General features: G+C 56.2%; 86 protein-coding genes, 1 tRNA gene and 1 other RNA gene (2 of these 88 running past the window's edge). 43 read left to right on the plus strand and 45 right to left on the minus strand.

What is annotated here, in order from left to right; all coding sequences use genetic code 11:
• On the plus strand, positions 1-1,371 hold the 3' end of the coding sequence (locus PH7735_RS08340) for a baseplate multidomain protein megatron (protein ID WP_058310791.1). Its footprint begins 2,559 nt before the window's first position; only the last 1,371 of its 3,930 coding nucleotides appear in the window; the start codon falls outside the window, past its left edge; its stop codon occupies positions 1,369-1,371.
• Between the two features lie 3 nt (positions 1,372-1,374).
• Positions 1,375-1,683 carry a DUF7742 family protein gene (locus PH7735_RS08345; RefSeq protein WP_058310792.1) on the plus strand — a complete coding sequence of 103 codons (309 nt, stop codon included), beginning with the start codon at positions 1,375-1,377 and terminating at the stop codon, positions 1,681-1,683.
• On the opposite strand, the gene PH7735_RS08350 is transcribed toward PH7735_RS08345, so the two are convergent.
• The gene (locus tag PH7735_RS08350; protein ID WP_058310793.1) at positions 1,664-2,002 is read right to left on the minus strand and encodes a TraR/DksA family transcriptional regulator; all 339 of its coding nucleotides are present in this window, start codon (positions 2,000-2,002) and stop codon (positions 1,664-1,666) included. The two genes, PH7735_RS08345 and PH7735_RS08350, sit on opposite strands and share 20 nt — an antisense overlap.
• Positions 2,003-2,087: 85 nt before the next feature.
• On the opposite strand from PH7735_RS08350, the gene cysE reads away from it, so the two are divergent.
• Entirely contained in the window at positions 2,088-2,891 is an 804-nt protein-coding gene (cysE, locus tag PH7735_RS08355) for a serine O-acetyltransferase (protein WP_058311208.1), read from the plus strand.
• 55 nt (positions 2,892-2,946) lie between these two features.
• Here the strand turns inward: cysE and PH7735_RS08360 are convergent, their stop codons facing one another.
• The 5 genes from PH7735_RS08360 to PH7735_RS08380 form a co-directional block, all read right to left on the minus strand.
• Positions 2,947-4,263, minus strand: coding sequence for a pyruvate dehydrogenase complex dihydrolipoamide acetyltransferase (locus tag PH7735_RS08360; RefSeq protein ID WP_058310794.1), 1,317 nt, complete (start codon positions 4,261-4,263; stop codon positions 2,947-2,949).
• A gap of 12 nt (positions 4,264-4,275) precedes the next feature.
• Positions 4,276-5,634 (minus strand): pyruvate dehydrogenase complex E1 component subunit beta, encoded by a 1,359-nt coding sequence (locus PH7735_RS08365; RefSeq protein WP_058310795.1) that lies wholly within the window; start codon positions 5,632-5,634, stop codon positions 4,276-4,278.
• Between the two features lie 2 nt (positions 5,635-5,636).
• Positions 5,637-6,026, minus strand: coding sequence for a VOC family protein (locus tag PH7735_RS08370; protein ID WP_058310796.1), 390 nt, complete (start codon positions 6,024-6,026; stop codon positions 5,637-5,639).
• The gene (gene pdhA, locus PH7735_RS08375; RefSeq protein ID WP_058310797.1) at positions 6,026-7,024 is read right to left on the minus strand and encodes a pyruvate dehydrogenase (acetyl-transferring) E1 component subunit alpha; all 999 of its coding nucleotides are present in this window, start codon (positions 7,022-7,024) and stop codon (positions 6,026-6,028) included. The genes PH7735_RS08370 and pdhA overlap by 1 nt, the downstream gene beginning before the upstream one ends.
• A gap of 149 nt (positions 7,025-7,173) precedes the next feature.
• Complete coding sequence (locus PH7735_RS08380; RefSeq protein WP_058310798.1) at positions 7,174-7,476, minus strand: FtsB family cell division protein; 303 nt, start codon at positions 7,474-7,476, stop codon at positions 7,174-7,176.
• Positions 7,477-7,648: 172 nt separating this feature from the next.
• Between PH7735_RS08380 and PH7735_RS08385 the strand changes: the two genes are divergently transcribed.
• On the plus strand, positions 7,649-9,265 hold the full coding sequence (locus PH7735_RS08385) for an acyl-CoA dehydrogenase family protein (RefSeq protein WP_058310799.1): 1,617 nt from the start codon (positions 7,649-7,651) through the stop codon (positions 9,263-9,265).
• Between the two features lie 53 nt (positions 9,266-9,318).
• Here the strand turns inward: PH7735_RS08385 and PH7735_RS20680 are convergent, their stop codons facing one another.
• Together PH7735_RS20680 and PH7735_RS08390 are read right to left on the minus strand one after the other, a co-directional pair.
• A complete protein-coding gene (locus tag PH7735_RS20680) occupies positions 9,319-9,492 on the minus strand; it encodes a hypothetical protein (RefSeq protein WP_158503198.1) in 174 nt (57 codons plus the stop codon).
• On the minus strand, positions 9,489-9,740 hold the full coding sequence (locus PH7735_RS08390; RefSeq protein ID WP_058310800.1) for an HP1242/YdcH family protein: 252 nt from the start codon (positions 9,738-9,740) through the stop codon (positions 9,489-9,491). The genes PH7735_RS20680 and PH7735_RS08390 overlap by 4 nt, the downstream gene beginning before the upstream one ends.
• 131 nt (positions 9,741-9,871) lie before the next feature.
• Between PH7735_RS08390 and PH7735_RS08395 the strand changes: the two genes are divergently transcribed.
• A complete protein-coding gene (locus tag PH7735_RS08395) occupies positions 9,872-10,810 on the plus strand; it encodes a hydrogen peroxide-inducible genes activator (protein ID WP_058310801.1) in 939 nt (312 codons plus the stop codon).
• Here PH7735_RS08395 and PH7735_RS08400 read toward each other — a convergent pair.
• Complete coding sequence (locus PH7735_RS08400) at positions 10,807-11,700, minus strand: fructose bisphosphate aldolase (protein ID WP_058310802.1); 894 nt, start codon at positions 11,698-11,700, stop codon at positions 10,807-10,809. The two genes, PH7735_RS08395 and PH7735_RS08400, sit on opposite strands and share 4 nt — an antisense overlap.
• 142 nt (positions 11,701-11,842) lie before the next feature.
• Positions 11,843-13,033, minus strand: coding sequence for a phosphoglycerate kinase (locus tag PH7735_RS08405; RefSeq protein WP_058310803.1), 1,191 nt, complete (start codon positions 13,031-13,033; stop codon positions 11,843-11,845).
• 127 nt (positions 13,034-13,160) lie between these two features.
• On the opposite strand from PH7735_RS08405, the gene PH7735_RS08410 reads away from it, so the two are divergent.
• The 4 genes from PH7735_RS08410 (at position 13,161) to rnd (ending at position 16,546) form a co-directional block, all read left to right on the plus strand.
• Positions 13,161-13,673: a peptidylprolyl isomerase gene (locus PH7735_RS08410; RefSeq protein ID WP_058310804.1), complete on the plus strand. Its 513-nt coding sequence runs from the start codon at positions 13,161-13,163 to the stop codon at positions 13,671-13,673.
• The gene (locus PH7735_RS08415; protein ID WP_058311209.1) at positions 13,666-14,214 is read left to right on the plus strand and encodes a peptidylprolyl isomerase; all 549 of its coding nucleotides are present in this window, start codon (positions 13,666-13,668) and stop codon (positions 14,212-14,214) included. The genes PH7735_RS08410 and PH7735_RS08415 overlap by 8 nt, the downstream gene beginning before the upstream one ends.
• Before the next feature lie 93 nt (positions 14,215-14,307).
• Positions 14,308-15,279, plus strand: a complete 972-nt coding sequence (locus PH7735_RS08420) for a DUF3179 domain-containing protein (protein WP_058310805.1) — start codon at positions 14,308-14,310, stop codon at positions 15,277-15,279.
• A gap of 106 nt (positions 15,280-15,385) precedes the next feature.
• A complete protein-coding gene (rnd, locus tag PH7735_RS08425; protein ID WP_058310806.1) occupies positions 15,386-16,546 on the plus strand; it encodes a ribonuclease D in 1,161 nt (386 codons plus the stop codon).
• 19 nt (positions 16,547-16,565) lie between these two features.
• Here the strand turns inward: rnd and PH7735_RS08430 are convergent, their stop codons facing one another.
• Positions 16,566-17,099, minus strand: a complete 534-nt coding sequence (locus PH7735_RS08430; protein ID WP_150823576.1) for a hypothetical protein — start codon at positions 17,097-17,099, stop codon at positions 16,566-16,568.
• An 87-nt stretch (positions 17,100-17,186) separates the two neighbouring features.
• Here PH7735_RS08430 and PH7735_RS08435 point away from each other — a divergent pair, with 87 nt between their 5' ends.
• Entirely contained in the window at positions 17,187-17,600 is a 414-nt protein-coding gene (locus PH7735_RS08435) for a SufE family protein (RefSeq protein WP_058310808.1), read from the plus strand.
• A 28-nt stretch (positions 17,601-17,628) separates the two neighbouring features.
• On the opposite strand, the gene PH7735_RS08440 is transcribed toward PH7735_RS08435, so the two are convergent.
• From PH7735_RS08440 to PH7735_RS08475, 9 genes are all read right to left on the minus strand, one after another.
• Positions 17,629-17,856: a ribbon-helix-helix domain-containing protein gene (locus PH7735_RS08440; protein ID WP_058310809.1), complete on the minus strand. Its 228-nt coding sequence runs from the start codon at positions 17,854-17,856 to the stop codon at positions 17,629-17,631.
• The gene (locus PH7735_RS08445; RefSeq protein ID WP_058310810.1) at positions 17,853-18,032 is read right to left on the minus strand and encodes a DUF4169 family protein; all 180 of its coding nucleotides are present in this window, start codon (positions 18,030-18,032) and stop codon (positions 17,853-17,855) included. Before PH7735_RS08445 ends, PH7735_RS08440 begins: the two co-directional genes overlap by 4 nt.
• Positions 18,032-19,426, minus strand: a complete 1,395-nt coding sequence (gene fumC / locus PH7735_RS08450) for a class II fumarate hydratase (RefSeq protein ID WP_058310811.1) — start codon at positions 19,424-19,426, stop codon at positions 18,032-18,034. Before fumC ends, PH7735_RS08445 begins: the two co-directional genes overlap by 1 nt.
• A gap of 117 nt (positions 19,427-19,543) precedes the next feature.
• Positions 19,544-20,017: an SspB family protein gene (locus PH7735_RS08455; protein WP_058311210.1), complete on the minus strand. Its 474-nt coding sequence runs from the start codon at positions 20,015-20,017 to the stop codon at positions 19,544-19,546.
• A gap of 83 nt (positions 20,018-20,100) precedes the next feature.
• Positions 20,101-21,348 carry a chromate efflux transporter gene (chrA, locus tag PH7735_RS08460; protein WP_058310812.1) on the minus strand — a complete coding sequence of 416 codons (1,248 nt, stop codon included), beginning with the start codon at positions 21,346-21,348 and terminating at the stop codon, positions 20,101-20,103.
• Positions 21,349-21,414: 66 nt separating this feature from the next.
• The gene (locus PH7735_RS08465; protein WP_058310813.1) at positions 21,415-21,840 is read right to left on the minus strand and encodes an ester cyclase; all 426 of its coding nucleotides are present in this window, start codon (positions 21,838-21,840) and stop codon (positions 21,415-21,417) included.
• 79 nt (positions 21,841-21,919) lie between these two features.
• Positions 21,920-22,272, minus strand: a transfer-messenger RNA (tmRNA) gene (gene ssrA / locus PH7735_RS20320).
• Positions 22,273-22,325: 53 nt separating this feature from the next.
• Positions 22,326-22,820 carry a P-loop nucleotide/nucleoside kinase family protein gene (locus PH7735_RS08470; RefSeq protein ID WP_058310814.1) on the minus strand — a complete coding sequence of 165 codons (495 nt, stop codon included), beginning with the start codon at positions 22,818-22,820 and terminating at the stop codon, positions 22,326-22,328.
• Positions 22,817-23,569 (minus strand): FadR/GntR family transcriptional regulator, encoded by a 753-nt coding sequence (locus tag PH7735_RS08475; RefSeq protein WP_058310815.1) that lies wholly within the window; start codon positions 23,567-23,569, stop codon positions 22,817-22,819. The genes PH7735_RS08470 and PH7735_RS08475 overlap by 4 nt, the downstream gene beginning before the upstream one ends.
• A 104-nt stretch (positions 23,570-23,673) precedes the next feature.
• Here PH7735_RS08475 and PH7735_RS08480 point away from each other — a divergent pair, with 104 nt between their 5' ends.
• The 19 genes from PH7735_RS08480 to PH7735_RS08570 all read left to right on the plus strand — a co-directional run bounded on the left by PH7735_RS08480 (position 23,674) and on the right by PH7735_RS08570 (position 68,506).
• Entirely contained in the window at positions 23,674-24,420 is a 747-nt protein-coding gene (locus tag PH7735_RS08480) for a DUF2182 domain-containing protein (RefSeq protein ID WP_058310816.1), read from the plus strand.
• Between the two features lie 15 nt (positions 24,421-24,435).
• Positions 24,436-25,065: a DUF1326 domain-containing protein gene (locus PH7735_RS08485; RefSeq protein ID WP_058310817.1), complete on the plus strand. Its 630-nt coding sequence runs from the start codon at positions 24,436-24,438 to the stop codon at positions 25,063-25,065.
• Between the two features lie 11 nt (positions 25,066-25,076).
• Entirely contained in the window at positions 25,077-25,592 is a 516-nt protein-coding gene (locus PH7735_RS08490; RefSeq protein ID WP_058310818.1) for a DinB family protein, read from the plus strand.
• The gene (locus tag PH7735_RS08495; RefSeq protein WP_058310819.1) at positions 25,583-26,686 is read left to right on the plus strand and encodes a dimethylsulfoniopropionate demethylase; all 1,104 of its coding nucleotides are present in this window, start codon (positions 25,583-25,585) and stop codon (positions 26,684-26,686) included. The genes PH7735_RS08490 and PH7735_RS08495 overlap by 10 nt, the downstream gene beginning before the upstream one ends.
• Before the next feature lie 61 nt (positions 26,687-26,747).
• Entirely contained in the window at positions 26,748-27,740 is a 993-nt protein-coding gene (acuI, locus tag PH7735_RS08500) for an acryloyl-CoA reductase (protein WP_058310820.1), read from the plus strand.
• A 65-nt stretch (positions 27,741-27,805) separates the two neighbouring features.
• The gene (locus PH7735_RS08505; RefSeq protein ID WP_099273461.1) at positions 27,806-28,225 is read left to right on the plus strand and encodes an HIT family protein; all 420 of its coding nucleotides are present in this window, start codon (positions 27,806-27,808) and stop codon (positions 28,223-28,225) included.
• 169 nt (positions 28,226-28,394) lie between these two features.
• Positions 28,395-28,829: a DsrE family protein gene (locus PH7735_RS08510; protein ID WP_058310822.1), complete on the plus strand. Its 435-nt coding sequence runs from the start codon at positions 28,395-28,397 to the stop codon at positions 28,827-28,829.
• A gap of 132 nt (positions 28,830-28,961) precedes the next feature.
• Entirely contained in the window at positions 28,962-30,182 is a 1,221-nt protein-coding gene (locus PH7735_RS08515; protein ID WP_058310823.1) for an aminotransferase class V-fold PLP-dependent enzyme, read from the plus strand.
• A 207-nt stretch (positions 30,183-30,389) separates the two neighbouring features.
• On the plus strand, positions 30,390-31,598 hold the full coding sequence (locus tag PH7735_RS08520; protein ID WP_058310824.1) for an SAM-dependent methyltransferase: 1,209 nt from the start codon (positions 30,390-30,392) through the stop codon (positions 31,596-31,598).
• Entirely contained in the window at positions 31,598-32,038 is a 441-nt protein-coding gene (locus PH7735_RS08525) for a TrgA family protein (protein WP_058310825.1), read from the plus strand. The genes PH7735_RS08520 and PH7735_RS08525 overlap by 1 nt, the downstream gene beginning before the upstream one ends.
• A gap of 4 nt (positions 32,039-32,042) precedes the next feature.
• Entirely contained in the window at positions 32,043-33,167 is a 1,125-nt protein-coding gene (locus PH7735_RS08530) for an NUDIX domain-containing protein (protein ID WP_082645160.1), read from the plus strand.
• A 56-nt stretch (positions 33,168-33,223) separates the two neighbouring features.
• A complete protein-coding gene (locus PH7735_RS08535) occupies positions 33,224-34,252 on the plus strand; it encodes a cysteine synthase A (RefSeq protein ID WP_058310827.1) in 1,029 nt (342 codons plus the stop codon).
• A 7-nt stretch (positions 34,253-34,259) separates the two neighbouring features.
• On the plus strand, positions 34,260-36,680 hold the full coding sequence (locus PH7735_RS08540) for a DUF3772 domain-containing protein (RefSeq protein WP_058310828.1): 2,421 nt from the start codon (positions 34,260-34,262) through the stop codon (positions 36,678-36,680).
• The gene (locus PH7735_RS08545; RefSeq protein ID WP_058310829.1) at positions 36,677-37,396 is read left to right on the plus strand and encodes an alanyl-tRNA editing protein; all 720 of its coding nucleotides are present in this window, start codon (positions 36,677-36,679) and stop codon (positions 37,394-37,396) included. Before PH7735_RS08540 ends, PH7735_RS08545 begins: the two co-directional genes overlap by 4 nt.
• Positions 37,397-37,488: 92 nt before the next feature.
• A tRNA-Ser gene (locus PH7735_RS08550) sits at positions 37,489-37,578 on the plus strand.
• Between the two features lie 353 nt (positions 37,579-37,931).
• Positions 37,932-39,827, plus strand: coding sequence for a GAF domain-containing protein (locus tag PH7735_RS08555; protein ID WP_158503200.1), 1,896 nt, complete (start codon positions 37,932-37,934; stop codon positions 39,825-39,827).
• Positions 39,828-41,981, plus strand: coding sequence for a hypothetical protein (locus tag PH7735_RS20685; protein ID WP_058310831.1), 2,154 nt, complete (start codon positions 39,828-39,830; stop codon positions 41,979-41,981). It abuts the gene before it with no gap.
• A 7-nt stretch (positions 41,982-41,988) separates the two neighbouring features.
• Positions 41,989-43,695 carry a preprotein translocase subunit SecA gene (locus PH7735_RS08565; protein WP_058310832.1) on the plus strand — a complete coding sequence of 569 codons (1,707 nt, stop codon included), beginning with the start codon at positions 41,989-41,991 and terminating at the stop codon, positions 43,693-43,695.
• A gap of 151 nt (positions 43,696-43,846) precedes the next feature.
• Positions 43,847-68,506 (plus strand): LEPR-XLL domain-containing protein, encoded by a 24,660-nt coding sequence (locus PH7735_RS08570; protein ID WP_058310833.1) that lies wholly within the window; start codon positions 43,847-43,849, stop codon positions 68,504-68,506.
• 58 nt (positions 68,507-68,564) lie between these two features.
• Here the strand turns inward: PH7735_RS08570 and PH7735_RS08575 are convergent, their stop codons facing one another.
• Positions 68,565-69,359: an efflux RND transporter periplasmic adaptor subunit gene (locus tag PH7735_RS08575; protein WP_058310834.1), complete on the minus strand. Its 795-nt coding sequence runs from the start codon at positions 69,357-69,359 to the stop codon at positions 68,565-68,567.
• 180 nt (positions 69,360-69,539) lie between these two features.
• On the opposite strand from PH7735_RS08575, the gene PH7735_RS08580 reads away from it, so the two are divergent.
• Positions 69,540-70,310 carry a SapC family protein gene (locus tag PH7735_RS08580; protein WP_058310835.1) on the plus strand — a complete coding sequence of 257 codons (771 nt, stop codon included), beginning with the start codon at positions 69,540-69,542 and terminating at the stop codon, positions 70,308-70,310.
• A 100-nt stretch (positions 70,311-70,410) separates the two neighbouring features.
• Here the strand turns inward: PH7735_RS08580 and PH7735_RS08585 are convergent, their stop codons facing one another.
• The 12 genes from PH7735_RS08585 to PH7735_RS08640 form a co-directional block, all read right to left on the minus strand.
• A complete protein-coding gene (locus tag PH7735_RS08585; RefSeq protein ID WP_082645204.1) occupies positions 70,411-72,204 on the minus strand; it encodes a TRAP transporter permease in 1,794 nt (597 codons plus the stop codon).
• Between the two features lie 69 nt (positions 72,205-72,273).
• Complete coding sequence (locus PH7735_RS08590; protein ID WP_058310836.1) at positions 72,274-73,233, minus strand: TAXI family TRAP transporter solute-binding subunit; 960 nt, start codon at positions 73,231-73,233, stop codon at positions 72,274-72,276.
• Positions 73,234-73,437: 204 nt separating this feature from the next.
• Positions 73,438-74,382 carry a cyclase family protein gene (locus PH7735_RS08595; protein WP_233488283.1) on the minus strand — a complete coding sequence of 315 codons (945 nt, stop codon included), beginning with the start codon at positions 74,380-74,382 and terminating at the stop codon, positions 73,438-73,440.
• Positions 74,383-74,461: 79 nt separating this feature from the next.
• On the minus strand, positions 74,462-75,634 hold the full coding sequence (locus PH7735_RS08600) for an iron-containing alcohol dehydrogenase (RefSeq protein WP_058310838.1): 1,173 nt from the start codon (positions 75,632-75,634) through the stop codon (positions 74,462-74,464).
• A gap of 2 nt (positions 75,635-75,636) precedes the next feature.
• Complete coding sequence (locus PH7735_RS08605; RefSeq protein WP_058310839.1) at positions 75,637-76,296, minus strand: ABC transporter ATP-binding protein; 660 nt, start codon at positions 76,294-76,296, stop codon at positions 75,637-75,639.
• A complete protein-coding gene (locus PH7735_RS08610; protein ID WP_058310840.1) occupies positions 76,290-77,087 on the minus strand; it encodes an ABC transporter ATP-binding protein in 798 nt (265 codons plus the stop codon). The genes PH7735_RS08605 and PH7735_RS08610 overlap by 7 nt, the downstream gene beginning before the upstream one ends.
• A gap of 1 nt (position 77,088) precedes the next feature.
• Complete coding sequence (locus tag PH7735_RS08615; RefSeq protein ID WP_058310841.1) at positions 77,089-78,069, minus strand: branched-chain amino acid ABC transporter permease; 981 nt, start codon at positions 78,067-78,069, stop codon at positions 77,089-77,091.
• A complete protein-coding gene (locus PH7735_RS08620) occupies positions 78,066-78,962 on the minus strand; it encodes a branched-chain amino acid ABC transporter permease (protein WP_058310842.1) in 897 nt (298 codons plus the stop codon). The genes PH7735_RS08615 and PH7735_RS08620 overlap by 4 nt, the downstream gene beginning before the upstream one ends.
• A 155-nt stretch (positions 78,963-79,117) precedes the next feature.
• Positions 79,118-80,443, minus strand: coding sequence for an ABC transporter substrate-binding protein (locus PH7735_RS08625; RefSeq protein WP_058310843.1), 1,326 nt, complete (start codon positions 80,441-80,443; stop codon positions 79,118-79,120).
• A 268-nt stretch (positions 80,444-80,711) separates the two neighbouring features.
• On the minus strand, positions 80,712-81,956 hold the full coding sequence (locus PH7735_RS08630) for an ABC transporter substrate-binding protein (RefSeq protein WP_058310844.1): 1,245 nt from the start codon (positions 81,954-81,956) through the stop codon (positions 80,712-80,714).
• Positions 81,953-83,290, minus strand: coding sequence for a sigma-54-dependent transcriptional regulator (locus tag PH7735_RS08635; RefSeq protein ID WP_058310845.1), 1,338 nt, complete (start codon positions 83,288-83,290; stop codon positions 81,953-81,955). The genes PH7735_RS08630 and PH7735_RS08635 overlap by 4 nt, the downstream gene beginning before the upstream one ends.
• The gene (locus PH7735_RS08640) at positions 83,287-84,939 is read right to left on the minus strand and encodes an ATP-binding protein (RefSeq protein ID WP_145865287.1); all 1,653 of its coding nucleotides are present in this window, start codon (positions 84,937-84,939) and stop codon (positions 83,287-83,289) included. Before PH7735_RS08640 ends, PH7735_RS08635 begins: the two co-directional genes overlap by 4 nt.
• A gap of 600 nt (positions 84,940-85,539) precedes the next feature.
• On the opposite strand from PH7735_RS08640, the gene PH7735_RS08645 reads away from it, so the two are divergent.
• Both PH7735_RS08645 and PH7735_RS08650 read left to right on the plus strand, forming a co-directional pair.
• The gene (locus tag PH7735_RS08645) at positions 85,540-86,550 is read left to right on the plus strand and encodes an AraC family transcriptional regulator (protein ID WP_058310847.1); all 1,011 of its coding nucleotides are present in this window, start codon (positions 85,540-85,542) and stop codon (positions 86,548-86,550) included.
• Between the two features lie 435 nt (positions 86,551-86,985).
• Positions 86,986-87,876: a YihY/virulence factor BrkB family protein gene (locus tag PH7735_RS08650; protein ID WP_058310848.1), complete on the plus strand. Its 891-nt coding sequence runs from the start codon at positions 86,986-86,988 to the stop codon at positions 87,874-87,876.
• Here the strand turns inward: PH7735_RS08650 and cls are convergent.
• A complete protein-coding gene (cls, locus tag PH7735_RS08655; protein ID WP_058310849.1) occupies positions 87,868-89,280 on the minus strand; it encodes a cardiolipin synthase in 1,413 nt (470 codons plus the stop codon). The genes PH7735_RS08650 and cls overlap by 9 nt on opposite strands.
• Before the next feature lie 175 nt (positions 89,281-89,455).
• On the opposite strand from cls, the gene PH7735_RS08660 reads away from it, so the two are divergent.
• Positions 89,456-91,045: an AMP-binding protein gene (locus tag PH7735_RS08660; RefSeq protein WP_058310850.1), complete on the plus strand. Its 1,590-nt coding sequence runs from the start codon at positions 89,456-89,458 to the stop codon at positions 91,043-91,045.
• A 79-nt stretch (positions 91,046-91,124) separates the two neighbouring features.
• On the opposite strand, the gene PH7735_RS08665 is transcribed toward PH7735_RS08660, so the two are convergent.
• Genes PH7735_RS08665 through PH7735_RS08675 form a run of 3 tightly spaced genes read right to left on the minus strand, consistent with a single transcriptional unit; the run spans position 91,125 to position 93,468 of the window.
• Positions 91,125-92,207, minus strand: coding sequence for a methyltetrahydrofolate cobalamin methyltransferase (locus tag PH7735_RS08665; RefSeq protein ID WP_058310851.1), 1,083 nt, complete (start codon positions 92,205-92,207; stop codon positions 91,125-91,127).
• Between the two features lie 14 nt (positions 92,208-92,221).
• Positions 92,222-93,145 (minus strand): methylenetetrahydrofolate reductase, encoded by a 924-nt coding sequence (locus PH7735_RS08670; protein ID WP_058311212.1) that lies wholly within the window; start codon positions 93,143-93,145, stop codon positions 92,222-92,224.
• A 26-nt stretch (positions 93,146-93,171) separates the two neighbouring features.
• Complete coding sequence (locus tag PH7735_RS08675; protein WP_058310852.1) at positions 93,172-93,468, minus strand: virulence factor; 297 nt, start codon at positions 93,466-93,468, stop codon at positions 93,172-93,174.
• 224 nt (positions 93,469-93,692) lie between these two features.
• Here PH7735_RS08675 and PH7735_RS08680 point away from each other — a divergent pair, with 224 nt between their 5' ends.
• The 6 genes from PH7735_RS08680 (at position 93,693) to PH7735_RS08705 (ending at position 101,323) form a co-directional block, all read left to right on the plus strand.
• Complete coding sequence (locus PH7735_RS08680; RefSeq protein ID WP_058310853.1) at positions 93,693-94,805, plus strand: Ppx/GppA phosphatase family protein; 1,113 nt, start codon at positions 93,693-93,695, stop codon at positions 94,803-94,805.
• Between the two features lie 81 nt (positions 94,806-94,886).
• Entirely contained in the window at positions 94,887-95,603 is a 717-nt protein-coding gene (locus PH7735_RS08685) for an RlmE family RNA methyltransferase (protein ID WP_058310854.1), read from the plus strand.
• 253 nt (positions 95,604-95,856) lie between these two features.
• Entirely contained in the window at positions 95,857-97,542 is a 1,686-nt protein-coding gene (locus tag PH7735_RS08690; RefSeq protein WP_058310855.1) for an alpha/beta hydrolase, read from the plus strand.
• A gap of 131 nt (positions 97,543-97,673) precedes the next feature.
• Positions 97,674-99,104: a Do family serine endopeptidase gene (locus tag PH7735_RS08695; RefSeq protein WP_058310856.1), complete on the plus strand. Its 1,431-nt coding sequence runs from the start codon at positions 97,674-97,676 to the stop codon at positions 99,102-99,104.
• A gap of 174 nt (positions 99,105-99,278) precedes the next feature.
• Complete coding sequence (locus PH7735_RS08700) at positions 99,279-99,962, plus strand: response regulator transcription factor (protein WP_058310857.1); 684 nt, start codon at positions 99,279-99,281, stop codon at positions 99,960-99,962.
• Positions 99,963-99,967: 5 nt separating this feature from the next.
• Positions 99,968-101,323, plus strand: a complete 1,356-nt coding sequence (locus PH7735_RS08705) for a sensor histidine kinase (RefSeq protein ID WP_058310858.1) — start codon at positions 99,968-99,970, stop codon at positions 101,321-101,323.
• Between the two features lie 22 nt (positions 101,324-101,345).
• Here the strand turns inward: PH7735_RS08705 and PH7735_RS08710 are convergent, their stop codons facing one another.
• The 4 genes from PH7735_RS08710 to PH7735_RS08725 form a co-directional block, all read right to left on the minus strand.
• A complete protein-coding gene (locus tag PH7735_RS08710; protein WP_058310859.1) occupies positions 101,346-102,641 on the minus strand; it encodes an adenylate/guanylate cyclase domain-containing protein in 1,296 nt (431 codons plus the stop codon).
• A 107-nt stretch (positions 102,642-102,748) separates the two neighbouring features.
• Positions 102,749-103,735, minus strand: coding sequence for a zinc-dependent alcohol dehydrogenase family protein (locus tag PH7735_RS08715; RefSeq protein WP_058310860.1), 987 nt, complete (start codon positions 103,733-103,735; stop codon positions 102,749-102,751).
• Between the two features lie 238 nt (positions 103,736-103,973).
• Positions 103,974-104,759: an SDR family NAD(P)-dependent oxidoreductase gene (locus PH7735_RS08720; protein WP_058310861.1), complete on the minus strand. Its 786-nt coding sequence runs from the start codon at positions 104,757-104,759 to the stop codon at positions 103,974-103,976.
• A 10-nt stretch (positions 104,760-104,769) separates the two neighbouring features.
• Positions 104,770-105,738 carry an LLM class oxidoreductase gene (locus tag PH7735_RS08725; protein WP_058311213.1) on the minus strand — a complete coding sequence of 323 codons (969 nt, stop codon included), beginning with the start codon at positions 105,736-105,738 and terminating at the stop codon, positions 104,770-104,772.
• Between the two features lie 151 nt (positions 105,739-105,889).
• Here PH7735_RS08725 and PH7735_RS08730 point away from each other — a divergent pair, with 151 nt between their 5' ends.
• Entirely contained in the window at positions 105,890-106,798 is a 909-nt protein-coding gene (locus tag PH7735_RS08730; protein ID WP_058310862.1) for a LysR family transcriptional regulator, read from the plus strand.
• A 63-nt stretch (positions 106,799-106,861) separates the two neighbouring features.
• On the opposite strand, the gene PH7735_RS08735 is transcribed toward PH7735_RS08730, so the two are convergent.
• The 3 genes from PH7735_RS08735 to PH7735_RS08745 form a co-directional block, all read right to left on the minus strand.
• A complete protein-coding gene (locus PH7735_RS08735; RefSeq protein WP_058310863.1) occupies positions 106,862-108,061 on the minus strand; it encodes a carbohydrate porin in 1,200 nt (399 codons plus the stop codon).
• Positions 108,062-108,074: 13 nt separating this feature from the next.
• Entirely contained in the window at positions 108,075-109,070 is a 996-nt protein-coding gene (locus PH7735_RS08740) for a metallophosphoesterase family protein (RefSeq protein ID WP_058310864.1), read from the minus strand.
• 71 nt (positions 109,071-109,141) lie between these two features.
• Complete coding sequence (locus PH7735_RS08745) at positions 109,142-110,572, minus strand: amidohydrolase family protein (RefSeq protein WP_158503202.1); 1,431 nt, start codon at positions 110,570-110,572, stop codon at positions 109,142-109,144.
• A 191-nt stretch (positions 110,573-110,763) separates the two neighbouring features.
• Between PH7735_RS08745 and PH7735_RS08750 the strand changes: the two genes are divergently transcribed.
• The 3 genes from PH7735_RS08750 (at position 110,764) to PH7735_RS08760 (ending at position 114,657) form a co-directional block, all read left to right on the plus strand.
• Positions 110,764-111,753, plus strand: coding sequence for a helix-turn-helix domain-containing protein (locus PH7735_RS08750; protein ID WP_058310866.1), 990 nt, complete (start codon positions 110,764-110,766; stop codon positions 111,751-111,753).
• 163 nt (positions 111,754-111,916) lie between these two features.
• The gene (locus tag PH7735_RS08755; RefSeq protein ID WP_058310867.1) at positions 111,917-112,888 is read left to right on the plus strand and encodes a zinc transporter ZntB; all 972 of its coding nucleotides are present in this window, start codon (positions 111,917-111,919) and stop codon (positions 112,886-112,888) included.
• A gap of 230 nt (positions 112,889-113,118) precedes the next feature.
• Positions 113,119-114,657 carry a cryptochrome/photolyase family protein gene (locus PH7735_RS08760; RefSeq protein ID WP_058310868.1) on the plus strand — a complete coding sequence of 513 codons (1,539 nt, stop codon included), beginning with the start codon at positions 113,119-113,121 and terminating at the stop codon, positions 114,655-114,657.
• Positions 114,658-115,132: 475 nt separating this feature from the next.
• Here PH7735_RS08760 and PH7735_RS08765 read toward each other — a convergent pair whose 3' ends face one another.
• On the minus strand, positions 115,133-115,343 hold the 3' end of the coding sequence (locus PH7735_RS08765; protein ID WP_058310869.1) for a DNA polymerase. The gene runs 1,328 nt beyond the window's last position; only the last 211 of its 1,539 coding nucleotides appear in the window; its start codon lies beyond the right edge, outside the window — the gene reads right to left on this strand; the stop codon is at positions 115,133-115,135.

Consider the following 115,343-nt stretch of genomic DNA (forward strand, 5'->3'; position numbering starts at 1 on the left):
GAATTGACCCGAGAGGCCGAAGCCGAGGTTTCAGGGCGGGTCCAGTTGAGTTTCGTTCAGGCAGACGCCGATTTTGAGGCTGTAACAGAACAAGCGGTCCTGCCAGACAGTGATGCGATCAGCCTGGCAAGAAGCGAGATGCCTCTTGTTATGACCCGCGCAGAAGGACGACAGGTCGCCGAGCGGTGGCTGATCGAGGCGCGCGTGGCCCAAGACACGGTTCGGTTTTGTCTGCCACTGTCGCAGATGAGCATTGGCGCAGGGGATGTCGTCACCCTGCAATCCGATCCCAAAGGCGCCCGCAAGATGTATCGTGTGGATCGAGTCGAGCAAGGACCGTTTCAGATCATCGAAGCGGTTCGCATGGATCCGTCGGTTTATGAGCCCTCCGATCTCGCTGATGAGGCGGTTGTCCTCAAACCGTTTACCGCGCCTGTTCCGGTTCAGCCGTTGTTTCTGGATCTGCCATTGCTGACAGGGGATGAGGTGCCTCATGCGCCTTACCTTGCGGTGACGGCCCAACCGTGGCCGGGAAGTGTCGGGGTGTATGATGCTGCCAGAGATTCCAATTACAGCCTAAACAAGCTGATCAATACGCGCGCCACGGTCGGGATGACACAGACGCCGCTTTTCCGAGCCAGTTCAGGTGTTTGGGACACCTCAGGTCCCTTGCAGGTTCAACTTGTTTCCGGCGGGCTTGAAAGCGTGTCTGAAGAGGCCGTGCTTGCGGGGGCAAATCTCGCCGCGATTGGAGATGGCACTCCGGATGGTTGGGAGGTCTTTCAATTTGAGACGGCCGATCTGGTGGATACCAATACTTGGCATCTTGGAAAACGCCTTCGCGGGCAGGGAGGTACAGATGCTCTAATGCCTGATGTCTGGCCGCCCGGATCATGGTTTGTCCTGTTGACGGAAGGGGTTGATCAGATCGAGTTTGCCGCGTCTCAGCGCAATATTGCGCGGCATTTCCGGATTGGACCATCACAACGCAGCTATGACGATCCAAGCTATGAGCATGTTGTGCAAGCATTTGCGGGCAATGGTCTTCGACCCTATGCGCCGTGCCACCTTGGGGCGCAGAGTGACGGGACAGGCGGGTATGACGTGTCATGGATCAGGCGCACGCGCCTTGATGGTGACAGCTGGGATCTGGCCGAAGTGCCGCTAAACGAAGAAGCCGAATCTTACGAGGTGCGTGTGGTTCAGGGAAACACGCTCTTGCGGCAAGAAACGGTTGTTGCGCCCCTTTGGTCCTATTCAGCGTCGCAATTGATGGCAGACACGGCCAGTGGTGCGGTTGCTATCGAAGTGGCGCAGAACTCGGCCCGTTATGGGCCGGGGGCGTGGGCGCGCCTCACATTGGGCGTGTGAGCCATGCGGCGTGTCATGCACGGCGATGTTGTATCTGTGGCACGGGTTTTGTTGACCTGTGCCGCCCCCCTGCGCCCGCAGATGTGTCGCCGCATGATAGAGCAATCCCATGCCGCGCACCGGTTCTTCAAACGGTTTGGGCGCGCGCATTCCTTGTGGGGGGACGGATCGCTGATGGCCTTGGCGCACCGCCACCAGATGCGACCGGAACCCGGATTTGCCAACAGCGAGTATTGCACATGTGTCGAACTGGTTCTGAGTGAATTGGTGACTTGGCGATCTGACCGTCAGATCAACCGCGCGCGCAATTGATGCACCGTGTGACGGAAGGATCAAAGACGAGCCGCTTTCGCGCAATGTCTTCACCGCAGTCGTCGCAATAGCCAAAGTCACCATCAGCCAAACGTTGCAGGGCCTTGTGCAACCCTTTGAGTTGCAGATCGCGGCGCGTTTGTTGGGCTTTGGCCATTGCCTGGGATTGCAGGGCGTCCATTCTGCTAAGCCGGCCAACGGCTTGCTGGTCCAAAGTCACCACGGATTGCCCTTCAAGACCCAGTCGGTTCTCCTCTTCCAAAGAGGCGAGTTTGTCGAGAATGAGCACACGAAAATGTGTCCGTTCGATTTCATTCATGACCGTGATCCTTTTCTTCACCTCTTTGAATTTGCGTGATTTGCATTATGTAGAGTATCCTAATGTCAGCAAAGGATGGAAACCCATGGCTGAGACGCGCGCAAAAATCACCGAGATCGACCCGGTCTGGCAACGTATAACCTCTGAGGCAGAGGATGCTGTACGACAGGACCCTTTGATGGGGGGCTTGGTTCATGCTTGTGTATTGCACCATAAATCTGTGGAACGGGCGCTTAGCTATCGGTTCGCGGCCAAGCTGTCTTCGAACGAGATGTCGATGGTTATCTTGCGCGAAATCGCGGATGAGGCCTTTTCGTCCGATCCGTCACTGGCCGAAAGTGCCCGTGCAGATCTGATGGCTGTTCTGGATCGCGATCCGGCGTGCCACCGTTTGTTGCAGCCAATCCTGTACTTCAAAGGGTTTCAGGCAATTCAGGCGTATCGTATCGGAAATTGGCTGTGGCGTCAGGGCCGCAAGGATTTGGCCTATTTCATCCAGATGCGCACCTCCGAGATTTTCGGAATTGATATCCATCCCGGCGCAAAGATCGGCCGCGGGATCATGATCGACCATGCCCATTCCATCGTGATTGGTGAAACGGCTGTTGTCGGCGACAATGTATCCATGCTGCATTCCGTTACCTTGGGCGGCACCGGTAAGGAAGAAGAAGACCGTCACCCCAAGATTGGTGATGGTGTCCTGATTGGCGCAGGGGCAAAGGTTCTCGGCAATATCAAAGTGGGCCATTGTAGCCGCATTGCTGCGGGTTCGGTCGTACTACAAGAAGTACCGCCCTGTTCCACGGTCGCGGGCGTTCCCGCTAAAATCGTTGGCGAAGCAGGTTGTGATCAGCCATCCGTCGAAATGGATCAATTGCTGTCACGATGAGACAGTCAATTCACATGTAAAAAGCGCCGCAAGTAATTGCGGCGCTTTGTTTATTTTAGACAAGCATAGACATCGGGTTTTCCAGATAATCGACGATGTGTTTCAAAAGCTCGGCTCCCAACGCGCCATCAATCACCCGATGATCCACTGACAGGGTAACAGACATTATCGTCGCGGCCTCGAGCGTGCCGTCCTTGCCGACCACCGGTTTTTTCACACCGGCCCCCACGGCAAGGATCGCCCCATGGGGCGGGTTGATCACCGCATCGAAATTGTCGATGCCAAACATGCCAAGGTTCGAGATTGCAAAACTGCCCCCTTGATATTCATGCGGCGCTAGCTTGCGATCCCGCGCCCGTGTGGCCAGATCTTTCATCTCGGCAGACAAGGTGGACAGGGTCTTTGTCTCGGCATCTTTCAGAACCGGTGTGAACAATCCGCCTTCGATCGCGACCGCAACGGCCACATCCGAGGGTTTCAGCTTTAACATTCTGTCGCCGGCCCACACAGCGTTTGCATCAGGCGCGGCTTGCAACGCAAGAGCGCAGGCCTTGATGATAAAGTCGTTCACTGACAGTTTGACGCCTCGGCTCTCAAGTTGAGAGTTCAGGTCCGCGCGGAACTTCAGCAGGGCATCAAGACGGATGTCCCGACGCAAATAGAAGTGAGGAATGGTCTGTTTGGCTTCGGTCAGGCGCGCCGCGATGGTTTTGCGCATGCCGTCCAGTGGAATCTCTTCATAGTCGCGCCCTTCGTACATCCGTGCGACCGAAGCAGCATCGGCACTTTGGGCCATAACAGCATGCGCTGGCGCGGCGGCTGGCGACGCGGAAACTGCCGCAGCAGCTGGGGCAGAGGCGGCAGCCTGGGCCGTGCCTCCGGCGATTGCGGCTTCGACGTCTTTTTTGACGATGCGGCCACGGGGGCCCGTACCGGCAACCGCGGACAGATCAATCTGCGCGTCGGCGGCAATGCGCCGTGCCAAAGGCGAAGCAAAGACGCGGCTGCCGTCTGCTGCCTGAGAAGACGGAACCGCCTGAGGGGCAGCTGATGCTGGGGATGCTTCGGCGGGCGCCGCAGGTGCAGCTGGTGTCGCGGCGGCAGGTGCCGATACATCCGATGCGTCTTCGCCTTCTTCCAGCATAAGGGCAATCACGGTGTTCACCTGAACGCCTTCGGTTCCTTCCGGCACGACCAATGGCCCCATGATGCCTTCGTCGACGGCTTCGAATTCCATCGTGGCCTTGTCGGTTTCGATTTCCGCGATAACGTCGCCCGACTGGACTTCGTCACCTTCTTTGACCAGCCATTTGGCCAAGGTGCCTTCTTCCATCGTCGGGGAAAGGGCTGGCATCAATATTTCAATAGGCATCGTCCCGTCTCCTTAACGATAGGTGACTTCTTTGACCGCAACGATCACGTCATTGGTGGTCACAAGCGCCAGTTTTTCGAGGTTGGCCGCATAGGGCATGGGTACGTCATTGCCGGTGCAATTCAACACGGGTGCATCCAGATAGTCGAAAGCCTTTTGCATAATTGTTGCAGCAAGGTGGTTGCCGATTGATCCGACGGGCCATCCTTCTTCAACGGTCACGCATCTGTTGGTTTTCATGACTGATTTGAGCACTGTGTCATAGTCGATCGGGCGCAGCGTGCGAAGGTCGATCACCTCTGCACTGATCCCGTCTTCTTCAAGCTTTTCAGCAGCTTCCAAGGCATATTGCATCCCTATACCAAAGCTCACAAGGGTCACGTCCGTGCCTTCCCGCCAAATTTTGGCCTTGCCGAAGGGGATCGTGAAATCTTCCATCGCAGGCACGTCAAACGAACGGCCATACAGAATTTCGTTCTCAAGGAAGATAACAGGGTTTGGATCGCGAATGGCACTTTTGAGAAGACCTTTTGCGTCCGCCGCCGAATAGGGCATCACAACCTTGAGACCCGGTATCTGTGCATACCACGCGGCATAGTCCTGAGAGTGCTGCGCGCCAACGCGGGCAGCTGCGCCATTGGGGCCACGAAATACCATCGGTGCGCCCATCTGGCCACCTGACATATAGAGCGTCTTTGCTGCTGAATTGATAATCTGATCAATGGCTTGCATGGCAAAGTTGAACGTCATGAATTCAACAACGGGCTTCAACCCGCCAAAAGCGGCACCCACTGCGATACCGGCAAATCCATGCTCGGTGATTGGCGTATCAATCACCCGTTTTGATCCGAATTCGTCCAGCAATCCCTGGCTGACCTTATAGGCCCCTTGGTATTCGGCAACTTCTTCGCCCATCAAATAGACGTTTTCATCTCCGCGCATTTCTTCGGCCATGGCATCCCGCAGCGCTTCGCGCACGGTCTGTTGTTTCATGGGGGTGCCTTCGGGCCAATCCGGTGTCAGATCAGCTTGGGAAACGATTTCCGTCGGTGCGGCAGGCGCAGCGGCTTGCGCCGGCGCAGACGCAACAGGTGTTGCCGCGGGCGCGGGGGCCGCGCCGGCCTCTTCACCGTCTTCCAGAAGCGTGGCAATTGCCGTGTTCACAGGAACATTCTCGGTGCCTTCGGGCACAAGGATATGACCGATCACACCATCATCAACCGCTTCGAATTCCATCGTGGCTTTGTCGGTTTCGATTTCCGCGAGAATATCGCCGGATTGTACGCTATCGCCTTCTTTGACTAGCCATTTGGCCAAGGTGCCTTCTTCCATCGTGGGCGACAGGGCGGGCATTAGGATTTCAGTAGCCATTCTCAGGACCCTTCTTTTGGCGCAGAGATCATTCCGACGATATTGCCTTCGCCGTCTTCAACATAGGCGCACCGACCGACGCCCGGAAAATCAGTGGGGGGTAATGCTTCGGCGCCACCGTTTGCCAGCGCCCAGGCATAGCGTTCGTCACAGTTCTCGACTTCGAATGTCATGGTGCCGCCCCGTACGGGCGATCCGCTGGCAGGTTGGGCATCCATGCGGCGCATAAGACCACCCGTGAGGGATCCGCCCTCAACGAAATCTGTGCCTTCGATCAGGTGATAATCAACATCTTCACCGCCGGGCATGGGCGAAAACCGCCATCCCAGCAAACCGCTGTAAAAACTCTTTGCGCGGGACACGTCGCTTGCGTGAATTTCGAAATGCGGCATTACGTGGCCTCCGCATAGATATCTGTCCACAACTCTTCGGCGGCAGGCAGGGGGCTTTCCTTGGCAAAATCCGCCGAGGCGCTCACGATGGCCTTGATTTCTTTGTCTACGGCTTTGAGGTCTTCTTCGCTCGCGTGCTTGCCATCAATCAACAACTGGCGCACGTGGTCGATGGCGTCGCGTTCCTCGCGCATTTTCTGAACCTCTTCGCGGGTTCGGTATTTGGCAGGATCAGACATCGAGTGACCGCGGTAACGGTATGTTTTGACCTCGAGAATATAGGGACCTTTGCCTTTGCGACAGTGCGCGACGGCGCGCTCTCCGGCATCCTTGACCGCCAGAACATCCATGCCGTCCACCGCTTCTCCGGGGATGCCAAAGCTTTCGCCACGGGTGTGAATATCGGGCGAGGACGTCGAGCGTTGTTGCGCGGTGCCCATGGCGTATTGGTTGTTTTCAATCACAAAAACGACAGGCAAATCCCAAAGGGCGGCCATGTTGAAGGTTTCATAAACCTGCCCCTGATTGGCGGCGCCATCACCGAAATAGGTAAACGTAACGCGACCGTTGCCCTTGTATTTGTCAGCAAACGCCAGCCCAGCGCCCAACGGCACCTGCGCGCCGACGATGCCGTGCCCGCCATAAAAATGTTTCTCTTTCGAGAACATGTGCATCGAGCCGCCTTTGCCTTTGGAATAACCGCCCTCGCGGCCCGTCAGTTCGGCCATGACACCGTTGGGATCCATGCCACAGGCCAGCATATGACCATGATCGCGATAGGACGTGATGCGCTTGTCACCTTCTTCCGCCGCGGCCTCGAGCCCGACAACAACAGCTTCCTGGCCGATATAAAGGTGGCAAAATCCACCAATCAGACCCATTCCGTAAAGCTGTCCGGCTTTTTCTTCAAACCGTCGGATCAAAAGCATTTCTCGATAGAATTTTTGCAACTCTTCACCAGACACATTGGTCTTGGCAGCAGGTTTTTTGGCAGCCATCACAAGCCTCCCAGCAGATGGTAGGACACCCCGGTCAGAGCTTGCCGTAATGCAAGAGGGGCGTTTTTAGTTTAGTGTTAAACAATATGATAGCCTCTCTCGGACCCGATGGTCGAGAGGAAATATCGCAATTACGGAAATTGAAAGACTTAACGGATGACCATTTCATCAGAGCGGATCAGCCCGAGAACATCACGCGCCTGTTCATCCAGAAGATCAAGGTCCAGATAGGAATCCGACAAGCGTTGGGTCAGGTTTTCCATCCGGTCCACTTCGATCTGCAACGTGGCCAGTTCCGTTTCAAGGGCGGCTTTTTCAGCTTCGATTTCAACCCGCCGAAACAGGCCATAGTCCCCTTGGACGGCTGCAAATGTGAAATAGGAAGACAGGGCAAACGCAAATGCAAAAAATGCGAATACGCCAAAAGCGGGACGGGATTTCTGGTTTGTCATGTCTGCCTCGTGTGCATCCGTTTGCCGGACATCTGGTCGCACTATGGCATAGGCGGCGCATTCTGTGAATCAAAAAATTGCATGTGTCACATTGTTTTTGTGACGTAACGGTTTGCTGGCGCTGCGATATTTTCAAAGCTTAGGCTGTGCACAGGGAGACAGGAGCCTTCAGATGTCACGTTTACAAGCCAGCAGCCACCTCGGCACGCATGATGTAGCCAACCAACCGGTATTCAGAACCGCCCGTGATTATTGGGCCGATGACATTCCCTTGCGCGAGGCATCCACCGCCGCAGGTGGGCGCGTCGAAGATCTTGCACGGGCCGGAAAACGGCTGGGATCCGAACCGCTCCAGAATGCGGCGCAAGATGCCCGACGGGACCTGCCACGCCTGAAGCTGTTTGATCGGGGCGGGCGCCGGCTGGACGAGGTGGAGTTTCATCCGGGCTATCATCAGGTGATGCAGGCTGGCCTCGAAGAAGGGTATGCCGCCGCTGCGTGGGATGGGCAACCGGGCGGCCATGCCACGCACGCGGCCCTTGTTTATATGCAGATGCAGCTTGAGCCGGGGGCAGGTTGTCCGATGACTATGACTTATGCTGCCGTGCCCGCATTACGCAATGATCAGGCCTTGTTCGCTCAATGGGCACCAAAGCTGAGTTCCGGCATTTATGATCCGTCAACGCGCCCCATCTGGGAGAAACAGGGCGCAACTCTGGGCATGGCCATGACGGAAAAGCAGGGCGGCTCGGACGTGCGGGCCAATACCACCCGTGCAGTGCGGGACGGCGAAGCCTATCGGCTGACAGGGCATAAATGGTTTTGTTCGGCCCCGATGTGCGACGGCTTTTTGACACTGGCGCAGGCCGAGGGGGGATTGACCTGTTTTCTCGTGCCCAGATGGCTGGAGGGAGAGCGGAACGCGATCCGTTTGCAGCGCCTCAAGGACAAGCTTGGCAATCAGGCCAATGCCAGCTCCGAGATCGAATACCACAACGCGCTTGCCTATCGGCTGGGCGACGAAGGGGCAGGGGTGCGCACCATTATCGAGATGGTGCACCACACCCGTCTTGATACCGCAATCGCCCCCGCCGCGCTGATGCGGGCCGCGCTTTCGGAAGCACATCACTGGGTCAGCCACAGGTCGGCGTTTCAACGGCGACTGATCGACCAACCTCTGATGCGCACGGTTCTGGCGGACCTTTCGCTGGATTGCGAAGGGGCCTTGGCAGTGTCGATGTATCTGGCGCGCGCCTTTGATCGCGACGACGACGAGTCACGCGCTTTGGCGCGGATTGGCGTGGCGCTGGCCAAGTTCCTGTCGAACAAACGTTCTATCGGTGTTGTGGGCGAAGCGATGGAGGTGCTTGGGGGGATGGGGTATGTCGAGGAGACCCCCATGCCGATGCTGTACCGCGAAGCGCCGCTCAATTCGATCTGGGAAGGGTCGGGGAATGTTATTTGTCTGGATATCCTGCGCACGATAATCAATGAACCGCGTGCCGCCGAAGCGTTGAATGCGGTGTTGGACGGGGCGAAAGGCAATGACAAACGCTATGACTTGGCACTTGATGCACATCGCGCCCGCTGGCCCTCTATTCCTGCCCAGTCCGAGGCGCGGTGGTTCGCTGAAAATCTCGCGACTTTGTTAACCACAGCGGCGCTGATGCAGACGGCACCAAATGCCGTGGTGGATGGATATGTGACCAGCCGTGTCGCCGCTCAGCGCGGGGCGATACACGGTGCTATTTCAGGTCTTGACGAAGAGGCCATCCTGTCGCGAATTTAGAAAAACAACGCCCGCTTTGCATAAGGGCGGGCGTTGTTGTGATCGATCATAGTTTAATACCAAGGCCAAGTTTGAACCTGTTTTTTGGTGGGCGGCATTGCCTTTTTGATGTTACCCCCATCGGGGCCATCATCGTCTTCGGTCAGCGCGTCATAGAGTTCGTCGATCTCTTGGCTTTGAAACATCCGACCTGCATTCAACAGGTCGTTCGGGCGCATCATCGTCATGCCACACCGCCTTTCCGGGCCAGAGCATGTCCTGCGAGGGGTTTCAAATCCTTCAGGATGGCTTCGTAGTGTTTCATCTGGTCGCGCAGCATCAAACGACGTGTTTTGAGCCAGCGCAGCTTTGTCTGGTCAGGCGCCGCATGGGTGTGTTCCTGTGTGATCTCTGAGTCGATCTTGCGATGACGGGTCTTCAGTGATGCCACATGCGTTGAAAGGGTTGTTGCGCGCTTGAGAAGTCTACTGGACATAAAAGCCTCCTATCGTTGCTCATCTACACGGCGTTGTCTTGCCGTTGGAATAGAGATGGGCTTGAAAAAGGATAAGTGAATGCAAACCTTTCACTCAGTTAGATAGGAAAAACCTATACCTAGGAAAGCGCATGCAAGACCGACTTCTAACCTTGAAACACCTTCGGTATTTCGTCGCGCTGGCCCATAGTGGACAGTATCGTCGCGCGGCGGAACAGTTGGACCTGAGCCAACCTTCGCTCAGCCAACAGATCGCCGCCTTTGAAAGCGTTTTGGGGGTCAAGCTGGTGGAAAGAGGGCGGCGCGGTGTGATCCTGACGCCGGCAGGGCGCGAGGTTCTGGATCAGGCACAAGGCATTCTCGACGGGGTAGATCGCCTGATGGGGGTATCGCAATCCTTGCAAGATGGGGTGTCGGGCACCCTGCGGCTTGGATCGACTTCCACAATCGGGCCGTATGTTCTGCCCCGCTTTTTGCAACATCTGCACGCGGAACATCCGGATTTGAAACTGGTGGTGCGCGACGGCGCGCCGCGTGAGTTGCTCAATGAGTTGGGCAACGGTGTGCATGACGTCGTGATTTCCCAGCTTCCGATCCGCGAGAAGGACTTCCAATCTGTACCGTTGTACCGTGAGCCCTTGATGCTGGCCGTGGCCCGGGATCACCGGCTTGCGGGGCGAGGTCTGGTCACGCCCGAGGATCTGGCAGGAGAAGACCTTTTGGCGCTCGGGGATGCCTATGCCTTGCGAAATGAGGTTTCGCGCCTGGGAATGGCGTCGGGCGCGCGCCTGCGAGACGACTATGAAGGCACCAGCCTTGATGCGCTGCGCCAGATGGTTGCCATGAATATGGGGATCACCCTGTTGCCGTCGCTTTATGTGCGTTCGGAAGTGCCGGATGAAAACGGTGATGTGGCCGTGGTGCCGGTCAAAGGCGGGCTTTATCGGACGGTGGGTCTGATCTGGCGTCATACGACGGGCAAGCCCGCGCTTTTGCGACGGTTCCGCGAAGTCGCGGAAACCGTCATTTCTCAGGTCTTCAATGACCGCGTGCAACCGATGGGGGGTTAGCCCGCAACCGACGCATCGTAGATCGCGCCAATGGTGCCTGCGATGGTGCCGTTAAAGTCGTCGTCCGATTGCTGTGCCGACAGACCTTCGGTCAGCGCACGGCTGAACGATGCAATAACGCCGGTGTTGTTGGACAGGCGGGTGTTGGCTTCGTCGCGGCTGTAACCGCCGGACAGGGCAACAACACGCATCACACGTGGATGATCCACCAGCGATTTATAGTGGTTTGCGGTTTCTGGCAGCGTCAATTTCAACATGACCTGTTGATCTTCGGGCAGGGCGTCCAGTTGCTTGGTCAGTTCTGCCAGCAGGATATCTTCTGCGGCGGCCTTGTCTGCAATCGAGATGGTCACTTCGGGCTCGATGATCGGCACGAGGCCGTGGCTCAGGATCTGTTTGCCAACTTCGAACTGTTGGGCGACGATGGCGGCAATACCTTCCTGATTGGCGGCGTTCACGACCGAGCGCATCTTGGTGCCGAAGATACCGGCTTTGGCAGCGCGTGCGCACAGGGCGTCCAGTTCGGGCATGTCTTTCATCAGCTGAACACCGTTGGCTTCGTCAGCCAGACCTTTGTCCACTTTCAGGAAAGGAACAACGCCGCGCTCTTCCCACATGTAGGTGGCAGTTGGCTTGCCGTCGATTTCGCGGTCCATGGTCATTTCGAACAGGATCGCACCAATCACCTGATCGCCGGTAAAGGCAGGCGCCATGGCAATACGGGCTCGCATTGCGTGGATCATGTCGAACATTTCGGCTTCCGACCCGTAGGCGTCTTCTTCAACACCGTACAGGCGCAGCGCCTTCGGAGTGGAGCCGCCGCTCTGGTCGAGGGCGGCAATGAAACCGGCGCCAGAGGTCATCTTTTCGATTTGTGCTTGATTGGACATGTCAGTGTTCCGCCCTTAAAATTTAGTGTTGTCTCAGCTGCATAATGAATGCGCCCCGCTTCTAGGCCAGCGGGGCGTGTGTTGCAATCATGGTGGCGCTAACGAAAGGTGTGGCTGCCCGAATTTCGTGCAACCGTTACGTTTATTGGTCCAGTGCTGCCACACCGGGCAGAACTTTGCCTTCCATCCACTCAAGGAAAGCACCGCCAGCGGTTGAAATATAGGTGAAATCGCCAGCCGCGCCGGATGCGTTCAGTGCCGCAACCGTGTCACCGCCGCCTGCAACCGAAATGATCTGGCCCGAGCGTGTCAATGCCGCCGCCTTGAGGGCCGCTGCATTTGTCGCCGCATCAAAAGGCTCGATTTCAAAGGCACCCAAAGGCCCGTTCCAGATCAGCGTTTTGCTCTCTGCCAGAACCGCGCTGATGGCGGCGACGCTTTCGGGACCCGCATCAAGGATCATTGCGTCTTCGGGGCACTGGTCCACGGCTACGGTTTCATTATCTGCGTTGGCTTCGAATTTGCGCGCAACAACAACGTCACGCGGCAACACGATATTACATCCCGTTGACTCGGCCTTGGCCATGATTTCAAGAGCGGTGTCAGTCATCATGCGCTCGGCCAGAGATTTGCCGATCTGGATGTCTTTGGCCGCAAGGAAGGTGTTGGCCATGCCACCACCGATCACAAGGTTATCCACCTTTTCGATCAGGTTCGACAGCAGTTCCAGCTTGGTCGACACTTTTGCGCCGCCTACAACGGCCGTGACGGGGCGCTTTGGTTCGCCCAAAGCACTTTCAAGAGCTTCGAGTTCAGCTTGCATCAGACGACCGGCGCAGGCTGGCAGCAAATGCGCCAGACCTTCGGTCGAGCTGTGCGCGCGGTGCGCCGCCGAAAACGCGTCGTTACAAAACACATCGCCCAACTTGGCCATACCCGCCGCAAGCTCAGGATCGTTTTTGGTCTCGCCAGCATGAAAACGGGTGTTTTCCAGCAAAAGAACTTCGCCGGGTTGCAGGGTTTCGGCCGCCATGGCTGCCTCGGACCCGACACAATCGGCCGCAAATTTTACAGGTGCATCAAAGGCGCGTTCCAGCGTGGGCACCAGTTGCTTTAGCGACAGGTTTTCGCGACGCTCGCCACCCGGGCGGCCAAAGTGCGCCAGAAGGATCGGGCGACCACCCGCAGCAACAATATGTTTGACCGAAGGTGCGATACGACGAATGCGGGTCGAATCCGTGACCATGCCGTCAACGATTGGAACGTTGATGTCCACACGGGTCAGCACACGCTTGCCGTCCAGATCCATTTCGTCGAGTGTTTTCCAGCCCATTCTACAACTCCTGAAAAGAAATACTTTGCCGCGTTCCTATAGGAAACAGCCCATAGGTCAATGGGGCGACTTGGCTTTCTGGTGCGGGATGATTAACTACGCATCAAAGATTAAACAGGAGGGCCCTATGGCCGAGATCAAAGATCCCGAAAACACCATCCTGATGGAGCTTAAAGATGGCACCGTCGTAATCGAACTGTTGCCTGATGTGGCACCCGGTCACAGCGAGCGCATGAAAGAACTGGCGCGCGCCGGCCACTATGACAACGTGTGCTTTCACCGTGTGATCGCGGGCTTCATGGCGCAGACGGGCGACGTCGCCAACGGCAACATGGAAAAAGACTTTAACCTGCGCAGCGCAGGCACCGGCGGTTCCGACCTGCCGAACCTCAAAGCGGAATTCTCGAAGTTGCCCCACGACCGCGGCACCTTGGGCGCGGCACGTTCGGCCAACCCCGACAGCGCCAACTCGCAGTTCTTCATCAACTTCAAGGACAACCACTTCCTGAACGGTCAATACACCGTTTATGGCCGTGTGATCGAAGGCATGGAGCACGTTGACGCGATTGCTTTGGGCGAACCTCCTGCGAACCCCGATCGCATGGTCAGCGTGAAAGTGGCTGCTGATGTCGATGCTTAAGCTTGCAGCAGCGTTTTCGCTGATGGCCGCGCCAGCCCTGGCAACCGGCCTCGAAGTTCAGATCGAAGGCGAAGGGGCCAACGGCACCGTCGTGATTGATCTGTTCGAAGATGTCGCGCCAAAGCACGTTGAGCAAATCACCGCGCTGGCCAGCGAAGGCAAATACGATGATGTGGTGTTTCACCGTGTGATCGACCGCTTCATGGCCCAGACCGGTGACGTGGAATTCGGCAAGATGGGCGGCGATCTTCGCATGGCAGGTCGTGGCGGGTCTTTGCGCTCGGATCTTCCTGCGGAATTTTCCGACATGAACTTTGATCGCGGGATCGTTGGCATGGCACGGTCGCAAGACCCGAACTCGGCCAACTCGCAATTCTTCATCATGTTCGACGAAGGCAGCTTCCTGAATGGCCAGTATACGGTTGTTGGCAAGGTGACGTCAGGCATGGACGTGGTCGATGCGATCAAACGCGGCGAAGGCCGCAACGGTGCCGTCATTGGCCAGCCTGATCGCATGACAAAGGTCACTGTGACCGACTGATCGGTCTCACCACTTGTCACAGAGACGTGAGGGGGGCTATGCGGCCCCCCTTTTTTTGCGCGATGATCAGGGTCAGCCTTCGGGAGAGCACCAATGCGCCATTTCAGATTGATCCTCGCCGCCGTGATATCCGTGACCTCTTCGGCGGTCATGGCCGATCCGATGTTCTGGAAACATGAATGGCCAGATACGGATTTCAGCACCACGTCTGTTGATAACTGGGTAGAAATCCTTTCCGGGGGTCCACCCAAAGACGGCATTCCGGCGCTCAGCGATCCGCAGTTTATACGTGCCTCACAGGAAACCCGCATTGAAGGCACCGAACCTGTGGTCACGGTCGAGATGCCGGGTGCAGAGCCGCGCGCCTATCCGCTGCGGTATCTGACTTGGCATGAAATTGTGAACGACACTGTTGGGGGCGTGCCGATTGCCGTCACTTTTTGTCCGCTTTGCAATTCTGCGATGACGTTTGACCGCCGCGTAAAGGGGCAGACCCTGACATTGGGAGTGTCGGGCAAGCTGCGCAATTCCGATATGATCATGTACGACCGCGAAACCCAAAGCTGGTGGCAACAGGCGATCGGCGAAGCGATTGTTGGCGATCTGACGGGCACGGCTTTGACCGCACTGCCCACATGGCTTGAAAGTTGGGACCAGTTCCGCGCGCGCCATCCAGAGGGGTTGGTCATGGCGGAACCTGCCTATAATCGTCGATACGGCCAAAACCCCTATCGCAGCTATGACAGTTCGCATCGCCCGTTTCTCTATAGTGGCGAGTTGCCGCCGCATGGTGTGCCGGCGTTGGCGCGGGTTGTGCGTGTCGATAACCGTGCCTGGCCACTCGAGCGGCTGCGCAAAACGCCCAATATTACCGAAGCGGGGCTGACGCTGCGTTGGAAACCGGGGCAGGCGTCTGCTCTCGACAGTACGGTGATCGGACAGGGCCGTGATGTCGGCTCGATCCGGGTGCAGGACGGGCAGGGGCGCGATTTGCCTCATGACGTAATGTTTGCATTCGCCTTTCATGCATTCTGGCCCGAAGGTGTCTGGATGATGGGCAAATGAGGACAACTCTGGCGGTTGACGTACCGGCAATTTGCAATTCTGCCGTTTTGCCCGTAAGCGTGGTTCTAGCGGGACGCTGAATAAAAACGACAGAAGAAAATCCCATATGAAAACTGTAAATACCACCGAAGAGCTTGCGCGGTTTTGCGAATTGGCACGCACCAAACCCTATGTGACGATTGATACCGAATTCCTGCGCGAGCGAACCTATTTCTCCAAGTTGTGTCTGATCCAGATGGCCATTCCCGATCATGAAGATGGCGACGACGCGGTGTTGGTTGATCCTCTGGTGGATGGGCTGTCTCTGGAACCGATGTATGAGCTGTTTCGCGACACCAGTGTCGTCAAGGTTTTCCATGCGGCCCGACAGGATCTGGAAATCTTTTTTGTCGAAGCAGGCGTCTTTCCCGATCCGTTGTTCGACACACAGGTCGCAGCGATGGTTTGCGGGTTCGGCGATCAGGTTGGCTATGAAACGCTTGTGCGCAAGATCGCCAAGCAGGCCCTTGATAAATCAAGCCGTTTTACAGATTGGTCGCGACGTCCCCTGACCGAAGCTCAGCAGAAATACGCCATTGGGGACGTGACCCATTTGCGCCGGATTTACGAATTTCTGGCTGCAAAGCTGGCTGAAAACGGGCGCGAACACTGGGTTCAGGAAGAGCTTCAGATCCTGACAAATCCCGCCACCTATACCATCAAACCCTCAGAAGCGTGGCAACGGGTGAAAACCCGCACGACCACACCAAAGTTTCTTGCCATGGTGCGTGAACTGGCGCGTTTCCGCGAAGGCTATGCCCAAAGCCGGAATGTGCCACGCAACCGCGTTTTCAAAGATGATGCGCTGATCGAACTTGCGTCGACAAAACCGAAATCCCTTCAGGATCTTGGCCGGTCGCGTCTGTTGCTGCGCGAAGCCCGCAAAGGCGAAGTCGCAGAAGGCATTCTTGCCGCGATCGAGGCCGGGCAGAACTGTGCGCCCGAAGATTTGCCGCGCCCCGACAAGAGCCGCGAAAAACTTCAGGTGAACCCTGCGCTGGCGGATTTGTTGCGGGTGCTTCTCAAGGCCAAGACAGAAACGTCTGGTGTCGCGTCAAAGCTGATTGCGAGTGCGGCTGACCTTGATGCGATTGCGGCCGGTCAAAGAGACCTTGCCGCGCTCAAAGGCTGGCGCAACGAGGTGTTTGGCGCGGACGCCCTGCGTCTGTGCCAAGGCGAAATTGCGCTTGTTGCCAAAGGCAATTCCGTCGGAACCGTCAAAATCTAAAGAGTGCTGCGCGCGCCGTTTAGCGGCGCGCTTGCAATGCGTTCTGGTGGGCGGTGACTTTGATCGTGCGCACGCCTTCGAGCTGTTGATCCGTCAAAGAATGGGCCACGATCAGGGTGCGTGACGACTCGGCGCCGATCCCGATGGGATTTTGCGGGTGAATTCCAAGGAATTCATATGTCAGCACACCATCAACAGCTTCGCCTTCGTTCAAGGGGCGAAGTTTCAGGGCAAAAACACCCTGACGGTCGGCAACACCTGTCGCGCGAATGATTGCGCCGCCCGCAACACGTTCAATTTTCAGCTCGGTCACGCGGGTGATCGGCACACCGGGATAGACTTCCTCTGGGCGAGCAATAGCGCTTTTCTCAGGCAAAAGCGGGTTGGGTGGTGCCGCATTCGGGTCGACCTCGACCTCTTCACCGTTTCCAAACCAGTTAACCGGATTGTAACGCGACTGGCAGGCACTCAACAGTGTTGCAGATACCAGCAGAAGCAGGACTGTTTTGCGCATTGGCTCGACCTCGTTCTCTTTGGTCTCTGGGTAACGCATTGCGACGCGCTTGAAAAGCGCCAAGGCAGGGCTGGACCTTTGCTGTTTCAGGGCCTAGTTGGTTTTCAACAACACACGGAGCGGATCATGGCCACGGAAAGCTTTGAAGAGATCGTCGAAGATTTCGAATTCATGGACGACTGGGAAGACCGGTATCGTCACGTGATTGACCTTGGCAAGGGGATGGAGCCCCTTGAAGATGCCCTGAAGGTGCCCGCAACCAAGGTTGACGGCTGTGCCTCGCAGGTGTGGCTGCACCCCAAGATCGAAGACGGTGTTTTCTCCTTTGAAGGCGACAGCGACGCCATGATCGTGCGGGGGCTGATTGCGGTGCTGCGTGCGCTTTACAGCGGTTTGCCGGTCGCGGATGTGATCAAGGTGGATGCCCGCGCCGAAATGGAACGCCTCGGGATGAACGAACACCTGTCGTCGCAACGCTCGAACGGGCTGCGTGCCATGATTGAACGGATCCGGCTTGTTGCAGCCGAGGCCGCCAGCTAGGGACCGCACCCGAAACTGGTGCGCGGGTCTATTTGCCAGACAACGATTTGTAGTGCTGCAAAACATAGAGACGAATGGCGGTCGCAAGACCTGTTTCCATATCTCTTTTTGCGTCAATATCGGCGGCTAATGCGTTGATTGCTGTTGATTTTTCGGCGGCGATGTCGCGAAAGGCTTGCCAGAATTCATCTTCCAGAGATACGCTTGTGCGGTGGCCCCGCAATGTCAGCGAGCGTTTGATAGGGCGCGCGTTCATGTGTCGTCACGCTTGTGGCTGTCAATATGCGACGCGGCTTTGTCTGCTTCGTTCTGTTCGCGGTTTTTCTCGGCCTTGGTCCGGCCAAACCTAACAGCGTTTTCGTCAGCGCGGGCCTTTTTGTCAGCCCGCGCTTTTTGTTTCCGGAACCGGTTCAGATTGACCGGCTCAGCCATTAGTCCTTGGGACCGATCATTTGCTCGGGACGCACAACCGCATCAAAGGTGTCCGAGTCCACAAAACCAAGCGCGATGGCCTCTTCCTTGAGGGTCGTGCCGTTTTTATGCGCGGTTTTGGCAACCTTGGTCGCGTTGTCGTAACCGATGGTGGGCGCAAGCGCCGTGACAAGCATCAGGGATTCTTTCATCAGCTTGTCGATACGCGGTTCGTTCGCCTTGATGCCCAGCAACATACGCTCGGTAAAGCTGTCTGCGACGTCGCCGATCAGCTGAATCGACTGAAGCAGGTTGTAAGACATCATCGGGTTGTAAACGTTCAACTCGAAATGGCCTTGTGAACCGGCGAATGTCATGGCGGCGTTGTTGCCCATGACATGTGCAGCGACCTGCGTCATGGCCTCGGCCTGCGTCGGGTTCACTTTGCCCGGCATGATCGAAGAACCAGGCTCGTTTTCGGGCAGGATCAATTCACCAAGGCCAGAGCGTGGGCCGGACCCGAGGAAACGGATGTCGTTGGCGATTTTATACATCGCACCGGCAACCGTCGCCAAAGCGCCGGACATAAACACCATGGCGTCGTGGGCGGCAAGAGCTTCGAACTTGTTCGGGGCAGTGACGAAGGGCAGACCGGTGATCTCTGCCATGTTGGCCGCGACGGTTTCGCCCCAGCCTTTTTTGGTGTTCAACCCTGTACCAACCGCGGTGCCACCTTGGGCCAGCTCGTAAATACCGGGCAGGGCGGCCTCAACACGTGCCATGCCCTGACGGATCTGGTGGGCATAACCCGAGAATTCCTGACCCAATGTCAAAGGCGTCGCATCCTGTGTGTGCGTCCGGCCAATTTTGATGATGTCTTTGAACTCTTCCGACTTCTGCTCGAGACCTTCAGCCAGTTTGTTCAGACCGGGCATGAGAACATCACGAACACTCATCGCGGTTGCAATATGCATGGCCGTCGGGAAGGTGTCGTTTGAAGATTGACCCATGTTGCAGTGGTCATTGGGGTGAACCGGATCTTTTGATCCGATCACGCCGCCCAGAATTTCAATCGCACGGTTGGCGATCACTTCGTTCGAGTTCATGTTCGACTGGGTACCGGACCCTGTCTGCCAAACCACCAGAGGGAAGTTGTCGTCGAATTTGCCCGCGACCACTTCGCTCGCGGCCTCGATCACCGCATCAGCGATCTTGGCATCCATATCGCCCGAGGCTTTGTTGGCCATGGCACAGGCCTGTTTGATCACACCCAAGGCGCGCACGATGGCGACGGGCTGTTTTTCCCAGCCGATTGGGAAGTTCATGATCGAACGCTGGGTCTGTGCGCCCCAATATTTCTCAGACGGGACTTCAAGAGGGCCGAAGCTGTCTGTTTCGGTGCGGGTGTTGGTCATCGGTTGTGCTCCGTAACTGTGTCTCGTCGTGTCATAGACAAATCAGCGAAAAACTCAATGCTGTATACCGTTGGATACAATGATCCAGCGGCGGCATAATGGCTCAGGTGGCAAGATTTACTTGCGGAAACTGTCGAGACTCACGACGTCCGCCTCTTTGCGGTCGTCTTCTTCGACTTCGATCGAGACGATTTCTTCATCGTCGTCATCATCCAGATCGATCTCGTCCAGCTCGTCTTCTTGTGTTTCGAAACGCAGGCCGAATTCTACGGATGGATCAACAAAGGTCTTGATCGCGTCATAGGGAATATAAAGGGGCTCTGGCGCATCGCCAAAGTTGAGCGTGACCGAAAAGCCTTCGTCCGTGACATGAAGGTTTTCATACCAATGCTGCATAACAACCGTCATTTCACCGGGATAGCGGTCCACCAGCCAGTCGGCGATTTTTACCTCGGGATGGTTGGTGTCGAAGGTGATAAAGAAGTGGTGTTCACCGGGAAGGCCGTTGGCTTCAACATCGTTCAGCACCTCCTGAATCAGGCTGCGCATGGCACGGTGCATCAGGTTTCCATAATCGATGGTACGCGGCATGGGATCACCTTTGGCGTTGTTTTTCCCCACCATAATAGATTCGGCGCGAAACAAAAGAGACCCAACGAAAAAACAGACAGGAATTAGACCAGACTTATCAAAGAACTGGCAACGGCCATCAACGCGAGTGTCAAAAGCAACGGCACCCGTTTCCAAAGCAACAACACGCAAGCCAGGATCGCCAATCCGGCGGGGATGATTTGAAAGCTCTCTGGCGTGGGCCATGCCCCCCAGGCGGTGGACTGCACGTCGGCAAACAGCAGATGCAACGTGAACCAAAGGCTCAGGTTTGCAATCACGCCGAGAACTGCCGCGGAAATCATCTGTAACGCGCCCGTCAAACGTGGTTGCGACAAAAGATAGTCAACATAAGGCGCGCCGGCGAAAATCCATAGAAAACAAGGAGTAAATGTGCACCACAATGTCATAAGGCCCGCAACAACGGCCAGGGAAACACCACCGGCCTGATATCCGGCGAGGTGTCCCGTGAACTGGGTGACAAGGATCAGAGGCCCCGGCGTTGTTTCCGCCAACCCCAAGGCATCCATCATCTGTGGTGTTGAAACCCACTGATACTCGGACACGACCGCCTGAACCATATAGGCCAGAACCGCATAGGCCCCGCCAAAGGTCACCACGGCAAGCTTTGAGAAAAACAACGACAACGTCACAAGAAACTGCGCGTCCAACAACCAGAGAACTGCAATCGGAGAGAGCCAGATCACCAGCCATGTGGCGATGGTTTGCAAGGTGGATCGAAGTGCCACTTTTTGAGGCACAGCTGCCTCGGTGTCCGTGTCAGCCCCTGCAAGGGCGCCCACAATTCCGGCCAATAAGATGACCGCAGGAAAGGGAGCGAGCCCTGAATACAAGGTCACAAAAGCAATTGCCGCCACGATCCAGTTCAAACGCGCGCTCAGGACTTTGCCCGACAGGCGCACAAGCGCCTGAATGATGATGGCAACAACCGTGGCCTGCACGCCAAGAAAGGCCGCAGCAACAAGAGGCACATCGCCATAAGAGAGATAGAGCGCCGCCAAGGCGGCGATGATGAAGGCCCCCGGAATGAAGAACAGACCACCACCGATCAACCCACCCACGGTACCGCGCAGTTTCCATCCGGTGTAGGTGGCCAGTTGCATCGCCTCGGGACCGGGCAGCAACATGCAAAAAGAAAGCGCGCCCAGAAATTCCTTTTCTTTGAGCCAACTGCGTTCTTCAACCAGTTCTCGGTGCATCAGGCCGATCTGTGCGGCAGGTCCACCAAAAGACAAAAGGCCGATGCGTCCAAAAACGCGTATCAGGTCGGAAAGGGAAGGGTGCAGAGACATGGCCAACAGGCATCACACTCGCTTGATTCCCGCAAGCGTCAATTCATAGGGGAAACCAAGGACCCGCTAGGCGATCTTCTGACCCGTCAAACAAAGTGCCAGACATTGTTCCGGCAGCAGGCCGATTTGTTCGAAAAAGCTCATGAAATCGAAGCTGTTGTAGGTTTCGACCATCTTATCCCCATCAAAACGAGCAAAAAGCTGACCCGAGCCAATAACCGGTTTGCCGGTCGCGGAATCGGTGACACGCATCGAATAAAGAGCAGAGGCCCAGTCGCCGTCCTCCATCACCTTGTCAAGAGACACACGGGGGTCTTCGACCATGTCGAGAAACATCGGGACAAGTTCCCGAAAGTCATCAGGCCCAACCTGCATTTCCGGCAGCAATCCCGCGGCCTGTGTGTCCGGACTAAACAATTCATCGATCGCGTCGAGATCGCCACTTTCCCAGACACGTTGATACCATTGGGTAAGAATCTCACGTTTTTCCATTTTTCGCCCGCCTTTTGAACAATTCGCGCAAACCAATCGTTAAGTCGCAGGCATGAGGAATTCGTTAATTTTTGGGGAAAGTGCAGGTTTCTGTTGCCAGGTACCTGCGAACCCCGCCTTAGGTCGCTAAACCCAAGGAGTTAGTTTCGGCGACATTAACAGCTTACGCTGCTACTGCCATTGCCGGAGCACGATTGTCATTTGCAATTGTACAAAATTCGCCGATAACGGTGGCAGACTGCCGAGACAAAGCAAACCCCTTTAGACGTTCGTCGATCCTATTTCGTCCCCATGACCCCCAAATGAAGGGTGTTTGGTGGAGACGCCGGGTACCGCCCCCGGGTCCGATCCGCTTATTACGAGCGCGTTTATGTCCATAGTCCCCGAAGAGACATCTGTTAGATAACCACTCGCGTCAGAGAAAAAAAGGGGCGACTTGCGCTTGCGGGCAAAAATTTCGCAAAATCTGACGCTTTCCCAAGGGGCTAGCGCGTGTAGTGCCGGATGTTGAATCCTTCGGCCTCGGTCGGGGCCAGAAAGTGTTTCATGATCTGGTCAAACTGCGTATCTGTCACCGAAAAAGGGTGGGTGCCCGCTGCGTTTCGGGCACGCACACGTTCCCGGCACACCTCGGTCGGCACATCGAGAAAATGCAGAATGTGGTCACATCTGGTATCTTTCAGGATATCATGCAGCCAGGCACGGCTTTCCAATGTGTTCGCGCCAAAATCAAGTACAACAGATGTTCCGGCATTCAGCAAACGGGCCGTGTGACCGGACATGACATTGCGCAGACGGCTGGAGAACCTCACATAGTCGGAGATCGTGTTCATTTCCGGCCCGAAAAGTTCGGACAGCCAAAGATCTTCGGCGATGACAACCGTGTTAGGTTCGGCTGATAACGTATTGGATAACGTGGATTTTCCCGCCGCAATCTTGCCAACAAGAATGTGCAGCATGGCCGGTGGTCGTGGTGTCATGATGTCGTGTCCGGTTTGGCGGCTCTGGCGTCCCGCGCGGCCATCGCTTCTTCACCCAGTTGCAGGGTATAGGCGGTCAGCTCCGCAAGGGCGGTATCGGCCAGCGCAGGTTCTTTTTCATCCAGAGCGTCGGCAATGCGGGTGTGCAATCCCACGATCATTTCGCGGTTTCGGGCGGTGAAGGTGATCATGTTCATCAGGGGTTGCATCGCTTCAACCGCACCGGCCAGCTGATAGGACAAGACCGGATTGTCTGCGCCATCCACCAGCGCACGGTGAAAGGCGACGTCGCTGTCACAAAAGCTTTCGTCAGAAAGCCCGGGTTGAGACTGACGGTGGATTTCGGCGCGCATCGTCGCGAGATGATCCGGCGTACGGCGCACGGCCGACAGGGGTGCACAGGCCCGTTCAAGCGCGTAGCGGGCTTCACAAGCGGTTTCAAAATCCACCGCATTCATCGACAACAAAAGCGTCGATGTCGTGATATGGTTGGCATAAGCGTCCTGATAGGACAGGCGGCGCACAAAGGCCCCGCCGGATGCACCGCGTTGGGTCCGGATCAGGTTCTGGGCCGCAAGCCGTTTCAGCGCCTCGCGCACGGTGGGGCGTGAAACGTCGAATTGTTCGGACAGTTCCGCCTCGGAGGGCAGGCGTGTGTCGACATCCATTTCCCCATTGATAATGGCGTCCCTGATGGATTTGGCGATTTGCGCAGAGAGATCCGCGCTGCTTTTTGGATCAATTTTCATATGTCTGACATTTATTGTTTGATCGAATTCTAAATGTCTGACAATTTAAACACAAGGATTGAGTCGTTGGAGAGAACACAGTGGTAGCGGCACGTATCAGAGCCATGACTGGATGGCATTGGATTGCCCTGTTCGGGAGCATTCTTTGCGCTTGGGTCGTGCTGTACCTGATGGCGTTGCCTGACGACCTGCGTCAGGCGGGCCTGATTTATGGCGCGGACTTCTGGACAACGCTTTGCACGGTCACACCGGATGCTGCGGGGTTCTTTCGGGTCTTGTTAATGTGGGTTTTGATGTCGGCAGCCATGATGGCGCCCACGGCGCTGCCTGCGTTTGCGACTTATGAAGACTTGGGTCAGGCCACGGAAGGGACGCGGTTCGGCGTCTTGGTTGGCGGATATCTCTTTGTGTGGCTCGGGTTTTCGGTCTGTGCCGCTTTGGTCCAGATGGGGCTGTTCCAGATGGAATTGATCTCGGCGTTTGGAGACAGCAGGTCCAACGCCTTGTCTGCGGCCTTGCTGCTTTTGGCGGGGGGATATCAGTTCTCGCCCGTGAAAGAAGCCTGCCTTAGCAAATGCCGCATGCCGTTGACGTTCTTCATGCAGCATTGGGACGAGGGACCGCTGAAAAACGGCATCCGCCTCGGGCTGGTGTGTTTGGGCTGTTGCTGGGCCCTGATGCTTTTGGCGTTCGTCGGAGGGGTCATGAACATCGCGTTCATGGGATTGGCGACCGTCATTATGGTGCTGGAAAAACTGCCACAAATTGGACGGTTCGTGACCAAGCCTTTGGGCGTTGTGCTGATCGCTTCGGGCATCTGGATCGGTGCCGGATCACTTGGAATTATTTAAATCGGAGGAAGAAAAATGGCGTTGGATGAAGTGGGCACAGTGCCCTGGACCATCAAAGGGGAATTAATCCTCAACTGTAACTGCACGGTCTTTTGCCCCTGCGTTGTCAGCTTGGGCAAGCACCCCCCCACAGAAGGCCACTGTCAGGCGTGGTCCGGAATTCGCATCGACGAAGGCCAGTACGGCGACGCAGACCTTTCGGGTTTGAACGTGGGTCTGTTCCTCGAGATTCCGGGCAACATGGGGCGCGGCAACTGGAAAGCGGCAGCGTTCATTGACGATCGCGCCTCGGAAGAGGCCTATGCCGGTCTGGTCAATATCTTCAGCGGTGCCGCACGCGGCTCAACTGGTTTGTTCGGCATGCTGGTAGGAGAGTTTCTTGGCGCCGAGCGCGAACAGGTCGTATTTGAAACCGAAGGCAACGAACGTCGCTTGATGGTTGGTAAAAAGATCCAGGGTGCGGTTGTGCCGGTAGAAGGCAAAGACGGAAAAGATATCGTGGTCACCAACACGGAATACTGGATGGGCCCCGATATTACGGTCGCGCAAGCCACCAAAGGACGTGTGCGTGCCTTTGGTCGTGTCTGGGATTTCGAAGGGCGTTCTGCCGAAATCTGCCAGATCGACTGGAAAGGTCCTCGATAAGGAACAGCTCAATGATTGATCCCGAATATTGTCAGATGATGGCGCGCTATAATGCGTGGCAGAATAATCAGATCAAGGCGGCCGCCGAGCGGCTGACCGAGGCCGATTTGCGCAAAGAGCGCGGTGCGTTTTTCGGATCGATCATGGGCACGCTGAACCACATACTGTGGGCCGACCTGCTCTGGATGGGGCGCTTTGATGGCGGAGCGCCCCCGAATGGGGGCGTGGCAGAAAGCGTCTCGGTGACACCGACACTGGCGGTTTGGGGGGCGGAGCGGTTCCGGACAGACGGGCGAATCCGTCAATGGGCTGACGGTCTTCTGGCGGTCAATCTTGTCGGGAACCTGACATACACTTCAGCGGTTTTGAAAAAGGACATCACGTTGCCAATGGCGCAATGCGCCGTTCATTTTTTCAATCACCAGACCCATCACCGCGGGCAAATCCATGCGATGCTGACAGCGGCGGGGCAAAACACGGGCGACACCGATCTGGTGTTTTTGCCTGAGGAAAAGCCATGGCTTTGATTTCTCTCTCACGTCGGTTGCGGCGCACTCCGTTTTCGGATGGTGTCGAGGCCGCAGGGGTGCGCGGATATACAGTGTATAACCGGATGCTTCTGCCAACGATGTTTAGATCTGTCGAAGAAGATTACCGTCACCTCAAGGAAGCGGTCCAGATTTGGGATGTTGCTGTCGAAAGACAGGTCGAGTTGCGCGGCCCGGATGCGGGGCGCCTGATGCAGATGCTGACACCGCGCGATCTGCGCAGCATGTTGCCCGGCCAGTGTTATTACGTGCCCATCGTGGACGAAACGGGCGGTATGCTGAATGATCCGGTGGCCGTAAAGCTGGCCGAGGACCGTTGGTGGATTTCGATTGCAGACAGCGATCTTCTGCTGTGGGTCAAGGGTGTGGCCTATGGATACCGGCTTGATGTGCTTGTCACCGAACCGGATGTTTCGCCGCTGGCCATTCAGGGGCCGAAATCTGACGAGCTGATGTCGCGCGTGTTCGGTGATCGTGTGCGTGACCTTCGGTTCTTCCGGTTTGGCTGGTTCGAATTCATGGGGCGTGATCTTGTTATCGCGCGGTCCGGGTATTCCAAACAGGGTGGCTTTGAAATCTATGTCGAAGGGTCCGACATCGGCATGCCTCTGTGGAATGCGCTGATCGAGGCGGGCAAAGATCTGGATGTCCATGCGGGATGCCCCAATCTGATCGAGCGGATCGAAGGGGGATTGCTGAGCTATGGCAACGACATGACAGAGGACAACACCCCTCATGAATGTGGTCTTGGCCGGTTCTGTAATACCAATACCGCGATTGGCTGTGTAGGCCGCGATGCGTTGTTGCGCGTGGCCAAGGAAGGCCCCGTCAAGCAAATCCGCCCCATTGAAATTCACGGATCGGCGGTGCCGCCCTGTGATCGCCTGTGGCCTGTCATGGACGGCGACCTTCACGTCGGCAACGTCAGCAGCGCGGCATGGTCGCCGGACTACAATACAAACGTGGCCATCGGCATGGTGCGCATGACCCACTGGAACACCGGCACCGAGCTGGATGTGATCACCCCGAACGGTGTTCAGCCCGCAACCGTCTACGAAGCCTTCTGGACCTGAACAGGGTCCACCGAAACAAAGCTGCGGACATGATGTCTGTAGGGATTTATGGAGAGATGAGATGTTTAACGCATTGATCATGGAAAAAAATGACGACGGACTGGCGTCTGCAACGATCAAGGAGATCGGTGAAGACCAGCTGCCCGAAGGCAATGTTACGGTTGCCATCGAATATTCGACCGTGAACTACAAAGATGGTCTGTGCCTGTCGGCCAAAGGCGGCGGGCTGGTGCGCAATTACCCCCACGTTCCGGGCATCGATTTTGCCGGCACTGTCGAATCTTCGGATGATGACCGTTACAAGGCTGGCGACAAAGTGGTCCTGACCGGCTGGCGTGTTGGTGAAATGTACTGGGGCGGATATGCCCAAAAGGCGCGCGTGAATGCGGACTGGCTTGTCCCGTTGCCTGCGGGTTTGACCCCGCAACAGGCAATGGCCGTCGGCACCGCCGGTTTTACGTCGATGTTGGCTGTCATGGCGCTTGAGGATCACGGGCTGAAGCCGGGTCAGGGGCCGGTTCTGGTCACGGGTGCGGCTGGCGGTGTGGGCTCGGTCGCGACCGCGATTTTGGCGAACCTTGGCTACGAAGTGGCCGGTGTTACCGGACGTCCCGACACGGAAGACTATCTCAAATCCTTGGGGGCCACACAGATTGTGCCGCGCGAAGACCTGAACGAAACCACCAAACGTCCACTGGAAGCAGAAACGTGGGCCGGTTGCGTGGATGCCGTTGGCGGCGAGATGCTGGCGCGCGTCTTGGGCCAGATGAAATACGGTGGTTCGGTTTCGGCGGTTGGTCTGGCCGGTGGTGCGGGTTTGCCTGCCACCGTCATTCCGTTCCTGCTGCGTGGTGTGAACCTTCTGGGCATCGACTCGGTCATGCAGCCCTATGAAAACCGCCTGCGCGCGTGGGAGCGTATCGCCAAAGACCTGCCCATGGACAAGCTGGAAGCGATGGTCAAACCGGCAACCCTGTCCGATCTGCCGCAATTGGGTGCAGATATCCTGCAAGGGTTGGTCAAAGGGCGTGTTGTTGTGGATGTGAACGCCTGAGAATTGAGCTAGAAGAAGGGGCGCGACGAGGTTTTCGCGCCCTTTTTGATTCTGAGAGGTGCCGGCTGATGAGCTATGACAACGACAATATCTTTGCAAAAATCCTGCGTGGAGAGATTCCAAGCGAGAAACTTTATGAAGATGAAGACACCTATGTGTTCATGGATATCATGCCGCGTGCGGACGGGCATTGTTTGGTGATCCCGAAAACGCCATGCCGCAATATGCTGGATGCCTCACCCGAACAACTGACAGCCTGTTTGAAAACCGTTCAAAAGCTGAGCCATGCCTGCATGCAAGCGTTTGGCGCAGAAGGCATCACCCTTCAGCAGTTTAACGAGGCCGTCGGCGGGCAAGAAGTGTTCCACCTGCATTTCCACATCCTGCCGCGCCACGATGGTGTCAAACTGCGTCCTCCGGGAAAGATGGAAGACTTTGGTGTCTTGAAAGAAAATGCAGACAAAATCCGAGCGGCTCTCGGGTAGCTGGAATTAATATTCCGATAATTGCATCTATTTGATCTGGATCATGTTGCCGACTCGAAAGGGTCGGCAATTTCGGTTCTGTAAGGTGCATCAAAGACATATGTTTCCTCCGCAATCCTAACAATGTTTGCGAGGCACCTTACAAAGCAAAATTTTGTAGGGAATAACGATGTTCAAAGGTTTGATGGCCGCAGCTTTCGGTCTTTCTGCGCTTGCAGGAATGGCGATGGCAGATGAGCCGACGAAACTGGTTACGATTGTGACCGAAGAAAACCCCCAAACCCAATTGATGGCGATGGTGTTGACCATGCAGGCCGCCCAGAAAGGGGCCGTGCCACATGTCATGCTATGTGGGCCCGCGGGCGACATTGCGCTGAAACAAGCCCCGGAAAGCGCCACCGCGCCACAGCCGCCCAAAGGCATGAGCCCACAAGGGTTGATGACCAAAATCATGGGCCTGCCGGGGGCCAAGGTTGAAGTCTGCGCGATTTACCTGCCAGCACGCGGGCAGGGGCCCGAGATCCTGCTGGACGGCATTACCGTTGCCAAACCCGGTGCCATGGCGATGTCTGTGCTTGAGGCCGACGCCAGCCTGAATTTCTAATCCGGCAAGGTCTGTCCCCAGCAGGCTTTGACTGGTTCCACGCGGTGGCATGTCGTCATGCCACCGCGTCTTTTTTATCTCCAACCAAAGCCTATGCCTTGACGGCCCCAATCAGGGTGGCAAGGTGCGCCCATGGAACTTGATATCAATTTCGTGCGGGCGCAATTCCCCGCGTTTGAGCAGGCTTCGCTGCAAGGTCAGGCCTTTTTCGAAAATGCAGGCGGGTCTTATACATGCCGCCCCGTGATTGAGCGCCTGACGCGCTTTTATCATGAGCGCAAAGTGCAGCCCTATGCGCCCTACGAGGCATCTCGCCTTGGCGGAGAAGAAATGGACGAAGCCCGCCTGCGGCTGGCGGCCATTCTCGGGGTCGACACCGACGAATTGTCCTTTGGGCCGTCAACTACGCAAAACACCTATGTTTTGGCACAGGCCTTTCGCCAGTGGATGCAACCGGGTGATGCGATCATCGTGACAAATCAGGATCACGAGGCCAATACAGGCCCGTGGCGCAGGCTGGCCGATGAAGGAATCGAGGTGCGCGAATGGCGGATCGATCCCGAAACCGGCCATTTGGATACGGAACAGCTGGAAAACCTGTTAGATGACAAGGTGCGTCTGGTGTGTTTCCCGCATTGTTCCAACGTTGTCGGGGAAATAAATCCTGTCACGGAAATTGCGGCCCTTGCCCATGCCGCCGGCGCCTTTGTCTGTGTCGACGGGGTCAGCTATGCACCGCATGGTCTGCCGGATGTGGGGACGCTGGGCGCAGATATCTATTTGTTTTCAACATACAAGATCTATGGCCCGCATCAGGGCGGCATGGTGATCCGGCGAGCGCTTGGAAATATGCTGCCCAATCAGGGACATTATTTCAACGCGGACACGCTCTATAAACGGTTCACACCGGCGGGCCCTGATCATGCACAGATTGCGGCTTGTGCGGGCATGGCGGATTACTTTGATGCTTTGGCCGATCATCATGGTCTTGAAGGCACCGCAGTCGCGCGTGGTGCGGGGGTGCATGATCTGATGCGCGCCCATGAAACCAAACTGTTGCAGCCTGTTCTCGACTTCGCGGCCGCGCGCAATTCAGTGCGCTTGCTGGGTCCGAAAGACGCCTCAAAACGGGCACCGACGGTTGCCCTTGCCTGCGAAAAGGCGGGCGCAGATCTGGCGACAGCGCTGGCCCCGATGGGCATCATGGCGGGCGGTGGCGATTTCTATGCCGTTCGGGCGCTGGAAGCGCAGGGCGTGGATCAGACCAAAGGCGTGCTGCGGTTGAGCTTTGTGCACTATACCTCTCGCGAAGAGATTGATCAGCTGCTTACCGCCTTGGAAACGGTTCTTTAAACGGTTTCCCACCACGGTTCCGGCCCCGGTTTTGGGCCGGAACGTCACTTTTGGGGGCATTCTGATATCGGTCCGGAACCCAAAACCTCGGTGAAAACTCCATCAACTATCTGAAAAAATATAATAATATGTGATTTTCGGAAATCCTTGCCCGATCCCCGTCTTTGGGCCTAGCATTTTCATGTTAGCCGCGAGGGGAGGAAGCGGATGATCCTGAAGACACTCGAGGGGCAGGAAAACCTGCCAAGATACTTTGCCAACGTGTTTGAGGTGGCACAGAAGATCAATACAGGCCGCATTGATTTCGTGATGCCGGACGGGCGCAGGTTTCGCGCAGAAGGCACGCAGGTTGGACCTGTGGCCGAGTTGATTGTGCATGACGAGGACACGTTCGCCCGACTGGTTCGGGAAGGTGATCTTGGCTTTTGTGATGCCTATATAGAAGGCGGTTGGAGCACACCCGATCTTCAGGCGTTTCTGGATTTCTTGCAGTCCGACAATGATGCGCTTTATGACGGGTTTCCGGGCATGTTCTTTGTGCGTCTTTATGAACGCATGCGACATTGGATGAACCGCAACACCCGCGAACAGGCCAAGAAAAACATCTCGCACCACTATGATCTCGGGAACGAGTTTTATGCCCTCTGGCTGGACGAAACGATGACCTATTCGTCGGCCTTGTTTGAAACCGGACAGGAAAGCATGGAGGCCGCGCAGACTGCCAAATATGCCTCGATGGTGGATGAAATTGGCGCGCAGCCCGGCGATCACGTTCTGGAAATCGGCTGTGGGTGGGGTGGCTTTGCAGAATACGCCGCAAAGGAACGCGGCCTGCGCGTAACGGGGCTAACGATCAGTCAGGAACAATTGAACTTTGCACAACAACGCATTGAAAGGGAAGGATTATCGGACCTCGTCGAGTTTCGCCTTCAGGATTATCGCGACGAGACAGGAGAATATGACGGGATCGCCAGCATCGAGATGTTCGAGGCCGTCGGAGAGAAATTCTGGCCGGTCTATTTTGAAACGGTACGTGATCGCCTGAAACCCGGTAAATACGCAACACTCCAGATCATCACCCTGACGGAAGAACGTTTTGAGACCTATCGCAAGGGCGTGGATTTCATCCAGAAATACATCTTTCCGGGGGGGATGCTTCCCAGTCCGACCGCGCTTCATTCCGAGATTTCAAAAGCGGGTCTTCAGTTTGTCCGGTCAGTTGAATTTGGCGAAAGCTATAGCCAGACCCTGCGACGCTGGCATGAGGTGTTCAACTCAAAATGGGACGAGGTTCAAAGGCTTGGATTTGATGACCGGTTCCGGCGCATGTGGAACTTTTATCTGACCTCTTGCGCTGCGGCCTTTCACAGCGGAAACTGTGATGTAACGCAAATAACAATGTCCAGGCCCCGCTGATGCCCACAACAAACCGACTTGCCGCCGCGATTTGCCTCGCCATTCTGGGCGCTGTCATTGCAGAACTTGTCAAACCCCTGATGCCCGAAGGCACAGGGTTCGGGCATTTCACATTGACCAGCGCAGGGATTGGCGTGGTTGTGGGGTGGTTTATCCTGGGGCCGCGGGTCGGCGGCACCTATGTCAACGCGATCAACTCGGGCATCACATCGGTGGTGATCCTGATTGTTGTGGGGTTGTTTACCTTTGGGGCAAACGAGATGTTGCGACAGGCCCTTCGGCATCGTTTTGATGATCCAATGGTCGCGATCAAGGCGATTTTGGAAGAGGCCATTGACTATGCCCAATACCTGTTGGATGTGAAGGTGATTGCAACTTTGGTCGTCGGGGCGATTGTCTCTGGTATCGTGACCGAGTTTTCCTATCGTCGCTGGAGATAAGTTTTTGAAATCCCTGTTTTTTTACGGAACACTGCGGTTTATGCCGTTGTTGACGATCGTGCTTGGCCGCGCGGCAGACCAAGTGGACGCTGTTGAGGCGCGACTTTTGAAGCATGGGGTGTATTGGGCTAAGGGGCAGGCCTTTCCGACCATCTGTGAAGATAATGGCACCGCAACCGGTCTGCTGGTGCGCGGCTTGTCCGACGAAGATATCGCCCGTTTGAATTTTTATGAAGGCGGATTTGACTATGCGCTGAAACAGGTCGAGGTGCAGGCAGAAGGCGAAGAGGTTCCTACCGAAGTCTATTTCCCGACACCGGGCCTGTGGGATCAGGGTGCGCCGTGGTCGCTGGATGACTGGGTCACGCAATGGGGGGACATGACCCTTCAGGCGGCGACTGAGGTCATGGGATATTATGGACGGTTCTCTGCGGCAGAAGTCGCCGAGATGTTCCCGATGGTGCGTGCGCGTGCCACCGCACGTGTAAATGCCGTGCGCCGCAATCATGCGCTGAGCCCGTCCGGTTTTTCCGGAAAAGACGTGACGGTTGACGAACGGGTCCGGTCCTATGTGAACTTTTTCGCGCTGGATGAATATGACCTCAGCTTTCGCCGCTATGACGGGGGCCAAAGCGACATGGTGCGCCGTGCCGTTTTTGTGGCCACCGATGCGGTGATTGTGCTGCCGTATGACCCTGTGCGGGATCGCGTTTTGCTGGTTGAGCAATTCCGCCCCGGTCCCTATGCGCGCGGCGATGAAACGCCTTGGCAGCTTGAACCGGTTGCGGGACGTGTGGACGCTGGTGAAACACCCGAAGAAACGGCGCATCGCGAGGCTCAGGAAGAGGCGGGGCTGGCCCTCAAGACGCTGCATGACGTGGCGCATTGTTATGCGTCACCCGGGTGTTCGACAGAGTATTACAACATTTACGTCGGGATCGCCGACCTGCCGGACGAGGTTGCGGGCGTGGCGGGACTGGACAGCGAAGCAGAAGACATCCGGTCTTATGTTTTCGACTACGAGACCCTCATGGATATGGTAGACAGCATGCAAGCGGTGAATGCGCCGCTGGTCCTTGCGGCGCTTTGGCTCGCACGACATCGTGAAGGTTTGCGCAACGCCGCTTGAGTTCCCGTTGCGGGACGCCTAAACATTTAGACGACTAGAATGGAAGGGACGCATCAATGCGTATTGCTGCCGATTTGGCTGCCGCCGTGGGAAACACCCCACTTATTCGCCTGAACAAAGCCAGCGAAATGACCGGCTGTGAGATTTTAGGCAAGGCCGAGTTCATGAACCCCGGCCAATCCGTCAAGGACCGCGCCGCGCTTTACATCATCAAGGATGCGATCGCGAAGGGTGAGTTGCGCCCCGGTGGCACGATTGTGGAAGGAACCGCCGGTAACACCGGTATCGGGCTGGCCCTTGTTGGTGCCTCGATGGGGTTCAAAACCGTCATCGTGATCCCCGAGACCCAGAGCCAGGAAAAGAAAGACATGCTGCGCCTTGCGGGTGCAGAACTGGTTCAGGTGCCTGCGGCGCCATATAAAAATATGAACAATTACGTTCGTTATTCGGGCCGTCTGGCCGCAGAACTTGCCAAAACAGAACCAAATGGTGCGATCTGGGCGAACCAGTTCGACAACGTGGCGAACCGCCAGTCACACATCGAAGGCACAGGTCCCGAGATTTGGGAACAGACCGGCGGCAAGGTTGACGGTTTCGTCTGCGCGGTCGGCTCTGGCGGCACGCTGGCAGGCGTCGGCATGGCCTTGCAGCCCAAGGGCGTCAAAATCGGTCTGGCAGATCCCGAAGGTGCGGGTCTTCTCAAACTGTATACCGGCGAAGAAAACCCCGGAAACTCGATCACCGAAGGCATCGGACAGGGCCGCATCACGGCGAACCTCGAAGGGTTCACACCGGATTTCTCGTGCCGCATCGCGGATTCAGAAAGCCTGCCTGTTGTTTTTGATCTTCTGCAAAACGAAGGCCTGTGCCTTGGTGGATCGTCAGGCGTCAACATTGCCGGTGCGATGCGGATGGCCAAAGAAATGGGTCCTGGCCACACGATTGTGACCATTTTGTGTGATTATGGCACGCGGTATCAGTCCAAATTGTTCAATCCTTCGTTCCTGAAGGAAAAAGGACTACCTGCACCAGAGTGGCTGGGGGACGGACCATCCAGCATCCCCGGTGTGTTTGTCGACGATTGAGAACCCTATGATCATGATGCGCCGCCTTTTGTTGGCTTTGTCGCTGTTGTGTCTTCCTTGGATCACAATGGTTCACGCCCAAACAGCGGCGCCCGATTATGATGAATGGAACAAGGTCGTCATCAGGGCGACCGAAGCCATTGAAACGGGCAGGGCGTCTGACGCCGCTATGGATGTGCTGCGGGGGCAGCTTGAGATCTGGCGCGACACCTTTGCGGACGCTTCAACCGATTACAGTATCTCGACGCAAACCCTTCGCGCTCAACTCGAGACTTTGGGACCAGAGCCTGAAAGCGGTGAACCCGAAGCCATTGCGCTTCAACGGGCTGAGCTTAAGCTGAAGCTGTCAGAAGCGAGCACACCAACCGTGCGCGCCGAACTGGCCCAAAGTGCCGCGGCCGAGCTTATTGCCGGTGTGGACAAGCTGCGGCGCGACCGCCACACAGAGGCGCTCATGGAGCGCGGACCTCTGCCGGTGAACCCGTTGTATTGGGGTGATGCCCTGTCAACGCTGACCAAATCGATGAACCATGTTGTCAGCGAAGTGCGCGTCGCATGGGTTTATGTGCGGCACCGCGAGGACTTTGGAAACAACATTCCCCGCGCCGTATTGTTCCTGCTGATCGGGGTTGTTCTTATCTCGCGCGGACGTGCATGGACGCGCATGCTCGAAGATCGGGTCCGGCAATTCCGCACACCGGGTATCCGTGGATTTATCATTTTCACGCTGTCTTTGGGCACCGTGTTTTTGCCACTACTCGGGGTCTATGCCTTTACCGAGTCGATCTATGCCACCAATCTGGCAGGGCTGCGCGGCGATCAAATCCTGTCAATCCTGCCACTGGCAAGTTTCCTTTTGCTCATGTCGGCATGGATCGGGAACCGTATTTTCCCTGTCAATGAAGACGACCAGCAAATTCTGTTCCTACCCGCGGGAAAGCGCATGGAAGGGCGGGCAGACTCGAGCCTGATCGGCCTCGCCATGGCGGTGAACGTGCTGATGACGGAAATCGCCCGGTTTGACTCTTGGTCACCCGAAGCCCGCTCTGTTCTGTTCTTTCCGATTATCGTGTTCTCATCTTTTCTGATGTTGCGCCTGTCGTCACTGTTGCTGAGCCACCTGCGGGCCATTAACACTGAAGAGGGCAAAAAGGTCTATTACAGCCGCGCGGTTTTCGTGTCTGCGCGCCTGTTTCAGTTTGGCGCAATTGCCGCCATCGTTTTGGGGGCTTTGGGCTTTTCAAGCGCGGCCGAACAATTGGTTTTCCCTGCGATTGCCACGGTTCAGCTGTTGGCTTTTTTGCTTCTGCTGCATCAAACGCTGACCGGTGTTGTTCTCAAACTGATGGGCGAGGGGCTCGAGGCGCGGGATAAATCGCTCTGGCCGGTTGCCATTGCTTTTGTGTTGGTGATGCTGGCCATTCCGGCCATTCTGCTCATCTGGGGGGTGCGCTCTCAGGAAGTGGCCGACCTCTATCGTCAGATCGGATCCGGACTGCGCGTCGGCGATGTGAAAATTTCGCCGCGTGAGATCCTTCTGTTCTTCTTCATCTTTGGCGTTGGATACGCTTTGACGCGGCTGCTGCAGTCGACAATGAAGAATACTGTCCTGCCCAAAACAAAGCTGGATGTTGGCGGTCAAAACGCTGTTGTGTCCGGCATCGGCTATGTCGGGGTCTTCGTGGCCGCGCTGTTGGCGATCAACAACACCGGTATCGACCTTGGCTCGATTGCGCTTGTGGCCTCGGCGCTGTCGGTCGGGATCGGTTTTGGCCTTCAAACTATCGTCTCCAATTTTGTCAGCGGGATTATTCTGTTGGTCGAGCGTCCCATCGCCGAAGGCGACTGGATCGAGGTTGGTGGGCAGATGGGCTATGTGCGCGATATCTCGGTACGCTCGACGCGGATCGAAACCTTTGATCGCACGGATGTGATTGTCCCCAACTCGGATCTGGTTGCCGGAACCGTGACCAACTATACCCGCGGCAATACCGTGGGACGGGTGATTGTACCCGTGGGCGTGGCATACGGCACCGACCCGCGCAAGGTCGAGGCCATCCTGCTCAAGGTGGCCAAAGCCCATCCGATGGTGTTGGGCATTCCGTCGCCCTATGTCGTGTTTCAGGGGTTCGGAGCAAGCTCGCTTGATTTCGAAATTCGCGCCATTCTGCGCGATGTGAACTGGGTTTTGTCGGTACGTTCCGAAATGAACTATGAAATAGCCCGTCTGTTCGCAGAAGAAGGCATTGAAATTCCGTTCCCGCAACAGGATCTCTGGCTGCGCAATCCCGAAAGCCTGCAACCGGCGGCGCGCGTGGAACCGGTCAATCTGGATCAGGAGATCGCCCTGGACCAACAAAGGCAAACGGCGTCTCAACCGCCCAAAGCCACACCGGACAATGACGGAGAGGGAGGCGTAGAACGATGACTGACCTGATCTTTAGAGAAGACGCCTATCTACGCGAGACAGAGGCCACTGTTACGGGGATCACGCCCGAGGGCGGCGTTATTCTGGATCGGACAGTGTTCTATCCCACTGGCGGCGGTCAACCGGGTGACAACGGTATGTTAAGCTGGTCCAATGGCGCGCTGACCATCGCGACCACCATCAAGGGCGAGAATGACGGTGTTATTCTTGTTCCGGCCGAGGCGTCGGCGCTTCCGGCGGTGGGCACAAAGGTCACCCAAACCCTTGATTGGGAACGACGCTACCGGCACATGCGCATTCACACGGCACTGCATTTGTTGTCCGTGGTTATTCCTTTGCCGGTGACCGGCGGCTCAATCTCGGCCGAAAAGGGGCGTCTCGATTTCGACATGCCCGAGGCGCCCGAAGACAAGGATGCGCTGATCGAAACACTCAACACGTTGATCGAGCGTGATCTGCCCGTCAACGATGCTTGGATCACTGATGAAGAGCTGGCTGCGAATCCCGGACTGGTCAAAACCATGTCCGTCACGCCGCCAATCGGATCAGGCCGCGTGCGCCTTGTGCGTATTGGGGAAGGGGCCCAGCAAATCGATCTTCAACCCTGCGGCGGCACGCATGTGGCCCGCACGTCGGAAATCGGTCGGGTCCGTATCGGAAAGATCGAGAAAAAAGGCCGTCAGAACCGGCGGGTTAACCTGTTTCTGGACGATTAAGGCCGCGTCGCGCCCTCACGACCGAGAAATCTCGTTTGACTGGATTTTGCCTCTTGCATCCCTATTGGAAGAACCGCTAAAGACCGCAGAACGGAGCGGTGGCCGAGTGGTCGAAGGCGCACGCCTGGAAAGTGTGTAGGCGGGAGACCGTCTCCAGGGTTCGAATCCCTGTCGCTCCGCCACATTCCCCTTATTGCTAGCTTTGGATCGGACGCTTTGCGCGACTTTTGACTCTGTGCAGCTGCTTGCTCAAATTTGGGTATAATCGGGGAACGGCCTTGCCTTATTTGGTAGTGAACGTCGCACGAAAACCGATTGGTTATCTGGCATCTTTCAACCTGCAAAGTCACGCCTCGCCACATTTCAACCACTTCAGCGTGCCAAAAACCAAGATGTTGAAGCCCTGCACCAAATCAGGTGGGGTTGGTCGGACAGGGTCTCAAAATCCGAAACTTCTTTCAGTTTTTGGGGATTTGCGTAAACATTGCGGTAACGAGCGAGCAATGCGCCGATGTCGTCTTGGGAGGACGCAGGATTGGACGGAGACGTAGGTAAAGACCCAGAGCCCGCAAAGGCCGCTGGTAAAGCATCAGCCATCGTTGATCGGGCGCTTTGGTCATACCTGACACCAGATGCACAATTGGATGAATTCACAGGCGCCTGGTTGGCGTTGCTGTGCCAATTCGTGGGCGGCGTAAAAGTCGCCACGCTGGTGATGCCATCGCCTGACACGTCAAAATTCGTGCCGGTTGCGATCTGGCCAGAGAACGGCGACATGGACGAGGCGCTCACCTCGACTGTCGAGCGCGCGATGTCGGAAAAACAGGGCGTGCTGCGCGAAGTTTCGATAGAATCCGGCGAGGTGTGTCTGGCCTATCCCTATGTTCTTGACGATCGTTTGCTGGGCGTTGTTGCCCTGCACCTGTCGAAAGGGGGCGAGGTCGAGACACGACGCATCATGCGGCATCTGCAATGGGCCGCTGGGTGGATCGAATTGCTTGAGCGGCGCGATGCCTTGAGTGTGGCCGAACGCGAACGCGATCAGGGGCGCGTAGCACTTGATGTGCTGGTGGCGATGCTTGAAAAACGCGATCACAAATCGGCCTCGATTGCAGTGGCGACCAGCACAGCGGCGTTTCTGGGGTTGGAGCGCGTCAGCATCGGTTTGGTGAAAAGGCGCGGTATCAAGATCACGGCGCTGTCGCATTCCGCCGAAGTGGGCACCCAGTTGCAACTCAGTCAGGCCCTCAAACAGGCCATGCTGGAGACTTTGGATCAGGCGGCGCCCATCTTGCGCAGTGTCACACCAGAGAACGACGACGCAGAAGACCCCTATGTGTCTCGGGCCCATGATGCGTTGATCCGGGGCCACGGAGCGATGTCAGTTTTCACGCTGCCGCTGTATGACGCCAACGATCAGGTCGTTGGCGCTATGACCTTTGAACATCGCGATGCAAATGGCCTCACCGAGGACAAACGCAATCTGGCGCGCGGGATCGCGGCGCTGGTTGGGCCGATCCTTCAACAAAAACGCAAGAACGACAGGGCGTGGCCCGTTCGGGCCCTGCAATGGGTTGGCGGGCTTGCAGGGGCCTTGCTCGGGCCTGCGCGGATTGGCCTAAAACTGTTTGTTCTTGTTGTTGTTGCTGTGGGCTTTTTCTTGTCGCGGGCAACCACGGAATTTCAAATACCCGCAGACGCCAAGCTGGAAGGCGTTGTGCAACGCGTGATTTCCGCGCCTTTTGATGGCTATCTCGTTGATCAGGCCGTGCGCCCCGGTGACCGTGTGCAAACCGGAGACGTTCTGGCGCAGATTGATGATCAGGATTTGAGACTGCAACTTTTGGCGGTCGAATCCGAACTCGCCGAGCGCCAGATCGAGCTGAATGCGGCGGTGGCAGGGGCGCGGCGCACCGATCAGGCCCTGTTAAATGCGCAAATTCGGCAGGTTCTGGCGCAGCGGGATCTGCTTGAAACTCAGCTGTCACGAACCGTCCTGAGGGCGCCGTTTGATGGTGTCGTGGTGTCCGGCGACCGCAGCCAACAATTGGGGTCCGCTGTCGCACGTGGTGAAGAGCTGTTTGTTGTCGCCCCCTTGGGTGCCTACCGACTGCGTCTTTTGGTGGATGAAAGAGACATCGCGGAACTGGCCAAAGGACAGGTGGGCGAGGTCCGTTTTTCCGCGCAACCAGACGAGGAATACGGATTTTCCGTTCAGCGCATTCTGTCGGTTGCGGATGTCAGCGCCGGGGCCAATCGTTTTGGTGTCGAGGCTCGGATGCAAGCATTGGAGGGCGAAAACCAGGGGCTGCTGTTGCCGGGAATGGAAGGCGTCGCGCGCGTCACGATTGATACCCGCCTTTTGGTGGATGTCTGGACACGGGATGCCCTGAACTGGTTCAAACTCGCGCTGTGGCGCTGGATGCCATAAATGGCGACACCAGCCTCCAATCCCTTTTCTTCGGTCTGGCCACGGGTGGCCTTGCTCAAGCCGGCTTTGCGGCCCCATGCCGAGTTGTACCGCCAGTTCTTTCGGGGCGGGCTTTGGTATATTGTCGAGGACCGTGCCAGCGGCAGGTTCTTCCGGTTTTCACCCGAAGCCTATTCCATCATCGGCTTGATGGACGGACATCGCACTCTGGCCGAGATTTACCGCATTTGCGAAACGAAACTGGGAGAGTCGCTGCCGTCACAAGACGAGATCGTTCAGCTTTTGTCGCAGCTTTATCTGGCCGGTGTCCTGACCAGCGATGCGGTGCCTGATCTTGAGGAAATCGGCGAGCGCTCTCAATCCACTGCGCGTCGCAAGTTGATGCAATCGTTCAAAAATCCGCTGGGCATCCGTATCCCGCTGTTCCCGATTGACGGATTTGTTTCGACGTTGATGCCACTGGTGCGTCCATTGTTCACGTGGGTGGGCTTTTTCGCATGGCTTTGCCTTGTTGTGGCGGGTGTCGTGTCCGCCGGTATCCATTGGCAAGAGGTGACCACGGATGTGACCGACAGGGTTCTGTCGGCTCAGGGGCTGGCGTTGTTGCTGATTGCCTATCCTCTGGTCAAAACGCTGCACGAATTGGGCCACGGGTTTGCTGTCAAACATTGGGGCGGCACGGTGCGCGAAGTTGGTATCATGTTGTTGGTGTTTGTTCCCGTGCCATATGTCGATGCGTCAGCCGCCACCGGTTTCCCCTCAAAACGCCAACGCATTGTTGTCAGTGCTGCGGGTGTGATGGTCGAACTGGCCCTGGCCGCCATTGCCATGCTGGCGTACCCCGAGATGCAGCCCGGACCCCTGCGGGCCTTGGCCTTTAACGTGATGTTGATTGGCGGTGTTTCGACACTTTTGTTTAACGGAAACCCGCTGTTGAGGTTTGACGGGTACTATGTGTTTTCCGACCTGATCGAAATTCCGAACCTTGGACAACGCTCCAAGACCTATCTCAGCTATCTGGTAAAGCGGTATCTTTTCGGGTTGCCGCATGTCTCGTCACCGGTCAGCGCCCCCGGAGAGAAAAAGTGGCTTGCCGGATATGCCATCGCGGCTTTCCTCTATCGGATCGTTGTGATGATCGGGATTTCCTTGCTGGTCGCGGGAAAGTTCTTTTTCATCGGCATCGGGCTTGCGATCTGGGCCGTGTTTATGTTGATCGGGATGCCGATTGTGAAGTCTCTGAAGTACCTTTTGGGTGCGTCCGAGCTTGAAAATCGGCGTGGGCGTGCGCTGATCGCAAGTGCCTTTTTGGCTGCGCTTATCATTGGTCCGATTGTCGCTTTTCCTGTTCCGGATGCAACTCTGGCCCAAGGGGTGGTCTGGGTGCCGGGGGAAACGCGGGTTGTTGCGCAAACGGACGGTTGGCTGCGCGAGATGGGCACCGAAGCCCGCGACATCCCCAACAGCGGTGCCGAGCTCGGCCAGTTGGAAAACCCCATCATCGATGCGCGTGAGGCCATGGTGCAGGCGCAGCTTGACGAGTCCGGTATTCGCCTTGCGTCGAGTGCGGCGGGGCGGCCCGTTCAGATCGAAATCGAAGAAGCACGCATGAACCTGTCACGGGGCGAGCTTGACAGGATATCCCAACGCCGCGACGGTCTGGTTGTTCGCGCCCCTCAAGCAGGGCGGTTTGAGCCATTGATCGAGGGCGATTTGCAAGGCCGCTTTGTGCGCAAGGGGGCTTTGTTGGGATATGTCCTGCGTTCGGACACCTTTTTGATCCGCACCGTCGTGCCGCAAACACAGATTGACCTTGTCAACGCGCGCACCTCGTCGATTTCGGTGCGTCTTTCGTCCTCTCTTGATCGCGTCTCTGAGGGCCACATCGTCGCGCAGACTCCAAGTGCCACCTATCAACTGCCGAGCGCGGCGTTGGGCACGGTCGGGGGTGGTCCCATTCTGAGCGACCCCGGGTACGATGGTACGCGCGCACTTGAGAGCGTGTTTGTGGTGGATATCGCCGTCGATCGTGCGGAACCGGTTCAGTTCTATAACGAAAGAGTGCACGTGCGGTTTGATCATGGCACCGCCTCGTTGGCGACGCAGGGTTGGCGGATCGTCCGGCAGGTCTTTTTGGATCGTTTCGGGTTCTAGGCGGATCATGGAGCAGCAGACACGCGACCTCTGGAAAACCCCACTCGATATTCGGGCCTATCGTCTCTGGACGTCGGTCTGGCCTGTCTGGAGACCTTTTGCGGTGGCTGGTTTGTGGCGGGTGGCCATTGCGGCCCGCGTCAGAAAACCTTCGGCGGTTGCTAGCAAATCGAAAAGTGAAATCGAACGGTTTTCAAACGCACTGGGGGCGATGGGGCGTCCCGTTGCGATGTCGTGCCTTGTGCGCGCCATTGCCGTATCGCGTGGATGGATCATCGCAGAGCCTGTTGAACAACGCCGCAAAGATATCCTTTTGTTGGCCGCTCTCAGTGCCGCTCAACGCCCAGAAGGGGTTCGCATTGCCGTGTCCTACGCCCGAAATCTGGAGCGGACACAGGCCGAAATGGCCCCATGTTTTGAACGGATCGGGCTGTCGCTCGTGGAGATGGGACCACAAGGCGAAGTGCCCGATGCCCCAAATAATCGGGCCGTGATTTCCAGTTTGCGCAACCTCTGCAACACAAGCCTTCGTGACCAAATTCAATTGGGCGAACCTGCCTCCGGACTTCGGCTTGCCACCCGTGATTTGCGCGGCAAAGTGCCATCACCCCGCCCATGGGCACCTGCGCCGTCCGTTTTGGTGATGGATGCCGACCGGGGGTTGTTGGATGATGCCGCAACCGCGTTGTCCGCTGGTGGTGCCTTGGATGATTTGTTCACCGCCACAGAGGCCCGAAGTGCCATCCAGATTGCCCAAAAACTCGATGTTGAACGGGACTATAAGGCAGACCCGTCAAGAAAGGCACTCGGGCTAACCGCATTGGGACGAAAACGTCTGGCGGAGATGAAGGCGGCCGGCGAATTGCAGGGCTTGCCCGAAGACGAGGCGCGGCGCAACTATCTTGTGGTTCTGGCCTTGACGGTCTTTTCTGAACTCGAAAGGGGTCGCGACTATATTGTTGAAAATCAACAGGTTGTTTTGATCAATCCTGAAACCCGCCAGCCGGAACCCGGACGCAACTGGGGCAGCGGCGTGCGCCAGATGGTCGAAGTACGGGAAGGTCTCAGGATGAGTCAGGTTCAAAGAACTATGGCGCAAATGAGCATCCCCGCTGCTTTGGGCCAGTTTTCGTCAATCGGGGGAACGGCTGTTGCTTTTGAGGGCGCAGCACGCGAATTGCACAGGCAGTATCATGCCCCTGTCTGGCCAGGAACAGCGCCCCGCAATCCGGGCAAGATCCACGTTTTTCCGACAGATCAAAAGCGCGATTTACAGATTGCTGATCTGGCGTCAAACGGGGCGATCCTGATCTCGGATTCAGGAGGTCTGGACGGGGCAATCGGGGTCGAATCCGCGCTTGCCGGACAGGGGGGCATTCAGGAACGGCTAGAGCTGAATTCCAAGCCCGTTTTGGTGCTGTGTGACGTCCCGATTTCGCCCCGTATTCCGGTTGCTTTGTCGCAGCTGAACGCGGGCGCAGAGGTGTGCCAATACCTGTCTCTTGAGGACCCTTTTCTGAGGGCAGGTGTGCGGATATTCGTCCTCAGAAAGTGCTGGAATTTCCTGCCATTCCGTCAATATTTAACCCGTAGAATTATTGAGTTTCGCCAAGGAAAAATGGCCGCGAAATCAGCGGGCATTCGGTACAACGTCGTTGACGTCGAATCGCGCCGGAAACGACTTTTGGCTTTTGCCGGTCAGACCAGTAAATAAAAATTGGTTTCTAACGTCATAAAATAGTGAGGAAAAACACCGTTTCCGTAAAAGATTATGTTATCCGCACCTTTTATGCGATGATCGAAAGATTGTTAGTTCGAGTTCCCACACAGTCTTACGATTTTCATTTCAGCTTTGAGGTCCGCAAATGGCTTTTCCGTTCGGCGCAGGCGACAGAATTCGACCCGATACTTCGAAAAAATCGAAGCGTCGAAGCTATACGACTGCGGTTCGCGAATTGCTTGCGCGGGTCCACGAGAAACGGCGCTCTGAAAGGGGCGCACGCCGCCTTCTGAATATCGAAGCGATGGAGCCGCGCATTCTTTTGGCGGCGGACCCGATTTTTGCCTACACTTTAGGCGATGCAGGGGACTACACGCTCGACCTTAATCACGACACGGACGCAGACCTGTATCAGGTCCGTATTCTTGAGGATGAATCCGGTCTTGTTGTCGCCAGCAGCGAGATGGAAGGGCTGGTCAACATCAACATCACGGGCAGTGGTGACAATGATGTCCTGACCGTCGATTTCATGTTCCGTCCGGATCCGGCCTTTGCAATCAATTTCGATGGCGGTGACGGTGAAGACCAGCTGATCCTCGAGGGGCCACGCTTTTCAACCGTGACCTATGATCTTGGCGATGACGGTTCCGGCACAATCACCCAGACCCACGACACCGAAGACCATATCCGCACCTTCGTCGATGTTGAAAACGTCACCGACCTGACCTCGGCGGACGAACGGATTATCAATGATGACGTGGCAGGCCGTGGTGGTGTGGTCACCATCAGCGATGATGACACCGAAGCAAACGGCGTGTCACGTGTCGAGATGGGACCTGCCGGAACTCTGACCACCCTTGATTTCATCAAATCAAACGGCGGCGGGGATTATGACAACGGGGTGATCACCTTTAACCTGGGTGATGGCGATGACCAGATCCGCTATGAAGGTATCGATGCGCAGCTTTATCAGGCCGCTACCGATCTTGACGGTGCTGGCAATCCAGATGTGATCATCACCATTGATGGCGGTGACGGAAATGACGAAATCTTTGGTCCGCAAAAGGACATTACCTGGCGGATAACGGACGAAAACCGTGGTCATGTCGAAGGATCATTTTTCCAGAACATCGAGACCCTGACCGGCGCAGAAGGCAACGAAGATACATTCTATTTCGAGTTTACCAGCGGTCTTGGGGATCCGGGTGAACTGATTGATCGTCCGGGAAGTTTTGACGGGACAATCAACGGTGGAGCAGGCGGAAAGGATACGATTGTTCAGCAGAACGCCATCTTTAGTGGTGCTGCGACATCAGCCTCGGGCACGGCCACAATCAACCTGCACACATTCAATTACACTGGTTTGGAACCTGCGATTACAATCGGCGGCACGATCGGCGGCGATGACCTTACGCTTCAGGCGGCCGCATCTGCCGGACGGTTCGAACTGGTCACGGAAGGTGGCGCACAATACGGCGGCGGTGATTTCGCAAGTGGCGCGCCCCTTGTGATCAACCTTGGTTTTGGCGACGACACTTTCCGTCTTGGGCTTGGGCTTGAAAACTGGGCCGGTGGTCTCACGGTGCGCGGTGATTTCGGCTCGGACCTGATCGAGATGAATGAAAACCTGTCGACCGATGGCGGCGACATTACCATGGACGCCGAGTTGATCGTCGTGGGCAACGGGGCAATCATAGACTCTCGCGTGACCTCTCTTTTGACTGCGGTCAGCCATGGCGACATCACGCTGATGGGGGGCGGAAGCTCGGTGTCCGGAACGCGGTTTGCGGGCGCATTTTCGGGTCAGAACCCGTTCTCTGATCCCGATGAAATACTGGAAGGTGCCGGTATCGCGGTTGGCGGCGGTGCCCAGCTTTTGGCGGCTGAACCTCAAGGCACGGTTGGGGGCATTTCTGGTGGCGCGGTGTCCATCACAGTGGATGCCGGATTTTCTCTTGATGCACTGGCCTTTACACCGGTTCTGAATGAAAAAGTTGCGGCGGCATTTATCGAAATCGGCGACGTCGTCATCCGCGGTGGCACCGTGGACATTTCGGCCACCGCAGACTCTGGCAAAGCGGTCGAGATTGAAATCGATGTGGATGCTCTTTTGGGCCTGCCCGATGATGAATCCACCGATGGCGAAGTGGAAGACGGCGATATCCCGTTGGTTGTTGGCGGCATTCAGCTCGCCGCGTCCGAATTAGAGGGCGCCATTCAAGAACAAATCGACGATTTCCCGCTGCTTGGGGCCTTTGCGACCAAAATCCCCGTGCATCTTGTACGTTCGGTTGCAATTGCGCAGGTCAACATCCTGTCGGGGGCGTTCATCTGGGCAGAAGACACGCTTGATATCGCGTCCGAGGCAACATCGATCCTCGAATTTACCAATCCGGGTCTGAATATCGGATTTACCTTTGGCGAGTCCGATGCGACGGCCAGAACAAGTGTGGCAAGCGGCGTTACCCTTGTTGCCGGTGGTGACGTTACCGTTGAATCGCGCAGCACAAACACGATTGATGTCACGACAAATATCGTTTCGGGCCTTGTTGTTGCGAAGAAGAAAAAGACCTCTTCCAATGCGCCCCGCGGGTTCAAACGCGTCAAAGGCCCTGCCATCGCCATGACACTGGGCGATGCGACAACGCTGGCCCAGACGGACATCGCAGAAGGGGCGTTGATCACCGGCTTCAATGTCACCATCGACAGCAACACCTCAACAGAGCAATCGGTCAGCACCAAAACCCGTATTGTGCAACCACAGGCCAATCAGGGCGAAGCGGTATCGATCACGCTGGCCTTCTTGGACAACACCGCATCAACTCAGGTTGCCGGTTCTTTGACAGCGACCGAAGACGTCACGGTTAGCGCCGAAGCCATCAATGCCGAAACAATCCTTGGCTCCAAAGCCACAACCAAGTCCAAGCCTTCACTGGCTGATCAAAGCCCACAACAGGCCGCCCAGCAACGGTTGATGGCGAACGCCGGCAGTGCGGCCGGAAAATGGGGCGGGCCAGGGGCCTTTGGTCTCTCTGCAGCTGTCCTTGTGTCTGAAAACAGGTTGCTGGCCGAAGCGCTTATTCTGGATGGGGGCGCGGTCGATGCCGGTGGTGCGCTTGCGGTGACGGCGCACACCGAAGACAATTTCCGGACCACCGCAATTGGTGGTTCGAAGGCCGGCGCAAGCGTCGGTCTTGCGGGCGGCGTCAATGTCTCGATGTTCGACAATGATGCCGTGGCGCGGATTGATGGCGCGACAATCACTGCGGCCTCTTTGACGGTGGATGCCAATGCGGAAGTCCCCAATCAAGTTGATTTCCTTGACGAAATTCCGGCTTTTTTGAGCGCCATGGGAGACCTCGGCGACACGCTTGGTGCGATGCCGTCGATCAGCGATGCTTTTGGCAATGTTGCGGATAACATCGACCCCGAAGATCCCAACAGAACACGTCAGGCCGCCAACACATCGATTGGTGTCTTCCAGCAATATTATGACGAGTCGCTTGGCCCAGCTTTGACCGGTGTTGTCGATGCCTCCACGCCCTTCCTCGGCTATGCCAATCCCGCAGGCGGTCTGCCGGACAAGGTCGCCACAAGCTATGTCGCGGCCAGTGCGGCAGCGGGCAATGACGACACCGGCACCTCGGGCAAATTCGCCCTCAGCGGTGCAGTCAACGTGATGATGATCGCGAACAAGGCCACTGCCGGAATTGGTAGCGGTGCGATGGTCACGATCACCGGCGCAGAAGGCGCGACCGTGCGTTCAAGAGGGTTGATCGAAACCGTTGATATCGTTGGTCCCCCCAACATCAAGGCGATTTTCACAGGGGCGACGAAAAGTGATGGATCGTCGGTTGGCGGATCGTTCAGCTATGTCGAAAAAACCAACGAGGCAGATTCCTATATCGCTGATGGTGCCCAGATCATCGTGACACATGGTCTTGTCGTGGATGCCGACACCCGACAGTTTGTCATGAACCTTACCGATGCAGGCGGAAGCGGGGATGACCTCAACTTCCAGGGCAGCGTGTCGATCAATGATCACACCAACACGGCCCGCGCGTGGATCGAAGATGGCGCCATGGTTGGTGCGGATACCGTCACCGTGGATGCAGACCATTCCGCAACCATGCTAAGCTTTGGCGTGGCGTTTGCAAAAGGTGGCAGCACCGGTGTCGGCGCGAGCGCCGCAGTAAACGACATGACCAACACCACTTTGGCCATGATCGGCAATATCGAAGATGGCACGATTCCCACCGATCCCGCCTTTGTAGCAGGCGTATCTGCCGCCGGGGATGTGACGGTTGAAGCGGACAGCGTGAATTTGGGTCTTGTGATTGCCTTGGCGGCTTCCAAGCCCGACAGCGGATCCTCGTCGCCAGCACCTGATCCTGCCAACAATTCGACACCGCCCGCAGTGAACCAGAACAGTGTGACTGCAAATTCGAATGGTGTTGATGTGGCTGGCGGAACGGCTGGCCTCGGGATTTCCGGTGCGGTCGGGATCAACCTTGTGGGTCAAACCACAGAGGCGGTGATCTCTGACACTTCGGTGACGTCTGGCGGGTCGGTCACTGTGCATGCAGAAACATCAGGTCCGGTTGTGGCCGTGTCCATTCCATTGACCATGATCACCGGTTCTGGCGATGGCGGGGCTGGTGACACTGCGATTGCGGGTGGTGTGGGGGCGACGGTCTTTGATCGTACGACACGCGCGGCAATTGAATCCGGTTCCGTGACCACCACAGGCACCGGCAATGTACTGGTCGAAGCGGAAACGCGATCGGAGAGCGTTGGTTTCGTTGTTGGTGGCGCAGGGGGCTCTCAGGCGGACACCTCGATTGCCGGATCGGTCAATGTGACCGTTGCGGATGACACAACAGAGGCTCTGATCGGATCAGCGGCTGTCGTGACGTCCGGCGGCGACGTGACCGTCACGGCCAAAGACTATGGCATTAGCGTCAATGTGGCCGGTGCAGCCGCTGACAGCAACAGAACCTCTGTCGGGGCGGCATTTGACATCGGAATTTTCACCGATGACGTGGATGCCCGGATCGATGGGGATGTGACCGCAGACGGCGATGTTCTTGTAAACGCGGAAAACTTCTCTTTGATCGTATCGCTTGCGGCCAGCGTAGGCTCGGCCGATAGCGGTCTCGGGCTGGCGGGTTCTGTCGGGTTCAATTTTGTCGACAGCGATGTAACCGCCCAGATCGGCGGGTCGGTTTCTGCATTGGGCAGCGTCGGCGTTTTGGCCGATGATGATCTTATCGCCATTGGCGTTGTGGGTGGGTTTGCCAGCGGGTCAACAGGGATCGGCATTGCGCCCGGAACACTGGTTGTGGATCACGAGACGACGGCCACAATCACCGGCACGGCAAATGTGGTTGCTCTGGGTCAGGGCGCAGGGCTGCAATTCCGTGGCGCAACACAGCGTGGCGTGATGGTTGGGGCCGACACGGACGACAGCCTGTTCATGGTGTCTGTTGCGGGTGCCAAGGCCGATCAGGTGGCTGTTGCGGGGTCCGTGGCTACAACAGTTGTGACCGGCACAACCCAAGCGTCCATAGAAGGTGGCGCACGGATAAACGCAGATCCGGCTGATCCGGATGCCGCCGAGATCGCACCCGGTGCGCATTTGGCGCAAGGGGTCTTGGTGGATGCACGCGCGCACACACTTCAGATCACCTTGTCGGGTGGTGTGGCCAAGGGGGGCACCGGCGCTGTTGGGGCGGCCTTTGGGGTCCAGACGATGGACCGTGATGTGCTGTCCTTTATCGGAACCGGCGCAACCGTCGAGGCCAAGGGCAACGTCGGGGTTTCGGCCTTCTCGAATGATGTATTGATCAATTTCGCCGTTGGAGGCGCCCAGTCTCAGAGCTTTGCCGGTGCCGGATCGGTCTCTCTTGGCGTTCTGGACCGGTCAACCAATGCCTATATCGACGGCACCGTCTTGTCGGATGGCAGCGTAAGCATCTATGCCGATAGCGATCTCTTTGGCGCCATGGTTGCAGGCGCAATCGCACTCAGCGGAAGCTCCGGCGCCGTGGGCATCGCCGCAGCGCCGCTTGTCACGCTTTCCGAAACCCGCGCAGAAATTCGTGGAAACGCGAATGTAACGGCAAACGGCAATTCGGCCATCACCCAAACGGTAAATGGCGATACACGGACACTGCGCGGCGTTGATGTCTTTGCCAACGATCGGGTGCTTTCGAACACGCTGGCCATCTCGGGCAGCTCTTCAAGCGGATCCTTTGCTGGCGCGGGCAGCTTCTCGGGAAGCTTCCTGTTTGGCACGGATGAAGACATCAACACGGACACACCCGTTGCCTCGCTCGAATACGAAGATCCAGAGACCAGCGGCGACGCCTCGATCACAGAAGCCTCGATCGATGGGGGGGCAACGGTTACAACCGAAGGCAATGTCTCTGTAAGGGCCAATGCCTTTGCCGAGGCCGCCGCAATGACAGGTGCTATCGCCGCTTCTGCGGGATCAACAGGGGTTGGTCTGTCCGGTGGGGTGATTGCGCGCAAAAGCATTACGCGGGCCTTTATCGGGGACGCGACAATCGTTGCTGCGGGCAATGTCGGCGCGACCATTCTGCCCGACGATGACGGTACACGCACAGTGCGCGGTGTTGATGTTTCGGCCGACAGCGATCTGGTGATTGTCGGGCTGACCGTCGGCGGTAGCGGCGCAGGTGGCTTTGCAGGCGCTGGTGCGATTACCGTTGTGGTCACTGATGACGAGACGCAGGCGCTGATTGGGGCGGGCGCGGATATCACGACAGATGGCAATGTGACCATTGCTGCCGACAGTGATCTGATTTTGCTGTTCGGATCGGGCGCTGTTGCGCTTGGTTCATCCGGCGGCATCGGTGCCTCTATTGCGGTGTCTGTCACCCTTTCGGAAACACTGGCCGAAATCGACGCCGGCGCAAATGTCACTGCGCGCGCCCTGCGCGATGCCTCTGTTGTGCCGGATGATGAAGGCACCCGTTCGATCCGTGGCGTCGATGTTTATGCCGATAGTTTCTTTGTCGTGACAGGGATCACCATGGCTGGTGCCGGTGGTGGCTCGGGTCTCTCTGGGGCAGGCACGATCAACACGGTGGTTCAGACCGACACCACCCGCGCGCGCATTGGTGCATTGTCCACGGCAGATGGTGGCGTGGCGTCGCCTGATGCAACCACAATTTTGACAGCGGGCAGCGTGTCTCTTGAAGCAGACAGCGATGCCGTGATTGTTCCTTTGTCGGGTGGTCTGTCGTCCGGCAACGGTGCGGCCTTTGGCGCGACGATTGTCACTTTGACCAGAATAGCTGACACCGAAGCCCTTGTCGGGCGCGAAGCCTCGGTAACGGCAACAGGAACACACCAGAACACCATTCTGGATACAGGTGTGACGCGCAACATTCGCGGTGTCGACCTTGTTGCGTCTTCTTCACCGGTTCTTGTCGCGGCAGGTCTGGCCGGGGCGCTTGGCAGCTCCGGTGCGGCGGCTGGTGTGATCTCGGTGGTCACGAATACGGAAAACGTCCGCGCGCGTGTCGAAGGCGCGACGGTATCAACCGACGGAAACCTAACGGTTTTTGCTGACACCAGAACAGGTCTTGATGGTCTTTCGGCCTATGATCTTGGGGATGCGGTAATCGAACCTGTGAGCTCGGCCGTGCTGGTTGCCGGTGCGGGATCCATTGCGGTTGACAGCGGCGCTGCGGGTGTTGGTGGATCGATCGGCACGGTTGTTGCGGATCACACGGTAGAAGCAAAAATTCACGGCAACTCTGCCATTGTGGCAAACGGGACAACGGGGGGCACGGATCGTGCGCTCACGGGGGCGTCGCAACGTGTGGCGCGGGGCGTTGATGTTGTCGCGCAATCCGGCATCTTTGCCTCAGCCCTGACAGTGGCGGGCGGCGCAAGCTCGAGTGTTGGTGTGGCCGGTGCCGTTTCCAGCACGACTGTAACCGAAACCACAACCGCGCGTGTCACGGGCGGGTCGGTTACGACCGATGGTAACCTGACTGTGCTGGCCAACAGCGACAGCACGCTTGAAACACTCGCTGGCGGTATTGGCGGGGGTGGCACGGCGGGTGTCGGGGCAGGGGCTGCGGTTTCTGTTCACACGGATACAACAACGGCGGCGATTGACGGAACCACCAACATTACGGCATCCGGCAGGTTGGGGTCGACCACCATGCCAATGGGCAACGAACTGGGTGATGGTCCGACAACTCAAAGCAGCTCGTTTGGTGTTGCGGTCTCTGCTGTTTCAAACGAATTGATCATCACCAGCGCGATCGGCGCAGGGGGCAGCGGCACGGTTGGCGTCGCTGGCTCGGGGGCTGTTACAGTTCAAAATGAAACAACTCACGCCTGGATTGGCGCAGGGGTCACCGTGGCAAACACGGGCGCTGGAAGCCAACAGGACGCGGCTGTTCTTGCGCGGGATGTGAGTTTTGTTGTCAGCGGCGGCGGCGCTGCGGCGGCTGGCGGGTCTGTTGGTGCCTCGGCAGGGGCCGGTGCCCAATCCAGCGTCAAGAATACCCAGGCCTGGATTGCCGGTGATGTCTCGGTCAGAGATGACATTACCGTTCGTGCACTGTCAGAGGACACATCCGTTGTCGTCGCCGTGAGCGGATCGGGTGCGCCTTATGGATCGATGGCCGGCGCAGCATCGGTTTTGAGCATCGACAACACCACACACGCCGTGATCTCATCCACGGCGGACCTCACGGCAGGCGATACAATCTCTGTGGTTGCTTTGGATGAAACAATCGCGGATGTCGTTGCCGGGGCCGCCTCGGGTGGGTTGGTTTCGGGGGCTGGCTCGGCTGGCGTGACCGTGATCAACAAAAACACCAAGGCCGAAGTGGAAGGCGGCGCGAGCCTGACTTCCTCGGGTTCCGGCAGTGGCGTCTTGGGCCTCACCGGTGACATTGGCGTTGATTTCGAGGCCGAACCAGACAGTGAGCACGAAATCAGTGTGAGCCAATCCGGCGCCAGCAGCACCGAAGCGGCCGGACAGGGGTTCAACGACGAAGGCTTCGATCAGGAACGTGTTTCTTCGGCCCAGACCGGCATGGTTAACGGTATTTCGATCCAGTCCGTATCGACCGACAGCATTGAAACCTTCTCCGTAAATGGGTCGGGGGGCGCAGGCGCGATCGCGCTTGGTGGAACGGTCAATGTTATCTCGAATGAAACCGAAGCCTTGGTTGGAAATGGCGCCGAGCTGACAACCAACGGCACCGGTGATGATATTAAAATTGGTGCGAATTCAGACAGTTACGCATTGAACATCATGGCAGCCGTTGCCGTTGGCGGAACCGCTGGCGCACCGGGCGCCAGTGCCGCCGTATTCGGTAACAGAACAGAAGCCCGCGTCACAGGCGCCACGCTCGACAGTGCCGGCGATGTGGTGATTGCCGCATCTGGCACCGATGATGCGCTTGCCGTGACACTGGCCTTTGCAGGCGGCGGAACGGTTGCTGGCGGCGTCTCGGCCAATGCGGTGGTGATCACTTCCGAGGTGACGTCGGGTATCGACGGGGCCGCAGATGTCGACGCGGCGTACAACGTTGTTGTCGCAGCAGAACACTCGAGTGATGTGGACGTGATTGCGGGCGCCGCAGGGGTGTCCGGTGGCACCGGATTTGGCGCAGGCGTCAATGTCGTCGTTGTCGACAAAACCACAAATGCCTTTATCGCAGGGTCGGCTCAGGTTGATGCAAATGCAGGTGGTTCGGGTGTTTCCGTACTGAACGGCGGTCTGAGTGGAACAAATGACCGCTACGACGATGGCGACGCCCTGACGCGCAGCACAGAAGAAGGGGTTCTGATTACGTCGGAAAGCGACGAGGATATCTTTGTCTTTGGAGCCGCCGCAGGCATCGGCGCAACCGCCGGTCTGGCCGGTGCGATTGCCGTGACCGTGGTTGATAGCGACACCAGCGCCTTTGTTGGTGGCTCGGCTGGCGTGAACCAGAATGCGACTGGCGACAGCTCTCAGGATGTAGTGATTGCTGCGGGCAATACGCTTGAGTTGTTTGTGGGCAATGGCGCGCTGGCGGTTGGTCTTGCGGGCGGGGCTGGCGGGGCGTTGGGTGTCGGTGTGATCCGGTCTGACACCTCGGCCTATACCGCGTCAGGGACAAATGTCCGCGCAGGGGGCGACGTCACGGTCGGTGCCGCAGAAATCATGGATGTGGACCAGATCGTCATTTCAGGCAGTGGCGGCGCAGCGGCCTTTGCCGCATCAGTTTCCGTTCTGTCTTTTGGCAACGAATTGAACAGCACCCAGACCACCGAGATTTCCTCGGGCGGGGTTGACGCGATGGATGAAGCGGACGATGCGACGTCAACATCCTGGAGCGGGTCGATCCTTGGCGGGTTCGCCACAAGCGACGGATCAGAAGATGTTGATGGCACGGGTCAGCCTTCAGCGACATCGCGTTTGGGCTCTGTCATGTCGAATGCCAATACGGTCGTCGGCAGCGAAACTTCGGTATCGGCTGCAAGCGATGCAACTTCGCGTGTGACAACCCAAGGCACAGATGCCTTTGTCGCCGGAAACGTCGAGGCCGGAGGAAACGTCAAAATTCAGGCCAACGAACGGATTGATCTGGATACAGACGCGGGCACAGTGGCCGTCGGTCTGGCATCGCTGGGTGCCGGGATCACAGTGAATACAATTGCGCGGACAACAACCGCCAGCATTGATGGAACGGGATCGGTCTCGGCCGGACGCATCGCAGGATCAAGCCGCGTTGATGTTCTGTCAGACATGCGCATCAACGTCGACAGCGTGTCCATTCTGGCCTCTGGCGGCCTTGCAGGGGCGCTTGGTGCATCCGTCGTGGTACACAATGACGCTTCGGGCGCAAATGCCGAGATTTATGGCGATGTTTCGGATGGTGACACCGTGCGGCTTCTGGCGTCGAGCGAACGCGATATCACCCTGAGCAGCAGTCAGGCTGCGGGCGGGAGCTATGTCGGTGGTGCCTCGGTGAGCACGCTTGATATTACAGGAACAACGCAAGCCCGTGTGGGATCGGCAAGCGATGTTGGCGGTGGCACATTTGGAGGCGTTGCGCGTTTTGACATCGACGCCAAGGGCGACACCATTTCAAACCTGACGGGCCGGTCCTTGTCCGGCGGGATTGGAAACGGGTCCCTGAACGAAGTGCGCACCACGGTCGGCGGCACGGTTCTTGCGGATGTGAATGCTGCAACGGTTAATATTTCCGGTGCGTTTACTGTTGATGCAGAAAGTGATGTGACGTCCACAGTGACGCTTGTCGGCTTCTCGCTCAGCGGTGTGTCTTTGGGCAGTTCACGCGCGGCCGTCACCATCAATCCGAATGTGACAGCACAAGTGCGCGGCGCGTCTGACATCGATGCCGGATCGGTATCGGTACTGGCCAACAGCGATCATGAAGGCAACGCAATTGCAAACGCAAGTGCAGGTGCCGTCGGATCAATTTCCGAAGTCGAAGCCAACGCCACGATTGCCGGCAGCCTGACCGCATCGCTGTCCGGTTCCGGAATGACCGTGGATGCGGGCAGCGTCACAGTCGACGCCGCCAGCAAAGCGGATGCGGATGCGGAATCCAGAGGGATTAATGGCGGTGCCTTAACGGTGGGTGAATCTGAAGCCATCGCAAGTGTTACCCCCACAATCACCGCGCAAATCGGCGGCGGAGCTGTTATCACCGCGACTGGCGATGTCACCGTTCTTGCGCGCCACAACGTGGCCTTTGACGGCACTGTTTTGACCGAAGTCGGTGATTACGGTTTGGATGCCAGCGCGGTTTCGCAAGCCTCGGCCGGTGCTCTGGTCGGTCTCTCTGGTGCGCGCGCCAATGCAACATCAAGTGCAACCCTTGTGTCGCAAGCCACCTCGGGAACAGTGCGAGCCGGATCTCTTAACGTGCGCTCGATGGGTGACATTACCGGCTTTGCCGATGCCACCAGCGTGATAGGCGCGCTAATCGGCGGCGGAACCTCGAACAGCACCGTAACTGTCGGAGGCAGCAATACCGCGCGCATCGATGGAACAACCGTCGACAACACCGGTATTGTTTCGGTTCTGGCCCTTGATGGCGTGGATGCAGACGCAGACGCAACAGCAGGCGCCGGTGGCCTTGCTGCAGGTGTCGGCGGCGCATCAAACAGCACTGTCATACGTTCCGTGAACGCGATGATCCAAGGCAACAGCGCAAATGTATCCGGCAGCGACGTGACCGTTGCTGCGGTCTCTATGGTGCAATCAGAGGCCGTCACATCAGGCGTCGCAGGCGGCGCCGTTGCGGTTGGCAACTCAAACGCAACCTCTACGGTTGTCGCTACCGTGCGCGCAGAAATCAAAGAGGCCGCTCTTGTCGAGGCCACAACCGGCGATGTCACGGTCAATGCCTTCTTCAACGTGTCTGATGCCAATGGAAACGGTCGTGTGACAGACGCCGCCCGCGCATCATCCACGACGTCTGTTGGCGGCGCGGGATCGATCTCCAGTTCAAACGTCACCGCCTCATCAACTGCAAACGTCTGGGCCGGATTTGGTGCCAGTGCGGTTGTCACAGCAGATGACGATATTCTTGTGACAGGACGCACTTTTAATGAAGCAGACGCAGTTGCCAACAACAACGCAACGGGTTTGATCTCTGGCGGAAACGCCTCGGGCACGTCATCCACCACAACCAACGTGGATGTAGAGGTCGGCAACGGAACCGTGTTGACGGCCGGGGATCTGGCACAAATCCGCGCCTTCGCGGTGGCCGAAACCCGCAACAGCGTCACTGGCGGATCGGCCGGTCTTTTGACGGCAGGATCGTCAAGCGGCACGACCAATATGACGACAACCGCAGACGCCAGAATGGGCACCAACAGCCGGATTGACGCAAATGATGCTGAACTGATTGCGCGCACCTTTGCGGATGCAATTAGCCGTGTGACCGGATCGTCCGGTCAAGAGCTTGGCGAGACGTTGTCTGCCTTGTTCTCGGGTGATTTCGCCAATGTCAGCGTGCCTTCGATTGCCGCAGCTGGCGGTGCATTGGCCGATGTGAACATTACTTCGGATTCAAATGTTGACGTGAATTCCGGCGCAGTGGTGAATGCTGGACGCAATGCAACGCTGTTTGCGGCCAACCGGATCAACCTTGATATTGCTGTCTCTATGCAGACCGGAGGGGCGGTTGCCTCGTCGTCGACGGCTTATGTCCTGACAGACATTGACACAGATGCGGATGTCATTTTGCGGACCGGCTCCCAAATTCTGGCGGGCTCGACCGTTGATATCGATGCCTTGAACGAAGTCGGCGGCACACAGGAAGCCCAGTCCAATACTCGCGTCACCCTTGCTGGCGCGTTCTCGACGGCTGTGTCCAAATTGACCATCGGCACCAACGCCGACAAGGCGCAGGCCCGCGTTCTTCAACAGGGCACTGCACGAATTGAAGGTGGTGAGCTGATCAAGATCGACGCCTTCGGAAACGCCTTGAACAATCCGGATGCCGCAATCGGAAACGAGGTCATTTCCCGCGCGATTTCCAATGCGGACACGACTGTCCTTGCCACTGCAAACGCCGAAGCTTTTGGCACGGCCTTTGGTCAATCCATTGTTGATATGGCGGACGATGCCGTGATGGTTTCCCGCGCCGTAGATATTGATGGCAGCTCGAACCTGTTGATCACCGAAGTGGCGGCAGCTGAAGCCTCGGGTGTTATCACCAAAATCGTCGAAGTGGTGCGCGAAGTGGTGCGCAAGGTGACGAAATGGTTGCCATGGCCACTGGACGCGATTGTCGAGTGGGTCACGGATACGGTGATTGACCTTGTCACTGTGTTTGAATTTGCCGACAGCAATGCCGAAACCACCACTGTGGGTGACACCGCGGATGATATTGTTGATCTGCGCGGCTCGATTTACCTGGGCGATGGCACGGACAAACTTCTGCGTGTGAACGCGGATGGCAGTATCGATCCGGTGTCAAATGTCGGCGCCTCGATCAACTCATCGCGTATTCTTGTTGATGACATCGTCAATGACTCTGGCGGGACGTTGGATATCCGTCTGGTCAGAGGTGTGGTCAGCGGGGATGCAGATGTTTACCTGCCAAAGCTTCTCACCAGCGTCACAATCGAGAACAATACCTCGCGTGATCTGCATATCCAAAGGGTCGAGATGATCTCGGACAATGCCGGTGAGCCGGATATCAATGTGGTCGACAGCCGCCCTGCGCCTGCCGATGTGCAGCCGGGCTTCAATATCCGAAATGCCGGTGGTGACTTTACCACCTTCACGGTGCGGAACTTCTCGACCAATGCCGGTTCTGACGTTCTGTTCCTTGATAATATCAGCAATGTCGCCGCGATCTTTGACTTCCGCGCCTATGGCGGCAACATCACGCAGGCTGCGGGCATTACATTGGTGGCGGGCGATGCCGGCCAGATGTTTGCAACCGACCTGAACAGCGGAATTTTGGTTCCTGCGGTCACCATAATCGCGGATCGTGGCTCGATCGGGACGGTGTCCAATCCGTTCTATCTCGAGATGATACGCGGACGGGATTTCCGCGATGGAACAATCGCCTATGACCCGATCAACTTTGTCGGGCGTGCAGGGGATGATCTCTATCTCGAAGTACAGGGGACAAATGTTTCCTTCCTTGGATCGACGCCGATCACCACACCTGCTGACGGTATTCTGCTGGATATGCAGGCGGGTGATCAGCTCGACTTTACCGGTCTTGAAGGGCGTCTGACCCGTGTCACCGTCGAGGCTGGATCACAACCGAACACCTTTATCACAGCCCGCACCGATTATACCGTTGAAGGCCAGTATGAAGTCCTGAACGGCACGTCGACAGGTGGCAACGTCATGCTTGAGGTTCTGGGCCAGTCGTCCATGGGCATCGGCCATGTGTCTGCCGTAAACGGATCGGCAACGCTTATTGCCGGGGGTAACCTGACCGACCGCAACGCAACCAGCAGTTCTGATGTCACAGCACGCAGCATTTTCCTGACGTCGCGCTTTGGTGGCATCGGTTCGGCAAGCAATGCGTTTGACTTTGACTCGTCCAACAATGCGCTTGGATCGGTCAATGCAACCGCGCCGGGCGCCATTGTTCTGAACGAAACCTCGGGCGACATGCGCGTGGGGCAGATTCTGTCTAACAGCACGGTTACCCTGACCAGTGCGGGCGGCATTGTTGATGCGTCGAATGACGGCGTGGCGGATGTGATCGGCACGACGCTCGTCCTCGCGGCAAGCAATGGACACATCGGCAGCAGCAGCAACAGCCTTGATGTGAATTCGAACCGTCTGGGATCTGTCAGCGCACGTTCGATCCATTTGAACGAAACCTCGGGACATATGGTGGCCGGAAGCGTTGCCGCGAGCGCCGGAAATGTCATTCTGAACGTGGCTGGCGGGAACCTTTATGTAGAAACGATTTCTGCAAACGGTGACGCCATTTTGACAACACCCGCAGGCAGCGTTCTGGATGGAACCGCAAGTACCGCCGCAGGAATCCTCAGCAATGGCCTGTCCATTACGGCGTCCGGTTCGATCGGCACCGCCGGTGACTTCCTTGAAGTCGACACAAGCCGTGGCGTGATGTCTTACTCGGATCTGGATGCCGGAACGGGCATCTTTGTTTCGGAAACTTCAGGTAGTTTCAATGTGATGCGCGCCGAAGCTGACACCGGCAACGTGGCATTGCGGGCGGACGCCTGGACGTTGCGTTTGAGAGCGGGTGGTTTGATCACTGCTCACAACGGCGTTGTTGATCTGGATGCCGCATCGGAAATCGTATTGGAATACGGAACCGCAGTAACGGCGTCGGGCCACGCCTCGCTGGATGCCGCGCGGGCGGTTTCCCTCAGAACCGACGCAACAATAACCGCGCAGACTGTCGCCATCACAGGTGCGACTGTCGAATTCGGGGAAGGGTCGCAAACGCGATCAACATCCGGCAGCGCCTCCGGAAACAGCGTCTCGGTGGTCTCGACCACTGGCGGCATTTCCATTCTGGCAAATGCGGCCCTGTCGAACCAATCCGGCACCGGTTACTTTAACGCGGCGTCGTCCCTTGCGAGCGGCACCGGCAGCACGGTCAACATGGGCTATCTGCGCATGAATGCAGGTGGCGCGATTTCCACTGGCGTGGACAGCTCTCTTCTTGGGCGGACAGGTTATAATCTGACGGGCGCGTCGATGACGCATGGCGAACGTGCGTTGCTGACAACAGGCGCGGGGCAGAATGGTACGATTGGCCTGTCCGGTGCGTTGACCACCCAACAAGAAAGCACGATTTCAGCAGGCAGCACCCTGACATTGAACGTCGGACGCCTGTCTCATGGTCCGAATGCCGTGATGGACGCGACCAACAATGTGGCGGCTTCGGTTGCGGGTGATGCCACCCTTGACGTCAAGAGCATGGTATCGGCCGGTACAAATGTATCCATGACGGTCGGTGCAACACTACATGCGATGCAAGACGCCATGGTAACGGGCGGCGTGAATGTGGATCTCATGGCCAGCAATGCAGTGTTTGAAACCGGTAGTGTTATGACTGCCGGCAACACGCTGTCCATTGCGGCGGCCGATACGCTGTCTCAAAACCTTGGGGCGACCTTTACGTCCGGATCGTTGATCGTTCTGTCGATCGATCTCGGCGATGTTGACGCCGCAGGCGGCATCATGGCGCTGAACGGGGCGCTGGACAGCCTGGCCATTACACTGCTGGGCGGCGCTGATAACGATATCTTCAACATCGAAGTCACATCGATTGACGGCAACACAGAGTTGCTGGCCGGTGACGGGGATGACGAGATCAACCTTATTGAACTGCCCTCGATGACAACGCTGCGCGACGGTGTGCGCGATACGTTCTCGGTTGATGGTCAGGGCGGTACGGATGTGACCACGATTGATCTGACCGGTGTCAGCGATGTGATCGTGAACAACAGCGACAGCGGTGCACCCAACGATGGACTTGACCGGATGTTGATCCGCACAACGGATCAGGACGACACCATCCTTGTGCGTCGCAATTTTATTGCCCTGATGCAAAGCGACGGGGCGGGCGGGTTCCTGAATTCCCTCGAACGCATCAACTATGACCAGTCGATCAATGCGCGTGTGCGCGTCGAATCCGGCGTTGGCAACGATATGTTCGCCATGGATGATAACAGCGCTCTGATGACCTTGGATGGCGGCGTCGGGGACGACACCTTCCAGATTGGCCAGATGTTCGGTGCGGACCGGCTTGTGCCCAATGTGGCCGCCGGAGACGAGATTGCCACAATCGAAACCACTCTTGGTTGGCTCAGCCGAGGCAACAGCGTATCGACCATTCTTTATGGCGGCCTCGGGAACGACAACTTCCGTGTTTATTCAAATCAGGCCGGTTTGCGCATGGAAGGTGAAGCAGGCAACGACGTCTTTGTTCTGCGCGCCTTCTTGCTCAACACAAGTGAAGGCGGGTCGTCTCTTGTCGGGCAATCCGCGTTGAATGCGGGCTCGGGTGACGATGAAATCCGGTATAACGTGAACGCACCCGTAGACATCGATGGCGGCGCCGGTTTTGACAAAGTCGTCGCGGTCGGCTCTGAAGGGGCAGACAATTTCCTTGTGACCAAAGACGGTATTTTCGGTGCGGGCCTGACCGTCACCCTGTCCGGTGTGGAAGAAGCACTTGAGGTGGATGGTCTGGAAGGCGACGACAATTTTTATGTGTTGTCGACACAGTCAGGTGTGACCACGCGCCTGATCGGCGGCGTTGGCAGTGATACGTTCAATATCGGCGGCAGCGTTCTGGAAGATATCATTTCGGCACCAAATGGCGGACAGTCCGGTATCATCAACCATTTTGCAGATGCAAATGAACTAACCGATCCCGACTATGTGAACCTTGTCGGCCAAGGCATTGACCTGATTGTCAAACCCGCCAATTCCGATCCGGTGATTATCGAACAGTCTGGCCCGGATACAGCCGTTTCCGAAGGCTCTGGCAACATTGACACCTATACAATCCAGATGCCGAACGCCCCCATCGGCACCGGATCAGTCGCCTATATCACGATCTCTGCCGCCCAGGCATCCACAGCACTTCCGACGGGATCGCGGACGGTTCTGGTCTCGCTTGATGGTGTGAATTTCGCGGATCAGGCAGTTGCCAGCTTTGACAATACAAACTGGAATGACCTGCGCACCGTTTATGTTCGCGCTGTGGATGACACTGCCGAAGATGGCAGCCGCGTTGCCCTGATAAGCCATTCGATCATCTCGAACGAAGCCGAGCTGAACGGTATCCGTCTGGAAGACATCAAGGTTGATCTGCAAGACGATGACAAAGCGGAAATCGTTGTGACCCGCACGGGCGCAGATACGGTTGTTCATGAAGGTGGGATGACCGACACCTACAGTGTGTCCCTCTCGCGTCAGCCTGATGCAGGTGAAATCGTCACGGTCGCGCTGGATGTGGATGCGGATGTGTCTCTGAATGCGACCTCGCTTCAGTTTGACGAAACAAACTGGAACACGGCCCAGATCGTCACGGTGACCGCAACGGACGACACCACCGAAGAAAACCGCGAAGAGTTTGACATCGTACATTCGGTGACCAGCTCGACAGGGGCCTTTGCCGCTGAAGATGTTGATCTGGACGTTGAGGTGATCGACAACGATACGGCCTCGGTGATCGTGACCGAAACAGATGGCAGCACCGTTGTTTCAACCGGTACAAACGGCGATGACAGCTATGCGGTTCAATTGAGCCGTGCGCCTGTCGGGTCCGTCACGGTTTCCGTCGAAGGCGACGGACAGACGCTTTTGAGCAGCAGCGATGCGCGTTTCGTGGCCGGAACCCTGACGTTTGATGCGTCAAACTGGGACCAGCCGGTGATCATCGACGTTGCCGTTGATCCAACCACACCGCTGGCCGATCCGGAGAACCCGATCCGCGTTGTCTCTGCACGTCCGCATCTGGTGGATGGCATCCAAGGGCCTTTGATCCTCGAAGGGGACGCCGGACCGGACAGCCGATCCATCTCGCCAGCGATCATTTTGCCAACTGAAATCGACCTGCCGCTGGGTGAGCGTCCGCCTGTTGATGACACTGGCGAAGACGTAGATCGCGTCAACGTCTTCAACGACAGCTCGAACGCCGCAGATACAGGTCTTTTGACGGCAACCAATTTGTCCGGACTGGGCATGGGTGGCGCGCTTACGCTGAACGAGGGAACGACCCAGGATCCGGTGCCCGTGACGTATCAGGGCGGCATCACCTATGCCAATATGGACATCTTCGAAGTTCTGCTGGGACGTTCGAATGATACCTTTGTGATCGAGAGCACGGCCACTGATACCATCACCGCGATCCACGGTGGCGGCGGTGACGATACGATTACCGCACACAGCCATGATGGCCCGCTGGTGATCTATGGGGATACCTCCGCTAGCAATCTTCGTTATTCTTCCGAACAGGGCAACCTGACCGAAAACGGGTATGCCTATGGCGCCGATGGTAATGATCTGATTGATATTTCCGGCACCAGCACAACCGTTGTTGTCGATGCCGGCGGCGGAAATGATACCGTATTCGGCGGTTCGGCGGGCGACCACATCGCAGGTGGCGATGGTCAGGATGACCTCTCGGGCAATGGCGGCGCGGATCACATCTATGGTGACAGCCGTTTCGAGGTCAATCTCGTGACCCGTGTCACATCGACAGATGTGTCTCAGGGCGGTGACGCGGATACGATCAGCGGCGGCGCAGGCTCCGACCTAATCTTTGGCGACCACGGCTTGATCCTTCAGCCGGGCCTGTTCAAGGTCCTGACCACGCAAGGCGTGATTTCAGCGACATCCGCAAACGCCGCAGAAGGTGGCGCCGACTATATCACCAGCGTTTCCGGCAATGACACTCTCATCGGCGGCTCTAGCGGAGACACCTTGACGGGATCAGGTGGTGCGGATGCCCTGTTTGGCGATCATGTGGACCTTATCATCGCAAGCGGCACGCTGGTTCAGGCCCAAAGCATCTTTGCCTCTGAAGGAAGAGGCGGCGCAGATAGCATTACAGCCAACAGCGGTTCGGATATTGTTTTCGGCGGTGAAGGTCGCGACACCTTGTCGGGAGGCCACGGCGCTGATTTGATAATTGGCGACAATGGAATAGCGATATTCGACAACGGTTCGCTACAATCAGCATCTAGTAGTCTGGAAAATCTAGGCTCGGGTGATGCGGACCGAATTCTTTCCGGATCAGGATATGACAGCGTTATCGGTGGCGAGGGTGGAGATACCATAATTAACAGTGGTGTCGGCGGTATCCTCATCGGAGATAACGGCGAAATTCTGCTAGATAACGGAATACTTCAATCCATCAGAACCACCGATAGTGTCGCTACGACAGGCGGCAATGATCTTATCACTGCTTATAGCGGAGAAGAAGTTGTTCTAGCGGGTGTTGGTGCTGATAGCGTTCGCAGTGGTAGCGGCGATGATTTCGTTATCGGAGATAACGGAATTGCGCTTTTCGAAGGGGGCTTGTTGAGTTCTTTCGAAACCATGCTTCCAGATATCGGTGGCAACGATAGAATTTCGACATATACCGGAAATGATACGGTGTTTGGCGGTGCAGGAAATGACACTGTTTACACTTCGGACGGCGATGATGTTGTGGTGGGCGACGGTGCGATTGGATTGTTTACAGCAGGTGTGTTGGACCACCTTTCAACCAAATCCAGCGGAATTGGTGGTCGTGACAGAATTTTCTCCGGCATTGGTGACGACACAGTTTTTGGCGGTGCGGATAACGACAGGATCGTGACCAAAGAAGGCGCAGATGTCGTGCTCGGAGATGAAGGGGAAGCAATCTTCAATCTGGATGGCGATCTCTCAACATTAGATATGTTGCGTTCTCTGAATGGCCTTACCATAGGTGGCTGGGACTTTATCGAAACAGGTCTAGGTGATGATACCGTCTTTGGTGGGTTCTATAGTGACAGGATTGTTTCTGCCGAAGGCGATGATCTTGTGGTCGGAGACAGCGGCATACTTATTCAGGTAAATTCTGCTCCAATTACACTCCGGACATTGGATGACACCGCTGGGGGAACTGACGATATTCAGGCTGGCGAAGGGAACAATGTGGTTCTTGGTGGCCGTGCAAATGATCAGATCACATCAGGTGCCGGTCATGATGTCGTCATCGGTGATGCCGGCGCTGTAACGTGGTCGCAATTGTTGGGCGAAACAACAATTGAACGGATCGAAACATCGGATGCGGGCCCCTCATGGGGTCATGATCAGATCGATGTCGGCAATGGCGATAACGTCGTTCTGGCGGGTGTTGGACGTGACACGGTGGATTCAGGAGATGGCGGTGACGTCATTCTGGGCGACAACGGCGTGGTGATCTTTAACGCCGGTTCGGTTGTAACCGTGCGGAGCAGTTCGTCCACTTTGGGCGCCAGTGATCTGATCCGGTCCGGCGCAGGAAACGATACCGTTCTTGGTGGTACGGGAGCAGATACAATCCAGACCTCGGCCGGCGACGATCTGGTGATCGGGGACAGCGGTGAGGTGTCCTACACGGACGGCGTCCTGCAGATCGCTCAGACCCGATTTGAAGGTCTTGGCGGCGGGAACGATCTTATCCAAACAGATTCAGGCGCTGATACCGTGCTTGCGGGCGACGGCGCTGATACCGTCGAATCCGGCCTTCAGGATGATATTGTTCTTGGCGATCAGGGACAGATTACTTGGGATATGGACGGACTGCGTCCAGTGGAGATCGTCACGCGCCTGCCGGAAATCGGCGGGGTTGACCTGATCGATACAGACGAGGGCGACGATATCCTTCTCGGGGGCACCGCAGGGGACAGCATGGATGCCGGCGACGGCGCAGACGTCCTGTTCGGGGATCATGCAGAAATCCTGTTGCAGTTTGGTGTCGTGACCTCAATGAGATCGATCGACACCACCCGTGGTGGCAATGACACCATGTTGTCCGGAACGGGCGATGATATTGCGGTTGGCGGCTTTGGCGAAGATGTGATCCGGGGCGCAGCAGGGATGGATATCCTGTTTGGTGATGCGGCGCGGCTTGACAGCTTTGCCTTGGACGGGGACGCATCCAGCCTTGATGTTGTCGAAGTGATTGCCCCGACAGATGGTGGCGCGGATGACATCGATGGCGGGGATGACAATGATGCCATCTTCGGCGGCACCGGCGCGGACCTTTTGCTTGGCGGATTGGGCAATGACCTTGCCTTTGGTGACCACGGCCGTATTGAACGCCTCGAAAACGGGTCTATCGACCTGAGCCAACTGCCATTGACCACCGCTGCGGCCTTGCCGTTCAGCTTTACCTCGATTGCCACATCCGGCGATGACGCGGGCGATGGTGACCGGATCATCATGGGAGCCGGCGACGATATCGCATTGGGCGGGCAGGGTGCTGATCTGATTTCAGGAGGCCTTGGTGCCGACGATATCATTGGCGGGCACAACGTGTGTGGCGGCTTTGACGGCGATGACGTCATTGATGCCGACGAAGGCGATGATGTTGTTGCGGGCGACAATGCAGACATTCTGCGCCGCGATGATACGCTGGACCAGCGTTTGCGCAGCCTGAATGGCGAAACGCTTTACCAGATTGATCCTGTTACGGGCTATATCGCATCGGGCTATGCGCCAGATGTGTCCGCTGTGTGGGAGCCAAGTCTTGATGGTGTTCAGGGCCGCGATATCGCGCTCTTGGATCATTCCGAAAACGCATCGCCGGAAACATGGGGCAATGACCTTATTGCTGGTGGGGCCGATAGCGATCGTCTGTTCGGACAACGCGGCAACGACACTGTCATGGGAGATGGCTCGATCGACTTTGATGCTGTCGGAGGTCCGGTTGCAGAACAGGGTGGTCTTGTCAGCGATGGATCGGATTACATCGAGGGCGGCGGAGATGACGACATTCTCATCGGCGGTTTGGGCCAGGATGATCTGATTGGTGGCTCTTCGTTGATGTTCCTTGGCGAAAGCTGTGGCGATCCATTGGGCGAAACCCTGATTGACGGGGCCGATACGATCTATGGCGGCGATGGTCTTGATACCACACGCAACAGCCTTGGCGACACTTCGGAAAGTGGCCATGCCAGAGATGCGGATGTGATTCTTGGCGACAATGGCAATATCTTCCGCATAATCGCAAACAATTCGGCCCTGCATTACCAGTGGGACACATACGGGGATACCGGTGTGGAACGTATCGATGTGCGCGCCATTGAATATGCCGCTTATACCCCCGGCGGTGATCTGAGCGATATCGGTGGCGATGACTGGATTCACGGCGAAGGTGGGGATGATACGATCCACGGCATGTCCGGCGATGATACGATCTATGCAGGTGCGCAGAACGATGACGTGATTGGCGGCGCCGGAGATGACTGGATTTCGGGCGGCACCGGCCATGATGGTACTCTTGGAGATGACGGTAAAATTCTGACAAGCCGGAATGGTTTGACAGAAGCCCTGATCGGGTTGACCTCGGCGCGGAGCGAAGAAATCGTTTCAACACAGGCCAGCGCCTTCCACGCCATTTTGAACCCGCTTGGTGAATTGACCAAAACGGCCGATCTGGAGCCTTGGGATCTTGGCGGCAATGATCTGATCTATGGTGGTCTGGGTGATGACTCGATCCATGGTGGTGCAGGGCAGGATGGATTGTCAGGGGCAGAAGCCCTTGCCGAGTTCTATGACGCCCCAAGCGACTGGCGCCCCGAGATTGATGCGGTCACAGGCCGTCTGGTCGTGCCGGACGGGTACTTTGACGTCAACAATGCCTTGGCGCGCATTGATGGACACGTCTTGAACTTTAACTCTGACGAAGGCGAACTGACGCCCATGGCGCGTGAATGGGCCAAGGGTGATGGTGACGACAAACTGTTTGGCGATATCGGCTTTGACTGGATCATGGGTGGCACGGGCCGTGACCACCTCTGGGGTGGCCTTGGCGGGGATATCCTGAACCTTGATGATGTGCTGGACACAAACGGTGGGGCCAATGACGCGCCTGATGCCGCCAGCACGGATATTTCGGAGTACGGAGATCTGGCCTATGGCGGCGGCGGCCGTGATCTGTTGATTGCCAACACATCCCATGACCGAATGGTTGACTGGTCAGGCGAATTTAACAACTTCGTTGTGCCATTCTCGCCCTTTGGAAACTGGACCGTTGTACGCTCTCCGGCCCCATGGATTCAGGAATTCCTGATGCAGGTGGGCCATAGCGATGGCGCCGATCAAACCCGCGTCGAACAGGGGGCAGATCCTGAACGTCTGGGCGAACCTTACGGCGAATTGGGTATGGTCACACAGTCAGACGATGAATGGGGCGACAACACCGGATCACCAGACGGCGGACAGCCCGGAAACTCATCCGGCAAACGCGATGGTCGTGGTATCGAACCTGCGCCAGCGGCCACTGATCCGGCAACTGTAGATCTTGTGGCTGATCCTGCGCCCACGGCTTCGTTCCAAAAACTGTCGGTGTTCTCGTCCGAAACTGACGAAACCGAAGGCTGGATCGTTCAAACGCAGGAAACCTTTGACGATGCGCCTGCCAACACCGCCGAGCAAGGCGTTGAAGTTGTGGAGCTTTTGATCGTTCCTGCACCTGCAAATGATGCTGGCACCGATGCGACCGCGACACCGGATGAAGAAACAGAACTGGTGGATTGGGTCTGGGTTGCAAACACCGCCAAAGGGAACGGTAGCAAAAAGTCCTAAGTCACTGAGCCATACATGAACCGTAAAAATGCCCTGCTCATTCAGCGGGGCATTTTTGTCAGAGACGGGCGCGGCATCTTACACCCGCCGGCAGGGCCCCATCAGGATTGGGAAGGACAAGACGCATCCCGAAGGTGGCCGAAGCCGCATCAAAGACCTGATCGATCACATCCACCGTCGCCACAAGCGGTGTCTCAGGCGCGGTGTTCAAGAGAACCTCGACTTCGTCGCCAATGGCCAGCTTTCCAGCCATCGACTGTGGCACAAAAATCTCAACATACAGCGGATCCAAAGCAGCGATTGTCAACAGAGGGGCTTGTTCACTGGCATATTCACCGGGGTCGATATTACGAGCGGTGACAAGGCCTTCAATCGTGCTTTTCACGGCACGCTGGGTCATCAATTCCTGAACACGGGCGTGCTCGATCTTGGCAAGGTCGTGCTCTGTGAACAGGCGATCACGTTCCTGATACAACGCCAATAGTTCGGCATCGACGCGGTCCACTTCCCTTTGCGCTATCAAATTGCGTTCATAAAGGCTTTCGACCCGTACCAGCTGTGCTTCAAGAACTTCAATTCTTGCCTTTACACCATTGATTTGATTAAGGTCTTCAGCCCTGCGCGCGGCCAGTGCGACCTGTGCGCGGATGGAGCTGTCTCGCAATTTGACAAGAAGATCCCCTTCGACAACCGTGCTTCCGCGATCCACCAGAACCGTTTCGACAAGTCCGGGAAATTCGACAGAGACATCAATGACTTGACTTGGAACTGCGATGCAGGAACCGACCTCGAGTGCGAGAACAGGTAGTGGACAAAGGATAAGGCAAGCGCCAGCTTTGAGTGTGCGAAGCATGTTTTTTCCCAATGAACGTTGATCGAGCGTATCGGAGATATGGGACCTGTGGCAACGGAGAGTTTCCTGAATTCGTGAATAATCCTTCTTGGCGCATGGCTTAGAGTATCCTAGGCTGTTCAACAGCCCGAAACAAAATGACTTTCTACATAAACACTCTTCGGTGCAGGGAGATAATAAATGGACACTCAATTGCTTTTCTACAAAAAGGCCGTTCCCGTCACGAGCGAGGCACACAAAGACGTGTCGATACGCGCAGCTGGCCACTACGGTTTTGCCAAGGAAGCGAATTCCGTGCCATTGGTTGCCGCCGAGTTCAGAGCGGCCGCGTCTGATTGTACAATCGTGTTTGCAGGACAGGGCGATGAAATGATGCCCGTTGTCATTCTGGGGATGCGGGACAAACAAAACCTCTATGTGAATGAAGATGGTACTTGGAACGGACGCTATGTTCCGGCCTTTATGCGGCGGTATCCTTTTGTCTTTGCGACCGCCGAAGACGGGGCATCTTTCACCCTGTTTGTTGATGAGGACTATGAAGGCATCAACAAGAACGGAGAAGGCGAAAAGCTTTTCGACAGCCGTGGCGAGCGCTCTATGTATCTGTCGCAGGTTCTTGATTTCATGCGTGAGTATCAGTCACAATTCGCGCGCACCCGCGCGTTTTGCCAACGCCTTGTCGAGCATAAACTGCTTGAACCGATGCATGCCCAATACACCATGCCCGACGGGTCTCCGGGGCGTTTGTCCGGATTTTCAGCCGTCAACCGTGACAAGTTGAAAGAGCTGTCGGGCGAAACCCTCGAAAAGATGCTGCGCAGTGATGAGCTCGAGCTTTTGTTTGTGCATCTCCAGTCGATGAACAACCTTCAGCCGCTTTTGGAAAAGACCGCCAAGGCGATGCAGTCTGATGAGGACGCGCCGGAAGCAGACACCAAAGAAGACGCATGATCCTGTTTGATTGATACGGGCCCCGGGTGAACAGCTGTTTTCATCCGGGGCCTTTTTCATTGACCGCCAGCGCAGCCGAAAACAGGAAGCGGAGGCGCGCTTATACTAGGGCGGGGCCGAATAAAACGGCCAATCCCGTAAATGCCAGCAAGATACGGGTTACCATCGGCAATCGTGCAATCAAACCATAGGACAATGCCGCAAGCGCAATCCCGATTGCGCCTGTCGCCAACAGCGCGCCGGAAGGATCGGTTGGCAGCTTGATCAGGGCGGGCCATGTAATCATGCCCAACGGGATCAGATACAGCCCGAGACCAAGCGACATCGCGGTCATGGCAACCTTGAGCCAGTTTTCCTCAATCATACCGGCTGCAATGAAAACTGCGCCACAAACCGGCGGTGTGATGGTCGACAGAAGGGCGAACCAGAACACGAAGAGATGCGCCTGAAGGGGATCAAGCCCCAGCTTCATCAGCGCAGGCCCCGCAACCGATACGCAGATCACATAGGCCGCCGTGGTGGGCACTTCCATGCCAAGGATCAAACAGGCCAGTGCCGTCAGTAACAACGAGCCCCACAAGGCGCCGCTCGAGCTTTCAAGGATCACCGACGTGATCTTGACCCCAAGCCCTGTCGCGCCCAGAACACCAATCACGATTGATGCGCAAAAGATGATGGATGCGATCATCGCGACCTGTCTGGATGCGGTGAGCAGGGCCAGCGTGACCCGTTCGCGGGTGCGGTCCATGTCAAAACTCAACTTACCGTCAATTAAAAGCAAAAGCGCGCCAGCAAAGATCGCGAGACAGGCAGCATATTGCGGTGTGAACCCCCACCAGAACATGCCGAGCAAAAGAATGGTGAAGGGCACGAGGAAAAACAGCGACGTGATGATCACATCGCGGGTGGCAGGGTGGTCCTCTTCGGCCAGACCGCGCAGGGGAAACCGCGTGGCATAGGCATTGATCCCGATCCATGCGGCCCAGAAGTAGAGGAAGGCAGGCAACAGGGCGGCGCCCATGATCTGCGTGTAAGGCGTGCCGGTCAATTCGACCATGACAAAGGCACCGGCCCCCATAAGCGGCGGCATGATCTGTCCGCCCGAGCTTGCAACGGCCTCGACACCCGCAGCAAGACGTTTGGGATAGCCAAGGCGCGTCATCGCGGGCAGGGTGATCGCCCCAGTCGAGGCGACATTGGCGCTGGCCGAGCCCGAAATTGATCCAAAGAGTGCCGAAGATATCACCGAAACCTTGGCGGCCCCTCCGGTCAGGCGGCCCGCTGCTGCGGCGGCCACATTCATAAAGCCCTGACCTGCTTCCCCCGCATTGAGAACGGCTCCAAAAATCACGAAGATCGACACAACGCCAACCGAAACAGCCGCAAGGCTGCCCCAGATGCCGCCTTCTGCAATGGTCATCGTGCCCAAAAACGACCGAAGCGGCATACCGGCATGGCCAAATTCACCGGGGATATGATGGCCGAAAAACGCGTAAAGCAGCGCGACAACCGCAACAAGGGGCAGGGGCCAGCCTATCGAACGACGGGCGGCCTCGATGATCACGGCCAGAAGGGCAAATCCGATCCAGACCTGAGCGCGGGATTCCAGAAACCCGTATTGGTCCGCCAGCATATCTGCGTTCCACGCGATCCAGATCGCGGCGCCCATGCCAACAACGGTCAGCACCACGCCTGACAAAAGCGTCCAGCGCCCTGTTTTTCCATAAAGAAAAACCCAAGGCAGGATCAGCGCGAGGTGCAAGGGGCGGCTCACAAGGTTGGGAACAAGACCCGAAAAGATCAGACCAATGTGAAACGCCACAAGGACAAGCGCGAACCCGAGCCATCCCCATTTCAACATTCGGTTTTCGGGCAGGTCGTCCAGCGCGTTCATGTGAGGCCCCTTCGTAAGAAAGGCCGGACCTTGCATGGTCCGGCCTGCAGTCGTGGTTTGGAACAGGGTTTACTTCTGCGCGTCGTCCAGAGCAACGCCCGCTTCTTCATAATAGCGGATCGCACCGGGGTGGATTTTGCCTGTGATGTTGCTCATCAGGTCGGTGTCGACACCACCCCACCAAGCCGCAGCACTGGCCATTTCGCCTTTGCTTTCCCAATAGGTTTTGGTCAGCTGATAGGCCGTGTCGTCATCCATTTTGGTGGTGGTGTAGGTCACAACCGGCAAAGAGGTCGTCACGATATCCTCGTCCTGACCCGCATAGGTTCCGGCCGGAATAACCAGACGTGTGCGCTTGGTCATGGCGACCTGTTCGTCGTTCAATGACAGGACAGACACACCCGTCGAGGCCGCAGCTTCGACGACATTTGGCGCAGGCCAGGATCCGGCGGTCACAAACCCGTCGATCTGACCATTTTTCAGAGCGGCGACGGCGTTTGACAGTTCCGCGTCGGCAATCTCGACCTTGCCTTCAAGACCGAAAATCTTGAGATATTTCGCACCTTCGCGCGCGCCAAAGCTGCCTTTGCCCAGAAGGATGGATTTGCCTTCCAGACCTGCAAAATCGGTCACGCCGCTGTCTGCGGACATGACAAAGTGCATCGTCAGCGACGGGATCGGGAAAAGGGCGCGAATGTCGTCAAAGGCCGGATCGCTTTTGTCCTTGAACATGGCTTTGCCACCTTGGGCAAGACGCACCAGAACCGGCGGTGTAGTAAAGACATAGTCTGCTCCGCGCGCGCGCACCTCCATGACGTTCTGAACGGATCCCTGACCTTCTTCGATGGTCACAATGACTTCACCATTCGAGCCGGCTTTCATTGCTTCGGCAATCTGGACACCCATCTGGTAATAGGACGTTCCGGCCTTGGCGGATTTATAGGTGATGCGTGTTTCTGCAACGCTCGCTCCTGCGAATGTCGTTGCAAACACAGCAGCGGCTGCGAGAATTGCTTTTGTATTAATCATGGGACCTCCTAGTGTTGTTACGAAGGTGTACAAGATTTTAACCTTTGGTCAAATTCAATTGCGGAAAACATGGCGGCACATCACAGCCGGTATTCCAATGCAGACCTGACAAAACCGGTAATGCGCCAGTTCACAGATTGAACATAATCCGAGATCGCCCCAAGGCAATTGGGGAGAGGGCAGGTGTCCTCACCCCTGTTTTTCCTAGCGGATCGCGGTCGGGTTGATCATCATCTGAACAGCCCCTTTCATACGCGTCACGCCCAAGACGAACATGAATTCCCATGCTTCGTCCGCCACCAGTTCGCGTGTGTCCATATTCTCCAGAATATAGATCCCGTTCTGGGGGATCAGGATCTGGTGCACGGCAAACACCCCATCAGGGCCATTTTCAAACGGCACAGCCTCAAGCCCCCAGGTGTCGGCCCCAACGGCCACGACGCCAATCTCGGCAAGGTATTCAGCCCCTGTGATCCCAAGACCCGGCTCAACCGAAACATAGCGAGCGTGGTCTGGTGTTTCGCCGTCCAAAAGATCAAGCCAGCCGGAATGGAAAAAGACAGTATCGCCCTTTTTCAGCTCGACCCCTTGGGTATCCGCAACGGCGATAATGTCTTCTTTGGTATAGGGCGTTCCTTCCTTGATGATGTCCTGACCAAAGTGTTTGGTCATGTCCAGCACCACGCCGCGCGTCACGAGGGGCGGCAGGTTTTCGAGACCCAGCTTGGCCAGACCGTCGGCCTTGGCCACTTCGCCGCCTTTGAGACCATTATAATATTCATGCTTGATCCCGATATGCCCCAGACCGTCAATCTGCGGTCCAATGCCAAGCCATCCCATGAAAATGTCATCGTTATAGGTCATGCCATTGGTGCCCAGACCCTGTGTGGTGATCTGGTTGGGTTGCAGAACGGTGATGCTCATCGAGCGGGGCGAAAAGGCCGGTGTTTTTGAATCGACCACAATCCCCAGATTATAGGTTTTGCCGGTCTTGATCAGCTTCGCAGCCTCAAGAACGCTTTCGGGGGTGATATGGTTGGCGGCCCCAATTTCATCTTCCGGCCCCCATGGGGATGCATGCCAGCCTTCGGCAAGTCCAGCCCCGGACAGGGCGCATGTCAACGCAGCGGTTAATACAAGGTGTTTCAATGTTTTTCCTCCCATTGGAAATGCGGCCCTGTTTTCGTGCTTTACCAGAGGGGGCCGCGCCTCTGGTTGATGCGCACCGCTAAAGCGATGCCGCGTAAATCTGCGCGGCGTCCTGTTCGCTCAAAACGCGCGGATTGTTCACAAGAAGGCGGCTTTGGTTCATGGCATCAGAGGCCAGCCGTGGGATGTCAGATGCGCTGATGCCAACCTGCTGAAGCCCTGCTTCAAGACCGAGGTCGATGTTCAACTGCCCAAGACGTTCGATAAACTCGGCTGCAATGGCCTGACTGTCGCGCGCGGTGTCCGTGTCGGGAAACACATGCGGGGCCAGTTCGGCATATTCCGCGCCGCACTCGGGTGCATTGAACCGCATGACCGCCTCGAGAACCAGCGCATTGGACAACCCGTGCGGCACATGGAACAGGCTTCCGACGGGATAGGCCAGCGCATGAACCGCCGCGACCGGTGAATTGGCAAAGGCCTGACCGGCCAGCATCGATCCCAACAGCATGTTTTCACGGGCTTGGCGGTTTGCACCGTTCGAGACCGCCTCGCGAATATTGGCGCCCAATAGATCAAGTGCCTGTTTCGCGAGGATACGGGAAATGGGGTTGTTGTTCACACTGCGCGAGGTAAACGCCTCGATCGCGTGCACCATCGCATCCACGCCTGTGGCGGCGGTGATATGGGCAGGCAACCCAAGGGTCAGCTCTGCATCCAGGACTGCGATGTCCGGCAGGATCACGGGCGAGACCACGCCTTTTTTCTCTTCGGTGCCGGTGGTCAGGATCGAAACCGCCGTGACCTCGGATCCGGTGCCCGCCGTCGTGGGCACAAGGGTCAGCGGCAAGCGCGATCCCGTGACCTGATTGACGCCGTATATCTCATCCAGAGGCTGGTCGCTGTTGGCCAGCAGGGCAATCATCTTGGCCACATCCATCGAGCTGCCGCCGCCAAAGCCCACCACACAGGCAACCCCGTTCTGTTTTGCAAGCGAGACGGCCTGCAACACAGTGGTGGCTTTGGGGTCTGCTTCGATCTGGTCGAACAGGGTGACGGAAAACCCGCTTTGTTCGAGATGTGCAATGGCTGCCGTTGCAAGGCCCAGCTTCATGATGCCGGGGTCTGTCACAAACAGAACCTCGGTCTGTGTCGCTGCAAAAGGCAGGCTGCCCACACACTCCCCAAGCGTTGCGGCCATGCCCCATCCCTGACGGATAGAGGCGGTGGTGTTGAAGGTAAAATCACCCATTGTCATGCTGCCTTTGTGTTGTTCATGAGACTGATTTGGCCGCGTTCGATCGCATAGACCTTGTCGACCACCTTTTGAGAGTGCGTGTAGTCGGACTCGGACACAAGCACGGTCAGCTTTTCATTGTGAAGATCACCGATGACTTCCATAAGACGTTGCGCCAAAGCCGGCGCGACCCCTTCGAAAGGTTCATCCAGCAACAGCAGATTCGACCCCGCCACCATGGCCCGCGCAAGGGCAACAAGCTTTTGCTGGCCACCACTCAGGGTCATGGCCTTGCGGTCGGCAAAGCGGCCAATTTCCGGCATCAGATCATAGACCCACTTCAATCGTGCCATGTCGGTGTTCTTTGTCGCCCAGAAAGACACCATGATGTTTTCTTCAACGGTGAAATGCGGCACCAACCGGCGATCTTCGGGAAGGTATCCGATCCCGAGCGCAGCGCGTTCGTGGCCTTTGGCGGTATGCAGGTCGACATGGTTGAACTGTATCGCGCCTTTTTCCACCGGCAGAGCCCCCATGATGGCGCGCATCAGTGTGGTTTTCCCCGCTCCGTTGCGCCCGATCAGACCGCAGGTCGTGCCGGTCTCGATATCAAGACTGACATCGCGCAAAATCGGAACACGCTGGATGGACAAATCAATATTGCTTAGGGTCAGCATTGCTGTGCTCCTTCCTTGGGGGCTGCGTCTGTCGGGGTGCGATGGAATTCACTGCCGATGACAAATTCGCGAACCTTGTCATCCTGCAAAACCTCATCTGTCGGGCCATCCGCAAGGATCGTGCCCTCATAGAACGCAACGCAGCGCGGTGAAAATTCCTCCACGATTTCCATATCATGCTCGATGAACAGAACGGCTGTTTTGGTGGTTTTCAGCGCGGCAATCAGAACGCGCATGAACTCCATCTTTTCGTCCGCGCTGACGCCGCTTGTGGGTTCATCAAGAAATAGAAGATCTGGCTTTGCCACCGTTGCCATCGCAATATCGACGAGCTTGCGAACACCTTGGGGCAGGGTTTGGATCAGCTGATCCGCGTATTGATCGATATCGAAATGAGAGAGCAGTTCATGCGCCTCGTCTTCAAGGGCTCGGTCAATGGCAGGGCGAAACAGCGACGGCTTTTCCTGTTTGGCGATCGTCAGGGCAATGAGCATGTTTTCCAAGACAGGCAATTCGGGAAACAGCTGTGGAATTTGAAACGACCGACAGATGCCCAGACGGGTGATGTCGCGCGTTGCCTTTCCGGTGATCTTGTTGCCGCGATAGATAATGTCGCCCGATGTCGGGGACAGATACCCCGTGACCATGTTGACAAAGGTTGTTTTTCCGGCCCCGTTTGATCCGATCACCCCAAGGATTTCTCCTTCGTTGATGGTGATGTTTACATCCCGCGCGGCATACACCGCGCCGAACTTCATTTCGAGATGTCTGGTTTCCAAAAGTGTTGTCATATCATTCACCCGGTTTCGGGGCGGAGGCTCCGATTTTCTTGCTGGATTTCTGTTTCGAAGTGATCAGCGACCACAGTCCCTTGGGCAGGAAAATGATGGTGAAAAGCATCACGGAACCCAAAATCAGCTGCCATGTGTTGGGGGACAGTTCGACGGCATAGACGCGGATGATCTCGAGAAGGAAGGTGCCGATCAGAGGCGCGGCAATGTTGCCGGTGCCCGAAAGGATCGACACAAACACAAACTGGCCAGAAGTGGTCCAGTTGGTCATCTCGGGGTCGACGTGACCGAGTGGAAGCGCCCACAACACACCGCCAATGGCAGACACGACAGCCGCCACAACATAGGTCAGATGCACGGCGTTATGTGCAGAGGTACCCAGATATTCGACACGCAGTTCGTTTTCGCGGATGGCCTCGTTCACATATCCCACGCGGCTTTTGAGAAACCGGTTCAGGGCAATGGCACAGCCAATCGCGATAAAGCAGGTGAGGGTGTAAAGCGTCAGCCGTGCGGTTTCACCGGTGGGCGACCAGCCAAAATACGAGGCCGTGGGCAGGTTGAACCCGTCGGTCGATCCCAGTTCTTCGGTGCTCGACAGCAAGCCGAACAGGATCATCGAGATCGCCAGCGACAACATCGCATAGAAAATCTCGCGATACCGGCGCAGCAAAAATCCCAGAACAAATGACAGACACAGTGCCGCCGCGATGCCCGCAGACAACAGGACGAAAAAGTCGGTCACACCCAGAAACTTTCCCGTCATACCAGCAGCATAGCCGCCGACACAAAAGTAAAGACCTTGCCCGAAGGACACCAGACCGGCGCGCATCTGGATCATGACACCCAGCGCAACAAGCCCGGTTCCCATGGACACATGGACATAGTTCACAATCCATTTGGGCAGGACAAAGGCGATACAGATCAAAAGAGGAAGGGCAACAAGAAGCCCGATTTCGGTACGATCAAGATGTTTGGTCATATCTTTCTGCTTTCTGCCAAGGCAAACAGGCCATAAGGCTTCACAGCCAACACAGCGGCCATAACAAGGTAGATGGAGAAGAGTTCGGCAGGCGGATAGAGATGCACCGACGCCGCGCGCGCAAAGCCTACAATCACCGCGCCGATCATCGCGCCGCCAATTGAGCCCATGCCGCCGATCACGATCACCGCAAAGGACAACACGATGATTTCCGCGCCAATCCCGGGAGATACGGAAATCTCGGGTGCGGTAATGGCCCCGCCAAGAGCCCCAAGAATGGCGCCCACAACGAATGTGACCGAAAAGAACAGGGTGACATTGATACCCAGCGCGCTGCTGATTTCGCGATCCTCGATCACGACAAGAAGCAGTTTGCCAACACGGGTTTTGTTCAGAACCAGAAACAGGCTCAGACCAACCAGAAGGGCCGTGCCAATGATCAGGAACTTGTAAACGGTATAGGGGATACCAACGATTTCAACAGTTCCGAAATGAAAGGCCGGTTGCCAGGCGATATAGGACTCGGTCCCCCAGATCAACTTGGTCACGTCCTCAAGAATGAGAAAAACCGCATAGGTGACCAGCACCATCAAAACTTCGTCGCGGCCATACATGAATTTCAGGATGCCCCGTTCCACAAGCAAACCTGCAATCCCGCCGGCAATCAATGCGGCCAAGGGAATAAGAAGAAACGAAAAGGCAACGGGCGATCCGGTTGCGGTGTAAAGGCCGATGGCCCATGCGGATGAATATGCCCCCAGCGCGTAAAACCCGCCGTGCGCAATGTTCAGAATTCGCATCACACCATAGATCAGCGTCAGGCCGACCGATGACAGGAAAAGCCATGCAGCAAAGCCAAGCCCATCCACTGCTATCGCAATTGCGGTAAGCATTATTAACTCCAGAATTTTTATGGATTTCGCGGGGCGACAAGGCCAGCCGCGTTAAAAGACCGGTTCTCAAAGGGAAGAGAAGTGTTCTTTGAGAACCAGCCAGTTAAGCGAGGGCAGAACAAGACGATGTTCGGCCCTCACGGGAGTGACCAAGATCAATCGCAGGCCGCGCCTTGGAAGCCACCCTTGATCCAGTCGATCGAGGTGACACCCGCAGGCGGGTTCACACATTCGGCGGGAAAGCGCACGATGTCGACCAGCGTCGCTTTGCCAGCGTCTTTGTCATACATGTATGTGCCATAGGCCGTGTCCTGAATGGCCTGATGCCCGTTGGCCAGTGCCATTGTGACCTTGCCGCTTGGACCTTCCCATTCAAGACCACGCAGGGCACCGATGATGGCATCCTGATCCGCACTTCCGGCTTTGTCTGCGGCGGCTTTCACCCCCAACAGCGCTTGGGCCATTTTATAAGACGGATAGGTCGGAAGCGTCCCGAACCGGTCGAAATAGGCTTTGCGGAACCAGTCATTCAATTCGGACTCCGGTGCCAGATCCCCATGTGGGCCCCGTGCGCCGATCACCGTGCCGTTTGGCATCTGACCGCCAAGACGATGCATCGCCGTCTCACCCGTGGTCAGCACAACTTTTGACCGCTCAAACACGCCGCGGGCCGATCCCTGAATGATGAAGGCTTCCATATCGCCGCCCCAGAAGCTGGAATGCACGACATTCGGTTTCGATGTCAAAATGGCAGATACTTCCGATCCGTATTGACCGGCATATATCTTCGGGAACTGCTCGGTCGAGACGGTTGCACCGTCCTTCAACTGTAGTACGGACTGCGAAAAGTCGCGCCATGAATCCTGACCCCAAGCATAGTTCTGGTTGATGCCGGCGATGCTGTCGAGAGACACGTCCTGTTGCTGCAAATACCGCGCTGCTGCGACGTTATCCATCGTAGCATGGCCGCCGGTGCGGAAGGTGTATTTGGGGTCAGTGACGATGTCTTCGAAAATCTGTGGCGTGCCGCAATCAAACAGAATGGTCAGCTTCTGGGCCTTTTCGGCCTCTGGGGCAATCGCCTTGCAGCTGCCTGATGAAATATAGCCGACGACCATATCAACGCCGTCTTTTTCCACCAATTTCAGATAGTCAGCGTTCTTTTGTTTCGAGTTTTCATCAACAAAAATCGGGTCGATTTTTGCCCCACCCACACCTGCGGTGCCATAGGGCGCAGGGATCGCGCCGGAATTGATCGATTGGATCATCAATTCTGCTGCATTGCGAGCGGGAACCCCGAACGGGCCTGCGGCCCCACCGGACAGAAAGGTGACAAAGCCGATCTTGACCGATGCGTCTTCTGCCTGTGCGGTTCCTGCGGTCGCAAAAGCAGCCGTAACGCCAATGCCTGCTGCCATGATGATGGATGTTGAGTTTCTGAGCAGCGATCCAAACGATGCGCCAAGCCGAGATTTAGTCATTAGTTTCCTCCAGTTTCTAACCCAAAAGGGATAGAAGTTTGCCCATACCCACAAAGACCGGCATGACCCGGTGATGGTGGTTTAGGCAAAGTCCTCCCGAAGCGTTTTCAATCAAACGCACTCACAAAAGACGGGAGGTCACGGTCGAATTCTACGGAGCCAAAGACCCGAAACGAGCGCTATGCGCTCATTTGCGAAACCCTGTGGGCGGAATCCGCTCATCGCTTGTTTTTTAGGAGAGGTGCCTGTTTCTTGGGTGTGCGGGCCGTCAATCGGCACTGGCACCCTGATTTAGCTTGGGCCATGAGTCTGGTGGAAAATAGACGGACCAATCGCCCAGCTGCACCGTGGCGGGCGGATACCGGTTGTTGAACATGGTCCGGCCGATCGCCTGAACCTGTAGCAACTGGTGGGAAGCGGGGTCCATGGTCGACATGAACCCTTTGGGGTCCTCCGGAAGCGGTAGCACCAGCCCCTCTAGCTCGGCGCGAATGTGATCCTTGTTGGATGGATCCTCTGCATGACGCACGGCCTCTGCGATGGCCCAAACACCTGCATAGGCGCCTTGGGCGGCATAGCTTGGATACCGGCCCGCACGCGCATGAAAGGCGTTCACAAAGTCGGTGTTGCGCTCCGTTGGCGGCCAGTTCACGTGATGTCTGGCAGAAAGCACCAGCCCCAAGGGCATATCATTACCGAGTTCTGCAAAAATCTCATAGTTCGCGCCCGCGTCGAAGTTCATGAACTGGGCCTCTTCAAAAAGATCAAACTGACCCGCCTGTTTGACAAAGGTCACCAGATCAAGCCCCCAGTGACCACTGACCACGATGTCCGAAGACGAGGCCGTGAGCTGCTGCAGATAAAGGGTATAATCCGTTTCAAAGAGTTTCGGCCAATACTCCCCTGAGACTTCATAATCCACATCCTGTTGGTCCAGAAACGCCCTCAGGTCTTCCCACGCCTGATACCCGTATTCATAGTCAGGCCCGACAAATGCAATCCGCAATGGACGATCGGCAAGCCTGTGGTTCTCGGCGATATATTTTGCGCCCGCCAACATGGATTGGCGCGTGTCGTTGCTGACCCGAAAGTAATAGGGATGCAAATCTTCGGACACCAATGACGGCGAGGCATGGTCTGTGCCAATAAAGAAAACTTCGTGTTTGAGCGCCTTGGCCGAGACCGCTCTGGCAATGCTGGAGCTGACAACTCCGCACAAAAAATCAATCTCGTCTTCCTCGATAAAAGACTGCGCAATCTGAACCGAGCGCAGCGCCTTGGATCGGGTGTCGGCAATCTTGACGTCCAGTTGCGGGTAATCCGGCACAGCCAAAGCCGACAGATCATCAAGGGCCATTTGCACGGCCACGGCACTGTCTCGTCCATAAAGACCGCCGGGACCGGTCAGCGGAAAAAGACATCCGACCTTGACGGCAGGTGGTTCTGCCGATGCGCCAAATGGCGCCGCCAAACCTGACAACAGCGCGAAAGCGCCAGCAAGCAAACATCTCATGACAGGGTCAACCTTTGCATCTTGCGCTTCAGGGCGTGACGGGAAATCCCAAGTCTTTCGGCGGCCATGCCTTTTTTGCCCCCCGATTTGAGCAGCGCATCCTGTATCATTGCGCGTTCAACAGACTGCATGGAATCCTCAATCGAGACAGGTCCGGTCGGTTCCACATCTTTGAATTCAGAAGGCAGATGATCCGCCTCGATGATCTGACCCGCGTGCAAAATCGTCAGCCGTTCGACCAGATTTTTAAGCTCTCTCACGTTCCCGGGCCAGGGGTAGCCCTTTAACAACGCCAAAGCGGATTTTCCGATGGCAATGGGGCGCACGGCGGCGTCTTCGGCGAACTTCTGTGCGAAATGGTTGGCCAGCACCTGAATATCCGTATCACGTTCGCGCAGCGGCGGGATTTCAACCGGCATGACATTCAGTCGAAAGAATAGATCCTGTCGGAAAGTGCCTTCTTCGACGGCCTGTTCAAGGCTGTTGTTGGTGGCGGCAATGACGCGGACGTCGGATTTATGCTCGCGCGCAATGCCAACAGGGCGATAGCTGCGCGTTTCGATATAGGTCAGCAGTTTGGCCTGCACGGACAGGGGCATTTGGCTGATCTCGTCCAGAAACAGCGTGCCACCATCCGCGATTTCAACCAACCCGCGCCGGCGCGACACCAGACCGGGCAGGGCGCCTTTTTCTGCCCCAAAGAGTTCGGCTTCGATCTGGCTTTCGGGCAGGGTGGCACAATTGATTTCCACAAAGGGGCTTTCTTGGGAGGTGCCCTTGATGTGCAACTGCCTTGCGATGATTGCCTTACCAACCCCCGTTTCGCCAGACAGCAGAACCGTTGCGACCTGACTGTTTGTGATTAGGTCAATCTGTTCGCGCAGCAGTTTGATCGGTGCAGAGGTTCCGATAAAGGCCGTGTCATTGGTGAAACGGTCCCGCAAATACCGGACCTCGAATTCGAGCTGTTTGCGCTTATCAACCTCCTGGATGAGCAGGATCAACTCATCCACATCAAAGGGTTTGGACAGGTAATCAATGGCCCCCATCTTGATCGCGGTTACGGCGTCCTGTGTGTCATCAAAGGCCGACATCATGATCACCGGAATATCGGGGGTATTCTCAATCAGCCATTGAAGAACCTCGATGCCATTTTGCCCCGGCATACGAATATCAAGCAAAACCACATCCGGCTTTTCACGCTGGGCGATGCGGCACCCGTCAACGCCGTTATGGGCCTTGAGACAATCAAATCCGGCCTGATTCAGCGTGAAGGCAAGGGATTGCGTAAGTTTGATTTCATCGTCGATGATGAGAACGGTGGAATTGATCATGACCTTTCCCCGCTGGTCTGTCTTGAAAATGGAAAGGTGAGCGTGATGGTTGTGCCGACCTGTGGTTCACTCTCGATCGCGATAGTGCCATCGTTGGCATCGACAAGTTGTTTGGTAATCGGCAGCCCCAGACCCGACCCGTTGGCCCGCGTTGTAAAAAAGGGCCGCATGATTTTTGTCTGCAGCGTATCATCCATGCCGATCCCATCATCCGCAATCAGCAGCACCGCGTGGCCGCTATCACGATAGGCCCGAATGGTCAGATGACCGCCCCCCGGCATCGCCTCGATGGCATTCAGCATCAGGTTCAACAGGATTTGTCGAAAATGTGTGGGATCAATCAACAAAACCAGATCGGATTCACCGGAAATGCTGATGACGACATGCTTTTCATGAGCGGTCGCGCTGATCAGCGTCTTGATGGTGCGAAAGGCCTCTTTCACGCTGACAGGTTCTTTTTCGGGATCGCTTGGACGTGCATAGTTCAGAAATTCGCTGATGGCGTCATCCGCACGGGCGATTTCCGAGGAGATCACATCGAACATCTCTTTGCGCATGGGGTCTTCTTCGCTGCGCTTCAGCCCGTGAACCGTGGTCGACACCGTTGTGAGGGGATTGCGGATTTCATGGGCGATACCAGCGGCCATACTGCCCAGTGCGGCGCGGCGTTCCACTTCGACGCGTGACTCAATCAGCTTGCCCAACTGTTCGCGCATGCGGTTATAAGATCTTGCCAGAATGCCCAGCTCGCCGGGGCCGTCTTCGATCACACGGACCGAGAAATCGCCGTTCGCAACCGCCTGGGCGCCTTTGCTAAGGGGTTGAAGATATCCGGATAACCTCATGGACATCTTATAAAAAAGAAAGATCACCCCAAGCGCCGTCAACACCGCAACAAACATCAGAAGGTAGCGGATATAGGTCTTTGGTTCCTGATAGTCATTTCGCCCTGACACGAGATGAATGCGCCATCCGGGAAAGAACTGGCGCGACATAGCAATCACGTCCTTTGGGGCGGCCGCAGTGCCCACCGGCGTCAGACGCACGCGATCAAAGACAACGATCTGAGGCTCGAAAACACTCGGCTCGACCAAAGCGCCGGTTTGTTCGGTCAGGGACGCCAGACGCATACGCAACGACACAGTCCCGATTTTCTGGTGATCCACCATCACTGGCTTGGAAATAAGAAACCATCCGGGGCGCCCCTTGTCGGGCAGAACCGGACCCAGAACCTCGACGCTTTCATGCTGTACCAAAGGCAATGTGCTGTGTGACGGGGGCTGGCTGCGGCTGCGCGTTCGGGGCACCGTGTGCAGGATTGTCCCGTCGTTATCGGACAATTCAATTGCATAGATGTCCGGATTTTCCGCTTCGAGGCTCAGGATATCGCTTAGAAGAAGGGACACCTCATTTTTCGAGCCCGCTTTGAAAAAGTCGGTCGCGTCTGGGAGGTCCGCAATGTTTTCAAGCCGCTTCACCTGAACCGCCATAAAGTTGCTCATGCGTGCGGCGGTGGCCTCGAGATTGGTTTCAACCCTGTTGGCAATCAGATTGTTCAGAAGATTGGCACTGTAGCGATCATAAAGACCGGCAATCAAAGCGAGCGGAATAAGCGCCGCAAACAGCGCGCCCAAAAGATATCGGCGCACCACATTTAGCCTTGTAATTGGTAGCGATAGTTTCAAGCGTTCGTCCTTTGCCCAATTTTTAGCATCTTTGGACGCATGCTGCATCCAAGACGTCAAAAATAATGAGCGGTTTCCGCTCATCTTTGGGATAGGCCGGTGTTCACCGGAGATTTCGACCTCTGGCGTGCGCCTGTTCGGCGGCGCAAATGTGCCTCAGATATCGCAAGAAAACTGTTCATTAGAGTGAAACAATCCACCACCAAAGGCGTGATAGGCGACTAAAAAATAGAGCGGTTCCGCCCGGTCACGTCCCCTCGACGAAGGGAAGAAGGGCATGAAAGGCCGATCACGCGCGCACGGGCGGTTCGAGAATCACTTTGGCAATCCATATTTTGGTTAACAGACTGGGATACTTACACTAATCTGAAGTGAGGCGATCACCGCCAACCGCGGCGCAGCTCTGCCTCTGCAATAATCATCAATCCTTGTTTCCGATCATCCACAGGATTTCAGCCCATTTTTTGGCACATGCACAAAAATAGGACAGGATTGACAACCTATGTATTGGCTTGCCGAACAACCATGTTAAAGTGCCCGTATTAGAAACAATGGTATTGGATCATGGGCACTTATCTCAGAGCCTCCGCTTTGTCTGGTTTGGACGATCTCGCCAACAGGTATGACAAAAATCTTCTGTCGAACCTTGAACAGCACAACATCGATCCTTCTGTTTTCAAAGCGCAAGAAGCCGAAGTTACGTTTGAAGACGCATGTGCCCTTCTTGAGGACTGCGCCACCGGTTGGGACGTGCCTGATCTGGGTGTTCGTCTGTCACGTTATCACGCCCTGGACACGCTGGGCGTTGTCGCTTTGGTCACGCGTATGGAAACCTCTGTGCGGACGGCTCTGAATGCGATCATGCGCAATCTGTATCTGCACACAAATGGTGCGGTCGTTGGTATTACAGAACCCGAAACCGAAGGTCCGGCAGAGCTGACGATGGTTTTGCGCGGTGACCGAAGCGAGATGCGCCAGTTTCGCGAAAGTGCCTTGTGCAACGCTCGTAACATTCTTGAGTGTGTCGCAGGTGGCAAGGTGCCAATCTACGAAGCGGTTGTGCCGCATGATGCCCCCAAAGGGCGGGATTCCCTCTCGGCCGAGCTGAAGTGTCCGGTGCGCTATGAGGGGGACAAAAGCATCCTGTTTTTCGAGTCCAAGGTTTTAAACACACGGCTCAAGAAAACGGACGTCGCATTTCACCCGATCATTCGCCGGTATCTGGCAGAGATCAGCGTTGAAAAGAACCGCAGTTTCGCAGAAATCGTGCGTCTTGAAGTGTTTCGCCAGCTGAGTTTGGGGCTTGTGTCACAGGATCGTGTGGCGGCGGCCCTGAATATCCAGCCCAGAACCCTCCAGCGCCGGCTCAAGGCCGAAAACAGCAGTTTCCGCGAAATTCTGGATGAAGAGCGCCGCAAACGCGCGCTGGCCCTTGTGCAACAGACCGATTTGCCGCTGTCCGAGGTCGCGCTGGCCGTGGCGTATTCGGACCAGACGGCCTTTAATCAGGCGTTTCGACGTTGGTTTGACCGTTCGCCGCTCAAGGTGCGCCGGGGTGTTCCGTTACTGCCTTAAACGATTGATACAGACGCAGCAGCCATGGATAGGGCTGGGCCACTGCGCCTGTATCACCGGACACGCATTTCTGCGGCCGGTACGTTGCCCCCATATTATCACCACCCGAGACTGGGTAGGCGGCGTTTTTAGGCAAACGTGACGTGTCCACATCAGATGTGGGAATTTTTGTTGGCGCTGACCAAAGCCAGCGCCAGCCTTGTTGGTTTTGTGAGTGGCAGCCCGGACGCACCAAGGCGTAAAACATCCGGGGGTTCGAAGTTCGGTAAAGTGAAGAAGGTCTGTTCGCTACACATCGTATATGTGTATGGGTGTCCGGCGTTTCTTGGGCGAAGGGGTCAAAAACTTTTGATTTCAGGACAAGACAGTTCCTGAGGTCTCGCCACTTATGTCTTTGTGGTTGACCCCATCCATTGCGCACGGCCTTATTCAGCCATGATAGAAAACAGCCATCCCTTGTTCGATTACTGGCAGGCCCTCAAGGACTCGCCATCACGTTTTTTCAACAAGGACGGGATGAAGCGCGCAAGCTATGTCGCGATGTCCATGATGCTTGCCATTTTTCCGTTTTGTATTTTGGCCCTGTCAATCGCCGTGATGCTGTCTGTCGGACAGATCACCCACAATTTCGGCAGTATGGATGATCTGCTGCATGTGGTGTTCGGGTCATGGCCCGATGAAATCGCCCAACCCATCGAAAGCGAAGTCCGCGCCGTGCTTGAGGCAAGCGGGGGCACAACAGCGACCTTTGGGGCCTTGCTGACGCTTTTGCTGGCATCAAACGGGTTCGAGGCCGTGCGCGACGTGATTTGCGAGGCCTACCATGAAAGCGACCCACATCCCCTGTGGCAACGCCGTCTGCTGGCTGTTTTGTTTGCCATCGGCGGGGCCATTCTGGTCACACTGGCCGGTATTGTTGGCGTGCTGGTGCCTGCTTACCTGAAATATGCCTCTGATCTTGCGCCTGTGCTGCACCTCGAAATCGTAAAGCACGAGATGATCGCCTCGGTTGTGACGGTTGGCTTTTTGTTTTTTGGATTGATTGCGGTGCACAAATGGCTGCCCGGACTAAAGCGCCCGATCAAGGACATCCTTCCCGGCGTGCTGTTGACCATGGTACTTTGGGCGCTGGGGGCCACTGCCTTTGATTTCTATATCCAGAAGTTCTCGAATTACAGCGTGACCTATGCCGGTCTGGCCGGTGTAATGACGGCGTTGATCTTTCTGTATCTGATGGCGGCCGTGTTTGTCTTTGGGGCAGAATATAACGCCAGATTGGGCGAGCTGGTCCGGCAACGCCGCCAAACCAAAACACCGTCAGAGTAAGGGCGCAAACAGACGGGCAATGGGCGCGCCAAGCCTGATCCATAAAGGATGGTCGCCAAGCGATTTTTCCAGCAGGTAGGATTGCGCAAAATCCGCCTCAAGCATGGTCGCGACGTTTTCGGCAGCCCGATGATCAAAGAACATTGCGGTCTCTTCAAAGTTCAAACGGCATGACCTGTTGTCGAGGTTGATGGTACCCACCGAGGCAATGCTGTTGTCCACCAAAAGCACTTTTTGATGGATGAAGCCGTTGTCATAAACAAAGAACTTTACACCCGCATCTCGCAGGTCGTCGAAATAGTCGAAGGCGGCCAGATAGGTTGACCAGTGATCGGCCTTGCCAGGGACGAGAATACGCACATCAATGCCTTGCAAGGCGGCAATTTTCAAAGCGGATCCAATGTCGGCATCGGGCACGAAATACGGCGACGTGATCCAGATCCGTTTGCGGGCGGCGCGGATGGCGGCACAGAAATAGAGGTTTCCCGTCTCCATCTCGTCCGCTGGACCGGGGGCCAGCAACAGCGCATCCATGTTCTCGTCGGCGCGGGGTGCCTGCCAGAACAGATCATCCAGAAGGCTTTGCTCTGTGGCCCAATGCCAGTCTTCACAAAAGACCAGCTGCAGCTGCGCCACGATGGGCCCGCGCAGATGAACATGCGTATCCCGCCAGTGTCCGAGGCCCGGATCGCGCCCCATATATTCGTCACCGACATTCAACCCGCCGGTAAATCCAACGCGTCCGTCCACGATCACGGTCTTGCGGTGATTGCGAAAGTTGACCTGAAGCCGGTTCGTCGGCCCACGAAGGGCATTGGTGTCCAGTATTTCAACGCCTGCTTGGGTCAGCTCTTCGATATAGATGCGCGACAACTGGTTGCTTCCGATCGAATCGTACAGAAACCGCACCTTGACACCTCGTGACCGCGCCCGAAGAAGATGGTCGCGCAACGTACCGCCCAATGCGTCATCCCGCACGATATAGAACTGAAGCAAGATATAGGTTTCAGCGGCGTCAATCGCTTCAAAAATCGCATCAAACGTTTCTTCACCGTCGATCAGCAAATCCATCGCATTGCCCGAAACCACAGGGGCCGCGGCCAAACGTTCGAAGGTGGCATAGCCGACATCATCCGCATCACCCACCGCCGCATGGATGGCACGGGATGCTTCGATACCTTCGACAACGCGTTCGGTTTCACGCCGCTTTACGACATAACCGGCGAACTTTTTGTGACCCAGAAACAGATAGCTCAAAATCCCGAGGTAAGGCGCCGCGAGCAGAAAGACGACCCAGGCCACAGAACCCTGCGGGGTGCGTGCATTCTGAACCGCGCGAAACGCAAAATAGATGGCAACACTTTCCAGCGCGATAAAAAGGATCAACGAAAAGGTCGTATACATTTGCGTCTCCACGCTCGGGCCTTGGTGAATTGAAGCAAGATAGCGAAATGTGACGCAAGGGAAAAGCCAGCCAATCCAGATTACACAACAGACGCGCAGTGGCGGGGATTGCGCGTTGCGGCCTGTTAGGTATTGTCACCCCAAGTCGAAGGTTGCAGGCAGGAGGGGCTGTTTCATGGATACGATATCAGATTTTTTCAATTCAAAAGCAAATACTTATAAAGACAACCTGTTCTTGCTGGTGCCCGAGGATACCGCGCGTCTGTATCATCCGAAGGGGTACGAGATCTCGTATGGAGTGGCGCTTCAGACGGTTTTGCAATGGCAAACAAAACTCCGCGATGCTGGATACGGCCACGGCCACCGGATTGCGGTTTTGCTGGGAAACCGGCCCGAGATGATCCTGCTCAAACTGGCACTGAACGGGCTTGGTATAAGCTGGGTGCCCGTCAATCCCGATTACCGTCCGGCTGAGCTTTCCTATCTTCTTGAAGACAGCAAAGCCGATCTTACGATCACCGCGCCAGAGCTTGGCGGATTGATGCAAAAGGGGATCGCCGCCTCGGATCATGCGGTGCAGGTGGTCGAACTGGATCATGATCTACCTGCGTTGCCAATGGCATCACGCAAGGTTTCTTCTGAGGGCATCTCGGGCGAGACCGAGGCCAGCCTGATCTATACCTCGGGCACCACAGGACGGCCAAAGGGATGCATCATGAGCCACGCCTATGAGCTGGATATGGGGCGCTGGTATGCAAGCCGTGGCGGGCTTCTGGATTTCAGGGAAGGTCAGGACCGGCTCTATTGTCCGCTTCCTCTGTTTCACGTCAACGCCGCCATTCTGGTGTTGTTTTGCATGATTGAAACGGGCAATTGTCACATTATCCCCGAACGGTTCCGCGCCTCTGCGTGGTGGCGTGAACTGTCGGAAACAAAGGCAACCGTCGCGCATTACCTTGGCATTGTCATTCCTGCGCTCATGAACCTTCCAGAAGGGGAATGGGATCACAAAAACACGCTTCGGTTTGCGGTTGGGGCGGGTGTGGAACCAACGCTTCATGCACCATTTGAAGAGCGGTTCGGCTTTCCCTTGATCGAGGTCTGGGGCATGACCGAAATGTGCCGCATCATTTGCGCCAACACGGAACCCCGCGCCATCGACACGCGCGCCTTTGGGCGTCCGGTGCCCGGATTGGATGTGCGTGTTGTAGACGAAAAAGATGTCGAAGTTCCCCGTGGCACTGCGGGTGAAATGGTGATCAGGTTTGATAGAGACACGCCGCGCAAGGGGGCATTTTCCGGCTACCTGAACCTGCCGGAGGCCACAGAGGACGCCTGGCGTGGGGGATGGTTCCATACGGGTGATACGGTCACCATGGACGACACCGGCATGCTTTGTTTTGTGGACCGCAAAAAGAATATCATCCGCCGGTCCGGTGAAAACATCGCGGCCGCCGAGATCGAAGCCTGCCTGCAGGATCATCCTGCCGTTGAACGTGTTGCGGTCATGGCTGTGGCCGATGCCATGCGGGATGAAGAGGTGCTGGCCTGTATCATGTGCGCGTCCGAGGACACGTCGGCAGATGAGTTGTTCGACTGGTGTTTTGAGCGGTTGAGTTACTACAAGGCACCGGGATGGATCAGGTTCGTGACCGATATTCCAGTGACAGGCACGCAGAAGATCCAGAAACACGCGATGTTTGACAACGACAGCGACCCGACAGAAGGCGCCACGGATTTCCGCGCCCGCAAGAAACGCGGTTAGGTCAGCCTCATGAAAAAAAGGGCAGGGCGGTCACATGACCACTCTGCCCTTTGTCTGTTTAGGACCTTGCAAACAAGGGTCAGGCGCGACGGCGACGACCGCCAGCACGACCACCGCGTCCACGGCCTTCTTCACCGGCTTTGGCAGGGACCTTGTTAAACTTGATCCATTCGCCACCGGATTCATCGTTGTTTGTCAAGAAGTTGGCAGCGCGGATGGCTTCCATTTCCTTGCCTGCACGTGGCTTGGTCGAGCCCAGCCCGAACATCTGACAGAAGGTTTCGTCATCCATATCGGCGGGGATGATGATACCGGCAGCTTCGATTTCCGCTTTTTTCTCGGCCAGCTTTTTCGGACCAACAGGCAGGGCAATCGGGTTCATGATCGCTGAGGTCATGCCGGTCGCCATCGCCATCGGCAGGAAGGCGTTGTTGATGCCGTGGCGGTTCGGCAGACCAAACGAGATGTTCGATGCACCGCAAGTGGTGTTCACACCCAGTTCATTGCGCAGACGACGGTTCAGTTCGAACACCTGCAAACCGGCGGTGCCCATCGCGCCGATAGGCATCACAAGAGGGTCAACCACGATGTCATGGGCCGGAATGCCGAAATCAGCCGCACGTTCCACGATCTTTTTGGCAACCGCAAAGCGCACTTCGGGGTCTTCCGAAATACCGGTGTCATCGTTGGAAATCGCAACAACAGGCACGTTGTATTTTTTGACCAGCGGCAAAACCAGCTCGAGGCGTTCTTCTTCACCTGTGACCGAGTTCAGCAGCGGGCGGCCTTCGGCAGCTTCCAGACCTGCTTCAAGCGCGCCGGGAACCGACGAGTCAATGCAGAGCGGGCAGTCGGTGATCGCCTGAACGCGTTTCACGAGTTCGCGCATCAGTTCCGGCTCGACAAAGTTGTTGTCGGCATAACGGGGATCTTCGGCCATTTTGTTCGAGAAAACAGCGCCCGAGTTGATGTCGAGAACAGTTGCACCTGCAGCAACCTGAGCCAAAGCATCGGCTTCAACACGGCTAAAGTCGCCGGCTTCCAACTCGGCATTCAGGATTTTGCGGCCCGTGGGGTTGATGCGCTCACCGATAACGGTGAACGGTTGATCAAACCCCATGATTGTTGTTTTTGATTTAGATTCAATAATAGTACGGGTCATAGTTGATCCTTGGTTTAGGCGTTTGCAGGCGCAGTAGACGCGCCGCCATTGTCGATGGCCCAGTTGGCATTTGTCTTGATGCCGCCCAGTGGGAAGAAGTGGACTTTTTCGATGTTGAAATCCGGATTGGCCGCTTTGTGGGCTGCCAGCTCATTGATCACATCATGTGGTTCATAGGGCAAAAGAAGCTTCGAGACGTCCATCGCGCGCTTTTGCAGCACTTTCACAGACGGTCCCACACCACAGGCAATGGCGAATTTGATCATGGTCTGAAGCTTGGCCGGACCCGCAATGCCAATGTGGACCGGAATATCGATGCCCGCTTCTTTCAGGCCGTTGGCCCATTCGATGATCGGTTTTGCCTCAAAGCAGAATTGTGTGGCCAGAGCCATCTGTGCATCTGTGGTTTCAGAGAATTTCTGTTTCCAGCGCAATGCATCGTCAACGTTCTTGGACGATCCGTCGGGATCAATGTCTTTGTTGCCTTCGGGGTGGCCGGCCACGTGCAGATTTGTGAATCCGGCTTTGTCGAACAGGCCGGTTTCCAAAAGTTGCATCGAGCAATGGAAATCACCGTGGGGCTTGTCGACACCACCTGCCAGCAAAAGCGCTTCTTTGACGTCGGCTTCGCCCTGATACATGGCGATCCAGTTTTCCAGCATCGCCTTGTCGTGAATGATACGGGCCGGGAAGTGCGGCATCACGGGATAGCCATCTTCGTTCAGACGCTTTGCCGTGGCCACCATGTCTTCGATGGGGGTGCCTTCGATGTGCGCGATGTAGACGCGGGTGCCTTCGGGCAACAACGCGCGGAAATCTTCGACCTTGGCGGCCGTACGCGGCATCACTTCAATCGAATAGCCTTTCAGAAAGGCTTCGACTTCGGGGGTGACGGTTTTGGTGTCGTCCGTCTTTTTCTTGAAACTCAACAAAGCCATTACGGCCTCCCATAGCGCGTTGCGGGTCATTCCCGGCCTTCATTGTCGATCAAGGCTTTCAAACGGGCCTGATCGTATTCCGCCTCGAGACGGGCTGCTTCGGCGGCAACCACGTCTGCTGCTTCACCTTCAACCGGATATGGGGTGGCTTTGCGCCACTCCGCCAGATACGCGTCAGCGTCTTTTGCACCAATTTTCATGGCCGCGCGGTCGATTGCCTGCTCAAAACGTTCAGTCAATTGAACCTTGGCGCCACGGCGCCCTTTGCCCACGATGACCTGTGCAGGGATGTCTCTCCAGTAAACGATAGTGACGTCGGGCATATCTGATTCCTCGGTTTTGGTCTTTTTTCTCTAATTCACGCTTGGGCATCGCTTATGTACGTTTTCGACAGAACAACTTCTTTCCGCGACCTCAGGGCTTGTAACCGGCCCTTACGCGGCTTTCATTGGAAAATATCTAATGATCTTGATGAGGTCGGCTGGGGATTGCACGAAGCCACATGACGACATAGGTTGAAGGTAACTCGAAATGGAGGGCGTAAGTTATGGCGCCCAAGCGTCCCAAAGGTGCGGGCGCGTTCCCGAAACCGGTTGAAAGCCCCGCGCCGAAACCGCCCGATCCAAGTGAGCTTTATGCCGCCTTGGATTTGGGTACGAACAGTTGCCGTATGCTGATTGCCCAACCCAAGGGCAACCAGTTTCATGTGGTCGATAGCTTTTCCAAATCCGTCCAGCTTGGATCGGGTCTCGAAAGCACGGGCAGGTTGTCGCGCGGATCGATGCGTCGCACCATTCAGGCCCTGAGAATCTGCCAGCAAAAGTTGAAACGACACAAAGTCAGGCGCATGCGTCTTGTGGCGACCGAGGCCTGTCGTCGGGCCCGTAATGCCAAAGAATTCATTCAGCAGGTGCGCCGAGAAACCGGACTTCAGCTTGAAATCATCGAGCCGGAGGAAGAAGCACGTCTGGCCGTGATTTCCTGTGCGCCGCTGGTCAGCACCAATACCGAACAGCTTTTGGTGGTAGATATCGGGGGCGGGTCGACCGAACTGGTCTGGATCGACATGACAAAGGTGCCCAAGATTGATCGTCCCAAGGCCATCATGCGTCTGCACACAGGGTTTCATGCCGGAGACAGCCTGTTTCCGGCGGCCAAGGTTTTGGACTGGATTTCGGTACCATTGGGTGTGGCAACGCTTCGTGACCAGTTCAGCGATGTCGAGGACGACTCGGCACGGTTTGCGCTGATGAGCTGGTTCTTTGAAGAAAACCTGACCGAATTTGCGCCTTACAAAGATGTGCCTCCCAGTTTGGGTTTTCAGATCGTCGGCACATCGGGAACCGTCACCACAGTGGCCGCAAGCCATCTGGGGCTGCGCCGGTATGACCGTACCAAGGTCGACGGGCTGCGGATGACCAGCGAGCAGATCGACAAGGTGATACGCGGATATCTGGATCTTGGACCGGCAGGGCGGCGGCGCGATCCCCGGATCGGGCAGGATCGTCAGGCGTTGATCATGTCGGGATCCGCGATTTTGCAGGCATTGTTGCGCTGCTGGCCCACCGACAGATTGTCGGTTGCGGACCGTGGCCTGCGCGAAGGTTTGCTTTATGCCCAGATGAGTGCGGATGGTGTACTTGAAGGTGGCCCGTTTTAAAGGGTAAAGAGAGTTCTTCTAGAGGATTTTCCAACCGCAAGGTTTTTTGGGAAACATTGCGCGTTGCGAAGGAATGACACGATGGCAAAGACACCAACTGGCAAAAACAACTCGGGGCGCGGACAGCGCGATCTGAAGGTCAAGGTGAAGACGGCGCGCGGGCGTCGGCTTAGCTCGACGCGTTGGTTGCAACGACAGTTGAACGATCCTTATGTAAAACGTGCTCAGGCCGAAGGGTATCGTGGGCGCGCGGCCTTCAAGATCATGGAGCTGGACGACAAATACCGGTTTCTGGTTCCGGGGGCCCGCATCGTCGATCTTGGCTGCGCGCCGGGAGGATGGTGTCAGGTTGCCGTCAAACGCGTGAATGCGCTGGATGAACGGCCCGGCAAACGGGTTGGCAGCATCCTCGGGGTTGATCTTCAAGAGGTCGAACCGATTGCGGGCTGCGAAATTCACCAGCTGGATTTCATGGAAGACGATGCAGACCTCAAGGTCAAAGAATGGCTGGGCGGCAAGGCCGATGTTGTGATGTCGGATATGGCGGCGTCCAGTTCGGGTCACAAACAGACCGACCACCTGCGTATCATTTCGCTGTGCGAGGCTGCGGCCTATTTTGCCTTTGATGTTCTGGAAGAGGGCGGCACCTTCGTGGCCAAGGTTCTGGCAGGCGGGGCCGAAGGAGAATTGCAAAAACTGCTCAAGCAGAAATTCACCAAGGTGATGAATATGAAGCCCCCATCCAGCCGGTCGGACAGTTCCGAAAAATTCGTCGTCGCAATGGGTTTTCGCGGTTAATCCAGCGACCATCGATGATGTTAATGAGGGCGTTTCGGTTTCGGTCGGAGCGCCCGATTTGTTTGTTATCGACGTTGTGAACGACGCTAAATTTCCCGAATGAAGCAAAGCGCCCCGCGATGGCCACCAAAAGTCGGCAACATCACGATTGGGTTCGCGTTTCGGACAAGACATTCTATGCTGGCGGAACGACCTGTTTCATCCTTAAAGTCAACGGCGCTATGAACGGTTTTGACAGCTTTGGAGTGGTTTCATGCCGCCTTCCCGAACACACCAATTGTTGGACATGATGCCTCAAACCCTGTCCCGTTTTCTGACGTCATTGTCCATTACGGGTGTTGTGGTTGGCATGGCTTTTTTCTGTTTTTCTTTAACGCCGTCTCTTTTGCCCCGCATTCCAACCATCCAAGGCGCATTGTCAGGCGTTTCGTTTGTCTGTGGATACGGGCTCGGGTTTCTGATTGTCAGCATTCTGACGTTCCTTGAAATCCCATTGATCAAAGGGGCATGGAAAGTCCGGCTTGGATTTGCGGCTTTGTCTGTTGCAAGCGTGATGTCAATCCTGACCCTAAACCGGATGTCCGTTTGGCAGAATTCGATCAGAACCCTGATGGAAATGGAACTGGTCGACAGCGCCTATCCATTTCAGGTGCTGGGCGTTGCCATTGTGTCGGCGACGGTTCTTTTGTTGGTGGTGCGTGGGCTCCGGCGGTTGTCCCTTCGGGTATCAGGCTGGGTGAATAAATTCCTGCCGCAAAGGCTGTCGCTGGGAATGGGGGCACTGTGTGTTGCACTGGTCGTTGGGGCATTGGTGGATGGGTTGGTCGTGCGCAACATATTGATTGCGATGGATGAAGCCTTTGCCGAAATGGATATGGTGTTCGACGATGGTGTTGATGTGCCAGCAGAGTTTTCCGACGCAGAGATGTTGATCGACTGGGACGACATCGGACGAAACGGAAAACGGTTTTTGACCAATGGCCCAGACCGCGAAGACATTGAACAGTTGACGGGTCGCCCCGCACAACAACCCGTGCGCGTCTATGCCGGATTTAACACGGGCGCAGATTTTGAAGAACGCGCAGCCCTCGCGGTGTCCGATCTTGAGCGTGCAGGCGGGTTCGAGCGTTCCGTGCTGATCATTGCGACGCCAACAGGCACAGGATGGCTTGACCCTGCCGCCATTCAGCCGGTCGCCTATTTGCATCAGGGCGATCTGTCTATCGTCTCGATGCAGTATTCCTATTTACCCAGCTGGCTCACGTTGTTGATCGATCCGGACCGCCCCAAAGCCGCGGCGCGAGCCCTGTTTCTTGCCGTCTATAACCATTGGACAACCTTGCCCGAGGACACACGCCCGCAAATCTATCTGTTTGGACTAAGCCTTGGCGCGCTGGGATCGGAGAATTCAACGGACCTGATCGAACTCATTTCTGACCCGATTGACGGCGCGGTCTGGGTGGGGCCGCCCTTTGCCAGCAGCACATGGGCCAGCGTTACCAAAAACCGCGAGGCGGGCTCTCCGCAGTGGCGCCCACGTTATCGGGACGGATCTGTGATCCGGTTCATGACACAAGACGGGTTTGATCCGGGCGGCTTTGCGGAATGGGAACGCATCCGGGTGACCTATCTTCAGCATCCCAGCGACCCGATGACGTTCTTTTCAACCGGCATGGCGTTTCGAAAACCGGCATGGCTGGGCAAAGACCGTGGGCGCGATATCTCGCCCCATTTTCGATGGGTGCCCATCGTCAGCTTCCTTCAGGTCGGGTTTGACATCCCGATGGCCACCACGGTGTCACAGGGCTATGGCCATAACTTTGTCGCGTCCGAGTATATTGATGCATGGATTTCCGTAACCCGACCACAAGACTGGAGCGAAACGGATACGGAAAACCTCAAAAAGGCGTTCGAGAATTTTACCGTGTCGCCGCTGTGATCCGCGTTTCATGATGCGTCACACCGCAAACATTAAGGTTTCTTAATCTAGCTTAAGGGTGCCTTTCATGTCGACCGCCTAAGTGTCTGGTCAAGGCCGGTAAGGCCACTGACGTTTCAAGGAGACACGACATGACTGAAACATCCACACATCAAAACTGGCGCCGCCTTTCTACCCTTGTCGGGGGAACCACATTGACGGGCGCGCTTTTGTTGTCAGGTGCGGCAAACGCAGACGCGGCTTTGGCCGATCTGGTGGAACAAGTTGGCCCGACGGTTGTGACAATCATTGCCGAAAACGATGCGCCCGCAATGATGCCAACGTCCAAACGGCATCCAAACATGCCATCGCAAAAATTCTCGCAGCAGTTCGGGTTTCAAGGTCAGGGCCCCCAAGGGGCGCAACGCAAGCCCAGCACCGGACTGGGGTCCGGTTTCATTCTGGAACAAGACGGTCTGATCGTGACCAACTTCCATGTGATTGACGATGCCACTGAAATCACCGTCCGCCTGAGCGACGGCACCGAGTTTGACGCGGAAATCATTGGGACCGATCCACAGACCGACCTTGCCCTGTTGTCCATCGATGCGGGCAAAGACCTTCCCACGGTGACTTTAGGAGACTCTGACGAAATTCGCGTCGGAGAAGACGTTGTTGCCGTCGGCAACCCTTTTGGTCTGGGCGGTACCGTGACCAGCGGCATTGTTTCTGCCAAGAACCGTAGCATCGGCGTGGGGCCTTATGCCGACTTTCTGCAAACCGATGCGGCGATCAACAAAGGCAATTCGGGCGGCCCCCTGTTCAACATGGACGGCGAAGTAGTCGGCGTGAATTCCGCAATGTTTTCCCCAAGCGGCGGCTCGGTGGGGCTCGGCTTTGCGGTGACATCGAACATTGTCGAGTTGATCACCGATGACCTGCGCGATGACGGTCAGGTTGATCGTGGCTGGCTCGGGGTTTCTATTCAGAACATCTCTCCCGATCTCGCGGTTGCTCTTGGACAAGAGACATCAAACGGCGTGCTGGTGTCAGAAGTTGTCAAAGACGGTCCCTCGGATGGGTCGATCAAGGTTGGGGATGTGATCACCGCATTTGACGGCAATGCCGTTTCCCAAAGCCGCGATCTTCCCAAATTCGTGGCCGCCGCACAGGCGGGCGAGGTCTCGAAGGTCAGCGTGATCCGCAATAGCGAAAGCCTGGTTCTGGATGTCACCATTGGTCAACACGAAAGCGCGCGCGCCAATGTGGATGATCTGACCACAAAAGACGGTGAAGCAACCAAGTTTCTTGGCGTGTCAGTGGCCCCGCTTACCCCTGAAAACCGGTCTGCACTTGGCGTCGATGAAACCGCAACCGGCATGGTGATCATGTCAGTGGTATCTGACAGCCCCGCAGCCAAAGCAGGCATTCAAAGCGGAGATGTGATTGTTAAACTGGGCGATAAAGACGTTCAGACGCTGCAATCCCTGAAAGACGCGTTGCAGAACGAAAAGACCGATCCGGCGCTGGTCTTGATCAATCGCGGGGGACAATCGTTGTTTCTGGCCGTCGAGATTGCCTAGTTGACCCGTTTGAGCAAGGCCGCTTTTGCAATAATGCGGCCTTGTTAAACATCACGGTAAGACACACATCGTTTCCCCAGGCCACCGGGCATCCTTTTCCCGGTGGCTTTGGAATGTGCAATTTCAAATTTGCCTGCATTGCGTGTAGCGTGAACGATGAAAGGACATTGGCCCATGAGTCGCAGAATTCTTGTCGTCGAAGACGATGCGGAAACCCTTGAATTTATTAGCAAAGGGTTCGAGGCACAGGGCTATGTTGTGGAAACCGCCACCAACGGTCGCGACGGTCTGTATCTGGCGACAGATGGCGGGATGGACGCGTTGATTTTGGATCGGATGCTGCCCGAACTGGATGGGCTTGCGGTTGTGCAATCGGTTCGTGCCGCAGGGATCAACACGCCGATCCTTTTGCTTACCGCGATGAGCGCCGTTGACGAACGCGTGCGCGGATTGAGAGCAGGCGCGGATGACTATCTCGTCAAACCCTTTTCTTTTCAGGAACTCCACGCCCGTATTGAGGCGCTTATGCGGCGTCCGCAGGATCACACCGAAAGCCGTGTGTTGACCTGTGCAGACCTGACAATGGATCTTGAGCGGCGCAGTGTCACGCGTGCGGGCAGAACGCTTGTGCTGACTCCGCGCGAATTTCAGATTCTAGAGTTTTTCCTGCGGCGCGTGAACCGCGTGATCACCCGCACAATGCTGCTTGAGGGGATTTGGGACTACAACTTTGATCCTCACACAAACATCATCGATGTCCACATTAGCAAATTGCGTCGCGAACTGGATGGTCCCGGTGAACCCCAATTGATCAAAACCGTCCGAAGCGCCGGTTACATCCTGTCTGACGCAGGTTGAGTTTCATGTTTCTCAATGCCCGAACCAGACTGATCCTTGCCAGCATCCTGCTTAGCAGTGTGGTTACCGTGTCTGTGCTGGGCATTGTTTATGTGACCACGAATGTGATCATCGAACAGGAAACACGCAGCGTCGTTGAGGCCGAAATCACCGGCTTGTCGGATGATTTTGAACGTCTGGGTTTGCTTGGACTGGCCGCTGCCATCGACCGCCGTGTGCAAAGTTCGACCAAACAGGATGCCATCTATCTTTTGACGGATTACCGCGGGCGCACCATTTCCGGCAACCTCGCGACATGGCCCACATCGGTTGAACCTGGCGGGGGCTGGGTCGAACTTGATCTGGTGCGCACCGACAGCGAAGAAGAAGTGCCCATTGCCGCGATTTCAATCCGTCTGGAAAGCAATGCGCGGCTATTGGTGGGCCGCGATGCGTCAGGCCGACAAAAATTCGACCGGATCCTCGTGCAATCCGCAGGTCTCGCATTGATCGCGGCCTTTGTGCTCAGCTTGATCACAAGCTGGCTTTTGACGCGGCTTGTCTTTAGCCGGATTACAGACATTTCCGACACGGCAAACACCATCGTTGCCGGTGATTTTGCACGGCGCATTCCGGTGCGGGGCACAGGGGATGAATTTGACCGGCTGGCCGTGACGTTGAACGATATGCTTGGCCGGATAGAAGAGCTCGTCAACAATCTGCAACTAACGACCAACAGTCTCTCGCATGATCTGCGCAGCCCTTTGACCCGTTTGCGCACCCATCTGGATACGCTACTGTTGGAGGACGCAGAACAACAGGATCGCGACAAAGCCGGCAAACGGGCGCTTGAAGAAGTGGACCATTTGCTGCGCGTCTTTGCCAATCTGACAGAGATTGCACGGGCAGAGGCCCGCCTGCCTAAATCCGATTTCGAAACGGTGGATATGAATGCCTTGGTGCGCGACGCTGTCGAACTTTATGCCCCTGTCGGAGAAGAGCGCGGCGTAAATCTGTTAGGTGTTGGCACGGCCAAACCCATCAACGGGCATCGCGCCCTGTTGATGCAGGTGCTGTCCAACATCCTTGAAAACGCCCTGCGCTATGCGCCGGACAACAGCACAATCAATGTCCGGCTAGTGGATCAGGATGGCGGGCTTTGTATCGAAGTGTGCGACGAAGGGCCCGGCATGCCCGACGCCTTTATCAAGACCGCAATCCAACCGTTCCAGACACTTGATCCAAGCAGATCAAACCCCGGCGCGGGGCTGGGGCTTGCTCTTGTGGCTGCGGTGGCGCGGATGCACGACGGCAATGTTCATCTTGAAAACACCACGCCGGGCCTCAAGGTTTCCGTCACGCTCGCACGAGGCGACATTTAGAACGTACTGCACCGCAAGGGGCCTATTCCCCGAGTGCAAACAGGTTTTCAGTACGTGAAATCCCGTTAAGCCTCTGGGTGCCCATATCCTCGAAACTCTCAGGTAAAAGAGAGGCAACCGGCGCCGACATCAGGATGTTTCTGTTCAAAGGTTTACAGAACCCTTCGATCCGGCTGGCGATGTTCACGGCCTCGCCAATGACGGTGAAATCAAGACGTTTGGCCGACCCGATATTGCCAAAAAAGACCTCTCCCAAATGCAGACCAATGCCGGTTTGCAGGTGCGCCCAGTCGGGATCATCCTGCATCTCGAGGTTCAACGCATCCAGCAACGCGACCGCTTCTCTGGCAGAGGTGGCCGCAGCCTTGGCCGCCATTTCGGGTGTGTCAAAGTCTTCCAGAAGAAACACGGCCAGCATTCCGTCACCAATGAACTTGATCACATCGCCACCGTGTTTGATGACCGCATCCGCCATGACCGAAAAGTAACGGTCCAGCATTTGGGCGGTGATCTGGTTGTCCATGGTTTCCGACAGGCCGGAAAAGCCGCGCATGTCCGAGCTCCAGACAATCGCGCGGATCGGGCGCCCACCGCCACGTTTGATTGTGCCGCTCACAACCCGTTGAGCCGCTTCGCGCCCCAGATAGGCCCGCGAGATATTTTCGGTGATCCGCTCGGCAACGTGGCGTTCTACGTGCAGGGCAAAGATCTTGAGCAGCCGGTGAAGCGTATGCTTCTGAAGATCGGTGAACCCGCCCGGTTGCAAGGTCGCAAGAGTGACGGCGTTGCTTCTGGTCTTTCTGGTAGGAAGCGGAACCGCGAGGTATTCAGTGAACCCTGCTTCAGCGAGTTCAGTCATAAGGGCGCCGTCGCGCTCGGGCCTCTCGGACTCGAGCGAGATTTGCACCTGCGCGCCAAACTCCATGGTGCGATACAGGGGGCTGCTGCGATAGGCGTCCATCGAAAGGACGCCTTCGTTCAGCATGATTTCATCGCAGAACCCATCCAGAATGTTCCAGTTCCACGCATAGCCCAACGCCTGCGGATGCAAGGTGCCAACATTCAGACCCAAACGGGCAACGCCCAGTCCGGCCTGCACCAGACGCGCGCCAAACCCCTCGATCAGCGCGGTTGTGTCTTCGACCTTGTTTGCCTGATCCAGCAACCAGTTCTCGACATCACTCGGGGCAAGCGACACGGTCCGATCAATGTGAAACACATTGCGGTTCAACAGGCACACGCCAGCGGGGTAGTTACGCAACACAGGCGAGGGCACGGGGGCCGGATCGGAAAACATGTTTTTGGGGATGGCGTTCATTGTCGCTGCTCATAAAGGCGTCGGAAGTTGGGTCAGAGACACATAAGGACCGCGAAGGTGGTTTGCACCCTCGCGGCCCGCAACTTTTTGTGAACCTTCTTTCAGGTTCAGATATCGACGACCACTTTGCCCATCGCCTGTCCGCTGGACAGCCGGTCATAGGCCGCTCCGACCTCGTCAAACCCAAAGCGTTGCTCATCCAGCAAAGGCTTGAGCGCCCCTGCGTCGACGATCTCGGCCAGCTTGGCAAGAATGGCGCCGTGGTCTTCGCGTTTGTGATCATAGAGCATCGGGATCAGCATAAAGATCACATGCAGCGTCAATCCTTTGAAATGTGCCGGAGACAGGTCCAGCTCCAGCAGAGCCACCGTCGAAGCGATCTGACCGTTCAAGGCAGCCGCTTCGAACGAGTTGGACATATTGGCACCGCCCACCGCGTCGAAGATCACGTCAAAACCCGCACCGCCGGTGTGTTGCGCAACATAGTCCGCAACCTGCTGGGTTGTGAAATCAATCGCCGTGGCCCCATATCCGCTGATCACGTCAAGCTGGGTCTGGCCTCTGCCTGTCGCATAAACGTCGGCGCCAAGATGCTTTGCCAGCTGGATGGCCAAGTGTCCGACACCACCAGCGCCACCATGCACAAGAACCTTTTGTCCGGTTCTGGCGCCGGCGCGTTTCAGACCTTCAAAGGCCGTGATCCCAACAAGGGGCAGGGCGGCTGCCTCTCGCATGCTGAGCGATTTGGGTTTGTGGGCAATCAGCCTTGCATCCGCCAGCATGTATTCCGCTAAAGCACCCTGAAGGTCAGCCAAACCACCAGCACAGCCATAGACTTCGTCCCCGATGGCGAATCCGGAAACACCTTCGCCGACGTCTTCGATGGTGCCCGCAAAATCCATGCCCAATACGGCAGGCAGGTCAGGCGAAAGAGGCAGGTCTTTGCCCATGCCTTTGATCATTGTATCAACGGTGTTCACGCTGCTGGCTGCAACGCGCAGAACGACATGGCCCGGTTTGACCGATGGGCGAGGCAGCTCGGCAGGTTCGAATTTTGCGTCTGCGCCATAGGCGTTCAATATCATGGATTTCATCGTGGGTCTCCAAATCGATGTTTGATGAGACCTATTTAGATTACCTTACATTCACGGTAAATTGACGCAATTCAAACTTCATAATTCTGATTTGATATATAATAAACGGGCTTGTATATGGCCTTTCTCAGGCAACCGGGCGCACTTACGGATTCACTTCAATTCACGTCACACCGTTGATTTAAAACGTGCCGGGTTTTGCCTCTGTCTTTTTCTGCAGTGGCAAAACCCTTTTCATTCAGAGCGTTGCAGTGATCTCTTTAATCTCTTTCATCACAGCGCTCGCGTGATCGGGATCAAGTGCTGTGGCGTGGGGCTGTGCAAAACCGCCCGAGTCATTGTCGAAATACGCGCCAGAGGCGCCATCGAACTCAGATGACAACGCTGCGCGCATCAGAATATCGGCCCCAATGCTCAGATCATTGCCTGCAACTCCGAACCCTTCCTTGACCATCTTCGACGCCAACAGCGACCCTGGATTAACCGCCACAACACTTGGCCCGTCCGGCAAGGCGCGCGCCAGTTCCTGTGTCCAGATCGTGATTGCCAGCTTGCTTTGCGCATAGGCACCAAAATCATCCAGTGCGCCTTGTCCTGCCATGGCGCTCAGGTCAACCGCCGCCTGCGCCGCGGACGACAGGTTCACGATACGACCCTCTTGCGGGATAATCGGCAACAGGCGTTGCGTCAGAACCCACGGCGCAAATGTGTTGACCATAAACCGCACATCAAACCCGTCTGACGTTCTGATCTGGGGCACCTTATAGACACCCGCGTTGTTGATCAGCACATCAAGGCGGTCATGACGGGCGAGGATTTCCGAAGCCAGATTTTCGACATCCGACATTGTGGACAGATCAGCGATATAGGCTTCTGTGGTACCACCGATTTCATCTTTGGCGGCGTCGAGTTTTGTCTGGCTTCGACCATGCAACAGGATCGTGTGCCCTTGTGCGGCAAGGGTTTTCGCCGTCAACAAACCGATGCCATCGGTCGATCCGGTGATAAGTATAATCTTGGACATGAGAGTTTCCTTAAACAGAGAAGTCGGGCAGCAGATCATCCGAAAGGCGCTGCAATGTTGTGTCAATATCAGCCTGATTGAAGCGCAGGTTCAGGGCCACGTGGTTGATCCCCAATGACTGTACCTCTTTCAGATAAGAGCGCAGAAAGGTTACGCCAGAGCGGAACCCCAAATGTATCGGGCTTGGGGCGGCTTCGGCATCAGCGACCAGATCCACATACAGGGATTGCATCACCGGTTTATTCGAACCTCCCGCACGGGTAATGCGCGCGCGATAGTCTGCAACGACGCGGCCCTGTGAGGCCGCATCGCGTGGGTAGGTCATCCAGCCATCGCCGTTTTGTGCAACCCAGTCCGGAGATTGCTGGCTGCCCCCCGTGATCAGAAGGGGCAGGCGACCCGATTGGGGTTTGGGCAACATGTCCATCCCGCCAGACAAAGATCCGTAGCCATTTTCCAGCGTTGGATAGCTGTCGTTCATCGCGCGGATATACGCAACGCTGTCACGAAAGCGTTCACCACGATCCGGAAACGTCATATTCATCGCGGGGTATTCTTCGGGGCGATCACCCGAAGCCACACCCAGCAACAGACGCCCCCCTGCCAAAGCATCAACCGAGGCTGCGGCCTTGGCTACATGCGCCGGATGCCGCAAAGGTAAAACGATGCTGGCCACGCCCAAAGCGATGTCGCGTGTCGCAAAAGAGAGCGCCCCGAGATACACAAATGGATCAAAAACCTGTCCGGCATCGCCAAAAGACGGCACATTGAAAGGCACATCGCGCAGCCAGACCGACGAAAAGCCCAACGCCTCTGCGCGCTGTATCCGCTCGATATGTTGGTCCATCGCAGGCACGGCACTGTTTGGATAGGCCTCAAGCGGCACCACCAGACCAACGCTCAAGCGGTCCGGTTTGAAAACCGCGTTATAGGCCCGATTGATGGGCGCAAAGTCATGTGTGTCCTGTGTGTCTCGCATTGAAGATGTCCTTGTGCGGCCCGAAAAAAATGGCGCCAGCCTTATGTTCTTGCCGAATGCGCCGGTTCTGGCTTCCTTCAAGATACCCATTGAGATTTGAATAAAAACAGGGCAAATATTGATTGATAATTCGGGTATTGGATAGAATACGATGGATACTGACAGCCTACGCCTGTTTGTTTTGGCCGCGGAAAAGTTGAACATCAGCGCCGCAGGGCGTGCTTTGGGGCTTGCGCCTGCCGTATCCAGCGCACGCCTTGCGAAACTGGAACAAACCCTTGGGGCGGACCTGCTGCATCGCTCGACCCGAAAGGTTTCGCTGTCTCTGGAGGGGGCGGAATTTCTGCCCTATGCCCGCGAGATGCTGGCACAGGAGGAGGCCGGTCGCGCCGCATTGGGGCAGGGACAGGCCACCCCAACGGGTAAGCTGCGCTTTACGGCACCCAGCACCTTTGCCCAGCTTTATATCGCACCCATATTGCCCCTGTTTCTGAAAGCCTACCCTGGCATTACGCTGGATTTGCGCCTGTCAGACAGCCGGTTTGACCTGATCGAAGGCAGCTTTGATCTGGCGATCCGGAATTCGGCACTGGAAGACACCAGCCTGAAGGGGCGAAAGCTGGCCAGTGACCGGCGCATTCTGTGTGCGTCGCCGGCCTATCTTGCCGAACATGGCACACCGGCACGTCCAGAGGATCTGATCGATCATAACCTGATCTCTTTTGCGGATCAGGAAACGCGTCCATTGGCGGGACCAAATGGACAGACCGGCGCCTTTTCCCCCCGCGACTCGCAGGGGCAGCTGATCATTGACGATGGGCTGAGCCAGAAAATCGCGACGATTGCAGGTGCGGGAATTTCAATCAACTCAATCTGGAGCGTGCATCAGGAGCTTCGCAACGGTCAGCTTGTCCGAGTGTTGCCCGCGTATCAGGTCGCGGACGAGACCGTTCTGTGGCTGGTCTATCCCAAAGCGAATGTCCTGTCGGCAAAGGTGCGTGTCTTCATCGATTTCCTGCTGGACCACATTGGCAAAAAACCGGCCTGGGAGCAGGAATAACAGCCAGCAATGGTCGCAAGGCGCAAGGGCAGGGAAGTCCTCTTACAAGGCCCGCGTTGCGGATCAAAAGACAATGCGCGCTCTGACGCCCCACAGGGTAACGCTTGATGCCGAAGGGTTCAGCAACGGATCTTTGATGTATTGAACCGACGGTGTGATTTGCAGGCTTGGAGACAGCGAGAAACGATAGAACGCCTCGACGGTTTTCTGGTTTCCCGCAATACCGTTGGCTTCGGCCCAGTTGAAACCGACCCCCGCCATGTCGGTATTGCGCCCGTAATAGCCCAAACCCACCGAGACCGAGTTTTCATAGAGTGCGGCTGTGCCCTTGGAACTTCCGGCGCGCACAAAGGGCATCCATTTGTTGTCGACAAACCATGCGGCGGAAAACGCCACGCCATAGTCTTCTGCCCGTGATCCGTCGGACGCGGCATCGGCATGCCAGAAGGTCATGTGGATGTTGTCGAAATAGATCCTTTCAAAGCCGCTTGTATAGCCGATTTCGAGGCTCTTGAAGAGATCGCCATCGCTGAAAACATCGAAATCCGGTGACGTGGGATCGGCATTTGCATCGGCGATACTGCCGACGGCATAGAAGTTCTGGCCGAGCTTGACCCCACCCGCGACACCAAGGCCCGGATTGGGTGCGTTGATTGTCGGATTTGTATTGAAGGCAAGGTTCTGAAACCCGGTATAGGGGCTGACCAGACCATAGACATCGACGAAATCCGTCACGTCGATTTGCCCGAACTGAAGTGTCCAGGACCCGTCCTGAGCACGTTGCGTCCAGTAGAGGTTGGTCAACATCGTTCCATTGTCGTTAAAGGCCGTGCCCGTCACGGACAACGCGCCCCCGTCAAACCCGAAAAACTGTGGTGCGACGGCACCATAGGCATGGCGGTTCTCGATTTTGAACGTCAAAGACCCGTGGTCGGTTGCCTGCAAGTTGCCATAAATCCGCGCGATCCCGCCTGCGGCTTCGCCTTCACCAAGGTCGGAATTGGACCATTGCCCAAGAGAAAGGTAATCCAGATTGAACGTGAACCCGTTTTCGGCCAGCCCGTCTTTCCATTCGTACCAACCCGGCGCGATATTGCGTGGAAAATCCGACCGGAATTGCGGATCGGTCAACCCATCTCCGGGTTGCAGTTCTGCGCCCACGGAAGACGGGCCAGAAAGCCCTTGGGCCAGACCGGACACCGCCGCCATGGAGGCTGTGAACGTCACGGTAATCCCCAAAAGGTGTTTCGTGAATGCTCTCATGTGACTGCTCCTGTCATTTGCATGATCCAACAGCAAAACAAACGCCTTCGCCGTCAAGAGGTATGTGTCCCGTCCGATCCCGGATGCCAGACAGCATCAAAGTTGCAATGCTGACCTCTGTGCCGGCAACCGTCACGAGGACCACATGATCTTCGGACATGCCCAGTTCCGGAAACTGTTTCCCGCCGGTTGTGGCAAGTTGAATATAGTCCCGACCAAACCGGCTCTGATGTTTGTAAAAGTGTTCGTGTCCGTTGAAGACCGTATAGGGGATATCGGCCAGTGCGGCTTCGATATCGTGAAACCGGGTTTCGTCTGCATTCCACGCTGGTTTGTGCGTGAAGACAAAAACGTGGCGAACGTCTTTGTTTTGCGCGATGGCGTCGACAAAATAGGCGCCTTGCTGATCACTGATCGCACCTGTCACACGTTCCTGGCTTTTTGCATAGGGTGTTTTCGCAAAGGCCTCTGGACCAACCGTTTTGTAGATTTCCACAGCCTCGGCGCGCTGTGTCGCGATGGTGTCCCGACGTGTCTGGGACAGGTCCTCGGTATCAAGCACCAGAAACAACACGTCTTTATAGCGAAAGTGATAATAATGCGGGCCATAGCGGTCTTCCCAGACGTCCCGCTCAAGCGCGCTGGAAAGGTCGTGATTGCCGCCAACATAAAACATCGGCACACCAACCTTGGCGGCGCGCTGGTCAAAGCTCTGCCATTGCGCGATCAGCTCGTCCCGTGTTCCGCCGCCTTCGATCAGATCTCCAACGCTGATCACAAATTCCGGCCCCAGAAGCGCGAGTTGCGCCATCGCGATCTCGAAAACTTGCGGACGTTCACCGCCGGTCAGATCAGAATGAATGGCAAAAGTGAATTTCTGGACGTCGCCCTCAAAGGCATCTGTGGTCCATGGCTTCTTTTCGTTTGTCACGCTGTGCGAGAAGCCTTCAGCGATTGCAGATGTCAGGGCAAAGCCGAGGACCATCAAAACCACCCAGATCATTTTCATTGGAAGCGTCCTGATTTCATCAAGGGTGCGGGGCGGCCGAGGTAATAAACCGCCCCACCCATCAATTTTGCTTACTGGAACTGCATTATTGATGCCTTGGTCGTACCCGGGCGGTACATGATGCTGTCTGCTTCCACTAAAGTATTTTTATAGGCTCGCCCGTCTTTCATGACGAGTTGAAGCTTGCTTTCGTCCAAAATCATGTCGATGTTTTCAACAGGATTTCCGTCCCAGATCAGAATATCCGCATAGCTGTCCGGCGCGATTGTCCCAATCGCATAGGTCGGATACGGGTCGAGCGGCCCGGACCACTTGAGCACCTTGCCTGCATTTCCTGTGTGCATCTTCCAGACATGTGCTGAGGGATATCCGGCCTCGTTGACCTTACAGGTGATGTCTTCCTTGGCGATCTCGCTGAGACCCGGGCCGAACATATCGGCCCCACCGATCATAAACACATCGTTTTCCAACATCATTTTGGCTGCATTTCTCGCCCCTTCGCCGACGGCAACACCTTTGAGCTTTTGTTCATGTGTGAAGAAGTCTGGCATCGTCTCGTAAGACCCGAAGGAATTGATGCTCATGTAGCATTGGAAAGACCAAACGACCTCCTCCCCTTTGGCCGCCATCTGCTTGACGATGTCCTCAGAGACGAGAAAACCATGTTCAAAGCTGCGCACGCCTGCGTCCAGAGCACGTTGGTAGGAAGTGTCGTGATATGCGTGAACGGCGACATATGTGCCATAATTCTCTGCAATCTCCACGGCCGCTTCGACTTCTTCCTGCGTCGCCGCCGAAATCTCCAACGGATCAAAGCGGCTGGCCACGCCGCCGCCGGCCATCAACTTGGTAAAATGCGCACCGTTACGGTAGTTGCGACGAGACGCTTTGATTACGTCATCACGACTGTCAACTTTGAATGAGTTTTGGACGATTTCTCCGTAGTCATTTGCGGTTAGGTCATTGCGGTCACCCCAGTCACCATGGCCGCCTGTGTGGCTCAGTACGCCGCCGGAGGTATAGACCCGCGGTGCAATCAAAAGGCCGCGTTGGACTGCGCGGGCAACGCCCCGAGAATTACCCGCGATATCGCGGATCGTTGTAATTCCTCTCATTAGGTAATTTTCGCGGATCGCTTGCGCAGCCATCGCTCCACCTCCGCCAAAATCCCACTCGTCCTGATATGAGTTCGTCCCTTCGGGAGTTTCAAACATGATGTGTGTGTGCATGTCGACCAGACCAGGCGTCATCGTCTTGCCGGTTCCGTCGACTACAAATGCGCCATCGGCATCAATTGGGTCAGTCGAAACCTGTGTGATTACATTACCTTCGACCAATACATTGGCATCCATGATGAGTTCTGGGTTAAACCCGTCAAACACGTTTACGTTGGTGAACAGGATCGGTGGCGGTCCGGCGTCTTCTTGTGCGGTGCCGAGATGTGGCACCATTGTCAGTAGAAAGCTGGCGACTGCACCAGCAACAAAACGAGAATTCTTCATGACGTACTCCCCGGTGGTCATTTTTTCGCTCAAATCATCCATCTAGTTTAAGCACAGAAATATCCAAATCTTCCGGTCATAATCAGACAGACCTGTATTTAGTTGACCAAAAATGACGGATAGCTAGAGTTTTTGGTGCGGACTGGATATCATTTTCGCCAAATATGTCTGGAAAAGGGAACTTGTCATAAATGCCTGACTCGCTACCGCTGGTGCAATTGCAACTTATTGTGCCCTTGCTGAAAGCCTTGAAAGCGCGGGACATTGATCTGGGCGCTGTGCTGGAAAGTGTGGGGTTGACGCGTTCTGCGGTCGAAAACCCGGAGTCTTCGGTTCATGTCATGGTCATCCACCAGTTTCTTCAGAAATGTGCCGAAGCAACCAACGATAAAACCTTTTGCTCGGAAGTCGGCGCTGGGCTGGACACAACCGGCTGGCCCATGATCCAAAAAGCAATGTCCGAGGCAAAGACTCTGGGCGAGTTCCTCACCATTTATGTCATGCAGTCCTCGCAAGTGGCCTCTTCGGTCACTTCTTTCCTGAATATTCAAGGCGTCAGGGCCGAGTTTGGCGAACATCGAAAGTTCAAACCTCTTATCGTTCCGGCGCAAAATGACGGGTTTATGATCAGTCTCAAACTCTCGTTGATCGAAAGAGCGGTGGGCGCGGTGTGGGACCCCAGTCAGGTGATCTTGACGCTGAGCGATCCGGGCGTTTTGTCAAAAAACATGTCGCGGATTACGGCATTGAAAGGGGATGATATGGGCTCGAAAGTCCAGTTTCCCTCTGCGTGGTTAAACGCGCCGTTGTCCATTTTTGCGCCTCAAGACGAAAAGATAAGCAACGAAATCAATGTTGCCGATTCAGATTTTTTGACAGGTTTTCGTGCCTTGTTGCGTCAACAGGTCCCGAACGGCGGCATCAGCGTGAATGACGCGGCCAATTTGGTGCATCTGAACGCCAGAACGCTTTCTCGCAGGCTGGCAAAATTCGGGACAACCACGGCCAAGGAAATACTGGCGGCAAAAATGGAATACGCCCAAGAGGCGTTAAAGACGTCAGATCAAAAGACAGAAGAGATTGCTCTTGATCTGGGGTATTCGGATCCTTCGAATTTTTCCCGCGCTTTTGTGAAATATGTTGGAAATTCGCCCTCCAGATATCGCACTCTAAAGCGTTAATTTACGCGTACAATATGCTGTTTTTACTTTGGTTTCGCATACAATCCGAGTGCCGGATCAACACCGCACAGGCCAGTTCAGGCTTTGTTGTGCTGCGAATCTGAAAAGTGCAATGATTACCGGATAAAGGCATTCGAATGACCCTGCCGGAGAAGGACATCACATGGCCCACACCACGCCCAATCCCATCTGCGCCTTTGCCGTTTCCTCTGACGGGGTTCCACGGCCGATCGCATTGCCGTCGGATCTGCAAACGCTGTCAAAAACGGATGGCTATGTCTGGCTTCATTTCGACGTCGGAGACCCTGCTTTTGAAGCATGGTTAATGCATCAGTTGCCGGAGACTGTTGCCAAGGCGCTGGTCGCGTCGGAAACACGCCCAAGGTGCGACCGCGTCGAAAACGGGCTGGTGATTAACCTGCGGGGCGTGAACATGAACCCCGGTGCCGATGCCGAGGATATGGTTTCGCTGCGCTTGTGGGTCACCGAAGGGTTGATCATCAGCGCCCGCGTGCGCAAAGTTTGGGCCGCCGATGCGATCCGGCAGCAAATGGAAGCAGGGCAGGCGCCCGTTTCAACCACTTTGTTTCTGGCGGAACTGGCACATGGGCTGACACGACGGATCGAAAAGGTGTCACTTTCTTTGGCCGAGGAAACAGACGCCTTTGAGGAAAATGCCCTGTCGCCCTCAACAACCCTTGCTGCAGAACTGGCGGGGCTGCGGCAAAGCGTAATCAAGTTGCGGCGGTTCGTGAGACCCCAAAGCGAAGCAATTGCCGAGCTTGCCGATGGTAAAATCTGGCCACTCGAGGCGCATTCAACCAACCTTTTTCTTGAAACTGCCAATCAGACAGCCCGCACAATGGAAGAACTTGAAGCAACGTCTGATCGCTTGCGTGCGGTGCAGGATCATCTTGATATGCTTCACATGTCCGCACTTGGCCGCAACAGCTATGTTCTTTCGATCGTGGCTGCGATCTTTCTGCCTCTTGGGTTTTTGACAGGTCTGTTCGGGGTCAATGTCGGTGGTATGCCCGGTGTCGATGCCGCGTTCGGATTTTGGGCCGTTACAGTCAGCTCGATCCTGATTGGTTTTGTCCTGTTCTTCGTTTTCAGACATCTGAAATGGCTGTAAGCCCGCGCGAAAACGGCTTGAACAGCTCGCACAGCAAAACACCAGATTGATCAACACACCATTTGGCAGAGCGCACGCGCTGCGCCTGGCGATTATCAGACTCTGGTTCTTGATCCGCGCATTGATTTTTTGCCCGACCAAGCCAAGTCGCCTCATACGACAATGGTCACCCGTCCAGCAAACCAGCCGGAGGGGCTCAGTTGAATTGAATCCGAGGATCAAGAGACATCATGAAATTACGCCTGATACTTGGGGATCAACTTAGCTCCGATATTTCCAGCCTTCGCGATGTCGATGCCAAAAACGATACTCTTTTGATGTGCGAGGTGCGCGCAGAGGCGACCTATGTCAAACACCACAAGAAAAAGATCGTGTTTGTGTTCTCGTCCATGCGCCACTTTGCAGCCGAGTTGGTTCGGAGTGAATTGAACCTCCAATATGTCAAATATGACGACCCCCAAAATTCAGGAAGCTTGGTCGGGGAAGTCGCACGCTTTCTTGCGCAGGGCGACTACGACGAAGTGATCGTAACCGCCCCCAGTGAATACCGTTTGTCAAACGAGATGCAGAGCTGGCCGTCGATTTTGGGAATACCTGTAACGATCCGGGAAGATGACAGGTTTTTATGTACGCCTGCCGAGTTTTCGAACTGGGCGAAAGGGCGCAAACAATTGCGGATGGAGTATTTTTACCGAGAGATGCGGCGGAAATACTCTGTGTTGATGGACGAGACCGGACCGGTCGGGGGGCAATGGAACTATGACTCGGACAACCGCAAACCGCCGGTTGCCGGAATGACGGTGCCAGACACCTATCGCGCGGAGCCAGACTCGGTGACCCAAGAGATCATGACGCTGGTTGAAACGCATTTTCCCGATCACTTTGGCGATCTGTATCCCTTTCACTTTGCGGTCACCCGGGATCAGGCCTTGGCCGCGCTGGACGAATTCATTACGCGGCGTCTTACCTTTTTTGGCGATTACCAAGACGCGATGATCCAAGGGGAACCCTGGATGTATCACAGCCACATCGGGCTTTACCTCAATTGTGGTCTTCTCAATCCGTTGGAATGTATCGAGCGGGCCGAGGCCGCCTTTCACAAAGGCGACGCGCCTCTGAACGCGGTCGAAGGGTTCATCCGCCAGATCCTTGGATGGCGGGAATATGTGCGCGGGATCTATTGGCATGAGATGCCGCATTACGCGTCGCAAAACTTTCTCGAAGCCAAGAGGACCTTGCCTGACTTTTTCTGGACCGGCGTCACACAGATGAACTGTATGCGCCAGTGCATCACCGAAACCAAACAAAACGCCTATGCGCATCATATCCAGCGGTTGATGGTGCTCGGGAACTTTTGCCTTCTTGCGGGGATTGATCCTGACGAGGTCAACAACTGGTATTTGCTGGTCTATGCCGACGCTTATGAATGGGTCGAACTGCCCAATGTTTCGGGGATGATCCTGTTTGCGGATGGGGGGCAGCTGGCCTCAAAACCCTATGCGGCGAGTGGGGCCTATATCAAAAAAATGTCCAACTATTGCGCATCGTGCACGTACAAGGTGACGGTCAAGAATGGCCCCAAAGCCTGTCCGTTCAACTACCTTTACTGGGACTTTATCGGCCGCAATGACGCCAAACTGCGTGGCAATCCGCGTATGGGGTTCATGTACAAAAGCCTCGATCGGATGAGCACCGAGAAGCGCCACGCGATCCGGGATGACAGCCGCCGGTTCTTTAAAGCGCTGGAAACCAATGAAAAGGGCCGCTGAAAGCGACCCATTCAAAGTAACTACAATGTAGTGTGGCGGAGAGACAGGGATTCGAACCCTGGGTCCCCGTAAAGGGACAACGGTTTTCGAGTTATCCCTGACAAAAAACGACGTCACGCGCGTCACGCTAGGTGATTGAATTCATTGACTAACGTGAGGCGCGTGACAATGCAGGAAACACCGTCAACAGCGTAAAATGCAAATGAAATGCAAATGGCACATGAGAGGATATGCCTGTCGGTAGTCTGATTTATAGCAAGACACGGAGACGGCAAACAGCGTCCCGATTTGACCCTCTTTATCGGGACGCATATCCCCCACCGCGCACTCGCCGCATCGTAACCTGTCAAAACTTGGCGCAACGGGTCCTTAAAATAATGTAGCGGACGGCCCTTACCGGACATTGGATCAGCGACCCTTCGCTGCAACGCAGCTTAGAAAAGCTGTAGCTTTCATGGACACTGGCAAATATCGATTAAACTCCAAAATTCTCAACTGATGCTTTCCCTTCAATAATGCCTTCAAAATGCTCTGACATTGTTTTTTTAAACGCATCCACGACAACTTCTGGTGAATCTGTAGCCGAGTACTGAAAGAGCAAGGCGTCATGCATCGGCAACAGCATCTGAATATTGTCCAACCTGCTTATCTTTATCAGAGCCTTCTTGAAAATAAGTGATCCTTCA

It is taken from the genome of Shimia thalassica (assembly GCF_001458215.1).
GTDB classification, from domain to species: Bacteria; Pseudomonadota; Alphaproteobacteria; order Rhodobacterales; family Rhodobacteraceae; genus Shimia; species Shimia thalassica.

Excerpts from the sequence above, each read along its gene's own strand:
- PH7735_RS08475 (WP_058310815.1), bottom strand. The coding sequence starts at position 23,569 with ATGAAAATTGATCCAAAAAGCAGCGCGGATCTCTCTGCGCAAATCGCC.
- PH7735_RS08400 (WP_058310802.1), bottom strand. The coding sequence starts at position 11,700 with ATGTCCAATCAAGCACAAATCGAAAAGATGACCTCTGGCGCCGGTTTC.
- PH7735_RS08680 (WP_058310853.1), top strand. The coding sequence starts at position 93,693 with ATGGCGCCCAAGCGTCCCAAAGGTGCGGGCGCGTTCCCGAAACCGGTT.
- PH7735_RS08470 (WP_058310814.1), bottom strand. The coding sequence starts at position 22,820 with ATGACACCACGACCACCGGCCATGCTGCACATTCTTGTTGGCAAGATT.
- PH7735_RS08735 (WP_058310863.1), bottom strand. The coding sequence starts at position 108,061 with ATGAGAGCATTCACGAAACACCTTTTGGGGATTACCGTGACGTTCACA.
- PH7735_RS08630 (WP_058310844.1), bottom strand. The coding sequence starts at position 81,956 with ATGAGATGTTTGCTTGCTGGCGCTTTCGCGCTGTTGTCAGGTTTGGCG.
- PH7735_RS08615 (WP_058310841.1), bottom strand. The coding sequence starts at position 78,069 with ATGACCAAACATCTTGATCGTACCGAAATCGGGCTTCTTGTTGCCCTT.
- PH7735_RS08350 (WP_058310793.1), bottom strand. The coding sequence starts at position 2,002 with ATGAATGAAATCGAACGGACACATTTTCGTGTGCTCATTCTCGACAAA.
- PH7735_RS08545 (WP_058310829.1), top strand. The coding sequence starts at position 36,677 with ATGACTGACCTGATCTTTAGAGAAGACGCCTATCTACGCGAGACAGAG.
- PH7735_RS08625 (WP_058310843.1), bottom strand. The coding sequence starts at position 80,443 with ATGACTAAATCTCGGCTTGGCGCATCGTTTGGATCGCTGCTCAGAAAC.
- PH7735_RS08520 (WP_058310824.1), top strand. The coding sequence starts at position 30,390 with ATGATCCTGAAGACACTCGAGGGGCAGGAAAACCTGCCAAGATACTTT.
- PH7735_RS08465 (WP_058310813.1), bottom strand. The coding sequence starts at position 21,840 with ATGGAAAAACGTGAGATTCTTACCCAATGGTATCAACGTGTCTGGGAA.
- PH7735_RS08730 (WP_058310862.1), top strand. The coding sequence starts at position 105,890 with ATGGATACTGACAGCCTACGCCTGTTTGTTTTGGCCGCGGAAAAGTTG.
- PH7735_RS08725 (WP_058311213.1), bottom strand. The coding sequence starts at position 105,738 with ATGCGAGACACACAGGACACACATGACTTTGCGCCCATCAATCGGGCC.
- PH7735_RS08410 (WP_058310804.1), top strand. The coding sequence starts at position 13,161 with ATGGCCGAGATCAAAGATCCCGAAAACACCATCCTGATGGAGCTTAAA.
- PH7735_RS20685 (WP_058310831.1), top strand. The coding sequence starts at position 39,828 with ATGGCGACACCAGCCTCCAATCCCTTTTCTTCGGTCTGGCCACGGGTG.
- acuI (WP_058310820.1), top strand. The coding sequence starts at position 26,748 with ATGTTTAACGCATTGATCATGGAAAAAAATGACGACGGACTGGCGTCT.
- PH7735_RS08705 (WP_058310858.1), top strand. The coding sequence starts at position 99,968 with ATGTTTCTCAATGCCCGAACCAGACTGATCCTTGCCAGCATCCTGCTT.
- PH7735_RS20680 (WP_158503198.1), bottom strand. The coding sequence starts at position 9,492 with ATGACGATGATGCGCCCGAACGACCTGTTGAATGCAGGTCGGATGTTT.
- PH7735_RS08540 (WP_058310828.1), top strand. The coding sequence starts at position 34,260 with ATGATCATGATGCGCCGCCTTTTGTTGGCTTTGTCGCTGTTGTGTCTT.
- PH7735_RS08435 (WP_058310808.1), top strand. The coding sequence starts at position 17,187 with ATGGCCACGGAAAGCTTTGAAGAGATCGTCGAAGATTTCGAATTCATG.
- cysE (WP_058311208.1), top strand. The coding sequence starts at position 2,088 with ATGGCTGAGACGCGCGCAAAAATCACCGAGATCGACCCGGTCTGGCAA.
- PH7735_RS08525 (WP_058310825.1), top strand. The coding sequence starts at position 31,598 with ATGCCCACAACAAACCGACTTGCCGCCGCGATTTGCCTCGCCATTCTG.
- chrA (WP_058310812.1), bottom strand. The coding sequence starts at position 21,348 with ATGTCTCTGCACCCTTCCCTTTCCGACCTGATACGCGTTTTTGGACGC.
- PH7735_RS08580 (WP_058310835.1), top strand. The coding sequence starts at position 69,540 with ATGGACACTCAATTGCTTTTCTACAAAAAGGCCGTTCCCGTCACGAGC.
- PH7735_RS08570 (WP_058310833.1), top strand. The coding sequence starts at position 43,847 with ATGGCTTTTCCGTTCGGCGCAGGCGACAGAATTCGACCCGATACTTCG.
- PH7735_RS08495 (WP_058310819.1), top strand. The coding sequence starts at position 25,583 with ATGGCTTTGATTTCTCTCTCACGTCGGTTGCGGCGCACTCCGTTTTCG.
- PH7735_RS08675 (WP_058310852.1), bottom strand. The coding sequence starts at position 93,468 with ATGCCCGACGTCACTATCGTTTACTGGAGAGACATCCCTGCACAGGTC.
- PH7735_RS08760 (WP_058310868.1), top strand. The coding sequence starts at position 113,119 with ATGAAATTACGCCTGATACTTGGGGATCAACTTAGCTCCGATATTTCC.
- PH7735_RS08620 (WP_058310842.1), bottom strand. The coding sequence starts at position 78,962 with ATGCTTACCGCAATTGCGATAGCAGTGGATGGGCTTGGCTTTGCTGCA.
- fumC (WP_058310811.1), bottom strand. The coding sequence starts at position 19,426 with ATGACCAACACCCGCACCGAAACAGACAGCTTCGGCCCTCTTGAAGTC.
- PH7735_RS08610 (WP_058310840.1), bottom strand. The coding sequence starts at position 77,087 with ATGACAACACTTTTGGAAACCAGACATCTCGAAATGAAGTTCGGCGCG.
- PH7735_RS08645 (WP_058310847.1), top strand. The coding sequence starts at position 85,540 with ATGGGCACTTATCTCAGAGCCTCCGCTTTGTCTGGTTTGGACGATCTC.
- PH7735_RS08480 (WP_058310816.1), top strand. The coding sequence starts at position 23,674 with ATGACTGGATGGCATTGGATTGCCCTGTTCGGGAGCATTCTTTGCGCT.
- PH7735_RS08455 (WP_058311210.1), bottom strand. The coding sequence starts at position 20,017 with ATGCCGCGTACCATCGATTATGGAAACCTGATGCACCGTGCCATGCGC.
- PH7735_RS08650 (WP_058310848.1), top strand. The coding sequence starts at position 86,986 with ATGATAGAAAACAGCCATCCCTTGTTCGATTACTGGCAGGCCCTCAAG.
- PH7735_RS08485 (WP_058310817.1), top strand. The coding sequence starts at position 24,436 with ATGGCGTTGGATGAAGTGGGCACAGTGCCCTGGACCATCAAAGGGGAA.
- PH7735_RS08405 (WP_058310803.1), bottom strand. The coding sequence starts at position 13,033 with ATGGGCTGGAAAACACTCGACGAAATGGATCTGGACGGCAAGCGTGTG.
- pdhA (WP_058310797.1), bottom strand. The coding sequence starts at position 7,024 with ATGGCTGCCAAAAAACCTGCTGCCAAGACCAATGTGTCTGGTGAAGAG.
- PH7735_RS08430 (WP_150823576.1), bottom strand. The coding sequence starts at position 17,099 with ATGCGTTACCCAGAGACCAAAGAGAACGAGGTCGAGCCAATGCGCAAA.
- PH7735_RS08420 (WP_058310805.1), top strand. The coding sequence starts at position 14,308 with ATGCGCCATTTCAGATTGATCCTCGCCGCCGTGATATCCGTGACCTCT.
- PH7735_RS08600 (WP_058310838.1), bottom strand. The coding sequence starts at position 75,634 with ATGGGTGATTTTACCTTCAACACCACCGCCTCTATCCGTCAGGGATGG.
- PH7735_RS08710 (WP_058310859.1), bottom strand. The coding sequence starts at position 102,641 with ATGAACGCCATCCCCAAAAACATGTTTTCCGATCCGGCCCCCGTGCCC.
- PH7735_RS08490 (WP_058310818.1), top strand. The coding sequence starts at position 25,077 with ATGATTGATCCCGAATATTGTCAGATGATGGCGCGCTATAATGCGTGG.
- PH7735_RS08380 (WP_058310798.1), bottom strand. The coding sequence starts at position 7,476 with ATGACAAACCAGAAATCCCGTCCCGCTTTTGGCGTATTCGCATTTTTT.
- PH7735_RS08390 (WP_058310800.1), bottom strand. The coding sequence starts at position 9,740 with ATGTCCAGTAGACTTCTCAAGCGCGCAACAACCCTTTCAACGCATGTG.
- PH7735_RS08385 (WP_058310799.1), top strand. The coding sequence starts at position 7,649 with ATGTCACGTTTACAAGCCAGCAGCCACCTCGGCACGCATGATGTAGCC.
- PH7735_RS08590 (WP_058310836.1), bottom strand. The coding sequence starts at position 73,233 with ATGATTAATACAAAAGCAATTCTCGCAGCCGCTGCTGTGTTTGCAACG.
- PH7735_RS08660 (WP_058310850.1), top strand. The coding sequence starts at position 89,456 with ATGGATACGATATCAGATTTTTTCAATTCAAAAGCAAATACTTATAAA.
- PH7735_RS08715 (WP_058310860.1), bottom strand. The coding sequence starts at position 103,735 with ATGAAATCCATGATATTGAACGCCTATGGCGCAGACGCAAAATTCGAA.
- PH7735_RS08360 (WP_058310794.1), bottom strand. The coding sequence starts at position 4,263 with ATGCCTATTGAAATATTGATGCCAGCCCTTTCCCCGACGATGGAAGAA.
- PH7735_RS08370 (WP_058310796.1), bottom strand. The coding sequence starts at position 6,026 with ATGCCGCATTTCGAAATTCACGCAAGCGACGTGTCCCGCGCAAAGAGT.
- PH7735_RS08750 (WP_058310866.1), top strand. The coding sequence starts at position 110,764 with ATGCCTGACTCGCTACCGCTGGTGCAATTGCAACTTATTGTGCCCTTG.
- cls (WP_058310849.1), bottom strand. The coding sequence starts at position 89,280 with ATGTATACGACCTTTTCGTTGATCCTTTTTATCGCGCTGGAAAGTGTT.
- PH7735_RS08535 (WP_058310827.1), top strand. The coding sequence starts at position 33,224 with ATGCGTATTGCTGCCGATTTGGCTGCCGCCGTGGGAAACACCCCACTT.
- rnd (WP_058310806.1), top strand. The coding sequence starts at position 15,386 with ATGAAAACTGTAAATACCACCGAAGAGCTTGCGCGGTTTTGCGAATTG.
- PH7735_RS08575 (WP_058310834.1), bottom strand. The coding sequence starts at position 69,359 with ATGCTTCGCACACTCAAAGCTGGCGCTTGCCTTATCCTTTGTCCACTA.
- PH7735_RS08700 (WP_058310857.1), top strand. The coding sequence starts at position 99,279 with ATGAGTCGCAGAATTCTTGTCGTCGAAGACGATGCGGAAACCCTTGAA.
- PH7735_RS08445 (WP_058310810.1), bottom strand. The coding sequence starts at position 18,032 with ATGGCTGAGCCGGTCAATCTGAACCGGTTCCGGAAACAAAAAGCGCGG.
- PH7735_RS08365 (WP_058310795.1), bottom strand. The coding sequence starts at position 5,634 with ATGGCTACTGAAATCCTAATGCCCGCCCTGTCGCCCACGATGGAAGAA.
- PH7735_RS08510 (WP_058310822.1), top strand. The coding sequence starts at position 28,395 with ATGTTCAAAGGTTTGATGGCCGCAGCTTTCGGTCTTTCTGCGCTTGCA.
- PH7735_RS08515 (WP_058310823.1), top strand. The coding sequence starts at position 28,962 with ATGGAACTTGATATCAATTTCGTGCGGGCGCAATTCCCCGCGTTTGAG.
- PH7735_RS08585 (WP_082645204.1), bottom strand. The coding sequence starts at position 72,204 with ATGAACGCGCTGGACGACCTGCCCGAAAACCGAATGTTGAAATGGGGA.
- PH7735_RS08440 (WP_058310809.1), bottom strand. The coding sequence starts at position 17,856 with ATGAACGCGCGCCCTATCAAACGCTCGCTGACATTGCGGGGCCACCGC.
- PH7735_RS08395 (WP_058310801.1), top strand. The coding sequence starts at position 9,872 with ATGCAAGACCGACTTCTAACCTTGAAACACCTTCGGTATTTCGTCGCG.
- PH7735_RS08635 (WP_058310845.1), bottom strand. The coding sequence starts at position 83,290 with ATGATCAATTCCACCGTTCTCATCATCGACGATGAAATCAAACTTACG.
- PH7735_RS08755 (WP_058310867.1), top strand. The coding sequence starts at position 111,917 with ATGGCCCACACCACGCCCAATCCCATCTGCGCCTTTGCCGTTTCCTCT.
- PH7735_RS08665 (WP_058310851.1), bottom strand. The coding sequence starts at position 92,207 with ATGACCCGTACTATTATTGAATCTAAATCAAAAACAACAATCATGGGG.
- PH7735_RS08685 (WP_058310854.1), top strand. The coding sequence starts at position 94,887 with ATGGCAAAGACACCAACTGGCAAAAACAACTCGGGGCGCGGACAGCGC.
- PH7735_RS08565 (WP_058310832.1), top strand. The coding sequence starts at position 41,989 with ATGGAGCAGCAGACACGCGACCTCTGGAAAACCCCACTCGATATTCGG.
- PH7735_RS08345 (WP_058310792.1), top strand. The coding sequence starts at position 1,375 with ATGCGGCGTGTCATGCACGGCGATGTTGTATCTGTGGCACGGGTTTTG.
- PH7735_RS08415 (WP_058311209.1), top strand. The coding sequence starts at position 13,666 with ATGCTTAAGCTTGCAGCAGCGTTTTCGCTGATGGCCGCGCCAGCCCTG.
- PH7735_RS08695 (WP_058310856.1), top strand. The coding sequence starts at position 97,674 with ATGACTGAAACATCCACACATCAAAACTGGCGCCGCCTTTCTACCCTT.
- PH7735_RS08690 (WP_058310855.1), top strand. The coding sequence starts at position 95,857 with ATGCCGCCTTCCCGAACACACCAATTGTTGGACATGATGCCTCAAACC.
- PH7735_RS08670 (WP_058311212.1), bottom strand. The coding sequence starts at position 93,145 with ATGGCTTTGTTGAGTTTCAAGAAAAAGACGGACGACACCAAAACCGTC.
- PH7735_RS08720 (WP_058310861.1), bottom strand. The coding sequence starts at position 104,759 with ATGTCCAAGATTATACTTATCACCGGATCGACCGATGGCATCGGTTTG.
- PH7735_RS08745 (WP_158503202.1), bottom strand. The coding sequence starts at position 110,572 with ATGAAGAATTCTCGTTTTGTTGCTGGTGCAGTCGCCAGCTTTCTACTG.
- PH7735_RS08605 (WP_058310839.1), bottom strand. The coding sequence starts at position 76,296 with ATGCTGACCCTAAGCAATATTGATTTGTCCATCCAGCGTGTTCCGATT.
- PH7735_RS08740 (WP_058310864.1), bottom strand. The coding sequence starts at position 109,070 with ATGAAAATGATCTGGGTGGTTTTGATGGTCCTCGGCTTTGCCCTGACA.